Here is a 115,343-nt window from a genome sequence, read left to right as displayed (position 1 = left end):
TTTTTTTGCTGGCTCAATGACAAGACTTTTCATGCGGTAGGCTGCATAAAATGAGCGGGCTACCCCATATGCATGCTGACCCGATTGTATAATAATGGGTAAAAAGGGTTGTTCTTTAATGAATGTCAATTTGACTCGCCTCACATTATAAATATGAATTTAATCATTTGTATGCGAGTTAAATTGTACTTATGTAATACGAATAAAAGGCACTACATTGAAGCTTTAGTGCCCTTTTCTCAACCTATAACGTCATCATTTTTTTTACTCGCTGTTCAAAGGAGACAATGGCTTCAACGCCATAACCCTTTAGTAGCTCTAAATTAGCAAATGTATATTTACCTAAATCATCTGGGAAATGTGCATCCGAGGATACAGTAAAAGCAACTCCATGCTCAAGTAAGGTTTGTAAAAAACGGGGACCCGGGCACATTTCCTGTACTGGGTAACGATAATACAGGCCGGCATTGATTTCAGTGGCGGTTTCAGTAGACGTTAGTGCCTTTGCAATACGTTTATACCAAACTTCAAGAAACGCACGATTCTCCACCTGATAATTAAATACTTTAAAATTATCTAAATGGGCAACAAAATCAAACATATTGGAAAGAATCATTTTCTCTACTACTTTAAAAAAACGCTCATAATTTTGTTGTAAAGAAGGTTGATCCATTTGCTCAAAAAGATATTGTGTTTGCGGATTATCAAAGCCCCATCCATCAACAAAATGAACAGAACCAATTACATAATCCCAAGGATAACCTGCTAGTAAAGCCGTTAATTCCTCCTCTCCACCAACAAAATAATCCGCCTCTATACCAAGTCTCAGTGTAATGCCATGTTGACGCCATTTTTCCTTTGCCTGCTGAATGGTTGTTACAAAAGCATCCATATTTTCTGTCATCACACGATCTAGCCAATAGCGCTGGATTTTTCCAATTTCACTATCATCCAGCCTCATAAAGCGCTCAAAATAAGCACGCGTTTCTTGAAAACGATATAAGTGATCGACAATCCCTACCTCACGTAAGCCAAGCTGCTTTGCCTGTTCGAGATATAAATCCAACCATTCCTCACTATAACAGCCATTTTTCACGCGCTGTGCCAGCCGCTGTAGATGACAAGTTATTTGTTGTTTGGAGCCTTTTTCCGTTTCATCTTCCGAATGAAAAAACTCCAGTGCTTGCGATGTACGCTCTAGCCAGCGAAATGAATAAGGTCCCTCTTCTAAATGTACATGATAATCAATTGTCATCAGCTCTTCCCTCCATTACATATCGTCCATTTTTCCTCATAAGCCTGCCATTCTAATGGACAAGTGCTTTCGCAAAGAATTTCTGTACATTCATCAAGATGACAGATTTGAAAAAATGATTTGCCATTGATTTTGGATGCATCGGCTAATAAATAACTCACTTTGCTATGCTTGAGCATTTTCTTTGAAATAAGAGATTCATCCAAATCGTAATCATAAACAATGCCCTCACTCATACCACCGCACGATAAAAAGGCCTTATCAAAATTCATATTATCTAGCATTTCTAACGTCATAGCACCTGCCACAGAAGATTGTTTTGGATTCGCCGTGCCCCCTAGTAATATGACCTTGCCTGTCATGCGTCGTTCCTCTATGGCTAAATTAAATTGAATAGCTGCTGCAATTGAATTCGTTACAACCGTTATATCTTCCACAGCTAGTAAAAAATCGGCTATATGTACTGTTGTAGTACCTGTATCTACTGCAATAGTATCGCCATCGCAAATGCGTTTTGCTGCAATACGAGCAATTTGTCTCTTTGCGTCCTTGTGCATTTGTAGCTTGCGTAAAAATACCGGTTCATTACGTACATTCGTATATTTAATAGCCCCACCATGAACTCTTGATAATAAATGCTGTTGCTCTAATTCATCAAAATCTCGGCGAATTGTTTCTGGTGCTACCTGAAGGGCATCAGCAATATTGGCAACAATAATTTTCCCTTCAGAATCTAATTGTTTTAAAATAAAATCAAATCTTTCCAGTTTAGCGTAAGTCATGATAGCGCAATCACATCTTCTTGTGCGACATAACATTTATAGGATTTTCCCATTTCAATCGAATACCCTTGTTGATGCAGTTGTTCCATTGCAAACGCCATTTCTCCTTCAAATGTAGTACGAATAATATTGCCGCTCATTAATGATTGTTTGGCAACCCCAGAGAGACATAAGTCTCCATCTCGTTGATCGAGATGTAATGCCTCAGGGCGTATTGCAAATTTCGTGGATTGCTCTATTAAAGATGCTCCAAGCATTTTTTCTAAAGTTTGGCGTGGAAAAACATTATAATGACCGATAAAATTAGCAATAAATTCATTATTTGGTCTCATATAGATTTCCGTTGGCGTACCGTTTTGGGCAATGCTTCCATTATTCATGACAAATATTCTATCCGAAACAGCCATTGCCTCCTCCTGATCATGCGTAACTAGAATCATTGTCATATTTAATTTTCGTTGAATTGCTCGTAAATCTGCTTGAAGTTTTTTGCGAATTTGAGCATCAAGCGCACTAAGTGGTTCATCTAATAGCAGTACTTTAGGACGGACAATTAATGCACGAGCTAGAGCAACACGCTGCTGTTGACCTCCAGATAATTCTTTTGGGTAAGCATTGGCTTTCTCACTTAAATGAACTAGCGCTAACATTTCATGTACGCGCTGCTCTATATCTGCCTTATTAACTTTTTGCATACGCAAACCAAAAGCAACATTTTCGAGCACCGTCATATTAGGAAAAAGTGCATAGGATTGAAAGACCATACCCACTTGACGATCCTTCGGTTGTACGCCACTCATATTTTTTCCTTCAATCAAAATCTTACCTGCCGATGCATCTGTTAAGCCTGCAACAATACGCAAAATCGTACTCTTTCCACAGCCACTAGGACCTAATAGTGTGATAAATTCTCCTTTTTGAATTTCCATATGAATATTGGTTAAAACAGATACTTGTCCATATTTTTTATGAAGCCCTTCAATAACAAGATAACTCATAGATTTGTAGCACCTTTCGATCGTTTCGTTACGATAGCAATGACGAATGTTAAAAGACCCATTAGTACGAGATAGATGAAAACAACAGCACTAGCAATATGTCCACTTGTGCTAAGCTTTTTCATTAAATAAATTTGTACGGTTTCAAAACGAGAACCTACAACAAGATTAATTAGGACAAACTCACCAAATAAGACAGAGAAGGATAACAATGCCCCCGCAAATAAGCCTGGATAAACAGTAGGCAGTAAAATTTTTGTGAATGCCTGCCTTTTTGATGCGCCTAGCAATTGAGCCGCGTCAAGTAGCTGCCTCGCATCTATATTTCTTAAACTATTTCGTGTACCTTGATAGATATAAGGAAGAATCCCCACAACATAGGCACCTAACACAACAAATATCATCGGTATACCTATTTGGCTATAAACGCGTATAAGCCCTACAGCTAAAATGATGCCTGGAAAAGAATACACCATCACCACTGCCATCTGTATCCATTTTTCGTATCTTGGAAAGTATAGGACGATGACGAAAATGGCTGGCACAATGACAAGGAGTGCGATACTAACTGCCCCCCCTGCTAAAAATACTGAACGGCCAAATGCCTGAATAAAATCGGTATCCTGAAACAAAGTGGAAAGCCATTTTAGTGTGAGTCCTTCTGGCAATATCGTTTTATTCCATTTTGTTGCAAATGCATAGAGCATTGTTGCTAACACTGGTAATAGTAAATATCCCACGAGCAGAAGGAAAAAGAAATCAGCCAAACCACGCTTTTTCATTTTACTTTCCTCCTTGTTTTAGAGATGCTCCACTCACTGATCAGCATGGCCGTCACCATTGTCACTGCTAATATAACTGCAATGGCGCTGGCTAGCTCTGGCTGAGCAAAAATATCACCTTTTATTAAGGAGCCGATACGAATCGCCACTAAATTATAATTACTGCTTGTTAATGCATAAGCAGAGGCATACGCGCCCATTGCATTGGCAAACAATACACTAAAGGTTCCCACAATCCCCGGGAGCATAACAGGGAGACCAATTTTCATCCAAAACTGCCAGCCAGATGCCCCAAGAAGGGCTGCCGCCTCCTTCCACTGTTGCTGAATTCCATCATAAATGGGATATAGCAGCATTAGAGATAATGGCAGCTGAAAGTAAATGTAAATAAGTAACAAACCGCTCCAACTGTATAATGAAAAGGATGTCAACACATCAATATCCCATTTGTCAAATAACAGTGTAAATAAACCACTATTGCCAAGTAAAACAATAAAAGCAAATGCTAGCGGAATACCTGAAAAATTGGAGGTTAAGTTCGTAAGTATTAAAATCTTCTCTCGTACTGGCTCTGAAAAGTTCATCATGGCATAAACTGCAAACATGGTGATAAGTAACGCAATCATAGCTGAGATAACAGATAATGTAATACTATTTTTAAAACCTTGAAGAATGTAGTCGTTCGTAAAAATTGATTCATACTGCTTCAGTGTAAAGCCCTCACTATTTTGAAAGCTGGTAATGAGCATATATAGGAGCGGTACTAAGAAAAACAATAATAGTAATACAAGAAAAGGCGAAAGCCAAGCAATGGATTGCCGCTTCGATATCAACACACTCACTTCTTTCTATAAATGACTTGCGGCTTATGGGGATAATAGCCGCTCCTTAGAATAAGAGCGACTACTATTTATTTAAACCTCTTTTGCTGTAAACACACCTTCTAACAGGAGTGGCACCATATCTTCAGCAGGCTTGATATTTAATAAATGACAGCACAGTGGTGCAACTTGTAATTGAGAAATAATGCCTTCTTTTATACCTGCCTTTACAGCATCTGAAATGACAAATAGTGGGACATGACGATCCTCATGCGTTGTGCCGCCATGATTACCATCTCTTGTCATGCCATGATCAGCCGTAACGATAACCTCATAGCCCAGCGCCATACACTTTGGAATAAACAATGACAGTAAAGCATCCATCGCTAAAACTCGATTGCGATATTGAGCAGAATCTGCCGTAAATTTGTGACCATCATCATCAACATTCATTGGATGAATATACAGGAAATCAGGCTGCTTTTGAGCCATTAACCATGCTGCATCAGCAAATACATGACTATCTGGATAATGATCCTCAAAATAGAACATACCGTTGTCAATTGGTAATTGTGTATCGAGTTGTAGCCTGTCCTCCATATGATTAAATGGCGCTCTATTATAAAGTTCACTCACCCAATAATAAGCGGAGGCTGCTGTAGTTAAACCATGCTCCTTTGCGATATGAAAGACACTTTGCCCTTTCGATAAACGCACTGTCATATTGCTGGTAACACCATGTACAATAGGGGGTGTACCTGTTAAAATCGTCTCATACAATGGTCTTGATAAAGACGGCACCTCTGAGCAAACCTTATAGCGAGCAGCTACCTGACGCTCGACTAAATGATGCAAGAACCCCATATGTGTGCAGGCTGTGTCAAAGCGCAATGCATCGATAACAATGAGAACCACTTTGTTATTTTGCATGGATTAACACCTGCTCTTGATAGAGTTGAGGGATTTGCTTTGTTGTATCTTCCCATGTCTTTTGATCTTTTACAGGTTGTGCATTCGTATACATATCAGCGGGTAATAGTAAATCTTTTACATCCTGTGGTAATTTTACTCCGTCTCGAATTGGACGCGCATAGCCTTTTGCTAAATTTTCTTGACCTGCATCAGATAAAATATATTCACGTGCGAGCATGGCAGCATGTGGGTTTTTGGCATATTTATTAATTACCGTTGCATAACCAGAAGTGACAGATCCCTCTTTAGGTATCACTACATCAAAGCGGTCCTCATCAATTTGATGACGATAACCTAATGCATTAAAGTCCCATAAGATCGCTACATCTATTTCACCTTTTTCTAGGTTCGCTACTGATGGATCTCCCTGTAGACGTCCTTGCTTCGCTAATTCTGCAAAGAAATCTATACCTGGTTGGATGTTTGACTCATCTCCACCAAATGCCATAGCCGCTGCTAAGATGGCAAACTGTGCTTGGTTAGCTGTTAATGCATCTCCAATACTGACTGTGTAATCTCCATTTTTTAGATCTTCCCATGATGTTGGAGCATTCTTCACATTATTTTTATCTGTCAAGAAAGAAATGGTTCCTGTATAGCCAACAATCCAGTGTCCTTCATCATCTTTAGCCCATTCAGGTATTTCATCCCAATAAGACGTTTTGTATGGTAATGTTAAGCCCTTGTCCTTAGCGATTGGTCCAAAAGCAATCCCGACATCTCCAATATCTGCGGTAGCATCATCCTTCTCTGCTTCAAACTTCGCTAACTCCTCGGCACTCGACATGTCCGTATCCTTGTGTTTGATACTATATTCGGTCCCAAGTTCCTCCCAGGTTTCCACCCAGTTCGCCCATGTATCTGGCATACCGACAGAATTAACAGTGCCCTCTTCCTTTGCTTTTTCTGTAATGTCCTCAAGCGATAAGTCCTTTTTTACCTCATTTGCACTAGATGAACTGTCAGAACAAGCTGCCAACATGGAAATAGCTAATGCACCAATTAGACCTTTTTTCCACAGTTTTTGAATTGCCATGTGTTGGACCCTCCATTTGTTTTGCTTTATTTTTATTTGCTTACAAACGTTATGTTACAAAACAAACATTAAGCAAGTATGGAGTTGTTAAGAATATTTAGTAAAAATTATTGAGGAATTATAAAAATCTATGAATTTAATGAATAAATATAGTAGGCTTGTAAAGCTAGCGAGGGTAGATACGGAAAAACCTAAGTATGTGTACATTTGCTTTACAGACGTACACATACTTAGGTTATTTGGAGAGACCTAAAAAATCAGCATAGGTATGCGGCTCATTTTCCTTGAGAATTGTTAAAAATGTAAATGCCAATTGCACAACTGACCACCATCTCATATTGTAGGACATTTCAAAACGAGGGGGCTCTAATGAAAAGACATCTTGAAAAATATCTAACGGTTCTATTTGCTCATCCTTTAAAATGGATAGAAAGCCAAGAAATAACGTATGATCTTTAACCTCAATCAATTTGTCCTCTACAAGAGCATCAATATTTTCAGGGTGTTGAAAATTACATTGTGTAGCTACATAACGTTCTAAATCCTGAGCACGCTTTCGGTCTTCACGTTCCTTTTTTTTTGCAATAAAATCAATGACGTTATTCACGTACATCGCCTCTTTTTTTCTTTTATTGTAGCATTTTTTATAGAAACATTGCCCGAAATAGCCCTTTATCCATTCCATTTAAATGGTTTGTTTTTTATTAAATTCCTCTAAAAAAGTAGTCAATTTGTGAAATTCCACAGAGAAGACATCTTGCATTCCAAAATATCCTTCTTTTTCATCTATAATAGTGGCAAACTTTTTATAAAGACGGTGAATATAGCCATGATGGCGATAAGCATAAAATTGGACTTCTTTCACTTCTGGGTGTTCTTCTAATATATGTTTTAGCATTTGTAGAAAACCCTTAACAAAGGATCGACTATTTTGATATTCTTTCTTTAGTAGTGCGCAATCAATAAAAACGATATGTTTATTTTTAAATTGATCTTCTCTTACACCCAATGTATAGCTTGCTGCAGCAAATACTTCCTGCTGTGTATTTTGAAAGAGGAGCAGATTTGTTTCCTCTATCATGACATATAAACTACCAAGTGTATCTAAAATCGGATACATATCGTCAAATATATTTCTATTTTGCAAAAAGAAAACAGCGAATTTTTCATAATCCTTATCAGTCTTACACTGCACTATTTCCATTCATCTTCCCCCTTATTTAATTACCCACTCACCATTCACTAAAATCGCTTCGGCAGTACCGTCCTCTCGTATTCCATTCACCTGTAAGTTTTGTGAGCCTATCATAAAATCAATATGGATCATACTATTATTTATGTTTTCTAGGTTTGCACCATCTTCTTTCAAGCCTGAAGTATAGGCTTGCCCAATGGCTAAATGACTGGATGCATTCTCATCAAATAAATTATGATAAAATAGTAGATTGCTCGCAGAGATTGCAGAATCATGAGGAACCAATGCAACCTCACCTATATATCTAGCACCCTCGTCTTTTTGAAGAATATTTTGTAATGCATCCATCCCTTTTTCTGCAAAGAAATCAATAATTTCACCATCTTTAAATGTAAGTGTAAATTGATCAATGATCTGCCCTTCATAAACTAATGGCTTTGTATTTTTGACTATTCCATTTACTCCTTTTTTGAGTGGTGTCGTATAAATTTCTTCAGTCGGCATATTACAAATAAATGAGCTTCCCTTGTCATTCATTTCTAAGCCATTAACCCAACGATGATTTTGTGGTAGCTCTATTTTTAAATTTGTCTCTTCGCTAATGAAATGTAAATAACGGAAATACTTTACATTCAATAATGCGGCCCTTTTATTTAATATATCAATATGCTCTTCCCAGGCTTGTAGTGGGCTCTCTTCATTTAATTTAAGTATTTCAAAAAACTTTTCCCATAATTCCTCAAGAGCATTTTTGGGCTCTAAGTCAGGGAAAATAGATGCTGCCCATTGCTCCGTCGGATAAACAATAACAGTCCAACTAACTTGCATTTTAATCAATTTTTCGGTAAAAGAACGAAAAGCAAGTGCAGAAGCATACTCTGCTTTTTCTACCTTAACAGGGTCTATTTCCTCCATATTTTGCAGGTGGGGTGAAATAATATAAAGAAAAGCGGCACCACTACTCGCCATTTCTTCATACCCCTTCACAAGCCAATCTGGTGTATAGGTTAAGCCTTGCTCTGTCATATATTCATATTCAATACGAGCAAGCTCTTCATCAATCCACTTTATATACACATAATGTGCACCATTGAGATAGGCATGTCGGCAAACCCTTCGAACAAAATCGGCAGCAGCCATTGAGGCAGAAATCACTAAAGTCTGTCCTTGTTGAATATTAATCCCTACTTTTATGACCAATTCCGCGTACTGCTCTAACTTAGTTTCAAAAGTTTTCATTTTAAATTTAACTCCCTATTCAAATAATTTATTGAACACGCCAATGTATTTTTTTACTGATTAATAGATAAGAAAAACAGGAAAAAATGAGTAAGATTAGAACATCTATGAATGTAGAATTGGTCCATCCAACAGTTAGCATACCGTGTAATACATTCGCTACATATGTTGTTGGTAACACGTAGGAAATCCACTGCAGAACGATGGGAAGGTCTTTCAGTTCAATCATAACAGGTGTTAAGAAAGTAACAAACATCAACAAAAATTGCGCTACAATATTTGTAAATTGAGGATTTGGAGATAAAAACCCCATTAATACACCAATGCCTACTACACTAAAAATCGCCAATAAAGCGACTGGTAGTAGAAGCCACTCAAAATGAAGATTGACCCCATAAATTTGCTGACCAAACGTAAATACAATAATAAACGAAGGTAAGGAAGTTAAAATACCATAAAACAACAAAGATAAAATAAAATTAACCTTTCGAATGGGAAGGGATGAGTAATATGTAAAATAGCCTCCAAATTTTTGATACGAGATATCCTGCCCTAGAATATTCATCCCCATTAATAGAATACTAAAAATCATATTACCGATAATTAATCGTGCCAATTGTTCAGAGCTAGATTCACCCAGTAAAAATTCGAGAAACACTAAAGTAACTATTGGAAAAATGGTAGACATTGCAATAATCCATAATAATTGATGCCTTACGATGGCTATTTGTATACGAAATAAAATAAGTAATTCAACAAAGAATTGACTAAAGGCATTCATTAACTATTCACTCCTTTGCTGTTCTTGAAGTAGTGAATAGACATCTTCTAGACTTGGTGGAAACAGAGAGTATTGGTTAATGTTCAATGTCTCATCCTGTATTATTTCAACAATAGTACGAACCATATTTTTCTCGATTAACATCGTGAGTTTTGTATCCTCTACTAATTCTGCTTGTCCAAAATCTTTCAGTCTGTCTTTGATATTGTGAATAGAGGCCTCCTGTGCATAAATTTCTAAACGCATTCTTTGGTCTACTTTTCTCTTCAGCTTTTCGACATGGTCAATGGCTAAAAGCTTTCCGTTATCTATAACAGCTACACGATGAACAACTTTTTCAGCTTCCAGAATATTGTGAGTGACTAAAATAATCGTTGTACCCTTTTGGTTAAGCTCACGAATGATGTCCCATACTAATTTCCGTTTTAATGGATCCAGCTCATTTGTAGGCTCATCCAATATCATAACGGATGCCTGACCAATCAAAGTTGCTCCTAAACTAATGAGTCTTCTTTGACCACCTGAAAGCTTTGACAATAGCTTATCTCGATAAGCTTCCATGTCTAACCTCAGCAAAATATTATCTGTCTGTTGCTTCGACTCTTTTTTGGAAAGTCCCTTTAATCTACCCGTAAAATAAATGGCTTCCCATGTTTTTAAAAATGATAAAGCAAAAGTCTCCTGTGAATAATAAGCAGTCTGTTTCAATACATACTTCGGATTCTTAGATACTTCTTGTTGATGAAATTTCACGGATCCCTCTGTTGGTGCTAGCTGTCCTATCATTTGCTTTATCAATGTCGTTTTTCCTGCACCATTCGGGCCTAATAACCCAATTATTTCACCTTTATATATAGTCAATGAAATGCCATTATTTGCTTTAAATTTACCTTTTTTATAGTAGAAAGTTACATTTTCTAATTCATATATTGGTTCAAGCATGGTAAACAGCCTTCCCAGTTTAAATTTCAAAAGATGAGGTCTGACTAAAAAGTCAGACCTTGAGGTAATAATTATTTACCGAATGGCTTTGTATCGCCTTTTGGGAAACTCATTGGAGGAAACATCATTACTTTTCACCTCACTTTCTTTTCTCTATTGAGTGAACAACCATCAGATAAGCTAATGATAATCACTACTTATTTTTGATTCTATATTACTTTAAAGTAATATACAACTAGAAAAATAGAAAAATCAGTTTTTTCTTACTTCTAATAATAGACTAATTTAACTTATAATTTCTTCTATCTATTGGACTATTTACAAAAAGAAAATATTTTTACCCTTTGTTGCTATACGTAATATCCATTACTTTTCTTCTTTAAATTAATGAGCTTTCAAATGTTATTATAAAAATATCTATTCACCGCTAATCTATATTACTTAAAGTAATATTCGACTTTACTGTGTTCATAACGATGTGAAGCTGTTAGATTACACAAAAGATAGTTAAAATTGGAGTGCCCTGTATAATAAGGTCGCTTGCTCGGCACGTGTTACTGGCGTTTCGGGATAAAATTCACTATTACTCCCCAATGCAATCCCAGCCTGTTCTAGTGCTGCAATATAACCCGGCTCCAATGATTACTAGAAACATCACTAAATGGACTTGTACCCTTAGAAGTTAGTTGTAATGTTTTTGCTAAAATTTTTGCTACTTGTGCACGTGTAATAGCTTCTAATGGTCGGAATGTGTCACCCATCCCATCAATAATTCCCCCTTGCTGTAGCGTGTTGATCTCTTCATGGTAGATATGATTTGGTGCTATATCAGAAAAGACTTTTGCTGAGCAATTGATTCAACTCGAAGCGCGTGCAAATAATACTGCTACATGCATTCGACTAATTGGTTCATTCGGACGGAAAGTGCCATCTTCATAACCTTGGATAATCTCTAGTGTCGCTAGTTCCTCAACTATCTCTTTTGCCCAATGGCTATCCATATCATCGAACCTTATCAGTGCTTGCGGTCGTACACTGGCAAACTCGAATAACTGTATCTTCATCCCACTTAATTTTACATGCTGCATCCTCATTACCAGCCTCCAAAGCGAATCCATATTTGGTAGGTAAAGGTAAATCACTTATTCTTGTATTATAAGCAATCTCTAGTGGCGGAAGTATTGTACCACCATTTGTATGAAAAATGATTTTTACAGTTGATAATGAAGAGTAGTTATTATCGTTTGGGGATGTGGTATTGTCACCTGATGATGGATTCTGTTGTAATTGTAAAATGAAGTGTCTCACTTATATTTGCAAATACGGTCACATTACCAAACACAGGTTGTATAAGTAACAACAAGATGACAAATAACGAAACCACTTGTTGCCATGTTCTTCTCATAACATCCCCTTTATCCCAGAATCACACATGTTGATTAACAAAATTATACAAATATGAACCATGATGGAGATTTGATTATTGTTGTAAGGCTCTGTATAAAAATGCTACAAATTGGGCACGTGTTACTGAAGATTCTGGTTTAAAGTAACCGCTATCCCCTAACGCAATATCATTTGCCGCCAGAGCGATAATATAGTCATGTGCCCAATGTGTTGATGGAATATCTTTAAATGTATGTGTGCTCGTTGGTGATAAGTTTAATGCTATAGCTAATACTTTCGCTATTTGAGCACGTGTCATATTTTCATTTGGCTTAAAGTATCCGTTAATACCTTGATACAGACCAGCTTGTTGCACCAACTTGATGGTTTCATAATACCGATGATTTAGTGGAATATCCTTAAATGTTTGTGCTTCCTGTATTGGATTTAGTTTAAAAATACGGGAAAATATTAACGCAACATGCTGACGAGAAATCGGATCATTTGGTTTAAAAGTACCATCCGCATACCCTGTAATATATCCACGTTTAGCAAAATCACCAATCATTGTGTAAGCCCAATGATGCACGGGCACGTCTGAAAAGATAATATCTGTAATGGGCTCTTGCGGTTGCTTAGGATCAGTAGGTACCAGCTGAGGAAGCTCTATTGGTGCTGGTGCTGGTGCTGCTGGCTCTACAGGCGCTGAGTTTCCTGGAATTTGTAGTGAATCTACGGGTGCTGGTAGCTGCTCACGATATATTTCAACTTTGTATTTCTTTTTCGTAACCCCGTCTGGTGCTGTTATTTCTAGTATAATAGTATTTGCCCCGAAGTTTAGTGACACTGTCATTTTCTTTCCACTGCTGCTTGGTAATCCATTAATCATCAGCGTTGCATCATTGTCATCGAGTATTGGTGTTAAATCTATACTATTCACATTTACATCAACATTAACTGAATATTTTTCTCTTTGAGAATCAAATGATGGCTTCAAAATTCCATAATTCAACGTTAGACTTTTTAAATTTGCGTTACTCGATGGGAATCTCGTTACCGTTACTGTATAGGTCTGCGTTGTTTTATCTTCTGCTGTTACTTCTATTGTTACCGTATTCTGTCCTACATTCAGCGGAATCGGATTTGATGCTGTGCCACTGCTCACGGCATGCCCGTTCACCTTTATTTTAGCTGTAGCATCTGCTGCTGTTGGTGTTACTGTTAAACTAGTAATAGCATTCTCTACGCTTGCTGTATAGGTGAAATCTCCCCCATTAAATACAGGAAGGTATGACCCCGTGCTTAGAGTGAGATCACTCAGGTTAGCATTACTCGATGGGAATCTCGTTATCGTTATTGTATAGGTCCTCTGCGTTGTATCATCTTCTGCTGTTACTTCTATTGTTACTGTATTCACTCCTACATTCAGTGGTATCGAATTTGATGCTGTACCACTGTTAACGGCATGCCCGTTCACCTTTATTTTAGCTGTAGCATCTGCTGTTGTTGGTGTTATTGTTAAACTAGTAATGGCATTCTCTACGCTTGCTGTATAATTGCTATCTCCTGAGCTAATTTCAGGAGATAGTATTCCTGAGCTTAAAGTAAGACTAATTAGATTAGCATTACTTGATAGCGCCCTCGTTACTTTCACTTGGTATGTCTTTTTTGTGCTATTTAAAGCTGTTACTTCTATTAATATTGTATTACTTCCAACATTAAGGGGAATTGTAGCTGATGTTGCACCACTACTGACTAGATTCCCATTAACCTTAACTGTTGCAGTTGAATCTATAGCATTTGGTATGACTGTAATGGTTGAAACCGTGTTCATTACATTGACATCATAAGAAAGTATTTCTTTAGAAAATTGTGGGGAAAGCGTTCCTTCATTTAAATGTAAACCCTCTAAATCCGCTGAATATAAATGCACGGTGGAGATTGACTTATTTCCTGCATGATCTTCCGCAAACAATGTATATGTCCCAAAATTATCCACAACAATTTTATTCTCAGTGAACGTATTTCCTCCAGTCAAAAAATAAGATTCATTCTGATTTCCAAATGCCCATTTCTTCGTTTTCACTCCACTTTTACTATCAGTAATGGTAATTGGAACTTCTAATTTCTGATTGGTAATTATGGTCATATTGCCACTTGTAATGATTGGTGCATCTTTATCGATATTATCAATAGTAATCGTTTGAACAGTTGAATTTAATAAAATATCCCTTGCATACCAAGTAATCGTTCGATTTTGATCTACACTAACAGAAGAACCTACTAATGAGTTTCCAGCTGTATTAAAATATGATTCATTTTGAATGCCATAATCCCACTTTTGAATCTTCAAATCACTTTCACTACTAATATTTGCAGTAACTGTAACATCACCATTTGTCCATCCTGTAGGGGATTTTGTTAAATTGATCACTGGCGGAGTTGGATTTAATTTTAATGTGTAATTCACTTTTTCATACCTTAAACGTTTATGTGTTCCATTAGAAATGGTTTCATAGTAGCTTAAATTAGCCCATAAAGCATTAGCAGGAACGGTAGCACTTTCCACAACATTTACACCATCTACACTATAGCGGTATTTTTGATTCGTTATTGGGTTTTTACCATTCCCAATATCACCATCAAAATTACTTACTGTTATCCACTTAACATCAGAAGGAATATCAGTCCAATTGTGAACATACTGCTTTTCTACAGATTTTCCATCACGACTAAACATGTATTCTATACCATTATCTAATGGCAAAGTAATTGGAAAAAATGTTATCCATTTCGCATCTGTCGGTAAACTATCTCTATCGGTAAAATTTTTTGTTAAATAATCTCCACTATATATATGAAGAATCCCTGCAGAATCTCCTTCTAGGTACTGGATATAGGATATAACCTCTCCATTAACTGTAATTTCTGCTGCCTTTGCTGCATTTGGTAAAAATCCTAAACTACATAAAATAATAACAACACTAGTGACTAACAATAGCTTCCCCTTTTTTAATGGTTGTTGCATCTAATCCCTCCTTCTTCTTTATTTAGTGATTCATCAGAAATATCCTCACTATCTATTCACTACTTTATATTATCGAAAAGTAATATTTAACAAAAATATTACTCTATCATAGTATAATGGCGTGAAGTTGTTAGATAGCCTCACGCCTAAAAAATCATTTTTATTGCTGCATTGCACGGTATAAAAAGACCGCCAATTGTGCTCTTGTCACAGAAGCTTCAGGGTGGAACTTGCCATTAACCCCTAATGTAATCTCTGCTCGCTCTAATGCCGCAATATAGCCAACACTCCAATGATTGCTATCTACATCCTTAAAAGAACTCTTACCTTCTGATTTCAGCTGTAGTGTATTTGCTAAAATTTTAGCTAATTGTGCCCGTGTGATATTGTCTGTTGGACGAAATGCTCCATCCGCTCCATCAATAATGCCTGCCTGCTGTAAGGTCATAATCGCATCATAGTACATATGATTTGGTGCTACATCCGAAAAGGCTGCTGTTGGGCGGATCACCTCGAATTCAAAAGCACGTGTGAATAATGAGGCAACATGCTGGCGGCTAATTGATTCATTCGGTCGGAAAGTACCATCTTCATATCCTTTAATAATGCCCTGCGTTGCTAATGCCTCAATCATATCCTGTGCCCAATGGTTTTCGATATCTTGGAAAGTCATCACGGAAGGCTTTTGCTGTGGTTCTTTCTGTTCTTCAACTGTCAATTTTATCCATTTTGCATAGAGCGTTAAATTCTCCCTCATAAGCGTATCTTCAGCCCATTGTATCGTTAGCGCTTTATCTATATACCAACCGTCAAAACGAAAACCTTCCTTTGTTGGTACAGGTAAATCGCTGACTCTTGTATTATAGGTAATCTCCATGTCCTCTAAAGATAGGCCACCATTTGTCTCGAAGGATATTTGAATAGACGTTGATGGATGAGAAGCACTACCTCCATCCGGCATTGAAGGACCATTGGCACTACCTCCATCAGGTGTTGAAGAATTCGCTATCCATTGAGCATACAAAATTATATCTGCCTCACCTATTATTAAAGGCGTATTTGCTATATAGGCTATTCCCTTACCATCCTGTACTGTATTCCAGCCCGCAAAAGTATAGCCTGTTCTTACTAGATTGCCACTATTTCCTTGTACCATTACTGTTTCATTTTCTTCATATAATGTACTATCCTTTGGCACTGTCCCACTTGTTGCACCATTTGCATTATATATGACTGTATAAGTTGGGTTCGCTGTCCACTGGGCATACAAGATGACATCGGCTTTTCCCATTTGAAAGGTTGCATTTTCGGCATAGGATATTCCCTTACCATCTGCTTGTGTATTCCAGCCTTTGAATGTGTAGCCAGTTCTTACTAGATTTCCACTATTTCCTTGTACCATTACTTTTTCATTTTCCTCATATAATGGACTATTCTGTGGCACTATACCACTTGTTGCGCCATTTGCATCATATTTGACTGTATATGTTTGGTTAGCTACCCACTCCGCATACAATATAATATTTTCTGTACCCATTGGGAAGGTATCATCCACTGCATATGCTGTGCCTTTACCATCTGCCTGTGTATTCCAGCCTTTAAAGGTATAGCCTGTTTTCACAAGATTATCGCTATTAACCTTCACTGTCACAAGGGCATTTTCTTCATATTTCCCATCATCTTGTGGCACACTGCCTCCCGTTGCTCCATTTGCATCGTAGATAATGTTATAATAATTATTTGGCACTTCATACGCCCCTAAATCAATCGCCGATCCTTGCACACGTTTTTTCCCAGCAAGGTCTGTCGTTATATCTGCTAGTTCAGGATAACTAGCATTCCCTTGATCTAATGCTGGAGAATCTGCTTTTAAGCGATAATCTTTCTTGCTTGAATCCATAAACACATCTGTTGGCAGATAAGTGGGCGTATCAACAGCCGTCCCAGTCGTATCAAATAGTTTCCCTCTTATGTTCTTTCCTACTTCCACATCGAGCAAACTATTTTCAACTTTACCTTTATAATTATAAAAGGCAATTTTCTTGTTATTTCCGATAATAATACTATTTTGAATTTTACTAGCTGAGCCACCTCCAGAAATAGCACCCACTCCATATTTCGGAACATCGCCACTGATGGTCACATTCGTTAAGATGATATTACTAGTTGGAGAGTCAGTACTTATAGTAGCACCATCAAAATCTGCCTTGTTGCCAGTAAATAACGTATTTCTTAAGTTGGGGCTGCTACTGCCATCATTGAACATACCGCCCCCAATATACGCTTCATTTCCAATGAATATCATATTCGTTAAAATTGGATTACTGACACCATCATTAGACATAGCCCCTCCACCATAACCTGCCTTATTTTCACGAAATGTAACAGTTGTCATCATCGGGTTACTATTGGTATTGTGCATACCGCCCCCATTGATTGCATTGTTTTGATCAAACGTCACATCGGTTAAGCTTGGGATACTATAGTTCGTATTAAACATCCCTCCACCTAACTGACTTGCCTGATTTTTATTGAATAGCACATTTTTCAATAGTGGACTACTATTGCTACCAGTATTAAACATCCCTCCTCCATACTCCGCCTTATTCCCACTAAATGTTACCTCCATTAAGTTGGGACTGCTAGCATCATTGTATAGAGCACCTCCATAAAAAGTAGCTTCATTTTCATTAAAGGTTACGTTTGTTAAAGTTGGATTACTGGCATAATTGTACATGCCACCACCATGTTGAGTTGCCTTATTTCTATTAAATTCAACTTCCGTTAAGATAGGATTACTCACGTTACCGTTATATATACCACCTCCGTATACTGCTTCATTGCTAGTAAATGTTATATTTGTTAAAGTCGGACTACTGCTACCACCATTATAGATAGCGCCTCCATAGCCAGTCGCTTTATTTCCATCAAATTTGACACCACTTAATCTTGGACTACTACTAGCATTGTAGATAGCGCCACCTAGGTACGCTTCATTTCCGCTAAATAGAACATTTGTTAAAATCGGGTTACTCCCTCTAGTATTATACATAGCCCCTCCATAGCCTCCACCATCTCCCTGTGCCTTATTCCCGGTAAATAGGACATTTCTTAAGAGTGGGTTATTGCCATCGCTATTGTACATCCCACCACCATACATATGCGTCCCCTTATTAGCAAGACCTCCCGTAATGGTGACACCATCGAGAATGGCTGTTTCATTTAATACACTTACATCAGGGTCATATCGATGATAAAATACATGATAGGCATTTTCTCCACTAGGAAGTGCTCCACTTAGTATAGTTTTGTATGTGTTAAAATCTCGCTGCGCTAATGTTTCTTCATCACCTTTAAAACCGCCATAAATTTCCACACCATTTCTCATTCGGAATGCTACACTGCGTGAATCATTTACATCCATTTTTCTAGTTGGTGTGTATGTTCCTTGGGCAATCCAAATTTGCTGTCCACTTTGTGCGCTATGTAAAGCGGATTGTAAATCTTGAAATGCATTGTCCCAACTTGTACCATCATTATTCCCAACAGTAGCAGTTGCGTCCACATAAATAATAGAGTTACCTGCTGACAATAACGATGGCTTTTGTTCTGCGATGCGAATTACATGCTTACTAATGGAGGATTGCCCAATGATTCTAAACCAAATATGATAGTCCCCTGCATCTGTTAAAACAAGTGGCGTTAAAGTATTGAATACTGTCCATGTATTTCCTTTGTCGTTAGAAGTCTCTACCTGTAGACTAGCACTATCGACTGTAGTTGTTGTCGCTTGAATAGTAACAGGACTTGAAGCAATGTCACCATCTATATAAGGCTCTCCATCTGTTGTGAGTGTGACAGTTAGTATGGGCTGTTCATGATCATTCGTTTCAGCATACACTGGGAAACTACCAACTACAATCTGTGCCATTAACAAATAGATGACAAATACCGATACTGCCTGCTGCCATTTTCTCATAGCATTCTCCTCTTTCTATACATTTTACTTCTACCATTTGATTGAAAAAGAATAGGAGCACTCTCTTACATCAATCATGTTCTAATGCATATGCGAATAACAAACATATACGATAATTATATTATTTAAAAATTTCAAATTGCTATAAAAGCAAATTGCGACTATTTTGGTTTAATTTTACACATTAAACATCAATCCCCTGTACAATCTCCCTTCTTAATGGTGTCACTCATTCACTAAGTCTATTTAAAGCCCCATCGATTTTTACAGTAGCTTAGAAGGTTTGATTTAATCCTAAAAAATCTGGATGAACGTTAACAGAGATGTTATTTTGGTACTCATAGATCCTTTTTTCTACATCTTGATATAAAATAACAATAAGTAATTTATATTACTCAAAAGTAATATTCAACTTAAAAAAAGAAAAATCATTTTCTTTTATATAGTTATATTTCCTCTATTTTCTCTAGTAAATATCTCTTCTATTACTAAAGTTAAATTATCTATCTCTTGGCTTTTTTACTTTGGCAACAATTGAATGAATGCTAATCATTCAATCAATTCGCTAAAACACTCTGAAACCCATATGTGTAACTAAATCTTTCCAAAAACACCCCGCATAGATGAATGATACCTTTGTATTTCTGAATCTTCTTGTCCCCTGAAATTTCACTAATCCATCTGCAGTTGCTAATTGACCAATCAATTGCTCTATACCTTCTTTTCTGTAGTAGAAAGTTACATTTTCTAACTTATACTCTGTTCAAGCATATTAAGCAGTCTTTCCTTTTAAAATTTTAAAAGATTAAGGTCTGACTAAATAAGCCAGACCCTTAAGTAATAATTACTTAACAGTAATACGGCCACCTTTATCTCCTACATATGGCATTGGTGGATACATCATTACATTCACCTCCTCTTTTCTTCTTTAATTGAGTGAACCATTTGAAATACTAATGGTAATCACTACCTATTTCTAATATTATATTACTCAAAAGTAATATTCAACTTTAAAAAAAGAAAAAATCAGTATTTTCTTTTTTTAAAATTATGAAGTGGTTGATTATTAGTCATGACTTCCCCTATCCAGCATACCATCTATTAATAAATTCACAATATCAGTGGCTATCTCTTCTGGCTTTTTTTGCTTTGGCAGTAATTGAACAAATGTTAATCGCTCAATAATACCTATTAAGCTCTCTGCAACTATATGTGTATCTAAATCTTTCCGAAAATAGCCAGCATCTACTTCATAATCCAGATTCTCTTTAATTTGCTTGACTATTTGTGCCTTTATTTCATCAGCCTTTGTCGATAAATATAATCCAATTCTTGTTAAATTTGGGTTTTTAGCAAAAAACGCTAATAATTCCTTAACATTATGGATAATACGTGATTTTACTGTTGCTTGCTCTAATGCAGGCTGTAAGCGGCTTTTTTTGGCTAAATCCATCATTCGTAAACGAAAAAGATTCTCTAATTCTTCAAAAATGGACTCTTTATTTTTAAAATACAGGTAAAAAGTAGGCTGACTTAATGATGCACTTTTTACTATCGTACTCACCTTCGTTTCATGATATCCATGCTGCGCAAACTCTTTCGCTGCAATTTCAAGTAATAATGCGCGACTTTCTTCTCCACTTGCGCCTTTTGGTCTACCTCTTTCTGCCATAAAAAAAACTCCTCCATTTAAGTACCCTTAAAACTTTTTTCTATAAAAAAAGCCCTTTATAAGGATAGTTAGTTGTAAAACCTTACTTCCAATAAAAAGGACTAAATTTATTACTAGGGTAACATGAAGGACTTCATTAGAGCAATGACTTTGATTTCTACCCGCAGTAAATTGGAAAAAATAAACTGTTACTCCATCCTCATAACAGGAATAGTGACTGTCACTTTTCCTCCACCCGTTATCGAATCATTAGCGAGTGTTATTACCCCATCATGCTTTTTAATAACTGACTCTGCAATATAAAGACCCATACCATGATGATCTGTTGTATTTCTACTTGGGTCTCCACGATAAAATTGTTTGGTAGCCTCTTTTAAATCTTTTGCTGAAAAACCTGTACCACTATCTTTCACAGTAAAATGAATAACATTCACCTTTCCTTCAATAGATAAAGTGACTTTCCCGTTATTTGGTGTGTGCTCAACCGCATTGACAATCACATTTAATAGAGCCCGATAAAAAAGCTCTTCCTCTATCATAATGGAAGTAGGTAGCCTGACCATTTCTACAGTAACTTCAAGATTTTTTTCTAAAGCAAGAGCTTTCATTTGTTGTTCAACCTGTTGAATAAAAGAATGCATGGCGACATTTGATTTTGAGGTGACAATACCTTGCTCCACATTCGAAAGATCCATTAATTGCTTTGTGAATTTTTCAATTTCAACCGTATTTTTTAATATATAATGGTTAAATTCTTTTTGCATTTCATCTTGGGCGGTGTCCAATAAAAGTTCGGCATTTCCCCGAATAATCGTCAATGGTGTTTTCAGGTCATGTGCCAGTGCTGATATTTGTTCTCTGCGCAATCTTTCTGCCCGCCATTGCTGTGTCAAAGAAGTATTTAATGCTTCCTTCATTTGTTCGAAGGAAAGAGCAATATCATCAATTTCTTGGATTCCAGACGGTTGTAAATGAAATGCCAAATTTTGATGTTGTATTTTTTCAATAGCTTCTTGTAAGCCCATCATTTTTTGTTTTAGTCTTCTGCCAAAATGAACAGCAAGTACCGCTGCTTGTACAACAACTCCAATAATAAAAACTAATAAAACCGTTAATTGCGGATTAGGTAAATAATTTCTTATGATGGCAGAGCGATACTCAGGTACTAAACTATAGCGTAAAATACATATTTCTTGTTCGCGCTCAATAAATGCATAAAATTGAGAACTTCCTTGCTTCTCTCCCTTTTGTTTTAACTGCCATGCATAGGAAGCCTCTTCTTTTGTTAAATTGCCTGAAATAAACTCTCCCTGATTTGAAACCACTGCATATTCTACAAGATCAGGGATCATCTCATCCGTTACCGAGCTGCTTGTAGCAATTCGATCTTTTGCTAACGTGATTTGTGTCTCTGCATAATTTGCAGGTAAAATAATACTAGCTGAAAAGGCAAACATAAATAGACCTATTAATAGTGCCACTAAAAGAATGATGCCAATGCAAAGAAAAAATAAATATCTCAGAAAAAATGTATGCAGACGTGTTCCTTTCCTCGGTTTTACGGTTTCCACTTATAGCCAATCCCCCAAACCGTATCAATGACTTCTATATCAAATGCATGCAGCTTTGAACGAATATTTTTAATATGCTCTGTTATCGCTGTACTGTCACTTTTGCCATCAAACCCAAAAATCGTTTCGTATATTTGATCTTTAGAAAAAACTTGCCCGCGATGACGTGCTAAAAATTCACATATTTCATACTCACTTTTGGTTAACGGAATCCTCTCATTTTGAACAAATAGTTCTTTACCAGAAAGATTAAAATGAACTTTACCATGATAAAGAACATTCCGTTTCTCTCTATTTTCACGTCGAATATGAGCATTTACCCTTGCCCGTAGTTCCCCAATACTAAAAGGTTTGATTAAATAGTCATCTGCACCTAAGCCAAGACCAAACATAATATCTTCCTCTAAGGTTTTAGCGGTAAGAAAAAGAATCGGACAATCTACAGCATGGCGAATTTGCCTACATAGCGTATAGCCATCAATAGCAGGCATCATCACATCAAGTAAGATTAGATCAAAAAAGCCTAGATCCATCTTCTCTACCTCTGTCGAATTAAACACAATATTTACTAAATGATTATCTTTATGTAGTGCATTTTTAACCAGCATTAAAATATCAATTTCATCATCAACTACTAATATATTTGCCATAATTTATCCTCAACCATCCATTCCTACTATTCAGCTGCTCTACCTTCCCATCTCCAAAACCATAGGCAAGATAATGCAAAAGCTAGTATGCTTCCACCTAAGCACCATATTATACTAGTTTGGATACTTCCTTCGAGCCATATTAAATTTGTGCCCGCCGAAGTTAAAATCCATAAAGAAACAAAGTGACCGCTCCATCCATACGGTAAAAAGGGCCAAATAGCATCACCTAAACCAGTAAGCAACAAAGCGACCAGCAGGGCTTCCACAATGCCTAAACCAATCGAAGCACCTTTTCCAAATTGGAAGCTTACAAATAAATGTAAAATATAAAAAATAATATGACTGCTGAATAAAATACAGGCAGCAACACTATAAAATAAATAGTCAAAATCTACTTCATGTAATAATTCTCTAAAGCCCATACTAAAAATAGCTACAGACATAAAGATGGCTCCAAAGCTATACATCAATAATAATATAAGCTTACTCAAGTATGCCTTTATTTTTATTTTTGTTGAGACTAGCATGCTTTGATAATGACCTGCCTTCGCCTCCTGATCGGATGCCATTGCACATACTAATCCTATAATCATAGGTAGTCCACACGCTAGGCCTTGAAAATAGGCAGTTACTTTTCCGTGAAAATCCCATGGTGAATAGGAATAGTAAGCTAAAAACAATCCAGAAATAGCAATGGGGACAAGTAGATGTGTAAGTAGTAATGGAGTTCGTCTTGTTTTAAGACTTTCCGCTCTCAATAATCGTAACATGTCCATTTGCTATTTGGCCTCCCTTTTTTGAAACCACTTTGTCGTGAGTGAAGTGATTATGATAAACCAAGTGATCGTTATCAATAATCCAGGAAATATAACATCGTTATTGAGTAAAGAACTACCCTCAGGTACTGGTAGACCATTTGGTAATATACCGAGAGTTGAGCATAATAGACGTGCACCAATTGCAAAAGGATAGCAATACCATAGCTCTCCATCAGCAAATACTACAATCCCTACGATATTGGCAACTACATTGAGCAAAATAGCCAAATAGGTTCCTAATTTAGCTGCCAGAAAAAGACATAAGGGAATTTGCCACAAAAACGTTACGAAAATAACTAGAGAACTTAATAAGCTGCTTGTTATTGGTAAGCTATGACCAAATAGCCAGCCCCCTACTGTAATTCCTCCAAAGAACATACTAGTGATAATGAAAAGCCATACACCTGATGAAAGTATTTTTCCCAACCAAACCTTTTTGAGGCCAAGTGGTAGTGCAAGTATACTATGGTATTTCAACTTCTTATCTTTTTCGATCACTAAGGCACAGCAAATCGTCAGTGCACCTGGCAGAAGCATCGTATACCACCAGTTATAAGCTCCTGTTTGAAAATACTCCCCTCCCATAAGTACAGCGCCTATAAGTAAGGTTATAAGTGGCGTAAGCCAAAGTAGTTTGGGAATAAAAGTTCGCTTCCATTTTAATTGTTCTGCTTTCATGATGGCTAACATACTAATGACCTGCCTTTCTGTTGGCAGTGACAACCTGCATGAAGAGTGACTCTAATTCATGACCTTGTGGAGCTGGTCCCTGATAGCCAAGCTTGCCACCAGCAATAATGCCAATATCATCCACGACTTGTTCTACCTCAGGCAAAATATGACTAGACAATATAACAGTGATACCTTGTTCTGGAAAGGAGCGAATGAGCTTACGAAGCTCTTGTATACCGATTGGATCCAAACCATTTGTCGGCTCATCTAAAATTAACAGTTTCGGTTTGTTTAACAGCGCAATTGCTATACCTAATCGTTGCTTCATCCCTAAAGAAAACTGACCTGCTCGTTTTTTCCCCGTATTCGTTAAATCTACAATCTCCAATACTTCGTCAATCCGACTTTGTGGTATGCCTAACGCTATCGTTCGAACTTTTAGATTCTCTTTAGCTGTTAAATTATCGTACAAGGGTGGTGTTTCAATTAAGACCCCGATATCCTGCAAATCTTTTCGTGACCATAGATGTCCATTAAAAATGATATCTCCAGCATTAGGTCGTAGCATGCCCGTTATCATCTTTAAGGTTGTAGATTTTCCCGCTCCGTTAGGTCCAAGTAAGCCATAAACTGAATTACGTTTAATTTCTAACGATAAATTATCTACAATGTTTTGTCCTTTAAACGCTTTATTCAGATTGTTTGTTTTCAACATCAAATCTTTCATAATTAGTCATCATCCTTTCGATGACCTTAGTGTAAAAAATAAATATAAGGATTTTATAAGGATTCCATAACAATTACTTACTTGCGATCGATTACTAAAGCATAAAAAAAGCATTTGGAATGACTTCATTCCAAATGCTTCGACCCTATCAAATTTACATAAATTCTTTTACTAAATCATTAAAATCATTTTCGCTCATTTTGATATCGATATCTGTTAATGGTAACTCAGAGTAGCCAGGTACTTTTTCTTGATACGACGTTGTTTCAGTATCATGATAAATAATGCCTGTTACTAAGCCCTCGTGTTCCATCACTGTACGCATTGCCATACCACGATCTGAGTGATCATAACCTTCAACATCTGCTAATTTTGTTAAATTTTCTTTAAACCAATCATATGTGTTCACTTTGTTATACGTTACACAAGGTGAAAAGACATTGATAAATGAGAAACCTTTATGGTTAATACCAGCTTCAATTAGTGCTGTTAATTCTTTAATATCTGTAGAGAAGCCCTGTGCCACAAATGTTGCACCACTTGTTAACGCTACCTCTAATGGTTTCAATGATGGCTCAATCGCTCCACCTGGTGTAGATTTTGTAATAAATCCAGCAGCTGAACGTGGAGATGTTTGACCTTTTGTTAAACCATAAATTTGGTTATCCATTACAATATAAGTTATATCAATATTACGGCGGATGGCATGAATTGTATGCCCCATACCAATAGCAAATCCATCACCATCACCACCAGAAGCGATAACATGTAAATCACGATTAGCCATTTTCAATCCCTGTGCAATCGGAAGTGCACGGCCATGAATACCATGGAATCCATAAGAATTGATATATCCTGAAATTCGACCTGAACAACCAATTCCTGAAATGACAGCAAGTTCATTTGGTTCAATGCCGACATTTGCAGCAGCACGTTGGATAGCTGCTTGTACTGAGAAGTCTCCACAGCCTGGGCACCAGTTTGGTTTCACTGTATTACGAAAATCCTTAAATGTTGCCATTAGCGAGTCAACTCCTTCACACGATTTTCTAATTCACCTGGCAAGAATGGTGTACCGTTATATTTAGTGATTGTCACGATTTTATCGTGACCACCAACATTCATCTTCATAATATTAGCTAATTGACCTGTATAGTTATTTTCTACAACGATCACCTTTTTCGCTTGTGCAACAAGAGGTGCTATTTCTGCAGATGGGAATGGGTGAATTAATCGAATATGTGCATGATTCACTTTCATTCCTTGGGCATTCAGTCGCTCTTGCACTTCTTCAATAGCACCTCTTGTTGAGTTAAAGCCTACTAATAAAATATCGGCTTCCTCATGTGGTGCATTGACAAAGACTGGGTTATCAAATTTCAAACTCTCTAATTTACGGAAGCGTTTATCCATTTGAGTTTGGCGATTACCCGTTGCCTCAGATGGCTTCCCTGTTTCATCATGTTCAACACCTGTAACGTGGTGAATACCATGTAATGTACCCGGTAATACACGAGGTGAAATCCCATCTTCTGTATCTTCATAGCGCTTGAAGTAGGCTTTATCTGCCGCTTCCTCAAGATCATCCATCACAATTTTACCGCGACGAATTTCAATTTTATTATAATCAAATGGCTCTACAGATTGTTTTCCTAAAGATAATTGTAGATCTGTCATTAAGATTACTGGTAATTGTAATTCCTCTGCAATGTTAAATGCTTGGATCGTATCAAAGAAAGCTTCCTCCATTGTAGAAGGTGCAATGACTACCTTAGGAATTTCTCCATGTGTACCGTAAAGCATAGCCATCAAGTCAGATTGTTCTTGCTTAGTTGGTAACCCAGTTGAAGGGCCTCCACGTTGTGTATCCACTACTACTAAAGGTTGCTCTGTCATACCTGAAAGACCGATTGCTTCCATCATCAATGAAAGACCAGGACCAGCTGAAGCGGTAAAGGAACGTACGCCACCAAAGTTAGCGCCAATAGCCATTGTTGCTGCTGCAATCTCATCTTCCGTTTGGATTACCGTACCACCGAATTTCGGTAATTTTTTAATCAAGTATTCCATGATTTCAGAAGCAGGTGTAATTGGGTATGCTGCCATAAAGCGTGTCCCAGCAGCTATTGCGCCAAGTGCTATTGCGTCGTTCCCAATCATAAACATACGACGTTTTCCATCCGCAGGTGCAAGCTCCCATTCGCCTATACGATCAACTAAAAGCTCATTCATAATTTGACGACCACGTGTAATGGCTTCCATATTTTTTTGAACGACTTCTTCGCCCTTTTTACCAAAAATATCATCGACAACATTTTGGAATACTGCATCTTCTAGATTTAACAATGATGCAGTTGCTCCGATAGCCACCATGTTTTTCATTAACGAAGTACCAAGCTCTGCTGCTACTTCTGTGAACGGTACTGCAAATAATGGTGCTTTTGAATCCTCTGGTTTAACAGGATCAAATTTTGCATCGGCTAAAATAATACCCTTTTCTGTAAGCTCTTTATAATTGACATCAATTGTTTCTTGATCGAATGCCACTAAAATATCTAAATCATCCGCAATTGAACGTACTTCTGTTGGACGAACTGTAATTTTATTATTCGTATGGCCACCTTTAATTCGAGAAGAGAAGTGACGATAACCGTATAGGAAATAACCTAGACGATTCATTGCCATTGAGAAAATCTCACCTGTACTCTCAATCCCTTCACCCTGTTGCCCACCGACTTTCCATGAAAGCTGATGTAACATGTCAACAACTCCTTAAATCCAATGTGTACTATTATTTTTCCTTCATAAGTTTAACACGAAGAAACCGTCTGGACTATTGTTTCTCCACGATTTAGGCGAAAATCAGACCTTTGACTGAAAATCCTGTTCATAAAGTTGTAATTTTCAAATCTAAGCAAAATCACGCCCCTATTTCAAGTGACATCTATCATATGTAAAACAGGAAAACGAAAAAATGCTCCGCCACAATAGTATGTGACAGAGCATTTTACTTCATTACTTTTTTATCGAATACGTTTTTCCACTAACAGCTTTAATGCTGTTCGTTCTTCTCCAGCAATCAAAATATCGGCAAACGCCGGCGCGCAAATTAAATCTGTGCCACTTGGCGCTACAAATCCGCGTGCGATGGCCACTGCTTTCACGGCTTGGTTAAGTGCACCTGCCCCAACTGCTTGCATTTCTGCCTGCCCTTTTTCTCTGATTACCGCGACTAATGCACCTGCAACTGAATTTGGATTAGAGCGTGATGATACTTTTAATGAATCCACAATTATTCCTCCCCGTTTCGCGAATAGTGTTTACGCTCAACAACTCATGTCCCCCTTTTTGGACCTCAAGTTATTGTCCGTAGCACATTTTATGCTCCGCAAAACGGAAATAGACTAGTTTGACAAAGAAACCTATATCCCCGTAAAAGAAACGTAAAAAAACATTCTTCGACTTATCTACCCTTGAAATGGATAGTCTTCATTTATATAAATGCGTTCACAGGCAATAGCCTTTCCTGTTCGATCGTCCATCTCTACAAAGAAACCACTTAAAACCTCTCGCCCTTTTTTCGGAACTTCAAAACGAGATGGCATGTTTGTTTGGAATTTATAGATGACACTTTCCTTCGTCATACCTAAAATTTCATCATACGGCCCTGTCATACCAACATCCGTGATATAAGCTGTACCTTGCGGGTAAATTCTTGCATCTGCTGTTTGCACATGTGTATGTGTCCCAACAACCGCTGAAGCCTTTCCATCTAAATGCCAACCAAGGGCGATTTTTTCACTAGTCGCTTCAGCATGAAAATCCACGAAGACAAGTGGAGATATTTGTCGAGCCTCTGCAATCAATTGATCTGCCATTGCAAATGGATCCTCATGTGGTGGTAAAAATACGCGACCATGTAAATTAATGACAGATAATGTCACACCCTTTTTAGAAATCTGGACCATACCTTTACCAGGTGCTTCACTTGAAAAGTTTGCCGGACGGATTAAGTAATCCGCGTCATCAATAAAATCAAAAATATCTTTATTATCCCATGTATGATTGCCCATTGTAATAACATCTACACCCATTTGTAGCAAGCTATTATAAATATTACGAGTAATCCCTCGTCCTGCCGCAGCATTTTCCCCATTTGCAATCACAACATCTGGATTATACTTCTTTTTTAAGCGAGGTAAATATTTTTCCACCGCATCTCGACCAATTGAACCAACAATATCACCAATAAATAGAACTTTCATTATGCAAGACCACACTTTCTCTAAATAACATCTTTTAGTTTACCATCTTTGCTTTGGCAATCGCAAAGTAAAAACGCAAGCCTTACTCAATTTACACGTTTAAATACTATTATCTTATTGATTAGCACCGGTTTATCTAGGATTGCTGGATGGGAAATTGTGCATCTTTTTTATTAGAGGAGTCCCCATTGGTATTGAGTTGCCCTATAAAAAACGCGCCGAATTTCCATTTACTCATTATATATGTTATACAAATGGAGCAACTGAGACTGACAATAAATGAAATGGCAATGACAGAAAATACACTTAATGTTTCGATAAACTTCGTTAAAAAAATTTTAAATAGGCTATTAACTAGGGGATGTAATAAATATATACCGAAGGAATAACGACTAATAAAAATGATAAATTTCGGCATTTTTCTTCTGTTACTCGCGATGAAAAATAACAGAAAAGCTACACTGAATGTATAAAGGATAACGTCTATTCTCTTTGAATGAACTTCCGCAATAATACCTGATAATTGAGAGGTTAGCAAAATGCTTACTGTGATTAGTAATACTGCTAGTAACAAATAACGAAAACGCTGTAACCACGATAGAAATTTATTATAATTTTTTCCACAGTAATAAGCTACTACAAAATAAGCAATCCACGCAGGAAATGGCATCTTATTAAAAAAATCCCATTGTAAACTAGTATACGCTAAATCAGGAAAATACTTAAATGGATCTAAAAAATTAAAAAAGGCTAAGTAACTAAAATTAATGAAAAACGCAGTCATTATTACTTTATAGGCAGGGTATCTCGATACAATAAATTTCACAAAAAATGGATGTATGATATAAAATTGAAAAATGATCACGATAAAATAACCATGGAAATCACCTTCCAAATAATTTAATAGTAGTTTTTTGGCAAATTCAATAGAAGGCGATTCGATTGATTTAAGAACGGCATCAAGTAGTCCAATAAAAAGAAATGGAGTTAACATATATTTATAACGTTTTACATAAAACTTTTTCGGCAAACGATCTGAATAGGAATAGGCAATGACAAACTCTGAGATAAATATAAAAAGAGGGGTCCCGAACATAAAGATCAGCTGAATAGATGTCAGGATTACAAATAGTGGACCTTCTTCTATGTCATTCATGTTCAATGCCAACGTAACACTATGCATTAACACAATCCCTAAGCAAGCAACGAATCGTAGTAAATATATTTCTTTGATTTCTCGCTTCATCACCCTCACCTGCCATTTCAAAGGAATCAATTTGCCTTTCAATTATGCTCTTACCTTACTAAATGCAGGGATAAAATTATTTACTATCGGTAATTGTTCGCTTTAATTGCACCAAAATATCTCGCATTGTTTGAGGCTCAATAATAAAATTACCTACTAATAAAATAAACATCGTCCACAAGGAAATACATATAGCGGCTAAAAGCCATGAACCTGCAGATGTAATATGGAGCTCGATAAAAAATATAAATGGTGTCGCTGCAGTAAGTGCAAAGATACTATTTTGCACAATTTTTTTGGCAGTATCTTTAGGTGAATTGTGTAAAATCTTTTTTGAAGAATAAATGATTAAATCATAAGTACGATACCCGTATGAACAAATTCCTCCCAGTAATATTCCTTCTGCGCCAAAATACTGTACAAAAACAAGAGAAACTACTAGGTTAATTAATGCTTCCATAATGGCACGCTTTTTCGTCTCTCTAAAATGTCCTGCAGCGTTCACTAACGTATTTGCAGGAATCCGAATTGTGTTCGCTACTCCTACAATGACAAACAATATTGCCAACCAGGGCCTTATGTAATTGGCATCTTCAATACCTGCTGTATAAATCGTTATAAATGGCAATATTAAAATAGCTGTACATGTGTAACTAAAAGCAATGATGCCATAAAAAACATATTCAAAATGATGAAAATATTTTCGAAGAACGTCCTTATCCTCTTTGACAAGAATGTCGCCAAAAGCTGCTAATATCGCCCCTGAAAAAGTAGATATAAACAATGTGACTGCATTAAACACCATACTATAAACTGTAAATACACTGACTTCTGTTAAGCCCAGAAAAATCGTTATTAAAATAAACGGTGTGTTAAATACCACTAACGAGGCAATTTGATGAATTAAAGCATCCCATTTATCTTTAATTGCTAACGTATTAGCTTGTTTTTTACAATCGAAATATGGATATTTCTTTTTAACATACAACCTTAAAAAAAGAACATCCAGTAATAATAAGGCACTTGAACTAGCAACAACAATGACGATGGAAAAACCAAATGCTATTAAAGTAACTGACAATAATGCACTCGCAAAAAGCAACATTGTTTGAATGCGAAAAATAACATAGCTTTTTTGATCTGCCGACAGTAGAACCAAATATTTCCCTATAAAAAAATACTCCCACACGCCACTAATTCCCAAAATAAGTACCATGTAAAGAGCCGTACGCGTATTCACTTCATCTCCTACTAATAACGGATAACAAATGGACAAAATGGCGACTAATCCAACAAAGACATAACCCGAGCGTCTATAAAAACGATTAGTCGCTGAAAGAATTCCATTTATTTGGTCTTTATCACCCTTGGCTAGTGGCTTATAAAGTGCCACTATAGATGCATTACCAACCCCAGCTTCTACTATTTTTAAGTAACTTAAAAATTGCTTAATCGACGAAACAAGCCCGTTTGTAGCAGAGCCGTATGTTGTCATAAATAGTCGAGGTAAAATGAAATTAATAACCGCTGCAACAACTTGTAGCAATACATTAGACATTAAATTTAAAACTACTCTCTTAGTTCTCATGCTGATAAGCACCTTTTCTTTTAGTAAAAGTAGGAATTAAACCTTTGCAATCACTGATCTGCCGATTAAGCCTATTCAACATAAAAAGTAAAAGAATTTGTTTTTTCTTTAATAGCCAAGTATAGACCTTTAATTTGAGCGGCATATTTGTCACTCGAATCGCATGCAACGATCCATGAAACGCTTCATGAATCAACATTTTCTTAATAAAGGTACGCTTTTCATGTAAACGCTTATGGTTGAATCTATTCAATTCATTATTCACCGCTGCCATCACTAAATAAGTAAAATAATACTGAAGTTGTTCAGCAAAATTAGGAACCTGGTCTGCTTTCCTGTACTTTAAAACTTTCAAATGTTCATATAACACAAGTATTTTTTTAAAAAACAACTGATCATAACTAGTTGTCATGGAAGAAGAATGCTGACGGTAATGGTAGAGATACTGATTTTCTAATATATAAATACTTTCTGCATCAAGTAAGCTAGGATATGTACAAGCAGCATCGTCCCCCATGCAAATTTGATCATCCACATCAAATAGATTTTTCTCTAATAGGTCTCTTTTAAATATTTTATTAGATAAAGATGGATATAATCCAAAACGGTAATACTCGCCCGAATATAGCATAATCGGATATACTTCTTTTTCCATCCTATCCTTCCTGTACAAACCAGGCGCGACAAGCTGTGATCTCTTCACTTCTTGGAGTGGATAATTTTCTATAATGTCACAAATAACAATATCTACATCAAAAATACGTGCAGTATTACATAATGATTTATACATATCAACTTCTATCCAATCATCACTATCTACATAACCAACATACTGTCCTTTGGCGACCCTTAGCCCTGCTTTACGGGCACTGACAGCACCACTATTTGCTTTATGAATGACGGTAATTCTTGTATCAGATTCGGCATATTCATCGCAGATTACCGAGCAGTTATCAGTCGAGCCATCATTTACTAATATCAACTCAAAATCTACGAAATCCTGTCTCAAAATACTATCAAGACACATTTTTAAGTAAGGTTCTGTATTATAGACGGGGACAATAATGCTTAAAAATGGCACTCACCTCACCTCTCATTCATAGTAGTTCCCTTACTTTTACTCATAGTCATTGCAAACATAATTAATAAAATATGATATGGAAAATAATCCATGACAAATGAATCAAGTCCTATATTCGCTACTAATACGATATAGAGAGGAATAGCGTTAATTGAGAGGATTTGAAAGCCTGGTGTATTCATACTTCCAACATTCCCTCTAAGTACTTTATAGAGGCTAGAAATGTATAATACTGACAAGGCCACTCCAATTAAACCTATATAATAAGGGGTTGATAAGTACATTGTATGTGCCATTTTCACCTTCGCAAAGCTTGTGCCAAATCCTGCTCCCAAAACAAATACTTTCGTGTTTTGAAAGATTTCATTTATAAATAGGCCCCAACTACTCACTCGACCAGTGGTAATGGCATCTGTCGATATTCCTGACCCAAAAAACCGAATCCAATAAATTTCAAATAACTTCTCGTAAAAAAAATAGAGAGCAACCCCACAAATAATCACGATAAAAGACGAAAATTTAATAGCTGTCTTCACATTATTTTTAATGAAGACAATAAATGTCATCATAATAAAAACGACTAATGTAATAATAAACATTTTGGAATATGTCAGTATGCCAAAAAAAGCTAATATCACGAGTAATACAATTGACTTTTTTTCCTTTTTTCCATCCAGATTAAAAAGCACTAATAAACAAGCCATAGCTATTAATATTTGCAAACTAAAGTAATTTGGATCTAAATCTAAACCCGTAAATCTTGTACTAATCGAGTTCATTGTCTTCACTGTATTCACAATGGTCATTGATTCTATAAAATGATCGATTTCTGGAACGGAATAACTGATCAGACGCACGATTGAAGCAGCTAGTAAACCCGATGTATAGATATACGTATACCTTCTGAAATATGCCTTATCATTGAGGGTCAATATTGCACAAAAGAGCACACTATAATTCAACACAAAGCCTAAAACTGCAATAAGATTACCACCACTAACTAACGTTACGGCCACCGTATAAAATGCAAATAAAAAATAGGTCAATAACAGTCGTTTTGAAATACCTTGCTTTTGTAAAAAGAGCGTCAGAATACTTAACAAAATATAGAAAGAACTAAGTACAACAAGTAATGAATATCCTGATATATCGAATTTAATGACATAAACCCACGAAATAAAAAACAATAAATAGTCAATTCGATGCTGCTGCTTATCTAGCAGCATCGCTATACTGGTTAAAAGGAAGAAGAGCCAGAGAAATAGATTATGACCTGTATATATTTTGAATACGACAAAGATACTTGAAATTATACAAATGAGCACACTAAATTTCTTAGATTCCACTATCATGTAGCATCAAACTCCAATACTAGTTGCTCTTGAGCTTTTTCGTTTGTGTAGTGATTTTCTTCTATGTAATTTTTCATATTGTGTAGTAATTCTGTATTTTTCATAACACTAGAAATGACGTGAAAGAGGTCTTTCATGTTAAAGCCTGTTATCAATCCGTTATGACCATGAAAAATTTGTTCACCTGCTGCGGCAAAGTCTGTTGTAATAACAGGCGTTTGTACAATTAATGCCTCCCCTATGACCATTGGATAGCCTTCGTAGGCTGATGTTAAAATGAATACATCACTACATTTTATAAATGGATAGGGATTTTTCATTTCCCCTACAAATTCAACTACATCCTCTACACCTAGTTGCAAAGCTAATTGCTGATTCGAAAGTAGATCTGGTCCATCACCTAAAATGCGCCAGCGAAAATTATTTATAGAAGCTTCCTTTAACAACTTACACAGATGTGGAATCAGGTCGAACCTTTTTGTACTATTTTCAATTCGCCCAACAGATATTAAATCCAACTCGCATTTAAGAAACGGTGTATATTGACATGCCAGTTCTTTAATCTCTTCGATTGGGAAAAAATTATAAACCACTTGAATTTTATGTTGATATTCTGGAAGGAAATTTATTAAATTTTCCTTACATGCTTCTGAAACACATAACAATCGATCAAAATTTTTATAGGTTTTGACACAAGCTTCATAATTAAAATTCGCTTTAATGGGATCTGTATGAATCCATGCGAACTTACGATCTGCTATCACAAATTGATCTACAAATAAATTGGTCCCTTTATTGAAATATTGATTGGGTACATCATTAAAATAAGAAATGGCAATATCATAATGACAATTAGTGCGATGTTTTTTTAAAAGCATCGAATAGAAATTGTGGGAACCTATTAATCGAACAACTATCATACACACAATACGTAAAATAATATGCCATACGTTATTTCTTTTTTTCACTTCAGCAAAAGGTGTAGCAATTAGTTGTAACAGTAAGTTCCCTGTAGTTACCTTCACATTGGAGGGAATATCGTTCATTAATTCCCCTCCACTAAATGTGAAAACATCTATCTCATATTTCTCGTAGAGGTATATTTCTTTTAACATATTAATTAGCGCCTTTTGGATACCACCCATGTGAAAATTTTGTGCAACAAATAATATTTTCATATTAGTCCCCCTAAAAATACTACTGTAAATTTTCATATTGCTCTTACGTTTGTGGATAAAAAACGGATCGATAGCCCTACGAGCCATTCCCTTTGCTGCTCACGCTCCGCATAGCTTTTATAAATTACTGTATAAATTTGTTATCCTTTTCTCCATTTTCGCCCAGCTATAACCTTCTTCGTACAGTGCCTTCATTTCACGAGAAATTTCTGGCCATTCTTTCCTACGCTTTACCAAATTCTCAATTCCGTTTTGTAAGCTCTCTCTATTGTAATCAATAAGTTCTCCAAAATTATTTGTTGCAACTACTTCTGACATTCCCGTATTTTTCACCATAATCAAAGGCTTACCAAGCATTAATGCTTCATAGAATTTATTGGGTGCAGCATAATAATGGTTAGAAATAGTAGGGTCATAAATAGCCGTCATAATGTCACAACTATTTTCTAACTCTATTGTTTTTTCATAGGGTAACTTACCATAAAAGTGTATATTGTCATGCATTTTTGAAGTTTGCAGCAATGTATCAGCTAACTTACCAAATCCACCAATATGCAGCTCATAACTTGGCGTATTCTTTACTACTTCAACCAATTCACTAATCAATCGATTTTCAGTAAGTATACCTACATAAACTATTTTTACTTTTTTCGGATTCAAATCTAAGCAATTATATGAATCTATATAACGTGGAGTATTGTATATGACCTCTATTTTTTTAGGTGAAGCTTTAGCAATCTGTTCTTTGCGCTTTTCTGTACATATAATGACTGCATCTACACTATTCATAAGACGTATATCTATACTAGTAATGACCTTTCCAATACTCTCTGGTCCATAAAATGGTGATGTATACGAATCAAATACGTCGTAGATTACTTTTTTCCGAAGTAATTTCCCACATATTGTACCTATTAGCGCTGTATCAAAATCACAAGCGTGAATCATATCATACGTATTTTTATGGCGAAGTAACCATCGAAAAAGTTTAAGTTGAAATTTTATAAATGGAACTAAGTTCTTTTTCAAACCTCCTCCAAATGTTGCCGGAATACCAAACCTTGTAATACGAATTGCATGTTCACCTTCTAACAGTTGGTCCTTTATTTTATATTTCTTATCTCTATCCCATGCTAAAATGTGAACATTCCAATTATTTTTTGCAAGACAATGTGCCTCCTTTTCAACCCTTGGATCTGGAGAAACAGGGTTACTCCTCATAAAAACAACTCGCATCCCATATGCCCCCCTTAAACACTGAATGTCTCTAGCACTTCAGCTACTTTTTGCTACCTTTTATATCCTTACAACTTAAAGATGCTTTCCCATTTTAAAAAAACTTCCACCATTTTTTTGTGAAAGTATCATCTGGTTCATATACAATTAATGGCTGATTATTAATGATTCGTTCGTTATTTTCAAGCAAAAAATCTACCATATCCAAATCTTTTTGTTTTTCTAAAAATCTAAGTCCCTTTTCAAATAAGAAAGGACGTGTACTTAAGTTATGCACATCCGAACCATATGTATGGATAAGATTCGAGCGCACTAAATTTAGCGAAAGTTTTTGGATGGTTTTTCCAAACAATCCTGCTAAACTTCCTGATGTAATTTGTGCAAGTGCCCCCTCGCGTATAATTTGTTCCAAATGACTTGGATTTTCTAAAATGACTCTATTTCGCTCTGGGTGTGCAATAATTGGTGTTATGCCTGCTGTTAATAACGAGTAAATGATATCCTTTGTAAATTTGGGAATATGATTAGAGGGAAGTTCCAACAGCAAATAATTGGAATTTGCTAATGTATGTATTTGTTTTTTTTCATACAATTCTAGAATGTTACCTGCCAAGCGTACCTCTTGTCCCGTGTAAAGTTTTAACGGCATGTTACGTTGATCAATTGTCATTTGCAACTGTACAATTTGCTCATTCACGACATCAAAGGGGACATTATACAATGGATGTAAAGCATGCGAAGTGGAAACAATCGTTGAAATCCCCTCCAAAACGGCCTGCTCAAATAAACAAAGTGTCTCTTCAATCGTTTTCGGACCATCATCGACATCAAATAATATATGACTGTGCATATCAATCACTGTACTTCACTTCCCTGTCTAGATACTTGAATTAACGATAATATTGCTCATAATATTGATGGAGTGGCATTTTATAGTTATTTAATACTACGCCTAAAATATTTGCTTTTGAGGCTTCAAGGTATGACTTTGCTTTTAACACATTTTCATTTTCTGCAACTCCACTGTTCACAATTAATAATGTACCATCACATTTATTGGACAAAATTTGAGCATCTGTTACAGATAGCAGTGGTGGCGCATCAAAAATAATGATGTCAAACCCTTTCTTTAGTTCCTCCATTACACTCCCCATTAAGGTAGAAGCTAGTAACTCTGCTGGATTGGGGGGGATAGGCCCACTTGTCAAGACATATAGATTAGCAATATCTGTATTATTGACGACTTCGGAAATTGTAAAATGCCTTGTTAGTAAATTTGATAGTCCTCTAGCATTTTGCAATAGAAACGTATAATGCATTGTTGGTTTTCGCAAATCTGCATCTACGATGACGACTCGTTTTCCTTCTTGTGCGAAAACAACTCCTATATTGGCTGCATTGGTTGACTTTCCTTCACCTGGTGTTGCAGATGTCACTAATATTGTTTTAATCTCTCTATCAGGCATTGAAAAAGTAATATTTGTTCGGATTGTTCGAAATTGTTCTGAAATAAAAGAATGGCCATTGGCAATCGTCACAAGTTTTCTTGCCATTTTCACTAACTTCTTCTTTTTCTTTTTTTTCCAAAACATTATGATCCTCTCCTCGTTTTACGAGATTTTACCCTAGTGCTTTTATGGTGAGCATCACTAATTTGACTAATCAAGCCAATAATTGGTAGCCCTACTAGCTCTTCGATATCTTGCTCCGTCTTGATTGTAGTATCTAAGCTCTCTATTATGATTATGAGAGCAGCACTTATAACAAAACCAATAAACGAGGCTGCTACTATATAAAGGGTTTTATTTGGCGCAATCGGTACAGGTTCCTTATCTAATTGTGCAACTGACAAAATATTAACATTATCAACCGTCATTAAAACTTGGATCTCCTCTTGAAACACATCTGCTATTGTATTGGCAATATCGACAGCCAACTCTGCTTGCTTGTCTACAACATTAATATTAACAACTTGTGAGTTATTGGCACTGGATACAGTAATTTGATCCATTAAAACTTCAGGTGTGACATCCAAATCTAGCTTATTTATAACTTTAGATAAAATAGCAGAACTTGTTATGATAATGTTATACGTATTAATAAGTCGGAGATCTGTTTCAACCTGTTGTACACCTAAATGTGGTTGCTCTATATTTTTTTGATTAACTAAAATTTGCGTTTCTGCCTCATAGGTAGGTTTTAACACAAAGATGCTAATAAAGGCCGTAACCAACGCTGCAAAAAGTGTAAAACTTATGATAAAAAGAAAGTTTTCTCGGACTATTTTCAATATATCTTGTAATGTGATTGTTTCTTTCAAAGCTCTTCACTCCTTGTCAAAACATAAACCAGTTGTAAAAATGGAGTATGACTAGGCTGATTAATTTTTATAAGGGTATTCATGTTGAAGCTAGTTCACTATGCTTTATTCCATACTATATTGTTGGAATCATCCATTTATTCTTACTCGGTAGATCACATCAAATTTTCTTCACATACAAAAAGGCATCCCCTGATCTTGGTCAAGGGATGCCTATTATTTTATTATTTATTTCGCATATTCCACAGCACGTGTTTCGCGAATAACTGTTACTTTAATATGACCTGGGTAATCGAGTTCTTCCTCAATACGTTTGCGAATATCACGCGCAAGACGATGAGATGCTAAATCATCAATTTTTTCAGGTTGTACAATAATACGAATTTCACGTCCAGCTTGAATTGCATAAGACTTTTCTACGCCATCATAGCTTTCTGAAATTTCCTCTAACTTTTCAAGTCTGCGGATATAGTTTTCAAGTGTTTCACTACGTGCACCTGGACGAGCTGCTGATAATGCATCAGCTGCAGCGACTAATACCGCAATAACAGATGTTGCTTCAGTATCACCATGATGCGAAGCAATACTATTAATGACAACTGGGTGTTCCTTATACTTTGTTGCTAATTCCACACCAATTTCAACGTGGCTTCCTTCAACTTCATGATCGATTGCTTTTCCAATATCATGTAATAAGCCTGCACGACGAGCCAATGCTACATCTTCACCAAGTTCAGCAGCAAGTAATCCTGCTAAATGTGCGACTTCAATTGAATGTTTTAGAACATTTTGTCCATAGCTTGTACGATATTTCATGCGGCCTAAAATTTTCATTAAATCTGGATGTAAGTTATGAATACCAATTTCAAATGTAGTTTGCTCACCTGTTTCGCGGATTTGTTCATCCACTTCACGTCGAGCTTTTTCCACCATTTCTTCAATACGAGCTGGGTGAATACGACCATCCTGTACAAGTTTTTCAAGTGCAAGTCGAGCTGTTTCACGGCGAATTGGATCAAAGCCTGATAATATAACCGCTTCTGGCGTATCATCAATAATTAAATCAATTCCTGTTAACGTTTCCAATGTACGGATATTACGGCCTTCACGACCAATAATACGTCCCTTCATTTCATCATTTGGCAAGTTCACAACAGATACAGTTGTTTCTGCTACGTGATCTGCAGCAAAGCGTTGTAGTGCTAATGATAAAATTTCACGTGCTTTTTTATCTGAGTCTTCTTTCGCACGTGTTTCAGCTTCTTTCGTCATCACAGCAATATCAGTTGATAACTCTTTTTCTACTTCATTGAGGATAATTGATTTAGCTTCATCCCTAGTCAAAGCAGAAATACGTTCTAGCTCTGTTTTTTGTGATGCCATGAGCTCGTCCACTTTGCTCTCCATCTGTTCAATATGCTGTTGTCTTTCAGCTAGAGCTTGTTCTTTGCGCTCTAAGCCAGCTTCTCTCTTATTTAGAGCATCATCTTTGCGATCAAGATTCTCTTCTCTTTGCAATAAACGGTTCTCTTGTTTTTGAAGTTCTAAACGACGTTCACGAATGTCATTTTCAGCTTCAGTACGAAATTTGTGAGTTTCATCTTTGGCTTCAAGTAGTGCTTCTTTCTTCATTGCCTCCGCTTCTCGTTTTCCTTCTTCAACGATTGTTTCAGCGACATGTTTAGCACCAGTGATTTTTGAGTCATTCACTTTTTTCATGTAGATATAGCTAACAGCGGCACCAACGATGAGTCCAAGCAAAGCGGAGATGATAGTAATTCCATCCATATGAACACCTCCTCTTGCTATTTGGGTATTACAGTTTCAGTCGGCGCATACATCTATGTCGCCTTAGCTAAAATGTACCAGGTTTTGTTAGAATTTATGCAAAACCCGTTTCATTGGCCAAAGGCATTATCTTCATCCAGTAGGCGTTTAGACATCCATTTTAAAGGATATTTCACTATAAAACATTTGCTAAATGAGGATAAAATGTACTGCCTATTTAAAGTCATAATTCAGAAATTATACATATTTAATTGTATAGCTAGCCTCAAGCTCTGTCAAGGATAGTCAGGCGTCTGTTCGCCATCTAAGCCAAAAAAAGTAAGTCCTATCCATTCAGTGAATTTTTTCCCTATTACTATTTCACTAGAAACTTTCTCATGTTAAATACAATTAATAAAAAAACAGTACATAAGAAATAAACACATAGCCTCTCTCTTATTATGTGTAAAAATTTAAGAATATAGACAAAAAAATGCATTGCCCCCTCAATAAAGTGGGAACAATGCAATCATTAATTATTCTTCTTCCAGAAGTAACATTAATTCTTCATCCATCTCTTCTTCATCATCATGGGCCGCAATTGTATAAGAAGAAGCCGCAATACCATAAGAAGCTCGGATTTTATTTGCTATGTCTTCTAGGACAGCAGTATTTTCTTTTAAATACTGTTTAGCATTTTCTCGTCCTTGACCTAAGCGCTCATCGCCATATGCATACCAAGAACCGCTTTTTTGCACAATGTCTAATTCCACGCCTAAATCGACTGTCTCGCCTTCTTTAGAAATCCCTTCTCCATACATAATATCTACTTCAGCTGTACGGAAAGGTGGTGCTACTTTATTTTTTACAATTTTAATTTTAGTACGGTTACCAACAATATCATTACCTTGCTTAATAGCTTCTGCACGACGCACTTCTAAACGGACAGAGCTGTAGAATTTAAGCGCACGTCCACCTGGTGTTGTTTCTGGATTACCGAACATGACACCAATTTTTTCACGAATTTGGTTAATGAAAATAGCAATCGTTTTTGATTTATTAATCGCACCTGAAAGTTTACGTAAAGCTTGAGACATTAGACGAGCTTGTAAGCCGACATGAGAGTCACCCATATCCCCTTCAATTTCAGCTTTTGGCACTAAGGCAGCAACCGAGTCAATAACGATAATATCAATAGCTCCACTACGCACTAATGCTTCTGCAATTTCAAGTGCTTGCTCACCTGTGTCGGGCTGTGATAATAATAGCTCATCAATATTCACACCTAATTTTTGTGCATAGATTGGATCTAATGCATGCTCCGCGTCGATAAATGCTGCTTGTCCACCTGATGCCTGTACTTCAGCAATGGCATGTAGAGCAACTGTTGTTTTACCAGACGATTCGGGACCGTATACTTCAATAATACGTCCACGTGGATATCCACCCACTCCTAATGCAGCATCAAGTGCTAGTGACCCACTTGAAGATGTTGCAATTTCTAAATCGGTTTTTTCACCAAGTTTCATGATGGAACCTTTACCAAAATTCTTCTCAATTTGTTTTAGAGCCTGTTCTAAGGCTGCTTTACGATCACTCATTCATTTTCCTCCTTCGAAAACTGTTCACTGTTTTTATCTATCTCTACTATACTTGTTTTTGAGAAAACACGCAAGAAAAAAGCGAACATTTATTCGATTTTTCTTCAAAATAAAAATTTGGATAGTTTTCCTCTACCCAAATTCCTATGTTCTACTCTATTTTAATATCGTTTTGTGTAGCCACGTTCTTCTAAAAGTTGCATTAAATAATGGCATGTAAATTTCACCGCACGGAGTCGATTCGTATTCCGCATGCCTGATAAATGAAGTAAATATGTAAGCGGCTCCTCGTCATTTATGGCAATACCAATCCAAACCGTACCTACTGGCTGATGATCATGTGCAGTGGGACCTGCTTCTCCTGTAAGACCAATCCCAATATTTGTAGCAAATTTCTCACGAACAGCACTTGCCATTGCCGCTGCACACTCAGCACTCACAACACCATGTGTATCAATTAATTCTTGTGAAATGCCTAGCTGTTTTACTTTCGCATCTGCTGCATAGGTAACAACGCCTCCTATAAGTGCATTGCCTACCCCTGGAATTTCCGCAAGTTCAGATTGAAATAAACCAGCAGTTAAACTTTCTGCAGCCGCAATTGTTAGCTCATTATCCAGTAGCATTTCTACCGTTTTTGAGGCAAGGGAATCATCATCTACACCATATTGATAATCACCAACAAGTGCTTGTATTTCTGCAACCTTTGCCTTAATAAGCTGGCCAGCTTGTTGCTCTGTTGCGGCTTTAGCTGTTACGCGTAACGTTACCTCACCATCAGAAGCAAGTGGAGCAACTGTTGGATTGGTTTGTGCATCTAAAATATTTTGAACTTGTACTTCAAGCTCGGCCTCACCAATTCCATAAAATCGCATAACATGTGATGCAATAATCCCTCCATCATTAAGCATCGCAGCAAGTTTAGGTTTAGCCTCAAATTGAAACATTGGTTCTAACTCTTTTGGAGGTCCTGGTAATAAAATATAAGTGCGATCATTTTTTGTGAAGATCATACCTGGAGCCATTCCATGGTGATTAGCTAATACTTCACTCCCAGCTAAAATTAATGCCTGTTTACGATTATTTTCCGTCATTGGACGTCCTCGTTTAGCAAAAAATTGCTCAATATACGTCAATGCTACTTCATCAAACTCAAGAGAAACACCAAGATGACGTGCAATCGTTTCCTTCGTTAAATCATCTTTTGTTGGACCAAGTCCTCCCGAAAAAATAATGAGATCTGCACGAGACTCTGCCACTTCGATAGCTTGTTCTAAACGCTTTGCATTATCGCCTACTACGGTATGATAAAAAACGTTGATGCCAAGCTCGGATAGCTGGCTTGAGATAAATCTCGCATTTGTATTCGTAATTTGACCTAATAATAGTTCTGAGCCAACCGCAAGAATTTCAGCATTCATGATCCCAAGACCTTTCTTATTTAGACTCAAGTAATACACGTCGATTTAGATAGAAATAATCCCATCCTGACCAAAGTGTAAAGAACAATGCAACATAGAGCATGATTGTATCAAATGGAATACCAACCAATGTAAAGATTGTATTGTGTAAAAGAGCAGCAGCAATCGCTACAATTTGTGCCCAAGTTTTAATTTTACCAAGCTGATTGGCAGCTACGACTTCTCCTCCACCTGCCAAAATCAAACGTAAACCCGTTACAGCAAATTCACGACTGATAATAATGATAATTACCCAAGCAGGTGCCATCTTAAGCTCGACCATTAAAATAAAGGCTGCTGAGACAAGTAACTTGTCAGCTAAGGGATCTAAAAATTTCCCAAATGTCGTTACAAGATTATACTTACGTGCGTAATAACCATCCACCCAATCGGTTGTTGAAGCAAAGATAAAAATAAGTGCGCCTATAAAATGATGAATTGGCATCTCTGCACCAAAAAGTGATAATGTTCCCCAGCCAAAATCAAACATCATAACAATGACAAAGAATGGAATAAGTAAGATTCGAGAGATGGTAATTTTATTTGGAATGTTCATTTTTCTAACACCTTTCATGATGAAAGAAAGTAGTCATCATGTGATGACTACTGTTCTTTATTGAAATTGATGACGATATTTTGCGTTACAATTTGTTGTGCATACGTTAGAAGTTCGTCATTAATATAGATTTTAGCTTGCGTTGAATTACCGAGACGAATACGAACATAGTTTTGTGTTGAGGCGTCAAATTCAACTACTTCCCCGGCATTATAGACACGCGTATCTGTTAAGATTTCTTGTTGCTGTTGATTGCGAATACCAACAAATGTAGGGCCTGATATTTCAATTTTCAGTTTCATTGTATCTGTCCCTGTTAACGTATAAGAAGTTGTCGCTCCATCTGCTTCAACAGTACCCGCGGAAATTGTTTGCTTCATCTCTTCAGTTTGATCAGTGTCATCTTCATCAGTTGGTGTTTCTTCTGTAGCTTTTGTATCTTCTTTATCATTTTTCTGTGCATCTTTATTTTCTTGTTCTTTTTTATCCTTCTCACTATCAATTGGCTTGACATTTGTGTCATATTCAATCTCAGGAGTTGGATTTACTTCTTCGCTTGTCCCTGGACTGTTTTTTGATTGCCATAGCACCCATATAGCCACAATAATGACTACAATAAATAAAGCAACAATGATTTTTGGCATAGCCTCCATCATTTTATTCGAAGGGCCTTTCGTTACTTTTCTTCTGCTGGGGCTATTCGTCATCGATTGACTTACTTGATCGTTTGGAGTGCTCGGTAGTTCATTTTTATATGTCTCTAAGATTTCTTCCGCATCCAACCCAACAGCTTCTGCATATTGTTTGATAAAAGCTCGTACATAAAACGAACCAGGCATAATGGAATAATTGCCCTCTTCAATTCCTACTAAATAACGTTTTTGGATTTTCGTTATTTCTTGTAAATCGTCTAAGCTGTAGCCTTTAGACAGTCTCGCCTCTTTCAGTCGAGTCCCTAATTCTGCCACTAATAACACCTACTTTAACATCAAATTAAAAATTAAATCCTCCAAAAGAATCGGATTCGGACATATGATTTTTTTCCATTATTTCATAAGTAATTTCTTCATCAGTGTGATGACGTAGTTCAATAATATAATCAAAATCCTCTATTTTATATTCTGAATGCTGAACAAACATATCTGGATGCTCTACAACTTTGATACAAGGCATATTCATCATTTCACGCACTAATTGCAAATGTTTCTCATCAGATGAACGTCGAGTCACAATACCATCTAAAATAAAAATATTGTTACGACTAAATTCATCTCCCACAAGCTTATTACGAACTGTTTGCTTAATCATTGTAGATGATAAAAAGATCCATTTTTTATTGGCACAAACACTGGCGGCTACTATGGATTCAGTTTTTCCAACACGTGGCATGCCACGAATACCAATCAGCTTATGTCCCTCTTTTTTAAAGAGTTCTGCCATAAAGTCGACTAAAATACCTAATTCATCTCTTACGAAATGGAATGTGTTTTTTTCATCTGCATCTCGAGGAATATAACGACCATGCCTAATGGCTAAACGGTCGCGAAGTTTTGGTTGTCGAAATTTGGTTACGTTAATATGTTCCATTGTCGAAACAATTGTACGAAAACGCTCAATTGCCTCATCATTGTCTGTATGCACTAACATACCACGTCGATCCTCATCTACACCATTTATTGATATAATATTGACACGAAGCATCCCTAAAAGTGAAGCAATATCTCCTAATAATCCAGGGCGATTCACCTGAATTTCATATTCAAAGTACCAATCGCTCAACACACTCGTTCCCTTCCTATTAGTTAACGTAAAAAATCCTTTATAAGTTCCATCATAGCTGATTTTTTATGTAATGGAAAGTTAGAATACATGGAATTACAGTGTTATTTACTAATTTTTTTTGATGACTGTTAAATAGGCTTACATACGTTCCCGTTTTCACAGATAAAAAGTTTATAGTATAGCAAAAAGAGGAGATTGGCTCTCCTCTTTTATTTACTGCACATGCTTATTTTGTACAAGCTTAATGACACAATTCGCTAATGCATGTTTTTCATCTTCAGAGGCAACGCCCCATAAATCCGACAGCACTCGCTCTTGTTCGTTTTTAGGATCGACATTAGTCGCCAAATATTCCCCAATTTGGACAGCAGCCGTTTGAATCATTTTCTTCGGCATACCGCTTGATTCAGCTTGCATAACGTTTTGTCCTAAAAACGATGTCCATTTTTGCCAGTTTTCTAAAATGGTCATATTCTTCCTCCTCCTTTACACAAGTAGTATGTGCAAAAGAGATTATTATATGTACCAGCCTCCGTTTAATCGTACGATTTGTCCTGTCACATAATCAGCTTTACCAGACAAATAAAAACGTACCATTTCAGCCACATCTTTTGTTTGTCCAATGGAGCCTAGTGGGATATCGTCCAAAATGTATTGAAGCTCTTCTTGATTTAGATGGCTGTTCATTGAGGTATTTATAAAACCAGGAGCAATAGCATTCACTCTAATCCGAGATAATGCCGCTTCTTTTGCATAGGATTTAACAAAAGCATGTTGCGCACCCTTAACAGTTGCATAAAGTGCCTCCCCCGCTGAGCCAGCTTCTCCCCAAATGGAACCTATAAATAGTACATAGCTCACTTCATGCTTGCGAAGTTTTCCAGAAAGTAAAGCTGTTAGTCTCATAGGATTTTGAACATGAACATGCCATAAAGCATCCATATCCTCGACTGTCGTATCTTCGAGCAATGAATAGTGGGCTTGTCCATTGGCAAAAACAATAGCCTGCACATTGAAAATTTGCGCGGCTACTAATTCTGCTCCATTAACAATTGAAAAATCCCCCTGTACAAGCATAAATTCTTGTGCAGGGAAATTTTCGGAAAGCATTTCACATAATCTCTGTGCCGCATTTTGATTGTTTGAATAATGTACATAGATAGACCAGCCGTCCTCAGCTAAGCTTTGACAAATGGCATGACCGATATCACCTGATGCACCTAAAACAAGGGCAAATTTTTTCACTGTGCATCCTGCTTACTTGGCAGAATTTTAAAGACCGTTTGCTGTGTTTCACCTTGGATAGAAGCAAATGCTTTTTGTAAATCATCCACAGTTAATGTCTCAAGTACTGGTACTACATCAAATAAATTCATTTCATTAAAGGAATATCGTGTGAATTGGTTTGCGATAAACTCGATCGAATTTAGTGCACGTAGGAAGAACCCAATTTTTTTGCGTTTTATACGATCCAAACCAGCACGATCAAACTGGCTATTTCCTTCATATTTTGCTAATTCGTCCATAATCGTTTTTGCCAATTTATCAGGCTCTGCTGAATCTGATCCGATCATGGCAAACCCAAAACCATTTTCTAAGGTAAAATCAAAAGCATATGTCTCATCAATTAAACCTTCCTCGTAAACACGTTCATAAAAATCAGAGGTACGTCCAAAAATAAGCTCAAGTGCAATTTGAACCGACAACTCATGCTTTAACATGTCCTGACCTGATAAATTAGTGTCTTTCGCTTTTAAACCTACATAAATTTTTGGTTTTTGAACATCCATATTTAATGTACGTTCTTTAATAGCTACCTCTGTTGGTTCTATATCAAAGAAGCGTTGAATAGGCGTTGGTTCTGGGAACTCTTTTTTACCTTGATTCTCACGAATAAACGTCATCATTTCTTCTGGTTCAACAGCACCAATCACAAATAACAACATATTCGAAGGATGATAAAACGTATTGTAGCACGTATATAAGTGCTCCGCTGTAATGCCATCAATCGATTCAATTGTACCAGCGATATCAATCTTTACAGGATGATGATGATACATATTTTCGATTGTGCCAAAGTATAGACGCCAGTCTGGTTGATCATCATACATTGTAATTTCTTGCCCGATAATTCCTTTTTCTTTATTGACAGTAGCTTCTGTAAAGTATGGTTCTTGGACAAAATTCAATAATGTTTCTGTACTTTTGTAAATATTATCAGTTGAAGAGAATAGGTATGCCGTACGTGTAAATGATGTAAATGCGTTAGCAGAAGCTCCATATTCACTGAACTTTTGGAAGACATCGCCATCTTCTTTTTCGAACATTTTATGCTCTAAGAAGTGAGCGATTCCATCCGGCACCGTAATGCTTTCTGTTTGACCTATGGGTACAAAAGTGCGATCAATAGAACCGTACTTCGTTGTAAATGTAACAAATGTTTTAGAAAAACCTTTTTTCGGCAAGATATATACATCTAATCCATTTTCAAGCTTTTCATAATAAAGAGTTTCATCTAATTGCTTAAATTCTATTGTTTTCATTGTGCGGCTTGCTCCTTTCCACATAAGAAATAGACCGCTTCAAGCTGCACTTGCTTTGCCATTGCAACAACATCTTCTTTTGTCACAGCTTTCCACTTATTTGCCCAGGCTTGAACTGAAAATTCCTCAGGTAAATCTTTATATTGATCAAAAATTTCAATTTGTCCTCGAGCAGAATCTAAGGATTCTTTTAGCTGATTCGTCAGCATAGCCTTTGTTTGTTCCAGCTCTAAATTTGTAATGTCCCCAGCCTGCATGACGGCTAGTTGTTCTTTAATTAAAGATAGCGCTTTTTCTTCATTTTTAGCTTCAATACCAGATACAACAAATACAAGTCCGTAATGCGAAGCGTAGGAACTAGAAGCATAATACGCAAGACTCTCTTTTTCACGAACATTCATAAACAACTTGGCATGTGGATACCCACCAAAAATGCCATTAAAAATTTGCATCTTAGAGAAATCTGCATCACCAAATCTAACAGGTGTGCTAAAGCCAATATGAAGTTTACCTTGTTTCATTTCATGCTGTTCTCTTACATAATCATTGTCTGGATGTTGTTGGGGGAGTACTGCTGGAACTTCCTCAGGAGTACGATCCTTAAATGGTAGCGCTTTTTTTAATTTCGCAACAATTTCCTCTTCATTAATGTCTCCAGCTACATAAATATCGATTTTATCGTTAGCTAGCATCGATTGATAAGCCTCAAATAATGAGGCAGGGGTAATCTTTTGAATTTCTTCGACACTACCATTCGCTGAAATTGATGCTGGCTCATTTGGTCTCAGGATTTGTTGTAGACGGAATTGAGCAAAGCGAGATTTATCGTCAAAAATAGATTCAATACGTTGAATAACTGTCTTTTTCTCACGCTCAACAACGGATTCCTTAAAGACACCATTTTCTAGATTAGGCTCAAAAATAGCTGTATGCAATAAACCAAGGACTTCGTTTAAGACACTTGTATTTGCTAGATAATGATCATTAACAGTCTCTGCATTCATAAGAACCGTATGCTCATTTCCGCGCTTCGATGTATCAAAATACAAAACTGTACCATACAAGTCATCTAAAAAGCTTCGAAAAGCAGCAGTTGTCTTATATTTAGCATTACTGTGCTGCAGTACATTTGTTAATACTGTACGCTCTGATGCACTTTTAGCCGTTAATGCTCTTCTCCATTTAATTGAAAAATTCACGGTTTTAAATTGGGTCGTTTGTCGGATATGCAAATTGACACCTTTTGCAAAAGGTATTGTTTTAAACATATGAAACCCTCCTATCCTTCTTAATATAACGATGTACTACACATACTATACATGTCTATTGTCTATAATTGCAAAAGGAATCCAAAGTATGTATGGGAAAAATTAAAAATTACGCCAATTATATAGAAAAAGGACTGAGCATAGCTTGCCCAGTCCTTAAAATGCTTTTCTTAGCGTTTACCTTTTATATAAGGCTGTCCACTCGCTTTTGGAGCGTTTGCTTTCCCAATAAAGCCTGCTAAAGCAAGAATTGTTAACACATACGGTAAAATTTGTAGATAAACTGCTGGAACATTCTCGATTAGCGGAATTTGATTCCCTGCAATACTTAATGTTTGTGCTAAACCGAAGAATAGGGCTGCACCTAGTGCTCCAATTGGATGCCACTTCCCGAAAATCATTGCGGCAATAGCCATGAAACCTTGACCAGCAATTGTTGCGTGTGAGAAGTCATGTGTAATTGTTTGTGCATACACTGCACCACCAAGACCACCTAATGCCCCAGAAATCATCACGGCAATATAGCGCATTTTATTTACATTTATACCCATTGTATCTGCTGCCATTGGATGTTCACCCACAGCACGCAAACGCAAGCCGAATGGCGTTTTATAAATGATAAACCATGCCCCGAATGCTACAGCAAACGCTAAAATAGATGTGCTGTAAACATCATGGAACAGTAAACGACCGAAGAACGGAATATCCTCTAAGTAAGGGACACCAAAACGACGAATCGGTTGGTCAATCATATCTGTTTGACCTTTATCATAAATCATTTTTACTAAGAATACAGTTGCAGCTAAACCTAGTAAGTTAATAGCTACCCCTGATACCGTTTGATCGGCACGGAAAGAAATAGAAGCTACAGCATGGAAAAGTGAGAACACAGCACCAATCACAACAGCTGCTAGCATTGCCACCCAAACTGTTGCTGCCCCTAATGATGAAGCGAATTCTAAATTGACAAAAATACCAACAAAAGCACCGACAATCATTAAGCCTTCTAGCCCGATGTTGACAACACCAGAGCGTTCAGAGAATACCCCACCGATGGCCGTAAAAATCAAAGGTGTCGCATAAAGAATCGCTGAAGGGATGATGAAATATAACATTTCTAAAAAGCTCATGTTATTGTCCCTCCTTTTTCTTGCTCAGCTTTTGTAAGCCTACTCGAATAATATAGCCTGATGCAACGAAGAAGATAATCAACGCAATAATAATGGATACGATTTCTTCTGGAATACCCGCAGCATTTGGCATATTTAATGCACCATATTTTAAAGAACCAAAAAGGGATGCTCCAAACACTACCCCAAGTGGTGTATTGGCACCAAGTAGGGCAACGGCGATACCGTCAAAACCAATTCCCGTAAAGCCAGGTTTAATGGATGCGTTTTGGAATGTCCCTAAAGCTTCCATCGCACCACCAAGACCTGCAAACATACCAGAAATCGTCATAGCTAAAATAATATTTTTATTGACACTCATACCTGCATAGTCAGCAGCATTTTTGTTAAAACCTACTGCTTTTAGCTCGTAGCCACGTGTTGTTTTTTCTAAAATGAACCACATCACAATTACCATTAAAAGTGCAACAATGATCCCATAGTGAAGACTTGAATTGTCTGTAAGCTCTCTTAAAAACGGAGAACGTAAAGAAGCTGACTCGTGGATACGTTCTGTTTTAAAGCTGCCATCGGACAATTTCTTAATTACTGCATTTGCAATATAAAGTGCAGTGTAGTTCAGCATAATTGTCGCAATAACTTCGTGAACTTTAAATTTCGCTTTTAAGAAACCTGCAATAAAGGCCCAAAATGCACCTGCAGCAGCTGCCGCAAGCAATGCTAATGGTAAGTGAATGATTTTAGGAAGTTCAAACGCATAACCTACCCAAGCAGCGGCCAACCAACCTAAAATTAGCTGACCTTCAACACCAATATTGAAGAGCCCTGTACGGAATGCAAATGCTACCGCAAGACCTGCTAAAATATATGGTGTAATTTGACGAATTGTGTTCCCGATTGAATATGAATCTCCAAAAATACCTGTCCAAAGAGCGATATAACCTTGCACTGGGTCATAGCCACTGACTACCATAACGATAGCCCCTACAATTAAACCGATAATGATAGAGATGATAGGAACGAGGATATTAATGACACGATTTGACATTAGTCGTTCCCCTCCTTCGCATCACGCTTTATATTTTTTTTACTTTGTCCTGCCATTAGTAAGCCTAGCTCTTGTTCAGTCGTTTCTTTCGGATTTAACTCATCGACAATTTGTCCATCATAGATAACAGCAATTCGATCCGAAACATTCATCACCTCATCTAATTCAAATGAGATTAACAAAACAGCTTTCCCTTTATCACGTTGCTCAATTAGACGAGAATGAATGAATTCAATAGCTCCTACGTCAAGTCCACGTGTTGGTAGAGCAGCAATTAATAGATCAGGGTTACGGTCAATTTCACGACCAATAATTGCTTTTTGTTGGTTACCACCAGATAATGCACGAGCTGGTGTCATCTCCCCATTACCAGTACGCACATCATACTCTTTAATGATTTGACGAGCTTTCTCTGACACCTTTTTATAGTCCATCACAAAGCCCTTCGCTATTGGAGATTGGTAATAAGTTTGTAATGCAATATTATGACCAATCGGGAAATCTAAAACTAATCCATGCTTATGACGGTCTTGTGGAATATGTCCTACGCCTTCCTCTGTAATTTTACGAGGCTTCATGTTAGTAATATCTTTACCATTCAGCTTGACTTTACCACTTTTAATTTTGCGTAGACCTGTAATGGCTTCTATTAACTCGGATTGACCATTACCATCAATACCAGCAATACCTACGATTTCACCTTTACGAACATTTAAATTAAGACCTTTAACTTTATCAATATTTCGATAGTCTGTAACAACCAAGTTCTCAATCGAAAGCACTTCTTCAGTCGGTGTCGCATCCGTTTTTTCCGTTTTAAATTCAACTTGACGTCCAACCATCATCTCAGCAAGCTGATCAGGATTTGTGGCAGCGGTTACAACAGTGCCAATCCCTTCTCCCTTACGGATAATCGTCACACGGTCTGAAACTTCCATAATTTCTTTTAGCTTATGCGTAATTAAAATAATGGATTTACCCTCTGCGATAAGACGACGCATTATTTGAATTAATTCGGTAATTTCTTGCGGTGTTAATGATGCAGTTGGTTCATCAAAAATTAAAATTTCGGCACCACGATACAATGTTTTTAATATTTCTACACGCTGTTGCATACCAACCGTGATATCCTCGATTTTGGCGGTCGGATCAACATCTAATCCATACTTTTCAGAAAGTGCTTGTACTTTCTTAGCCGCATCTTTTATATTCACAATTCCCATTTTAGTAGGCTCAGTGCCTAAAATGATATTTTCTGTTACCGTAAAGTTTTCTACCAACATAAAATGTTGATGCACCATGCCAATCCCTAAATCATTGGCAATATTCGGGTTTGTAATTTTTACAGCCTTCCCACGTACACGAATTTCGCCACCCTCTGGTTGATACAAACCAAAAAGGACGTTCATCAAAGTCGATTTACCTGCACCATTTTCACCTAGCAATGCATGAATCTCGCCTTGTTTCAGTTGGAGGGTGATATTATTATTCGCCACGAAATTACCGAATTCTTTACGGATTCCTAGCATTTCAATCACATAATCCAAATTTGTCACTCCCTTAATAGGCACTATTATTAAGTATTTTCATCTTAGCGTATAGTATCTGCTGCTACATGATGGATGGTACAGATAAGCCATACGTCCAGTAATAAATTTTCTACTAGAGGCTATATTTTATTACCGATTTAATATCCCACCTATAGAGGTAGATGTTTTGCTAAATTAATACAGGAAAGGTCATCGTTAGAAACCTTTCTTCTATTAACTTGTTACCATCATTATTCAAATCATAATTACTACCTCTATAAGGTTCCTATAAATCTAGCTAAATAGAGTATTGCGAATAATCTAAATATAACGATAGATTGAAAAATCATCATAAGGTCCTTCTAAGAGTCCCTTATGATGATCAAAAGATGAATTATTTTTCCACTTTTTCTGGAACTTTGATTTCACCCTTAGCAATTTTTTCTTTATATTCGTCGATTACTTTTTGTACATCTTCTGGAATCGCACCGCGAGAATCTGCAAGTTTAACGCCATCTTCAGCTAAACCATAAACAAGTGTTTCGCCACCTGGGAAATCACCATTTTTCGCTCTATTTGAAATATCTACAACTGCTGTATTAACACCTTTTAACATAGAAGTTAATGTAACGTTTGTTTTATCGTCAACTTTACCTTCTTCGTATTGGTCAGCATCTACACCGATAACCCATACATCAGCATTTGGATCTTTCGCTTTACGCTCTTTTGCTTCAGAGAATACACCGTTACCAGTTGCACCAGCAGCGTGGAAGATTACATCTACACCTGAAGAATACATGCTGTTCGCTGTAATTTTACCAAGATCTGCTTTATCAAACGCACCAGTATATTTTACTTGAATATCGATATCTGGGTTTACTGCTTTAGCCCCTTCAACGAAACCAGCGTGGAAACGGTTAATAACTGGAATATCAACGCCGCCTACGAAGCCGATTTTACCTGTTTTAGATGTTTTCGCTGCAGCAACACCTGCTAAGAAAGCACCTTCTTGCTCTTTGAACAGTACGTTTACTACGTTGTCTGCTTCTACTTCAGCATCAATTAATGCAAAGTGGCTATCTGGATTTTCAGAAGCAACTGCATCAATTGCATCAGCCATCATGAATCCGATACCAAATACTAAGTTAAAGTCACGACGAATTAAGTTGTTTAAGTTTGTTTCATAGTCAGCATCTGAAGCTGATTGTAGGTAGTCAAAACCACCATCACCTTTTGATAAATCGTGCTCTTTACCGTAAGCTTGTACACCTTCCCATGCAGATTGGTTGAATGATTTGTCATCAACGCCACCTACGTCAGTAACCATCGCTACTGAGAAAGCTTCTTCTGTGCTTTCGCCACCTGAAGCATTGTCATTTTCTTTCGCTGGCTTTTCATCGTCTTTCGTACCACAAGCACCTAAAATAGCACTTGCCGCTAATACTGATGTTAATACTAAACCAAATTTACGTTTTTTCATTTAATTAACCCCCCAAAGGTATTGTAATTAGCAGGAAAAAATTTAGAAATGTTCTACACCCGTTTACGAACTACATGGAAGCTGAATTTATCAGCTCGGAAATAATTTTTTGAATAGAGCACTACTTGATCATGATCATCATAATGCAATTGCTTTAACACTAAAAGAGCTGTCTCACGTCCACAATTTAAAATCGGTGAGGCTTGTTCATGATACCCAACTGGATCAATATAGGTTACAGCATAAGCTACATGAATTTTGCCAGATTGCTCAAGTGCAGAGAACAGTGAAACTTCTTTTTTCGACAAAGTCAGTAGGCAGGAAGCTTGCAGGTAGCCTGTCTATGCAGTATACTACTGGCTCACCATCCGCTGTTCTGACACGTTCAATCGTGAGTATTTTATCGTCGCCATCACTTTGGAAGCGTTTTAAATCTTCCTCAGAAGGCACATGCTCAGTCGCTTTTAAAAATTGCGAACCTGGCTCCATACCTGCTGCCTCGATCATAGAAGAAATACTAGATAAATGCTCGATGCCTGATGTAAACAACGGCTTCGGGTTGACAAAAGTCCCAACCCCATGTCGGCGCACAATCACATTTTCCTCTTCCAACAGTCGAAGTGCTTCTCTAAGTGTTGCTCGACTGACTCCTAGTGATTTCGATAATTCAAATTCTGAAGGCAGCTTTTCATTTTCTTTAAAAATGCCAGCCTCGATATCAGATTTTAAACGATCGATTACTTGAAGATAGAGATGACGATGATCTGCTTTAATAGTCACATATATCACCACCAAAATCAGAGATCAGACATCTGATGTACAACATTCCTACTAATCGTTCATAAATATAACATTTTTGCAGAATGAAATAAACAGTTTTGAGTAAAATCTGTTATAGAATTCATTCTTTCTTTATTTTATCTGCAAATATTTGGACAAAAACACAATTTCTCTCACCATTTTCATCTTCATTTTTTGCTTAGTTATCGTATTGGTGAACAAGTACTTGACGAGGCTTACTGCCCTCCGGAGGCCCAACAATACCGCGTTGCTCCATCTGGTCAACAATACGTGCAGCTCTTGAATAACCAATACGGAAGCGACGTTGAAGCATAGAGACAGATGCGGTTTGCATATTGACAACTAATTGGACTGCTTCATCATATAAATCATCTGTTTCCTCTAAAATGGTTTCTTCTTCAGTAGGAATCATCTCCTCCTGATACTGAGCTTTTTGCTGTTCTATAACAAAATTCACAACAGCTTCAACCTCTTGATCTGATAAAAAGGCACCCTGCACCCTTTTCGGTTTCGAAGCCCCGGCTGGTAAAAATAGCATATCACCACGACCCAGTAGGCGTTCAGCCCCACCCATGTCTAAAATTGTTCTTGAGTCAATCGCAGAAGAAACTGCAAAAGCAATTCTGGATGGAATATTTGCTTTAATGACACCTGTTAAAACATCTACACTTGGTCGTTGTGTGGCGATAATCAAATGAATGCCAGCTGCCCTTGCCATTTGCGCTAAACGTGTAATCGAATCCTCTACATCACTTGATGCAACCATCATCAAATCCGCTAACTCATCTACAATAACCACAATATAAGGTAGCTTTGGATGCTTTTCCTCTGTTTGATCATTAACCTTTTGGACATGTGCATTATAGCCCTCAATATTTCTTGTACCTGTATGAGAAAACAAATCATAGCGGCGTTCCATTTCAGATACCACTTTTTTCAGTGCTTGCGAAGCTTTACGTGCATCCGTTACGACAGGCGCTAATAAATGTGGAATCCCATTATAAACGTTTAATTCAACCATTTTTGGGTCTATCATCATGAGCTTCACTTCATGCGGTTTTGTACGCATTAGTATGGATACAACAATGCCATTTATGCAAACACTTTTCCCACTACCTGTAGAACCAGCTACAAGTAAATGTGGCATTTTATTGAGCTCTGCTAATACAGCTTGTCCTGTAATATCTCGACCAAATGCTACTTGTAATAATGCTTCAGGCTTAGCACCATCTTTCGATTCTAATACCTCACGAAGTGTTACAATGGCTACCTCACTATTAGGTACTTCTATACCAATCGCAGATTTCCCAGGAATTGGCGCTTCCATACGAATATCTTTAGCTGCCAATGCTAATGCAAGATCATCTTGCAAATTGACAATTTTGCTTACTTTCACACCGATATCTGGTAAAATCTCGTACTTCGTAACAGCAGGACCTAAATGCACCTGTGTCACCTTTGCCTTTACGCCAAAGCTTTGTAATGTCTGCTCAAGCTTTTTGGCATTTGCCTGAATCACTGAATATTCACCACTTTGATCATGTTGTGGAGGTAATTGTAATAAATTATATGATGGGAGCTGATAATCTGCATTTTCTACTGCATCTGTGCCCTGAATCTGGACATCATCCGATGCTTCTTCAAGTTCATTTTCCACCATGTGAGTTGTATCAATCACTTCTCTTTCCTGTGAAACATTCTGTGTAAAAGCAGAAATAATTGGTTCATGTGGTATTTCTTCTTCATGTTCAGGCATATCTATAGATTGATTAACAGCTGCTACTTCATCCCCACTCTCTATTCTTGAACGACGATTATTTGGTTTTTTCGGTGTATTTTTTTCTTATCACGATGCTTTTTTTCCATTTACCAAATATATCTGGCGTTTTTTCTGCTAAATAAGGCACTAATGCTTTACCAGTGACAAGAATTAAACCAATAAAGAAAATAACCCAAGCAACAACTTTTGCCCCCGAGGCTTCAAACAGCACATGAAGCCCACTAAATAGTAGGGCACCAATCATGCCACCCCCTAAAGCATTACTACGATGAATGATACCATCTGTATTAATCAAAATTCGCCATGATTCACGTAGCACAGAATCAGATAGTAGACCACCTGATTTGGATAGTTGTTCAAATAATATGCCATGACTAAAAATCGTTAAGCTCATAACAATGAGGAACATGCCAAGTATTAATCGATCCTTTATCCCAACTTTTTTACGACCAATCATCATTAACAATGCAACAAATATAAGCATAAATGGAACAGCAAAATGTAAATTACCAAAAAGGAACATGGCGATTGTTTGTAGAATCCGCCCGATCATGCCGTATTCAAAAATCATAATGACTGCTAATGCAATTAAGAGCAACCCTAATATTTCGTACATAAGCGGATGCATGTCTTTTTTTTCTGTTGTCGCTTTACTTTTAGTAACTTTTTTCTCTTACTAACTGCCATCAAATTCACCTTCTTCTGCAATCCATTCTATATATGTAGCGAATCATCACATGTAGAACTTGAATATTTCAAAAAAAGGATTTTCCACCGCAATTGGGAGAAAATCCTTTATCATTTATTTTTTCCTCAAAGCATATACGATGAGCTTGTTCAATTAATATTCCATAATAATAGGAATAATCATTGGGCGACGTTTTGTTTTTTGGAATAAATACGTATTTAGCGTATCTCTAATTTCTTGTTTTATGTTCGTCCATTCAAAGGTTTCTTTCCCAACGTACTTTTCAATCACATTCTTCGCAATGTCAGAAGCCTCAATCATTAATTCCTCTGATTCTCGTACATAGACAAAGCCTCGTGATAAAATTTCTGGCCCAGAGGCAATTTTCTTTTGTGCTCGATTTAATGTTACCACCACAATGAAAATACCATCCTGCGATAATAATTTACGGTCACGAAGGACAATATTACCTACATCGCCTACACCAATACCGTCAATTAAGACATTACCAGCTTGTACACGACCACTCATGCGCATTTTATTATTTTTATATTCTACGATATCCCCTTTATCAGCGATAAAAATTTGGGATTTTTGCATACCTAGCTGTTGTGCTAATTTAGAATGCGCAATTAGCATACGGTATTCTCCTTGTACGGGAATAAAGTACTTTGGTTGCATCAAGTTTAGCATCAGCTTTAAATCTTCTTGGCTACCATGTCCTGAAACATGGACATTTTTGCTAGAAGTCAAAATTTCAGCGCCTGCTTTTGACATAGAGTTCATTGTATTCGCCATTTGAACTTCCATGCCAGGAGAAGGTGTAAAAGTAATTAGTACCGTGTCACCTTGTTTAATTTTAATGTCACGATGGTGCTTACGGACAATTTTTTCTAAAGCATCGAGAGGTTCTCCTCTGTTGCCTGTTGCAATAATGATAATTTCATCATCTTGATATTTTTGCATTTCCGAGATCGGAATAATTGTATCTTCTTCGACTGTTAAATAACCAAGCTGTACGCCTAAATCAACTGCCTTTTCCAATGGTTTGCCCACAATTACAACCTTACGGAATGATTTTTGTGCTTGAGCAAATACTTGTTGAATTCGAATAAAATTCGATGCGTAAACAGCTACTAAAATACGACCTGGTGCTGAGTGGAATGTTTTTGATAATTGTTCTTCAATGACAATCTCTGATGTCGTATATCCTGGTCGCTCAGCTTCGCAAGACTCCGATAGTAAAATGAAAACGCCGTCTTCTCCTAGCTGTGCCATTTTTGCTAAATCAGGTTTAAATTTACCTGTCGCTGACTGATCGAATTTAAACTCTCCTGTATGAACAATCGCGCCTTCAGATGTATGGAACACTACCCCTAACGAATCGGGAATACTATGTGTTGTGTGGAAGAATGTTACATACGTTGAGTTAAAATTCATACGACTACGGTTTGTTACTTCAAAAAACTTCACTTGATGTGGTGCAGGTAATTCTTTTAAATGTTCCTTTGCTAATGCAATAGTTAATTTCGATCCGTACACAGGTGCCTTTATTTTTTGTAATACATAGGCAATAGAGCCAATTGCATCTTCATGACCATGTGTTAAGAAAATACCTTTCACACGTTCTTTATTTTCTTCTAAGTAAGTAATGTCAGGAATCACGATATCTATACCTAGCATTTCATCTTCTGGGAACATTAAGCCGCTATCCACCACAAATAGCTCTTCATCAATTTCTACTACGTACATGGCTTTCCCAATTTCGCCTACACCACCAAGAGGGATGATGCGGATTAATTCATTTTTCTTTTTTGTCAATTTATTTCCTCCTAAAAAATATCCCGAACAGCAACCACTTAACATTTATTATACGGTTTGCAAAGCTTTTGCACAAATTAAAAATACATGTTTCACGTTGGAAATAGATTTTCCTGCTATTTGCTTATTACTAGCAGTTGGAAAACAAATATTGGCTATCCTGTATAAATAGAGCTAAATAAGTATTTGTAAGGACGAGGAGTTACAAATTTGGTAAATACTTTTTATTTTATAAAATATAAAAAACGAGGCTGAAATGCTATCAGCCTCGCTGCTATTTATCTAAAACTTTTCGCTTTTTCTTGATACGTATCCCAAATTCGGTCAAAATTAGCTTTCTCTTCATCTGTCATTTCCATCATCGGCAAACGAACATTGAGTGTATCAAATCCTAATTTTGTCATTGCATATTTAATCGGTGAAGGGTTGGGCTGAGCGAACAGCGCACGTACTAAAGGTAATAAGGCTCGGTGAATTTGGGCTGCTAGCTGATGATTTCCTTCTTCAAACGCTTTAATCATTAATTGCATATCATTGCCTACCACATGGGCAGCTACAGAAATAACACCTGCTCCGCCAATGGCCATTAGTGGGAGTGTTAAACCATCGTCCCCACTATACACTAAGAAATCATCAGCTGGATCAACATTCTCAATAACATCACCCATCTGATCTAAGTTACCGCTCGCTTCTTTAATCCAAGCAATATTAGGAATCTTGCTTAATGCAACAGAAGTTTCATAGGCAACATTGACCCCAGTACGCCCTGGAACATTATAAAGCATAACAGGGAGACTCGTTTGTTTAGCTATGGTTTCAAAGTGAGCATAAATCCCACGTTGATTTGGCTTATTATAGTAGGGAGCTACGAGCATAATGCCGTCTGCTCCATTTTCTTCTGCCTTATGTGTCATTGCGATAGAGTAAGCTGTTTCATTATCCCCAGTACCTGCAATAACTGGTACGCGACCTGCTACTTTCTCAACTGTAAAGCGTACAACTTCAATTTTCTCTTCTGTAGACATAGTTGGGTTTTCAGAAGTCGTACCACAAGCAACAATACAATCAGTACCATTGTCTATTAAATGATTAATAATACGTTCTAGTTCTGGATAATTAATCGTGCCATCATTTTTGAACGGCGTAATCATTGCCGTTCCAATTCGACCTAAATTCATCCTTACACCCCTCTTATAGTAAGTTATCCTCAAGCATTGCTTCTGCAATTTGGATAGAGTTTAATGCGGCGCCTTTTAATAAATTGTCAGAAACGATCCATAGATGGAACCCTTTGCTGTTGTCTAAATCTTGACGGATACGTCCTACAAAAGTAGCGTCTTCCCCTTCTGCATAAATAGGCATTGGGTAAGTTTGTGTTGCAATATCATCTTGTAATACCACACCTGGTGCATTGCGTAATACTTCGAAAATCTCTTGGATTGACGCTTCTTTCTCTACCTCAATATAAACAGATTCAGAGTGACCTGAAACCACTGGCACACGAACACAAGTAGCAGCTACTTTTAGCTCTGGTGCATGCATGATTTTTTTCGTCTCATTAATCATTTTCATTTCTTCGTATGTAAATCCATTATCTGTGAATTTATCGATTTGTGGAATGACATTACGAGCAATTGGGTAATGACGTTTATCACTACCAGACGGTAAAATATTTGCTTCTACATCTTTACCTGCATCCCAGTTTTCGCTTTGTGCCTTTAATTCTTGGATCGCAGAAATCCCCGCACCTGATACTGCCTGATAAGTTGAAACGATTACTTTTGTTAAACCAAATGCATGACGAATTGGTTCAAGTGCAGCTACCATTTGAATTGTCGAACAGTTTGGATTCGCAATAATTCCCTTATGCTTCGCTAAGTCGCCTCGATTCACTTCAGGCACGACAAGCGGTACCTCTGGATCCATACGAAAATGGCTCGTATTATCAATAACTACTGCACCACGCTTAGCTGCTTCTGGTGCAAGCACAGCTGATACTGAACCACCAGCTGAGAATAAAGCGACATTGACGCCTTCGAAAGCCTCAGGTGTCGCTTCTTCAATTGTATATGTTTCCCCATTAAATTCGATTGATTTTCCTGCTGAACGAGCAGAAGCTAGAAATTTAATATGTCCAATCGGAAATTTACGTTTAATCAACTGCTCCATCATTTTCGATCCTACTGCACCTGTTGCCCCAACAACCGCAACTGTTAACTGCTTTGTCATCTGTCATCTCTCCTTGAATACATGTTCCATAATGTGTGCTATTGTATCACAAAAATACTGAAAATTGTGTGTAATCTCTTATTTATTTGAAATATTGTATCAACAGCGGTTGTAATTGCTTTTTCTGCGTAATTGCTGCATGAACAGTTTCCACCATTTGCTCAAAATCAGCAATTAAAGAATTTGGTTTGGAGTGAGGGGCATCCTGACCAAAGGGAATAAAATATATATTTTTGGCATTTAACAGTTTCATAATATTTATGCCATTTAAGCCTAGTGCATCGTTTGTGGAAATACCTAAAACTACAGGCGAACCATTACGCAAAGTTGCCTTTGCTGCCATTAACACAGGACTATCTGTTGCCGCATTAGCAAATTTACTTATGCTATTGCCTGTCATAGGGGCAATGACCATTGCATCTAATGGATTGGATGGGCCAAATGGCTCCGCCTCTTTTATAGAAGAAATAACTTTTTCTCCTGTCAAAGCTTCTATTTTGGCAATCCACTCTTCACCTGTACCAAAGCGTGTAGCTGCATGTAAAACGGAATGGGTAATGATTGGAATAACTGTTGCTCCGACATCAATAAAATTTTGGATTTTAGGTACTACATCTTCATACGTACAATGAGAAGCAGTAATACCTAAGCCAATTCGTTTCCCCGTTAACAATTTTCTTCCTCCTCTATTGCCTTGCACAATATTGTAGCAGCATCATGTGCAAAGTATTTCCCAGGCAATGATGGCAATAGTACATATGTTTGTAATTGATCAGAATCTATATCTAAACATCCTGGCTCTGATGCCAAGTCATATAAAACAGTTGGAACATGCTCTATAAATGACTCTGTAATCCATTTAGCAGGAATTGTATTAATAAAAATGCCATCTGTAATAGACCATTGGCGATCATCTAAATTCGTGGCTTTATAACCATATGCTTTTGCTTCACTCACTTGTACAACTGAACGTGCAACAATATGAACATTCGCTCCCATTTTAACTAGTAAAGAGGCGAGCATTTTTGCAATGCGACCAAAACCTGCGATTGTGAAATTTTGTCCGTAAATACATTTTTGCTCGAGCCCGTAAAACGTGGCGATAAATCCCTCCGCTGTTAATCGAGCATTTTGCCAAATAAATGATTCTTGTTGTAAATAGCAAATAGATTCATTTTTCTCTAGTAATTGCTTCCAATGCATTGTTAATCGACCTGTATAAAATTTCACTTGTGATATACCATAGAGCTGCTCAACTTCTATTTTTAATGGGAGAATAGGTAATACGATTTTATTAGGCTGGAATTCTAAAACAAGTTTATTTAACTCTTCGTTCCATACGGTCGTTCTTTTATAAAATACTGTTCTCGATGGACTTCTTAGCATTGTAGCTAGTTCCTTTAATCGGGAGTCCTCACCGATAACAAGCCATTTTTCGTTTTCCAAAAGCTCACCTCACTGTAAATATTCTGACTGTACTGTAGATGTCTTATTAAATAAAATACGATCTTCACCAATTAAAATAATTTCGTGCCAAGGTATCATTTCACTAACTTTCATTTTCTTTTTTTGGAATGGTAGTTTATCTTTCACAATTTCAAAACCATGTATTTTCCCTGTTTGCACATCTAATAGGCATTCTGTATGTGCCAGGATGCCAAAATGTACGCCACCCTCAATTTGAATTAACTCCTTATCCACCATCTCAGATAGTAGCATGCCTCATCTCCCTCCTTGAGCCGTTACCTCAATATATGCGGACTTTTTGCAAATCGTGACCCCTACCTAAAGTACGAATATGTTGCATTTTCACCGCCTTCTGTATATAGTGTATATATACAGTTATAAGAGGTGATGATTTGTGCATATCCATTTAAGTAATGCGAGTGAAAAACCTATTTATGAGCAAATCACCATACAGCTCAAAGAGGCTATTTTAGCTAATAAATTACAGGCTGGTGATGCACTACCGTCTATCCGCGCTTTAGCAAAGGATTTAAAAATAAGTGTGATGACCACTAAACGTGCCTATGCTGATTTAGAGCGAGATGGTTTCATTGAAACAGTCGCTGGGAAAGGGAGCTTTGTCACAGAACGAAATCAAGACTTTCTACGCGAGGAGCTATTACGGCAGGTAGAGGGACACTTGCAAAAGGCAGCAAAAATAGCGAAAACCGCTGGACTTTCTAGTGAAGAATTACAAGAACTACTATCTTTAATGTTAGAGGAGGATAAGTAATATGAATGCCATTGAAATTCATGATTTACATAAGGGCTTTGAAGGCTTTTTTCTAAAAGATATAAGTTTTTCCGTCCCTCAAGGCACTGTAATGGGTTTTGTTGGAGAAAACGGGGCTGGCAAATCAACAACGATAAAATGCATGCTGAATTTAATAAAAAAAGAATATGGCGAAATTTTGCTATTTGGCAAAGATCATGTCGAACACGAACTATCGATAAAAAACGACATCGGCGTTGTATTTGACGATTTACATGTACCAGAAACGCTAAATGCGACGCAACTCGACAAAATCATGAGAAAAGTATTTCAAACATGGGATTCAGACTATTATTTTGAAAGATTAGCTCAATTTAAGGTGCCAAAGAGGAAGAAGATTAAGGAACTATCACGAGGAATGAGGATGAAGCTATCAATTGCCTTAGCATTGGCACATCATCCAAAATTATTGATTTTAGATGAGCCCACAAGTGGATTAGATCCTATTATTCGGGATGAAATTCTGGATTTATTTTTAACATTTATGCAGGATGAAACACATAGCATTTTATTTTCTTCGCATATTACAAGCGATTTAGAAAAAATTGCTGACTATATTACGTTAATTCATAATGGTGAGATTTTATTGAGCGAGAGTAAAGATGCTTTATTATATGAATATGGTATTTTCAAAGGTAACAGTGAGGAAGTAAATGACTTGCCAGAGCATGCTATTCTGAGAACCCGTCCTGGTGCGTTTGGAATAGAAGCATTAGTTCTGAAAAATGAAGTAAATGAGGCTTTCAGACTTGAAAGACCTTCTATAGAAGATATCATGCTATTTTTCGTGAAAGGTAGTGTTTGAATATGGTAGGACTTATCCTAAAAGATTTAATGACCATTCAACGACAAATGAAAGCACAAGCATTTGTTCTTTTATTTCTTCTTGTGATGGCGATTTTTATGCAACAAAGCGCAATGCTTCTAGCTGTTATTGTTTTTATTGTTACGATACAAGCGATAACTGTGCTTAGCTACGATGAACACAGTAAGTGGGATAAATACGCTAATACTTTACCAATTTCTAAAGCGGATATCGTTTTTAGTAAATATATACTTAGTGTGATGTTAATGATCATCGGACTTGTTATGGCATTACCTATCATATTTTTCATCAATTTTTTTACCAATAACGACATTACTTCAGAATTTTTCCTAACGTTTAATTTGATTGTAACATCGGCGCTCTGTTTATTAGCCATATTACTACCTATCTATATTAAATTTGGCTCTATTAAAGGAAGAATAGTCCTCATTGCATTTTGTTTTATCCCTGGCTTCTTAACGGGGATGTTTAAAGAATATATCCCTGATATGACTCAAACCTTTTTATATTTAAAGCAATATGCCTATTTAGCACCTTTAGTCGGACTTATATTGCTCTGCCTCTCCTCTCTAGTTTCTACTGCTATTTATAAAAGAAAAGAGTTTTAGGAGGGATCTCATGCGAGCACTGTTGTTACAAAGAATCGTCGTACAAAAATGGACTATTCTTTTTACAATGATGATATGTTTACTTCTTCATTTTGTACATTTACCTTTTGTAGATAGTCCTTCTATTGGATTATTTGTTGTCGTTATTTCAGCCAACATCGTAGATAATTTATATAGAGGCGATCGTCAAGTAAAGTGGACAATGTATGTCAATACGCTACCTCTATCAAAGAAAACACAATTGCAATCCGATTTTTTATTTTGCTATGGCCTAATTGCATTGCTCTTTATTATCCTTGCGCCTACGTATTTCTCACAACCTGATGCATCTGAAAATTTTATAGAGCATCTTGCTATGTACTGTGCCTATATAAGTAGCGCCTCTTTCCTCATCTGTAGTCAATTTTATATTCAGCATCTTGATGAAACAAAAGGAATGCGGTCTGTTAGAATGCTTACAGCTATTGTGCTTATCATTCTGCTGAATTTTGTTATTCATTACTATTTATCACTAGTAGCTGCAAATTTAATTATCTTATTCATACCAACACTGGTTAGTATCCTCATCACTTTCCGTGTCTTTCAAAAATGTCTTTATTTATATATGGCAAAGGAAATTTGCTAAACATTCATCAAAAAATAGGCTACCTTATTTGGCAGCCTATTTTTAGTCGTGTTGAATAACAAAACAAAAGGAATGTCTTTCCGTTGCAGGCTACTTGCTTTCCTACGTGCATGCAGAGCCGCTTCCTTCGTTACCTCTCCGTTTAGAGGCTGACTTGTCTCGCTATCCCACGGGAGTCAGTTACCTTCCGCGCCCCCCGTAAAGTGTTACCTTTTATAGCTGTAACAAATGCTATCTTATTAAAATATCTTTATTCGCTAGGACCTATGATTGAGATAGCTGGTTCTGCTTTTAAAATTTTAGCGATCAGCCGATCTACTGACTCCATTGATACGGCATCGATTGATTTAAGAACCTCGTCTACTGTTCGATGCTTGCGATGGACAAGTTCACTTGTTCCATTACGATTCATACGAGCCCCAGTACCTTCTAACCCAAGGACAAAGCTGCCTTTAAGCTGCTCTTTCGCATTATCAAGCTCCTCCTCTGTCACACCACCCGCTACAATATCTAATAAAGTGGCATCGATCGTGTGCTGAAGCTGTGCTAATTGCTGTCGACTAGTACTACCATAAATCGTAAAAGCACCTACATCGGCATAACATGATTGATAGGAAAAAATAGAATAGGCTAGCCCACGTTCTTCTCGTACTTCCTGAAACAATCGAGAACTCATATTCCCGCCAATAATATTGTTAAGCGCTATAAAGCTATACATATCTGGATCTTTTACACCGATTGCTGGATAGGAAATCGCGACGTGTGCCTGCTCTGTATCGCGTATTTTTGTAATTTCTCCCGGATAAAATGAAGGGTTTGTCAGGACAGGTGCCATAGCATATGGTGAAGGTTGATAGTGACCAAATAAATCTTCAATCGTTTGCATAAGCTGAGATGAAATATTACCTGCAATAGAAATAACTACGGACTCTGGCCCATAATGTTTATCCATGTATTGTCGTATAGCATCTGCTGTAAATGTCTTTAATGTAGCAGCTGTGCCTAGTATTGGACGACCGAGTGCATCATTCGGATACATGACTCCCCACAGCTTCTCATGAACATCGTCATCAGGAGCATCTTCGCTCATTAAAATTTCTTCTAATACTACTTGTCGCTCTTTTTCTAATTCTTCTTCCGCAAATGTAGAATTGAAAAACATATCTGCTAGTATAGTGACCGCAAGCTCCGCATGATGATCTAAAACTTTAGCATAGTAACATGTATTTTCTTTCGATGTGAAGGCATTTAGCTCTCCTCCAATTCGATCAAATTCTTCAGCAATTTGACGAGCTGAACGAGTTGTTGTGCCTTTAAACAACATATGCTCAATAAAATGTGTGATACCATTCTCTTCAGGTAGCTCGTAGCGAGAGCCCGCATTCACAAAGATGCCTAATGCCACTGATCTTACATGATCAATTTGCTCTGATACAATACGAACACCATTCTGACATGTATGTACTTGAACCAAACTATCTCCCCCAATTATAAAAATCCTCTACTTTTCTTCTTGCTACTATCGAAAAAGGCTGCGCAATTTACGCAGCCTTTTAATCGATATTATTTTTCTTGTTCAGCGCGCTCTTTTTCCTCTTGAATTACTACTTTGCGAGATAAATTCACACGACCTTGCTTGTCGATTTCAATCACTTTCACAAGTAATTGATCGCCAAGTTTTAAGACGTCTTCCACTTGCTTTGTACGTTCCTCTTGAATTTCAGAAATGTGAAGCAAGCCATCTTTCCCTGGGAAGATTTCGCAAAAGGCGCCGAATTTTTCAATACGTTTCACTGTTGATAAGTAGTATTCCCCTACTTTTGCTTCACGTACGATATCTTCAATAATTTGTTTTGCACGTGCATTCATTGCTTCATCAGCAGAAGAAATATAGATTGTACCATCTTGCTCTGTATCAATCTTAACGCCCGTTTCTTCAATAATTTTATTAATTTGTTTACCACCTGGTCCAATTACATCGCGAATTTTATCAGGATTAATTTTTACAATAACAATTTTTGGTGCAAACGCAGATAATTGTTTACGAGGCTCTGGCAGTGTAGCAAGCATTGATTCTAGAATATGCATACGTCCAACTTTTGCTTGTGTCAGTGCTTCTTCTAAAATATTGCGAGATAAACCATCAATTTTTATGTCCATTTGTAGAGCTGTTACACCTTTAGCTGTACCAGCAACTTTAAAGTCCATATCGCCTAAATGGTCTTCCATTCCTTGAATATCCGTTAAAATAGAATAATGTTCACCTTTTTTAATAAGACCCATTGCAATACCTGCAACTGGTGCTTTTAATGGGACACCTGCATCCATCATGGCTAATGTAGACGCACAAATAGAAGCTTGAGAAGTTGAACCATTTGATTCAAGTACTTCTGATACACAACGAATTGTATAAGGGAAGATCGATTCATCAGGAATTACTGCTTCAAGTGCACGCTCACCTAACGCACCATGACCAATTTCACGACGACCTGGCCCACGGATTGGACCCGTTTCCCCTACAGAAAATTGAGGGAAGTTATAATGGTGCATAAAGCGTTTTGACTCTTCCACACCCAAACCGTCAATAATTTGTACATCACCAAGCGCACCTAATGTACAAATAGAAAGTGCTTGTGTTTGTCCACGTGTAAACAGACCTGAACCATGTGTACGTTGTAATAAGCCTGTTTCAGAAGAAAGTGGTCGGATTTCGTCTAGCTTACGACCATCTGGACGAATCTTATCTTCCGTGATTTGACGGCGTACTTCTTCTTTTACCATCTTGTCAAGAATTGTGTACACTTGTTTCATTGTTTCGTCATCTGCTTCTTGCTCTTCGTAGGAAGCGATAACTCGCTCTTTAACAGCTTGAATTGCCTCATCACGAGCATGTTTCTCTGCCGTTTGAATTGCGTCATGCATATCAGTCTCACAAGCTGCTTTTATATCGGCTTGAATTGCTTCGTCAATTTCAAATAGTGTCACTGGTAACTTTTCTTTACCAACCTCTGCCACAATTTGCTCTTGGAAAGCAATGATTTTTTTGATTTCTTCATGACCGAACATAATTGCTTCTAACATGATTTCCTCTGGTACTTCAAGTGCACCCGCTTCAACCATATTGATAGCATCTTTGTTCCCTGCTACAGATAAATGAATTGTTGAGCGATTCGATTGCTCTACTGTCGGGTTGACAATGAATTCTCCATCAATATAACCAACTTGTACACCTGCTATTGGCCCATCAAATGGAATATCAGAGATCGCTAATGCTAATGATGAACCAACCATTGCTGCCATTTCAGATGTACAGTCAGGATCATTTGACATAACCATAGAAATAACTTGTACTTCATTACGGAAACCATCCGGGAACATCGGACGAATCGGACGGTCGATTAAACGGCTTGCTAAAATCGCCTTTTCAGATGGACGTCCTTCACGCTTAATAAAGCCGCCAGGAATTTTACCTGCAGCATATAGACGCTCTTCATAGTTTACTGTTAATGGGAAGAAATCAAGTGGTTTAGGTGATTTTGACATTGTTGCTGTAGCAAGTACAGAAGTATCGCCATAGCGTACTAATGCGGCTCCGTTTGCTTGTTTTGCTAACTGTCCTACTTCAATTACAAGTGGACGGCCAGCCCATTCATAGGAATAGACTTTCTTTTCGTTCATTCAATGAACCCCTCTCTATTATAAAAACACTTACTTCGTCTGTATGTACTAATAGTAAGTGTACCAAAAATGCTTGTTCTATGCTAAATAATATTTCATGAAATAATCATACATTTAAATTCAGTTATTGCCAATTTATTTAAGATTTATTTCTTTATTTTATTGAAAAAGCATTTTTGGTATATGGATTTTTTTATATTGATTCCTTCTTGACGAAAAGTAATGTATGTAAATGGAAATAACTGCTTCGCTAACATTAGTTTTTCACGTACAAGTTTAAACAATAGACTTATTATAACATGGAGCTTATCATACAACATCCTATAAGGTAAAAGAAAGTCGGATCATCTTGGAAAGTTAGTAAGTCAGGCAAATAATAGTCGGATATACATAGTGTTGAAAAACAAAATCATCAATAAAATTTTTGTGAAAGTTGCGTAAGGGAGTATCGGACGCCCAGTGGAACGGAAATCACCCCCTCACCTTGCAAGAAGGGCTTTTCTGCTAGTGATATTTCTTTTCTCAACAACATGAATACCCCACCCATATAATGGGCGGGGTATATTCAGACTAATGAGTAGTCTCCTAATATAATATAAGATATGTAAAAAGTTTATTATGTAATTTTAGAAACAGGTTGAACAACTTCTTTTTTCTTATTTCTCGCCATCTTTTCACCTATGATAGGCATAATGAAGCGGTCAAGCCCGAATTTTCCAGCATTGTAACCAGCAACGGCTATAAAGATTGCAAGTAAAATATCCCAAGGGTTGCTAGATATAGTACCTGCCATTAAGAAGGCAAAATTCATGACCATACCGAAAAATGCAGCATATGTCGTTAAGCATCCCAAAATTAATCCTAGCCCTACTAAAAACTCTCCCCAAGGCACAAGAATATTAATTAGCTCAGCATTTGGCAAAGCAAATGATTCAATAAACTTTACATACAGTGGGTATGCGAGCTCTTCTCCACTTGTCACTGGATTTGCAATAGCATTGGCTAAAAAGCCAGATGCATCAAAGCCATTAAACAGTTTTCCCCAACCAGCTGTAAGCCAATGCCAGCCTAAATAAACACGAATAACTGTTAAAATACCTGCAACAATATTATTCTCTCTTAATAATTGGTTAAACATCCTACTCACCCTTCTAAATGATTTAGTTTACATTTCACCAACTATTATTTTCTAACCCATAGCCATCGTTTACGAGTATCCAATGATAGCATTTAGATTGTATGATTGACGCTTATGTACCAATTGTCTTGAGCCTCTATCCTATAATTTGCTTGATTGTATTTCGTGAAATATAATAGCAATCTAGCATTCAATTTATCTACTTCAATTACACTTGCAAATGATGATCGCAATGACTATAACATGGGCTGTGAAATGTGATTAGAATATATCACCCTTTTATCAAGTATCAAATCATTTTTATCTATCGTTCATCGGAGTGTAGAAAAGTTATGGCTTATTGTTGAACAAAATTAACAAGATTATCGCAAAAAAAAAGACTGTAGACAAACATCAGTTTGTCTACAGTCTAATATAGGATTACTTTTGCTATTAATTAGCGACGTAAGCCTAAACGGTTGATTAATTCACGGTAACGTTGTACGTCTGTTTCACGAAGATATTTTAATAAGTGACGACGACGACCTACCATTTTAAGAAGACCACGCTCAGAGTGGAAATCTTTTTTGTGAGTACGTAAGTGAGTATTTAGAGCGTTGATTTCCGCTGTTAATACTGCAACTTGTACTTCTGGTGAACCAGTGTCACTTTCGTGAGTACGGTACTCAGCGATAATTTCGTTTTTACGTTCTTTTGTAATAGCCATGTGTATGGACCTCCTAAATTATAATTAATCCCCATTAGCACAGTAAACGTTGGAGTCATCGATATACCGAGCTAAGGTTAAGCATTTATGCACTTATGAATATTATCATACATTACTTAATCAAGCAAGTAAAACGTCGACTTGGCTAATGTGACTACAATGATGAAGTACGTATTATAGCTCATTAAAGTAACGGATTGCTTCTTGTTTATCCTTTTCAATTTGCGATTTCAAGGCCTCAATACCATCGAATTTCCGTTCACTTCGAATACGTTTATACCACGCCACATGTACTTCTTCACCGTAGATATTTTTATCAAAGTTTAAAATATGGACTTCAATCGATAATTGCTTATCATTTAGGTCTTTGAAAGTTGGTTTATAGCCCACATTACAAACACCATCATACCAGCTATTTTGTACAAGCAGACGAACAGCATAGACACCACTTGCTGGAATAAACGTTCCCTCTAAAGCTTGGACATTTGCTGTAGGGAAGCCAATAGTACGACCACGCTTATCACCATGTACAACAATCCCATTGATTTCAAATGGTCTCCCTAATAACACTGTTGCTTCTTCCATATCGCCTTCTTGTAATAGCTTGCGGATACGGGTAGAGCTGATTTTCTCAACATCATCTGTTTTCTTCTCAACAATTGTAACGCCATAATCACCATTGCTTAATACACGCATATCTTCCATTGTTCCCTTACCAAATGCTCCAAACGAATAATCGAAGCCAGCTGTCACATGCTGAACATTTAATCCACGGATAAATGTATCGATAAATGCCGCTGGGGAAAGTTTGGCAAAATCAGAAGTGAAGTGGACAACGAATACCGTATCCACACCCTGTTCTTCAAACAGCTGTAATTTTTGCTGTAAGAGTGTAATATAAAAAACCTTTTCGTTACGTCCACCAAGGACTAATGAAGGATGTGGATCGAATGTCATCACTGCAGTAGGAATTTGTCGCTTGTTTCCTTCTTCCTTAGCTGCCTTGATAACTGCTTGATGCCCTCTATGTACACCATCGAAAAAGCCAAGAGCTAATGAATACGGCTGCATGCTTTCTCGTTGCTGTAATTGATGTGGGTATTTTAAATGAATGACCTCCATTGAAAAATCCTCCTACTCTATCGTCGGAAACATCTTATGTGGCTTCATCAAACCATCCTTTGTTGGGTGAGCTTGATAAACCGCAACTGCCTTTCCATTGATTCCATACACAATTTTATCATGACTATTTAATAATGCATCTGCTGGAAGCACTTGTCCATTGAAAATTTCTTTTTCATTGGCATTCGTAATCTCAATAAATGGATAGTCTGCTAATGCATACTCGACAGGTAAAATACAGGTAGCTACTTGCTCAGCCTCCATTAGTTCAGCAACCTGTGCTAACGTAAAACAGTTTTCTCGTGTAAAAGTACCTGAAGCAGTTCGTACAAGCTCTTTCATATGCGCTGGATAGCCAAGAGCCTCACCAATTTGCACAGCTAATGTTCGAATATATGTCCCTTTACTACAAGCGATACGTACTGGAAATGTAATTTCTTGCCCCTCATAATGTGCTAGTTCATCAAGTAGCTCTAAATCATAAATTGTTACTTGGCGAGTTGGTCTTTCAACACTTTCGCCTTTTCGCGCATATTCATAGAGGCGCTTCCCATTTACTTTTACTGCTGAAAACATGGGTGGTGTTTGTTCAATAACGCCAGTTAATGAAGCTAAAACCTCTAACAACTGCTCCCGAGAAAAATTTTTTATCGTAAGATCTTCTTCAACGGTTTCACCTTCTGCATCCTCGGTTGTTGTGGTACGACCTATTGAAATAATTGCTTCATAGATTTTCCCTGCATCAGTTAGATATTCTGCTATTCGAGTTGCTTGGCCAATACAAATTGGTAGTACGCCCTCAACACCTGGATCAAGTGTCCCTGTATGTCCAACTTTTTTTGTCCGCAAAATTTTGCGTAATTTAAAGACACAGTCATGGCTTGTCATGCCTCTTTCTTTCCAAAGCGGTAAAATACCGTTCATATAGCTCCTCCCAAATTGCCTACTCTATAATTTATTTACTCATCCGCAATATAACCTTTTCCATAAAGATAAAAAGTCTGCCTGCATAAACATGCATGTGGCAGACTTTTTTAGCTTATTCTTTGTGTAAATCTCTAAGCAATGAATCAATACGGTTCCCATATTCAATCGATGAATCAAATTCAAAGATTAATTCTGGTGTACGTCGTAAACGAATGCGTGATCCGATTTCAGAGCGAATGAAGCCCGAAGCTTTTACTAAAGCTTTGAGCGTTTCCTCTCGTTCACGTTCATTGCCTAAAGATGTAATATAAATTGTCGCTTGCTGTAAATCACCCGTTACTTCAACACCTGTAACAGTCACAAAACCAACACGCGGATCTTTTATTTTACGGCCAAGTATATCACCAAGCTCCTTTTTCATTTGCTCGGCAACACGGTTTGAACGTAGAGACATAATTTGTCACCTCTATTTCGATGTACAGATAGTTGATATTTTATTGCTGTGCATGCTTCTCAACTATCTACTGTTACTTATAAATAATCTCGCCACACATTAAGCTGTTCCCATGACGGATTTGACTGTAAATAATGGAGCGCGTGATTAATTTCCCGTTCAGCTGCTTCTTTTGATGATGAAACAGCAACAAGTGCTAATTTCGTTCGCTGCCATACATTTTGATGGTCAATTTCCGCAATTGAAACGTTAAATTTCTGCTTTGTGCGGGTAATCATACGCTGTAAGACAGCACGTTTTTCCTTTAACGAATGGGCAGTTTGAATGATAAATTCAACCTCTGCATACACGATCATTAGGCGCGTTTAATCTCTTCCATAATATAGGCTTCAATAATATCGCCTTCTTTAATATCGTTGAAGTTTGTAATTGTAATACCACATTCGTATCCTTTTGCCACTTCTTTTACTTCATCTTTGAAGCGTTTAAGCGTATCTAACTCACCTTCGAAAATAACGACATTATCGCGGATCACACGTACACCTGAATCACGCGTTACTTTTCCTTCAGTTACATATGAACCAGCAATTGTACCAACTTTTGATACTTTAATTGTTTGACGAACTTCTGCTTGACCAATAATTTTTTCTTCAAATTCAGGATCAAGCATACCTTTCATTGCTTGTTCAATCTCTTCAATTACTTTATAGATAATGCGGTGTAAGCGAATATCTACGCCCTCTTCTTCTGCTGCACGTTTTGCGTTAACATCCGGACGGACGTTAAATCCAATAACAATCGCATTAGAAGCTGCTGCAAGAGAAATATCAGATTCGGTAATAGCTCCAGCACCTGTGTGAATAATTTTCACATTTACGCCTTCCACATCAATTTTCATTAGGGAGGCTGCCATTGCTTCAACAGTACCTTGAACGTCAGCTTTCACAATTAAGTTAAGCTCTTTCATTTCGCCTTGGCTCATTTGTTCAAATAAGTTATCAAGCGTTACACGTTGTTTTTCTGAACGTTGTGCTTGAATCGCTGACATTGCTCTTGTTTCCCCAACTTGGCGCGCTGTTTTTTCGTCTTCAAAGACAACGAAACGGTCACCTGCTTGAGGTACATCATTTAAACCTGTAATTTCAACTGGAGTTGATGGACCAGCTTCTTTTACACGACGACCTTTATCATTTACCATCGCACGTACACGACCATACGTATGACCTACAACGATTGGGTCACCTACTTTTAATGTTCCATCTTGTACTAAAAGCGTAGCAACCGAGCCACGACCTTTATCAAGCTGTGCTTCGATTACTGTTCCAAGTGCTAAACGTTCTGGGTTTGCTTTAAGCTCTCCAACTTCAGCTACAAGTAAAATCATTTCTAACAATGTATCAATGCCTTCACCTTTTAACGCTGAAATTGGAACGAAAATTGTATCTCCACCCCATGCTTCAGGAACTAAGCCATGTTCTGTTAATTCTTGCATCACACGATCTGGATTTGCCGATGGTTTATCCATTTTATTCACAGCTACAATAATTGGTACTTCAGCTGCCTTGGCGTGATTAATCGCTTCTACTGTTTGTGGCATAACACCATCATCAGCAGCTACAACTAAAATTGTTAAATCCGTTACTTTTGCACCACGTGCACGCATTGTTGTGAAAGCCGCATGTCCTGGTGTATCAAGGAATGTAATTTTCTTGTCGCCTTCTGTAACTTGGTATGCACCAATATGTTGTGTAATACCACCAGCTTCTCCTGCTGTTACTTTTGTATGACGAATAGAGTCTAATAAAGTTGTTTTACCATGGTCAACGTGACCCATAATTGTTACAACTGGCGGACGTTCTGATAAATCTGCCTCGTTTACTTCTTCTGTTTGCTCGAAGTGTGTTTCTAAATCCGTAATATCTACACGAATTTCCTCTTCCACTTCTACACCATAGTCTGCGCAAATTAATTCAATTGCATCCTTATCTAATTCTTGGTTAATTGTTGCCATTACGCCAAGCATGAATAATTTTTTAATGATTTCAGATGGCTCACGGTGTAATTTTTTTGCTAATTCTGCAACTGATAATGATTCAACAAAAGTAATTTTTTCTGGAAGTTCCTTTTGTTTCACTGGAATTGATGGTTGATGCGTTTTTGGATGGCGACGTTTGCCTCCATGAATCCCTGGTTTTGGACGTTGGTTGTAACCACCGCCACCTCTACGATTATTATTGTTATTATTATTATTTTGTGTCATATTTCTATTTTGATTACCTTTTGTATTCTTAGATTTTTCGTTAGACGAATTTGAGTTTTGCTGTGCATGTTGCTGATTGTTTGCTTTTGGCTTAGAAGTAGCAGATTGCTGCCTTGGTCCTTCTTGCTTTTTCACCGAATGCTGTGGTTTTTGCTGGCCATTTGATTGAGGTTTTTGTGCCATGTTTTGAGTTGATTGTTTTGCTACATTTTTCTCAGGTGTTGCTTTAAATGTTTGGTTTAACTTTGCCACAGCGTCTTTTTCCAACATAGACATATGGTTTGTTACACTCACATTTAATTTACTTAGTGCTTCAATAACCTCTTTACTCGTTTTATTCACTTGCTTCGCATATTCATGAACTCTGATTTTGGTCATCTGCTCACCCCCGATTAGTTTTCGTTGAGTAGACTAGACAATTTACTTGCAAAACCTTTATCGGTAATAGCTAAAGCCACTCGGGCCTCCTTACCTGTAGCATGTCCTAGATCATATCGATCTCCAATTACATGATACTCAACGTTGTAGTACGTGCACTTATCTTGAATTTTTTTACTAGAGTTTTTAGAAGCATCGTTTGCAAGCAGTACTAGTTTAGCATTGCCATTGCGGACTTCCTTTACTACTAACTCTTCTCCTGAAATCACCTTACGTGCTCTTGCTGCGATTCCAAGCAAATTAAATATTGCTTGATTCATCATAAAATTGACTCCCTACGAATCAGCAAAATAAGTTCCTCGTATATTTCTTCAGGAATTTTCACATCAAGTTGGTGCCCTAATACATTTTTCTTACGCGCAAGGTCAACTGCCTGCTCTGATTTAGAGACATAGGCACCACGCCCAGGCTTTTTCCCGGAGACATCTACACTTACTTCGCCCTCTTTCGAACGAACAACACGTATCATCTCTTTCTTTGGTAGCATTTCTCCAGTTGCTACACATTTACGAAGAGGTACTTTTTTGTTTACAGCCATAAGAATCACCATTCCTCTCTGAAGCTTGTCGTAAGAGGTGGACAAGTCATGCTCTACTTGACGCTCTGACAGTATTCAGTCGGCGTAGGGGGCCCACTGAATACTGTCAGCTAACTTGTCACACGGGCTTTCTTACTTATTCTTCGTCGTCTTGATATAAGTCAACTGCTACATCATTAAAATCACTTTCTTCATCATCAGCAGGGATGAAAGTGCTTGTAGCCGAAGGATAAATACCTAATTCACGAGCATCAGTCTCACTCTTAATATCAATTTTCCAGCCAGTAAGCTTCGCTGCTAGGCGAGCATTTTGCCCACGTTTACCAATAGCTAGAGATAATTGATAGTCTGGTACAACGACTGTTGTAGACTTTTCTTCTTCATTCACTTGTACATCTAATACTTTTGATGGGCTTAATGCATTAGCTACAAATACAACTGGATCTTCAGACCATTCTACGATATCAATTTTTTCGCCATTTAGTTCATTGACAATCGTTTGTACACGAGCACCTTTTGCCCCAACACATGAACCAACTGGATCCACTTCCTCATTATGTGCGAAAACAGAAATTTTAGAGCGATCTCCAGCTTCACGTGCAATTGATTTAATCTCTACAATACCCTCATAAATTTCAGGTACTTCCATCTCAAATAATCGACGTAATAAACCAGGATGTGTACGAGACACAATCACTTGAGGTCCACGTGTTGTTCGTTCTACTTTTGTAATATACACTTTAATACGATCATGTGGGTGATAAGATTCACCTTGGATTTGTTCATTAACAGGCAATGCCGCTTCTACTTTCCCTAAACCTACATAGATATTACGAGCATCTAAACGTTCAACAACGCCAGTTACGATATCATCTTCACGATCTACGTATTGCTCATAGATTAAACCTCGTTCCGCTTCACGTACGCGTTGTGTAACTACCTGCTTTGCTGTTTGTGCAGCAATGCGTCCAAAGTTACGCGGTGTTACTTCCTGTTCCACGATGTCCTCTAGCTGATAGGCTGGATTAATGACTTTTGCATCTTCTAAAGAAATTTGCAAACGATCATCTTCTACCTCTTCCACAACATCTTTACGTGAAAATACACGAATTGAGCCCTTATCTAAATTTAAGTCTACTCGAACATTTTGTGCTTGGTTAAAGTTGCGTTTGTAAGCTGTAACTAATGCCGCTTCAATGGCTTCGATTAACACATCTCTTGAAATTCCTTTTTGTTCTTCTAGCGCATTCAGCGCATCTAACAAATCACTACTCATTTTGTTTTCACTCCTAAATATGCTTTATGCTGAAAAATCAATGGCAAGTCGTGCCAATGCGATTTTTTCTTGTTCAATTGTTACTGTTATTTTACGTGTTTTAATACGCACTTCCATCACTAATGTATGTTCATCGTATGACGTTAAGTAGCCTTGGAATTCCTTCATGTCCTTGATGGGCTCATAGGTTTTTACATAAATAAACTTGCCAACTGCTTTGACAAAATCTGTATCTTTTTTTAATGGACGTTCCGCTCCAGGCGAAGAAACTTCTAAATAATAGTTTTGTGTAATTGGATCTTTTTCATCCAATAACAAGCTTAGTCGTTCACTCACTTGAGCACATTGATCGATGTCAATTCCACCCTCAGGTGTATCAACATAGACACGTAAAAACCAGTTACGTCCTTCTTTTACGAACTCAATATCCACTAGCTCAAGATTTAACTCATCCACAATTGGTTTAGCGAGCTCTTCAATTAAAGATGGTACTTTGCTCATTATTTCCTCCTGTATTTATCAAATTCTAGCGTATGAATTGTTCATCACTATCAAGTTAACGCAGTGATGAACCATAATAAAACAGAAATTCCACCAGTTGCTTTGGTGAAATTTTACGGTCTTACCTGCTGTTAGTCAAAATTTGTTTTGCTACGGTTAAACAACAGAAAAGAGCGGGTAAGCCCCACTCTTTTGCTGGAAAAATATCAACAAATTATTACCATAAGAATAGCACAGTTCTCGACACAATGCAAATTTCCTTCATTATATATAACCATATTGTGTCAGGAATTTGAATTTACATTGTGACCTTTCAATGCAAAACAATTGCAATACTAGAATAGCGATAACTGATTAGCATCAGGCATGCCTTCTAAACAACCAAGCTGGTCCATGTATTCAATAAGTGTTTTGGAAACACGACCACGTTGCTGTAAATCTTCCTTGGATAAAAACTCTCCCTCTTCACGAGCAGCTACGATCGTTTTCGCCACGTTGGTTCCAAGACCCGGAATTGCATCGAACGGAGGGATTAGTGAATTGCCATCAATGACAAACTCACTAGCTTGGGAACGATATAGGTCAACCTTTTGGAAACTCATACCTCGTTCACACATTTCCAGTGCAAGCTCCAGCACGGTTAATAAGTTTTTCTCTTTAGTGGATGCATCTAAGCCTTTTATATTGATTTCATCAATCCGTGCTCGAATCATTTGCGATCCTTGCACCATTGCAATTAAATCAAAATCGTCTGCTCGAACTGTGAAATACGCTGCATAATAAAGGATTGGAAAATGTACCTTGAACCAGGCAATTCGTACTGCCATTAGCACGTATGCTGCAGCATGGGCTTTCGGGAACATGTACTTTATCTTTTTACAAGATTCAATATACCAACCTGGTACTTTATTGGCGAGCATCTCCGCTTCAAATTCTTCTGATAAACCTTTCCCTTTACGAACAGATTCCATAATTTTGAAGGCTAGTGACGGCTCTAGACCTTGATAAATTAAATACACCATAATGTCATCACGACAACCAATTACTTCTTTTAGCACACATGTACCGTTTTGAATTAATTCTTGTGCATTCCCTAGCCATACGTCTGTTCCATGGGAAAGTCCAGAAATTTGTACAAGCTCCGAGAATGTCGAAGGCTTCGTATCTTCTAGCATTTGACGTACAAAACGCGTACCGAATTCTGGTATACCTAATGTCCCTGTCTTACAGCCAATTTGCTTTTCCGTAACGCCTAAAGTTTCAGGAGAACTAAAAATTTTCATAACGACAGGATCATCGGTCGGGATTGTTTTAGGATCGATTCCCGATAAATCTTGTAACATCCTGATCACCGTTGGATCATCGTGTCCAAGTATATCTAGCTTTAAAATATTGTCATGAATAGAGTGGAAATCAAAATGGGTTGTACGCCATTCTGAATCCTGCGCATCTGCAGGGTATTGCACTGGAGAGAAATCATAAATGTCCATATAATCTGGAACAACAATAATTCCTCCAGGGTGTTGCCCAGTTGTACGTTTTACTCCTGTACAGCCTTGAACTAAACGATCAACTTCTGCTCCTCGAAAATGTAAATTATGATCACTTGCATAGCCTTTCACATAGCCATATGCTGTTTTCTCGGCCACGGTACCAATTGTTCCAGCACGGAATACATAATCCTCACCAAATAGCACCTTTGTATAATTGTGTGCTTGAGGCTGATATTCACCCGAAAAATTCAAGTCGATATCTGGTACCTTATCACCTTTGAAACCAAGGAAGGTTTCAAATGGTATGTCTTGTCCATCTTTTTTATAAGGTGTTCCACATTCCGTACAGTCTTTATTTGGTAAATCGAAGCCTGAGCTGACAGATCCATCATCGAAAAACTCAGAATGTTTACAACTAGGACAAATATAGTGAGGAGGTAATGGGTTAACCTCTGTGATTTCCATAAAAGTGGCTACTAATGAGGAACCGACCGAACCACGTGACCCTACTAAATAGCCATCAGCTAATGATTTTTTCACTAGCTTGGCAGAAATTAAATAAATTACACCAAAGCCGTGTCCCAAAATCGATTTTAACTCTTTTTCAATTCGAGCTTTCACAATTTCCGGTAACTCCTCACCATAAATACGATGGGCCATTTCATAGGTTAAATTGGTTACTTCATCATCAGAGCCCTCAATTTTTGGTGTATATAGGTCATCCTTTATTGGTTTAACGTCCCCAATACTTGCTGCTACTTTTTGAGCATTCGTCACAACCACTTCTTTTGCAAGATCCGGTCCTAAAAAATCAAATTCTTTCAGCATTTCATCAGTTGTTCTAAAATGGACCTCTGGTAGCTTAGAACGATTTAAAATATTTGCTCCACCTTGTGAACCAATAAGTATTTGCCTAAACATCCCATCTGTCGGATCTAAATAATGAACATTTCCAGTTGCAACAACAGGTTTATCTAGCTTCTTCCCGAGTTTCACAAGTTTACGGATAATATCTTCTAATGTCCATTCATCACGTACAACATTCCGTTCGATTAATGGTGCATATACAGCCTTCGGTTGCACCTCAATATAATCATAAAAGCGAGCAACTTTTTCTGCTTCCTCTGGAGACTTATTCATCATGGTTTCGAATACTTCACCATTACTACAACCTGATCCAACTAATAAACCCTCACGATATTGTTCAAGCACGGCACGTGTCACACGAGGAACACGATAGAATGTTTTTGTATGTGAATGTGAAACAATTTTAAATAAGTTTTTTAAGCCTGCATTATCTACTGCTAAAATTGTACAATGCATAGGTCTACCTTTTTTATAAGCATCCCCACCACCAATATGCTTATTGAAGTCATCATGGTATTTAATAGCTAGCTCATCAGCATCCTTTAATAGTTGCAGCAGTAGATATCCTGTCGCCTCTGTATCATAAATTGCTCGGTGATGCTGTGTTAATTCAATATTGAATTTTTTACACAGTGTATTCAAGCGATGGTTTTTCATTGTAGGATAAAGCAATCTTGCTAGCTCTAATGTATCAATGACAGGATGGACTGTCTCTTCAAGACCAAATTTTTTATAGCCTGTATATAGGAAGCCTATATCAAATGATGCGTTATGAGCGACAACGATTGCATCTCCGATAAAGGCATGAAATTCTTTAATGACCTGCTCTACCTCTGGAGCATTTCGAACCATATCATCTGTAATACCTGTTAATTCAATGGTAGTGGCCGAAAGTGGATGATGTGGATTTGCAAAACTTTCATATTTATCAATCACTTGTCCATCTTTAATTTTAACTGCAGCCAATTCAATAATCGTATCATATGCCGTTGACAGCCCTGTCGTTTCTACGTCAAAAACAACATACGTTGTTTCTGCCAATAAACGATGCTCTGGAGCATAGGCAATTGGTACACCATCATCAACTAAATTTGCTTCCAGACCATAAATAATCTTAATGCCATGTTTTTTGCCCGCTGCATATGCTTCAGGGAAAGATTGCACCACCGCATGATCTGTAATAGCTATTGCTGGATGCCCCCACTTTGCAGCTTGAGCAACAAGCCGATCAACAGGTGTAACAGCGTCCATTTGGCTCATTGGTGTATGCAAATGTAACTCAACACGCTTTTCACCCTCTGGTGCTAAATCCTGTCGTGTTTCTTTTTTGATTTCATTAATATCATTCGCCATGACGATTAAATCACGAATAAACGTATCGGTTTGCACAGAGCCTCGAACTTTAACCCACATGCCCTTTTTCAGATGTTGCATTAATTCAGCATCATCATTGTCACGAGAAAACATTTTAACAATGATGGAATCTGTATAGTCGGTAATTTTAATTTGTAATAATGAGCGTCCACTTTTTAATTCTTTTATTTCCGTATCAAAGACAAATCCCTCAATAATAACACGGCGTTCTTCTTCAACAATCCGTTTAATTTCCATGATTTCATTATCTTTAATTTGCATCCCAAGTTGGAATGGACGGTCACCAAGGTTGGCCAGTGCCGGATTGTCTTTCTTCTCTTGCTCACGCTTTTGGAAATCTTGCATCGCTTGCTGTGCCAGAGCCACTTCTTCCAGACGTTTCTGCTCCATAAATGCTTCCTGTGCCGCGATCATTTCTTCCGTTTCTTCTCGTAGCACAAAGTCGATTGCCATACGAGGGAAACCAAATTGACCATAGCTTTCTGCTAGTTTGTCCGCATACTTCGTTTTGAGCATCATAAATTCCATTTCCTGCATACAGGATAAAGTCATTTTTTGGCCGTTCCACGTTGGTATTTGAGTAATGAGACAATTTTTAAGCGTTGGAGCCATCTCATCAATTTGTTCCACAACATTTAGCCAGTACGCCTGCACCAATTCTTCTGTGACATTTTTTTCTAATGTTTCAAATGTCGTATTAACTTGTGCTATCGCTGAAAATTTCTCTGTCAAATGCGTACGGAAAAGCTGATATAACGGAAACGGTAATATATCTTTTAACTTAATTGTGAAATGCCAAAGTCTATCCTTTTTATGAACTGTCAGGCGTGATAGTTCACCTTCCTCAAAAAATGACATATATACATCATCTGTTAACTCTAGTTGTTGCAAGAGCATTCGAAGCCTCATTCTTGCCTCTTGTTGCTGTTCCAATCTAATGACACCTACTTTCAGAAAGAGGCAACTTCTTTAGCCTCATGTTCTAATTCGTCTCAAACGCATGATGAGAATTCAAGAAAAAAATTCGCTCCCACACTGCGGGCGCTCTTCAAGTTTAACAGAAATTTTACCATCTGTTGTTGCTTGCTTGGCTCACTGTCCCGCAGAAGTGTCGCGAATTATTTATATCTATCTTATCAAAATTATACGAAAGCCTCTATTAAAAGCATCAAATTCTAATTATCACCAATTTTTAGCTCGTCATTAATTTTTACGGAAAAATTCATTCAGACGATCAATTACTTCTTCTTTTTTCCATTCAAATGTTTCACCTGTTTGACGGAATTTCACTTCTACAATACCTTCTGTTGCTTTTTTACCAACCGTTACTCGAACAGGTAGACCAATTAAATCAGCATCAGCGAATTTTACACCCGCACGTTCAGGACGATCATCTAGTAACACATCATAACGGTATGATTTTAATAAGCCATAAAGCTCCTCCGCTAATGTCACTTGTGCCTCATCTTTTGTGTTAACTGGCACAACATGAATATCATATGGCGCTAATTGTGTTGGCCATGTAAAGCCATTGTCATCTTGGAAGTGCTCCGCTACAGCAGCTAGAATACGAGAAACACCAATACCATAGCACCCCATAATAAATGGTTGAGCCTTACCTTGCTCATCTAAGAAAGTACCATTCATTTTAGCAGAGTATGTAGTACCTAATTTGAAAATATGACCAACCTCGATACCTTCTGCAAATTTAATGTTTCCTTGTCCATCTGGAGAAGGGTCTCCCTCTTGAATAAAACGAATATCTAAATAGTCATTAACTGCAAAATCACGCTCTGGGTTAACATTGACTAAATGGAATCCATCTTCGTTGGCACCTGCAATACCATTACGGATAGATTTAATAGCATGGTCTGCTACTACTTTTACGTCTACTGGTAATTTCACTGGACCAATTGAGCCAATGCCACATCCTAATAATTCTTGAATCGCTGCTTCACTTGCAAGTTCCACAGATCCTGCATCAAGTGCATTTTTCAATTTGATATCATTAATTTCATGATCCCCACGTGCAAGGACTACTACAAGCTCTCCATCTACATCAAAAACTAGAGATTTGATGACATTAGCAGGTTCTACTTTTAAGAATGCTGAAACATCTTCAATTGTTTTTTGCTCTGGAGTTGCTACTTTTTCTACATCTTTTAAAGCTTCATCAGATGGTTGATAGTCAACAATTACTTCAGCCATTTCGATATTTGCTGCATAATCAGAAGTATCTGAGTACGCAATTGTATCTTCCCCGATTTCAGAAAGTACCATAAATTCATGTGTTCCTTTACCGCCAATCGAACCTGCATCTGCAATAACAGCACGGTAGTTTAAGCCGAGGCGGGAGAAAATATTAGAATAAGCACGATACATATCTTCATATGTTTCATCTAAACTTTCACGTGACGCATGGAAAGAATAAGCATCCTTCATGATAAATTCTCTTCCTCTTAGTAAGCCAAAGCGAGGACGTTTTTCATCACGGAATTTCGTTTGAATTTGATACAATGTTAGCGGTAATTTTTTATATGATTTAATTTCATCACGGACTAAAGTTGTTATGACTTCTTCATGTGTTGGCCCTAATGCAAAATCACGGTCATGTCGGTCTTTTAAGCGCATTAATTCAGGTCCATATTTTTCCCAGCGACCTGATTCCTGCCATAGCTCGGCAGATTGTAGAGATGGCATTAGTAGCTCAATGGAGTTGATAGCTTCCATTTCTTCTCGAATAATTGTTTCAATTTTTGTTAGTACACGTTTTGCAAGCGGTAAATACGAGTATACCCCACTTGTATTTTGACGAATAAACCCTGCACGTAGTAATTGCTTATGTGATTTTACCTCAGCATCAGCAGGTACTTCACGTAACGTTGGGATAAATGTTTTACTTTGCTTCATTCAGTGTTCCACCTTTTTCAATAGATAAGTTTATACTCTCAATAGCATAAACAAATTTAGCTTTGAGCGCAATGTTTCATCGAAATTGCGCTCAAAGCTAGGAAATCAAATTTCATTTAACTGTAAATGAATTAAAAGAAAAATCGTTGTATATCGTTCCATGTAACAACCACCATTAGAATCATGAGTAGGACGATTCCTACAAAATGTACAATACCTTCTTTTTGACGGTCAATTGGTTTACCACGTAAAGCTTCAAAGCCAAAGAATAATAAACGGCCACCGTCAAGTGCTGGTAATGGAAGTAGGTTCATAATTCCTAAGTTAATACTTAGCATTGCGGCCCAATTCATTAAGTTCATAATACCATATTGGGCAACTTGCTCTGTTGCTTTATAAATACCTACAGGACCTGAAAGTGCGTCTATTGTGAACTTACCGGTAATTAGCATACCTAATAGTTCAAATATTTTCACAGTCATATTATAGGTTTCCTGAGCTCCATATACAACTGCCTTTAATGGGTTAAATTCTCTTGGACTTTCATAGCGTACACCTATTTGACCATATTTCTCGCCATCCTGCTGGATTTCCTTAACAGTCATATTTAAGTTCACTGATTGTCCATTTCGTTCAACTGTCACGGCAATATCTTCGTTTGGATGATCTTGAACGATTGCAGCTAAATCTTGCCATTTTTCAACTACTTGTCCGTTAATAGCTGTTACTCTATCTCCTGCCAGCATCCCTGCCTGTGCAGCTGGATCATTCTCTACTACTTCCGTGATAATTGGCTCGTATGTTGGAACACCATGGATCAATCCAATCACTAAATAAATCACAAACGCGAGAATAAAGTTAAACAAAGGGCCTGCAAAGATAGTCATTGCTCGTTGGCCAACTGTCTTTGCATTAAATTGACGATCGTGTGGTGCAATGACAAGTTCACGACCATTTTCCACAAGCACACAGTCTCTAGCTACTTGATAACGAACTAGACGTTCTTCTTCATCATAACCCTCTACAAATAACTCCTTCTCTAAATCGGCGCGTTCAACTTCTAAAAATAATAAATCTGGTAACTGCTTATTATTTTGATTGAAAATAATTTTTTTAACAACATTATCCTCATTCACAATAAGCCCTATTCGGTAGCCTGGCTGTAATTCCGTGCCATCCATATCCTCGCCGGCCATCCGTACGTATCCCCCGATTGGTAATAATCGAATAGTATACATTGTTTCTCCATGCGTTTTTCCATAAATTTTGGGACCCATTCCGATCGCAAATTCACGTACTAAGATACCTGCACGTTTGGCGAATAAGAAATGTCCAAGTTCATGGAAGAAGACGAGCATACCAAATATTAATATAAATGCAATGGCTGTTTGCATAATACCCCACCTTTAATAGCGATTAGTTAACGATACAGTGCTTTCGTTATTTTACCATGTCTAACACTATTTTTCTTGTCTCACTATCCACATGTAATATGGTTTGTAAATCTGGTACTGCAATGTTTTGGTGTGCCTGCATCACACGTTCAATCGTCTCATCAATTTCAAGGAATGTGATTTTCCCTTGTAAAAAGGCTGCAACTGCCGCTTCGTTTGCTGCATTCATCGCTGTCAGAATCGTACCACCCATACGACCAGCCTCATACGCTAAACGCAAAGCAGGGTATCGCTCAAAGTCCATCTCTTGAAAATGTAGTTGACCAATTTGCGCTAAATTTAGTCGCTGACCATTTTGTAATGGTATACGGTCTGGGTAGCTTAAAGCATATTGGATTGGCACACGCATATCTGGTGTACCTAGCTGAGCAATAACACTAGTATCATGATACTCAACTAGAGAGTGAATAATACTTTCTCTATGCAAAAGTACATCTATTTTATCATACGGCATATCAAATAAAACATGTGCTTCAATGACTTCTAATCCCTTATTCATCATTGTAGCGGAATCTATCGTAATCTTTGCACCCATAGACCAGTTCGGATGATTCAGTGCATCTGCAACCGTCACGTGTTTTAATTGTTCTCGGGTTTTATCACGGAAGCTACCACCAGAAGCGGTAATAATCAAACGTTCAATATTTTTCGGATTCTCACCATTCATCGATTGGAAGATGGCAGAGTGCTCACTATCTACAGGCAAGATGGCTACATTGTATTTTTTGGCCTCTGCCATCACTAAATGACCAGCAGTTACAAGCGTTTCTTTATTAGCAATAGCAATCGTTTTGCCCATACGAATGGCTGCTAATGTTGATTCAAGGCCTACACTTCCGAGCACAGCATTGACAAGTACAGTTGAATCTGGATGTGTTGCGACCTCTACAAGTCCTTTTGCTCCAAACGTAAATTGGATATTTGGAAACTCTTTAGCTAGTGTTAGTGCGTCTTCTTCTAATTGCACAGAAACTAATTCGGGCTTTAATGTTTCAATCATTTCTCGCGTTTTCTCTAAGTTCTTTCCTGATGAAAAAGCTACTAATTGAAAAGCATCACGTTGTTCTTTTAAGATATCGTAGGTTTGCCAACCAATTGAACCAGTTGCACCTAATAAACTAATTTTTTTCACAACAAATTGTCCCCTTTTTCTATCTAAGCAAATGATTTAGCAAAATGTCTTTTCCTATACAATCAATTACCAAATAAATGTAAAAAATGAAGTAGAGGCACGACAAATAATAGACTATCAAAGCGATCTAAAATTCCCCCATGCCCTGGTAAAATATTGCCTGAATCTTTTACATCAAAGTGACGTTTAATAGCAGATTCTACCAAATCGCCCATTTGACCAACAATTGAGGCAAAAATCGTTACAAAAATAAGTGATATATAACCATTTGCGAATGGGTAAATGAGTTGCATACATACTGCAAAAATAACAGCGATGACTATTCCACCTATAAAGCCTTCGATCGTTTTTTTAGGTGAAATTTCTGGCCATAACTTATTTTTCCCGAATTTTCTACCTACAAAATATGCACCCGAATCCGTTGTCCAAACAACTAATAAGCAATAGACAACATACTCTAATCCAACATTTCTAGTTTCAATTAGATAATGGAATCCTAATCCCACATAAAATGCGCCTAATAAAATAAAGCCAACTTCGTCAAAAGTAATTTTATTTTTTACTAAAACCACGTAAATAAGAAGTAGCATCATTAGACCATAGACTACCATTAGATTAGACGAATAGCCTATTAATTCTACAACCCTTTCACTCCAGTCCTTCGGGATAACGAGTAAAATTAAAGTGATCAGTCCTAAGAAGCCAGGCACAGAAAAGATGGAAATACCTTTCATCTTAAGTATTTCATAAAAACCGACAATAGCCATTGCTAGCACAAGTATGGCAAATGGTACTTTTCCATAAATAACGAATGGAATGAAAAGTGCTGCTGCAATTATTGCGGTAATAATTCGTTGTTTCAAGTTGTTTCTTCTCCCTTCAACCCACCGTAACGGCGATTACGTTTCTGATAGTTTTCCACCGCTTCGAGTAAGTTTTCCTCACTAAAATCTGGCCACAATGTATCTGTAAACCAAAATTCTGTATAGGCGAGCTGCCATAGCATAAAGTTACTTAATCGCACTTCACCACTTGTACGAATTAAAAGATCTGGCTCAGGTAAATGAGCTGTCATTAAATGAGATGTTAAGCAATCTTCTGTTATGTCTTGCATCGTTAATTGACCGTCCTGCACTTTTTGAAGCATCATTTTCATGGCATTGACCATTTCAGAACGACTACCATAATTCAGCGCAAAGTTTAAAATAAGCCCTGTATTATGCTTCGTTTCTTCCATTGCCTCATACAACGCTTTTTGTGTATGGGCAGGTAATAAAGATGGGTCTCCAATCATTTCGACACGTACATTACGCTCCATCATTTCTGGTAAAAAGGAACCTAAAAATTCAACAGGTAGCCGCATAAGAAAATCTACCTCAGGTTTTGGTCTCTTCCAATTTTCAGTGGAAAATGCATAGACAGTTAAGACTTTAATACCCAGGTCTGACGCAAATCTCGTCACCTTACGCACCGTCTTCATTCCTTCATGATGACCAGCCACACGTGGCATAGCTCTTTTCTTCGCCCAACGTCCATTTCCGTCCATAATAATCGCTACATGGGCAGGAATCGGCTCGCTTTTAGCTAGGGCCACACGCTCCTCCAATGATAGTGTATCCATATTTATTTGTTTACCTAATAGCTTTTTAAACATGCTAACTCCCCCACTACAACTAATCGGACGTATACTAACCTATCATATCAAACAAAAGCGCCTTTTGTCTTTTTTTTCCCTCTAAATTGACTATGTATGTACTAGCTTATTTTAGAACTATACACATATTAAAGAATGAGTTTGTTAAATAATAATTGATTGTATCATTAATGACCTTTTCACATTCATGCATGCTCTCTATTTGAGTAAGCAATTTGGCTATGAATAATAAAGAGAAAAGACGTCCTGTTAAGTATAGGACGCCTTCATCTCATCAAAAAGTTCCATCATAGACGTGTAAAAGGTTTATTTACACCTCTAAAATTTCTTTTTCTTTATCTTTCGCTACTTGATCTACTTTCACAATGAATTCATCTGTTAACTTTTGAATATCTTCTCCATAGCCACGTAGATCGTCTTCTGTGATTTCGCCAGCTTTTTCAAGTTTTTTCAAATCATCATTTGCATCACGACGAACATTACGTACAGCAATTTTTGCATCTTCCGCTTCTTTTTTCACTTGTTTTACTAGATCTTTACGACGCTCTTCTGTTAAAGCAGGAATCATAAGACGAATGACAGAACCATCATTTGTTGGTGTGATACCAATATCTGATTTCATAATTGCTTTTTCAATATCACCTAAAATTGATTTATCGTAAGGTGTAATTACTAATAAACGAGCTTCAGGTATAGAAACACCCGCAAGTTGGTTAATTGGTGTTGCTGCTCCATAGTAATCAACCGAAATACGATCTAATAGAGATGCGTTCGCACGACCTGCACGAATAGATGCTAGTTCGCGTGAGAAAGCTGCGATTGTTTTGTTCATTTTTTCTTTAGCTTGTTCTAAAACTTGTTTAGCCATTATACATTCCTCCTAACAACTGTTCCGATTTTTTCGCCTTGTACAGCACGTTTAATGTTACCCGGCTCCGTAATTGAGAAAACAATTAGCGGGATATCGTTATCCATACATAAAGTTGAAGCCGTTGAATCCATTACTTGTAAGCCTTGTTGGATAACGTCTAAGTATGTGAGTGTATCATATTTAATGGCTGTTTCATCCACTTTAGGATCCGCTGAATAAACGCCATCGACATTGTTTTTAGCCATTAAAATTGCATCAGCATCAATTTCTGCTGCTCGTAATGCGGCAGTCGTATCAGTAGAGAAGAACGGATTACCTGTCCCTGCTGCAAAGATAACGACACGCTTTTTCTCAAGATGTCTAACTGCTTTACGACGAATGTATGGCTCCGCTACTTGAGTCATCACAATAGAAGATTGAACACGTGTTTCAATGCCTAATTTTTCAAGTGCATCTTGTAAAGCTAGGGAGTTCATTACGGTTGCCAGCATGCCCATGTAGTCCGCAGCAGCACGATCCATTCCCATTTCACTACCTATTTTCCCACGCCATATATTACCGCCACCTACAACAACAGCAACTTCTACATCAAGATCTACTACTTCTTTTACTTCTTCTGCAACAGACTTGATTATTTTTGGTGATAAACCGAAGCCCGCTTCTCCAGCTAACGCTTCACCACTTAGTTTAATAACTACTCGTTTATATTGCGGTACACTCATTGTAAACCTCCGTAAGACTTTATTTAAAACATCCCTATTCTCTTTTCCATTATAGTATATCTAACAATAATTACTAGTTGTGAATAAGGCAGAATAGAAAATTATCTTCAATTTTTCATTCACTTCGGAAAAATAGGGAACACGCTATGTTGTGCTCCCCATTTTTTTGTCTAGATAATCTAGATATTATTTGATTAGAATCAAATGCAAGCTAAATTAGTTACCTTTAACTTGGCTCATTACTTCTTCTGCAAAGTTATCTTCACGTTTTTCGATACCTTCACCAACAGCGTAACGTACAAAGCCGTTTACAGAACCACCAGTTGAAGCTACAAAATCACGTACTTTTTGATCTGAGTTTTTAACGAAAGTTTGGTCAAGTAAGCAAACATCTTCGAAATATTTACCAAGACGGCCTTCAACCATTTTTGCAACGATGTTTTCTGGTTTACCTTCGTTAAGAGCTTGTTCAGTTAATACTTTACGCTCACGTTCAACTTCCTCAGCAGAAACTTCATCGCGAGAAACATAAGTTGGGTTTATTGCTGCAATGTGCATAGCAACATCTTTAGCAGCTGCTGCATCAGTAGAACCTTCTAAAGTTACTAACACACCGATACGACCGCCCATGTGTAAGTATGAACCGAATGCATCTGCATCAGATTTTGTTTTAATTTCGAAACGACGAAGTGTAATTTTTTCTCCAATTGTTGCAATAGCAGATGAGATTTGATCTACAATTTTTACGCCTTCAGCATTTGCAAGCTCTAAAGCAGCTTCAACTGAAGCAGGTTTAGCAGCAAGTAATTGCTCAGCTAAAGATGCCACTAATACTTGGAATTTGTCGTTTTTCGCAACAAAGTCAGTTTCAGCATTTACTTCAAGGATGATTGCTTCGTTACCTTGTTCTAAAATGTAAGTAGTACCTTCTGCAGCGATACGGTCAGCTTTTTTAGCAGCTGAAGAAAGACCTTTTTCACGTAGGAAGTCGATAGCTGCTTCTAAGTCGCCATCAGTTTGTACTAACGCTTTTTTACAATCCATCATACCAGCGCCAGTTTTTTCACGTAATTCTTTTACTAATTGTGCAGTAATGTTTGCCATTTAGTGTTTCCTCCTCAAATTGGTTGAACATAATTTAATGATAGGTTCTAAAAAAGGTGATAAGGGTTTTGAGCCACTTATCACCTTTTTGTAAACGTGAATTACTCAGCAGCAGCTTCTACAGCTGGAGCTTCTTCTTCACCTTGTTTTGACTCGATTAAAGCGTCGGCCATTTTAGCAGTTAAAAGTTTAACAGCGCGAATAGCATCATCATTAGCAGGGATTACGTAGTCGATTTCATCTGGATCACAGTTAGTATCAACAATACCTACTAGAGGGATGTTTAATTTACGAGCTTCTGCAACCGCAATGCGTTCTTTACGTGGGTCAACCACGAACATTACGTCTGGAAGATCGTGCATATCACGGATACCGCCTAAGAATTTGATTAGACGTTCGTGTTCTTTTTTAAGTTGGATTACTTCTTTTTTAGGAAGAACTTCGAAAGTTCCTTCTTCTTCCATTTTTTCGATTTGTTTCATACGTGCAACACGTTTTTGAATTGTACCGAAGTTTGTAAGAGTACCACCTAACCAACGTTGGTTGATGTAGTAGTTGCCTGAACGTTCAGCTTCATCTTTGATCGCTTCTTGTGCTTGTTTTTTCGTACCAACGAAAAGAACTTTACCACCATCTTGACCAACTTGACGCATGAAGTCATAAGCTTCCTCTAATTTTTTAACAGTTTTTTGTAAGTCGATGATGTAGATCCCGTTACGTTCAACGAAGATATATTTCTTCATTTTTGGGTTCCAACGACGAGTTTGGTGACCAAAATGTACACCAGCTTCAAGTAATTGTTTCATAGAAATTACTGACATGTGAATTTCCTCCTAATATTTTGGTTTTTATCCTCCGCATTTATCATCTACAACAAGCTACCCTAAGCTTAGAGCACCACTTACTGCATCAAAATGCGTGTGTAGTAATAACACCATTTGCAACTATATCATAGCTTTGAACGATTCGCAACAATTTAGTGATGGAATTTCAGTAAAAGCTCGATTTCTGTTTTACCCTTTTGCAGTTGTTTCGCTATTTCCTCTGGTGATTTTCCCTGCTTTGCTAATTCTAGAACCTGTTGTTCCACTGTCAGCAATTTTTCAGCTTCTTTTTGCTCCTCCACTTTTAGAGGTGGAGCTGTTTTCACCATTTTCGAGCCTGTATGTTGCTGACGTGAATAAGCATTTGCGACTATATTTTTAGGTACATAGATACGAGCATCCTTCTCTAAAGATAGAGAACTATCACTTTTCACCTCGTGTACTACTGGCAAAGATGGCTGCTCCTGAGGTGTCATATATTGTTCCGTTTGCTGCAAGCTACTAGCAGCTATTTCTGACTGAGAGACATTTTGTAGCTCTTTAATAAGACGGTCATTTTCATCTTTCATTTCAGTTAAATACACACTAATGGTGTCGTCCATTTCCCTCATTAATCGTTCTTGCTTCTTTTCCAAATCTTTAAACTTTGCTAACTTTGTATTTAAAATGATAAGAAAGTAAAATGAAATGAGCTGTAAAAAGAATAGCACCGCTATTAGAATGGTTGTCATTGTAAACTCCTATCCACTAAAATCCACGAAATTCCCTTTAAACGGATGTTGTGCCTGTTTTTCTTGTTGATCCTTTTTTTTCTTTTTATGAATCCCTGTTAAATACTCACCACCCGCATCTTCATCCTCACTAATTTCATCCATACCTTCTGATGTGTTGACAATTTTTTGCTTGCGCTCTACTTCTTTTTTTAATGCTTCATTTGCATGTGCTTGCTGAGCCAATACTTGCTGCTGTGCCTGATCCGCCATTTTTCCTGCTTCAAATGTTTTTGGAATAGCAATCTGTAACTCGACACCTTTTAAACTCATTGGAATCTCTCCCTCAAGGATATTTACGCATTAATCATTTCACTAGATAATAGCTTTCGTAGCTTTAATAGCGCTTTTGAATGAATTTGTGAAATACGAGAGGTTGATAGTTCAAGCATTTCACCAATTTCTGTCAAAGTTAACTCCTCCGTGTAAAATAGACTAAGGACAAGCTGTTCTTTTTCATTGAGTTTCTGAATATTTTCCGCAAGATCATCTAACAACTCTGATTTAATGATAGCTTGCTCAGGTGTTTTTGTTGTATCGTCTCGTATGACAAAAGACTTGCCATCTGTTTCTTCTTGGTCTTGTTGTTCATTAATAGAAAGAACATTTGAAAAAAAATGCTCTTGCACAGTTTGATAGACATCTTCAACAGATACTTCCATATGCTCCGCAAGTTCCTCAGGTGTTACATGACGCATATATTTTTGTTCTAGTTGTTCAATTTGTGCATCTAATTTTTTTGCTTTTTCACGCGCTGACCGTGGTAACCAGTCTTCTTTTCGTAAACCATCAATGATAGCTCCTCTTACTCTAAACGAAGCATATGTATCAAATTTTAAATCTCTGTTAATGTCAAATTTATTTAATGCATCAAAAAGTCCTACCATCCCTAAGCTCGTTAAATCGTCTCGTGATACGCTTTTTGGCAGACCTGCACCAATACGTTGGACATGATAAGATACTAAAGAAATGTATTTTTTTATAAGTAAATCGCCAGCATCTGGATCACGCTCATGTATCCAGCGATTCCACAGTTTTTGCTCATCGTTCAGAATTGGTTGTGTCATGAAATCCACCTCTCTAAAAAACGCTTTTTCACGCCTGTTTACTAACGACTACTTGCGCTCTTAAAATTTATCATTCAACAGGATTTCTCAGTTTTTTTATAAAAATCCACATTTAAACTAATCTAGACGTAAGCCCTGAGTAGTTAAAGCCCGATAAGCAGTTGCCATCTTTCCTATATTATAACAAGAATCGACTATAATTTCATTTGTTTCTCTTAGTCTCTAATATATTCCTTTGTTTTTGAAAGACGTAGAAAAACTGTATCCTGATTGTGTAATGATACTTGGATACAGTTGGATATGATTAAGCTTTTAGTTTAGGAAGCTACTGAATTCTTTTAACAAAGAACAAATTGAACAAAAGAGCAATAATACCCAATATATAGAAACCACTCTTTCAATAAATTATGCTTTAAATCGTACTAGAGACAAATTTCCCATTGAATATAGTTGCCTTACGTAGAGATCTTCGAGCAATTGCTTCAGCAGAGCAAGAAGCCTCCACAAACACCATATTTGCATTATCCCCCACTTTTGGCCATGTTTGCTCACCTGCTTGATTGAGTGGGGTTTTTCCCCCTGTAATAAATGGAAGGGTTTGGGCTAATGAGCGTTCATCTCCCCAGCCTGAGCTTTTTGCCAAACGACCAGCTCGTTCTAATAAATCTCCGTTACCAAATGGGGACCAAACATCAAAGATATTGTCACAGCCAATTGCAACGCGTACCCCTTAACTGTGTAATAAACCAACAGGTGGAAACTTTCTACGGAGGGGGACACTCGTCACAATCGTAATACCTGCATCACGTAAGATGTCCGCCATTTCTTCTGCCTCAGGGCGTGAAATATCTCCTAGCCCAAAGGCATGGCTATATAAAAATAATTAATTTCACTTAAGTTTTTCGTATACTACAAACTCCACAGCCACAATAAAAAAGAGTCGTTATTCACGACTCTTACTTTTACGCATTTACTTGTTGATCTTCTTCTCGATTCATCATCGTTCTTACTACTTGTGCAATTTCCTCGGAATTTTCATCTTGAAATTCAACCGTAGAATTAGCTATTGGCACTTCTTGTATTACGCCTTCTATTGATTCAAGTTCCTTTTCTTCTATATCGCCTTCAACCGCTTCCTCATCTTCCTCTGGTGTAAACAAGATGTAAGCAATTAGAAAACGTACAATAAACATTACAAAAAATGCGATGATTGCTACAATAAAAGAGCCAATCAGGATTCGCAGAGGCGTAAATGGTTTTTGAAATGTACTAAAAAAATAAATAGAAAAGGCAATTAATGCTCCCCATAGGTTGTAAAATATAGAACCAAACATTAGATTTCACTCACTCCCTGGTTAACTGTTCGGATGTGTAATATCGACGTTGCAGGATTAAATTCAATCGTTCTACCACTATTTCCACCAGTATCCTCGGCCACTAAAGGGATGCCCTGCCTCTTTAATTCATTTTTGACAGCTTCTACATTGCGGGGACCAATACGCATTGTATCTTTGTCAGAAGTAAATTGGAACATCTGCGCACCCCCTGCAATTTTTGCCTTGAGTTTAAATTTTTGAACGCCTTCTAACTTTAGTAAATCAATCATTGCAGCAATCCCTGAATCTGCAAATTTCGCGACATTGATTGACTCAGCTCTTCCTAAACTTGAATCTGGTAACATCACATGGATTAAACCAGCAATTTTTTTTGACTCATCATACAAAATAACACCAACACATGAACCAAGACCAGAAGTTCGAATCGTGTTAGGTAGCTTTACTACATCCATTTGTGCAATTCCCACTTTAATCACTTGTCCACTACTATTGGTTAACATATCACGAAACCCCTAATGCTTTAAAAATTGCATCAAACGAGTCAGGATCTGGTAGTAGGAAGAAATGACCCCTCACCGTTTCATGGTCTTCCACACCTTCTTCAAAAATGGATGTATTGATAACAATAACATTATCGCTGACATGAGATAATTCTATTAAACCAATGCTTATTATAGCTCCAAACATATCAACACTTAGACCTGGCACAGTTGGATAAATTTTTAAATTAGTAAAATCCGATAAGGCAGATAAATAGGAGCCCGATAAAATATTACCCATTTCTTGCATAGCTGATAAACCTAACTCTGAAACAGGTCGTTTTTTAAAGTCAAAAGAGTCATTGAAAATAAGTCGACGTATAAAGCGGTTTGCTTGTTCGATAGGTAAAATAAAGAACATACTTCCCTCTGCATCACCTTCAATACGAAGGTAAATGCCAACAACTACGTTTTCTGATCCCCCAGCCAACTCCATCATATCGTTAAAGGACACCATCTCTACCTTTGGAACACGCATATCAATTTTTTTCCCAAGTAAATTGGAAAGTGCTGTCGCGGCATGCGCAGCACCGATATTTCCAATCTCCTTTAATACATCTAAATGTAGTGATGTAATTTTTTGATTAAATGTCATTATCGATCCCTACTTTAGTGGATTTAATACTTTTTCTAAATGTAATAAGATTAATAATCGCTTCTCTACTTTAGCAACGCCTGAAATAAATTCTTCTTCAAGTGAGCCAACGACTTCTGGTTGCGGTTCAATAGCACTTGCAGGAATATCAATAACGTCGTTAGCGGAATCCACTACAAAGCCTACTTCCATATCTTCTAATGAGATAATAATAATGCGTGTTGTTTCCTCATGTTCAGAAATAGGTAATTCAAAACGTTCACGTAAATCCACAATTGGTGTGACAACACCTCGTAGATTGATTACACCTTTTACATATTTCGCTGTTTTCGGTACACGTGTGATATGCATTAATTTCTCAATTCCTTGAACATGGGACACAGGAATTGCATATTCTTTATCTGCTAACTGAAAAACTATTACTTTAATACTTTCTTGCTCCACTGCATTTGTCATACTTTACACCTCTCTTATTCATTCACCTTATTTAATTAGTGCGTTGCAATCTACAATTAAGGCTACTTTACCATTGCCTAAGATTGTTGCTCCTGAAATGGCAAAGATATTTGTTAAGTAATTACCTAAAGACTTCAAGACAATTTCTTGTTGGCCAATGAATGAATCCACCACTAAACCAGCAAGTTTTTCACCCTTACGGACGATCACTACTGAGTGGAATTCTTCATCTTGATGCTCTTGACGAGGTACCTCAAAGATTTCCTCTAAGAATACCAACGGTACAACTTTGCCTCGGAAGTCGATTACTTTTTGATTATGCGCATTCATAATCTCTGATGAACGGATAATAGATGTTTCAATAATAGAAGATAGTGGAATTGCATAAATTTCCTTTTCAATCTCCACAAGCATAACTGAAATAATTGATAATGTCAGTGGTAATTGAATTGAGAAGATGGATCCAACATCTTGTGTTGATTCAATTGAAATATTGCCACCTAGTGATTCAATCGTTGTTTTTACAACATCTAAACCTACTCCACGACCAGATACATCGGAAATAACATCTGCAGTTGAGAAGCCTGGAGCTAGAATAAGCTCATTAATTTGTTTATCAGACATTGAATAGGATTGTTCTTGTGTAACAATACCTTTTGAAATAGCTTTAGCTAACACTTTTTCTCGATTTATGCCCGCGCCATCGTCTTCAATTTCAATAAAGACGTAGTTTCCGCTATGATAGGCACGCAATACGACAGTTCCTTCTTCAGGCTTGCCTTTTGCACGACGAGCAGTTGGATTCTCAATGCCATGATCCACAGAATTACGAATCAAGTGAACAAGCGGATCTCCAATTTCATCAATTACTGTACGATCTAGTTCAGTTTCAGCACCAATAATTTCAAGGTTGATTTTCTTATTTAAATCACGTGATAGCTGACGAATCATTTTCGGGAAACGATTGAACACTGTTTCTACAGGTACCATTCGCATTGTTAAAATAATAGTTTGCAAATCACCCATCACACGACTCATACGCTCTACTGTTTCATTTAGTTCACCATGATTTACTTCAGTAGAGATAGACTGCAATCGACCACGATCAATGACAAGCTCTTCAAACAAGTTCATTAAAATATCTAGACGTTCAATATTTACACGAATTGTTTTATTACCTACAGGTGCATGATTTTTGTCAGCCTTGGAAGGTGTAGCTTCTTTAGCAGGCTTTGCAACAGGCTCAGCTTTTGCAGCAGGCGTATTTGTTGGTATAGCAGCTACCTCAGCCACTGCAGTTGCAGTTGCTGCTACTTCTTGCTGCGCTTCAAATACTTTTTCACTAAATTTCCTTTGGTCAATTGTAGTCACAATAACCTCATCAACTTCAGAAACTTTCATTAGCTTTTTCTGCATATCCTCAGCTGTGGTTTTTGTGACAAAAGCTACATAAAATTGTTGATCAAACTGCTCATCTTCTAGCTTTTCAACAGATGGACTTGATTTAATGACATCCCCATCTTTTTCTAAAATCTCAAACACCATAAATACACGTGCTGCCTTAAGAAGGCAATCCTCACGTAATGTTACTGAAATTTCAAAAGCATTAAAGCCTTGTTCAGCCGATTGTGTAATGACTGTTTGTTCAAACGAATCATATTCTAATACACTTTCAACAACCGGTGCAGCAACCGTTGCTACCACCTCTGGTATTGCTTCCTCACCTAGTTCTATACGCTTTAGTTGTGCGACAGTTGAGGAAACATCACGCTTACCATCTCCACCGTTAGCAATATCCATCACCATTTCTTCTAAATGATCAACAGATTCAAATACAACATCTAAAATTTCAGGTGTAACATGAATCTTCTCATTACGGATGGCATCTAAAACATTCTCCATTTTATGGGTTAAATCTGCTAAATCTTCGAAGCCCATTGTGGCAGACATACCTTTTAATGTGTGTGCAGAGCGGAATATTTCCCCAACAATTGCCAAATCATCTGGATTTTTTTCTAATTCTAATAAATGTTCACTACACGCTTGTAAATGCTCTTTACTTTCTTCAATAAACATCTCTAAATATTGATTGACTTCCATAAGAGGACACCCCTTTTAAGGCAAATATTTCATTATTGTTTGTGCAATATCATCTACATCTGCAACTTCATCAACAAGTTGCGTTTCTACTGCTGCTTTTGGCATACCATATACAATGCAAGTTTCTGCTGATTCTGCAATAGCAATGACATTGCCAGTATTTTTTAATGCTTTTAGACCATTAGAGCCATCATGGCCCATACCTGTCATAATCACTGCTACTTTATCAAAATCTTTATATTGACTAACATCTTCAAACATTACATCTACAGAAGGTCGGTGGCCAGATCTTGGTGCTTCTTGATTATCAAGAACAATGCCAAAAGTTGTTCCTACTTTTCTAAGTTTTAAATGATATCCACCGGGTGCAATATAAGCTACTCCATTTTGCAAAATATCGCCCTGTTCAGCTTCTTTAACAGAAATTTCACTTAGCTGATCAAGTCGATTAGCAAGCGATTTAGTAAATCCAGCAGGCATATGCTGAACAATTAATATAGGAGCTTGAATAGACTTAGGAATTTTAGTAATAACCTCCTGAAGTGCACGTGGTCCTCCTGTTGATGTGCCAATTAACACAATCTTCTTTCCTATTTTACTCCATTCTACCATCGGTTTAGTTACGGCTACCTTAGTAGAAACAACATTAGTAGACGTATTTGTTCGTCCATGCTGTTGTGGTTCCTTTATTACTTTACTCACCCTTGTCACTTGTTCTTGTTGTCGTTTACTACCAGAAGGTTTTTTCAATTTGGAAATTGGCACCGTTGCAGCTTGTTCCACTTTGTGCACAAGTTCATTTTGAATTTTATGTAAATCAAGGGAGATGGTCCCGCTCGGCTTGGCAACAAAATCGACTGCCCCGCCCTCAATTGCTGCAATTGCATTTTCTGTCCCACGTTGAGTGGTACTTGAGAGCATTACTACAGGAACTGGACATTGTAGCATAATTTCTTTTAAAGCATCGAGCCCATTCATTTCAGGCATCTCAATATCCATTGTCACAACGTTTGGCTTCAACGATTGTATCTTTTTGATCGCATCTTTTCCATTTCGAGCTGTTCCAACTACTTCCACCTTCGAGTTGCCAACAAAAAAGTCACTAATTAGCTTTCTCATAAAAGCAGAATCATCCACAACTAAAAGCTTGCTTTTATGCAAAAAGTCCAATTAATCACGCCCTTTCGAGAAAATACTTCTAAGTTTCGATAAAAATTTTTTCGCTGTTTGATCATGTGCATGTATTTCCCCCGCACGTTGCTCCATAAAACGAACGACTATAAGTTGCAATGTCTTTGATATTAATGCGTCTGGATAAGCAAGTGAGAATGGCACTTGCTCGCGCACTGCCTTACGCACAACAGGGTCTTCAGGTAATGAACCAAGAATGATCGTTTCTTTGTCTAAAAAACGTTTCATTGTTAACTGTAAACGTTCATTCGTTTCTATTCCTTCTTCTTTACTGAGAGCGCGGTTACAGAGAATATAAAACTGCTTATCTGGATCTCGAACATGAATATATTTCATCATGGAATACGCATCAGTAATAGAAGTAGGTTCCGCTGTTGAAATGACGATAATTTCATCAATGGATGTGAGTAAATCTAACGACCAATTAGTAGCACCAGCGCCCATATCAAATAAAATATAATCATAGTTTTTTTGAAGTTCTTCAAATGCTTGAATAAGTCTTTCAAACATACTATGAGACCAATCAAGCACACTCGTCATACCTGACCCACCTGAAATATACCTTAAATCGTAAGGCCCTTCAAATATTACCTCATCTAGTAGCTTATTTCCTTCTAAGTAATCTTTTAAACTATAAGAAGCATTTTTCCCAATTAAGATATGGATATTCCCCATCCCAATATCCATGTCTACAATGACAACTCTTTTTCCCTTTTGGGCCAAAGTCATGGCAAAGTTCATTGTGAAGTTACTTTTACCTACTCCACCTTTGCCACTTACAACTGCAATCGCTCTACCTAGTTCGCCTTGCTGTTTCATCATTTTTAAGCGTAATGCTTCAGCTTGGTCTCTCATTTTTCTTCACCTTGAAAAAACAAATTAAGTACTGCTTCTAAATCAGCTTCTTCAATATCTTCTGGTACTTCTTGACCATTCGTATAGTAAGCAAGTCCTTTATTATATTTAATCATTAAATTGATCATTGTGCCAATAGAATTTGTTTCATCCATTTTTGTAAAAATGAATTTTTCAATTGGTAATTGCTTAAATTGATCTACAATATTCTCCATATCCCTTTCTTTCGTTGTCATTGCAAGCACTAAATAAGATTCTGCATGTTCATCGAATTTTATGAGGCGTTGTAGATCATCAACATACTTGACTTCTTTATAATTTCGACCAGCTGTATCAATAAAAACCAAATCTAAATGTGATAATCTCTGGATCGCTTGTTCAAAATCTGTTGCATTGTAAGCAATTTCTACAGGAGCTTGTAAAAGACCAGCATATGTTTTAAGCTGCTCTATTGCCGCAATCCGATAAGTATCTGTCGTAATAAAGCCAATCTTTTTCTTTTTTTCTAACACAGCTCTAGCAGCCATTTTGGCAATGGTTGTAGTCTTACCAACCCCTGTTGGCCCTAAAATGTTTATATATTTTCTTTCGTAGGATAATCCTCCGACTGGAAGAACTTCTAGCTTCTTACGTAGTAAATTTTTTGCTATCAATTTACATTGTGAAAAATTTATTTCGGATGCTTCTTTAAAATGTATAAAAAGCTCATCACCTATCGTTGTGATGAGCTCTTCACTTAGCTCTTGCTGTCTTAAGTATTCAATGAAGGGTAAGAGTTCATCGGGATATTGAGCTTGGGTAGTCTTTTTATGCATCGATTGCATTAATGATTTTAAATCAGCAATTTCTTTTCTCAATTCTTCTGACATGCTAGCATCCTCATGTACTGCTGCTACATCAAGGGGTGGTTCCTGATGTATTTTTGCTTGAATAGCATTTGTAATCTCTTGCAACCTTACATTTTCTTTTTTTACTACAGGCAGTACAGCTGGTGTTGGTACTGAAGCCACTTGCTGTGGCTCCATTGCATCAATACCCGCAACCACTTCAAAACTCTTCTTTTTTATCATGCCAAAAAATTTCTTTGTGATGACGACTTTTGAATTTAAAATGACTGCGTCCTCACCTAATTCTGCTCGCACTTGCTTCATCGCCTCTGGTATGGATGATGCATAATACTTTTTCATTTTCATTGAACATTCACCACCCCAACACTTTGAATTTCAACCGAAGCATCCAATTCATTATAGGATAGAACCGGAATTTGTGGGAAATAACGCTCCGTTAGTTGTCGTAAATACATTCGAACTGCTGGAGAGCATAATATAATAGCTGATTGCTCCATAAACGAAACACGCTCTACTTCCGCTGCAATAGTTTCTAATACTGTTTGAGAATCTTGTGGGTCCATAGCTAAATAATTTCCGTGATCCGTTTGTTGGATACTATCAGCAATCAATTTTTCTACTTTACCTGAAACCGTAATCACCTTTAATACTGAACTATCCCCAACATACTGCGCTGTAATTTGACGAGCTAATGCTTGACGCACATATTCAGCTAAGATATCCGTATCACTCGTTAATTTTGCATAGTCTGCAAGTGTCTCAAAAATAATTGGCAAGTTACGCACTGATACATTCTCTCGAAGAAGCTTACCCAGTACCTTTTGGATTTCTCCAGTAGATAAAGGTGCAGGTGTTAATTCTTCTACTAAAATTGGATGGGATTCGCGTAAGTGATCGATTAACTGCTTTGTCTCTTGACGGCCTAATAACTCATGAGCATTTGCTCGAATGATTTCAGTTAAATGTGTTGACACCACACTTGGTGGGTCCACAACTGTGTAACCATACATTTCCGCGTCCTCTTTTACTTGCTCTGTAATCCATTTAGCTGGTAATCCAAATGATGGTTCGACAGTATCAATACCTTCAATAGAATCATCGTCGCCAGGACTCATCGCTAAATAATGATCTAGTAAAAGTTCGCCTCGTGCCATTTCGTTCCCTTTTATTTTAATTCGATATTCATTTGGTTGAAGCTGAATATTGTCTCGAATGCGGACTACCGGGATCACGATACCTAACTCCAAGGCAAGCTGTCGACGAATCATGATAACACGGTCTAATAAATCCCCACCTTGAGCGGCATCTACTAAGGGAATTAATCCCTAACCAAATTCGAATTCAATTGGGTCCACATTTAATAAATTCACAACATTCTCAGGGCTCTTCATGCCATCAGTAGCCACTTCTTCCTCAATCTCCTGTAATTCCTCTTCATCCTCTGGCTTCTTACGTTCCATCATATAAGCTCCCGCAATTAACGAAAGACCTATTGGCAGCGTTACCCAGTTTGGTATTGGCGTAAATAGCCCTAGTAATACAATGGTACCTCCTGCTACATAAAGCAGCTTAGCTTGAGCAAATAATTGGCCTGTAATGTCTTGACCAAGACTACCTTTAGAAGAGGCTCGTGTTACGACAATCCCTGTAGCAGTCGAAATAAGCAAGGCAGGAATTTGGGATACAATACCGTCCCCGACTGTTAGTTTCGAAAAATGAGTTGCCGCTTCTGCAAATGGAAGCCCCATTTGTACAACGCCAATGATGATTCCAAATAATAGATTGATAATAACCATTACCATTGAAGCGATGGCATCCCCTTTTACAAATTTCGTGGCACCATCCATTGCACCGTAAAAGTCCGCTTCCCCTGCAACTTTTTCACGTCGCTCGCGCGCTTCTTTTTCGGAAATAATCCCCGCATTTAAGTCAGCATCAATACTCATTTGTTTACCTGGCATCGCATCAAGTGTGAAACGTGCCGCTACTTCTGCTACTCGTTCTGCACCTTTTGTTATAACAATAAACTGAATTAACACTAGAATTAAAAAGACAACTAAACCAACAAGAATATTTCCTCCAACTACGAAATCACCAAAAGTTTCAACGACCGAACCTGCATCTCCATTTGCTAAGATGGCACGAGTTGTGGAAACACTTAGTCCTAATCGGAACAAAGTTAATAGTAAAATCACCGAAGGAAAAATGGAAAAATCCAATGCTTCTTTCATACTCATTGCTGTGAGCAGTACAATTAATCCTAATGTAATATTAATGACAATTAAAAAACTTAACATCCACGGAGGAAGAGGGATGATGAGCATCGCAACGATTAAAATAACCGCACCTAAAACCCCAATATCGCGAACTTTCATTTGTGTCCCTCCTACAAAAAGCCTTAAATTTTTCGCTTAATACGATAAACATAAGCGAGTATCTCTGCTACTGCTTTGAAAAATTCTTCTGGTACCTGATCGCCTATTTCTACCTGGTCATACATAGCTCGTGCTAAAGGTCGATTCTCAACCATTATTACATCATGTTCTTTGGCGATCAGTTTAATTTTTTGAGCAATAAAGTCTGTCCCCTTCGCAATAACACGAGGGGCATCCATACTGTCCTCATTATATTTGAGGGCAATTGCATAGTGAGTAGGGTTGGTAATTACTACATCCGCACTCGGAACCTCTGACATCATACGTCTCATCGCCATCTCACGTTGGCGTTGTTTGATTTTTGATTTGATTAGGGGGTCACCCTCACTATTTTTATATTCATCTTTAATATCTTGTTTAGACATTTTAAGATTTTTTTCATACTCATGTTTTTGATACATCCAGTCTAAAACGGATACACAAAGTAATACTAAAGAAGCCGCTATACCCATAATACCAACAAGCTTCCCTACCGTAATGAGAGTCATCCATGGACTTTTAAACGATAACGCCAAAACTTCTGGTAAGTTTGACCAAATAATAATTGTTGTAACACTTCCGATAAAACCAATCTTTAAAACAGACTTTATTAACTCCACAATGGCTTTGACAGAAAATATCTTTTTTAACCCTTTAATAGGGTCCATCTTTTTCAAATCAAACTTCATTGGCTCTAACGTAAAAAGAAAACCAAATTGCAAAAAGTTACCTGCAAGTGCTCCGACAAATGCAATTGTCATAATTGGTACAATGATAAAAGCCATTTGAATCAAAGTTTCTGTAAATAGGTGCATCACACTATCAATAGTTAGTGATTCGATGCGTATGTTATGAATAAAGGTTTGCCTGAAAAAAGCTAATAGCTCGTCACGCAAAGAGCCTGCAAAGAAAAACAAAAAGATAAATACCATTAACATTACAATGGCACTAGAAATATCTTGACTCTTGACAACTTGCCCTTTTTTTCGAGCATCCTGTCGTTTCTTAGGGGTTGCCTTTTCTGTTTTTTCACCCGCAAAAAATTGTAGCTCTAAATTCAGTAGTAGTCTCATATTATCCACCACCTAAAATGGCCATTAAATCACGCATCCCATAAATCATAATCGTAATAAGCTTTTGAATAACTTGAATCATAACGGCCATCATTGTAAATAACACTAAAAAACTAACACCAATTTTAATAGGAAAACCGACAACAAATATGTTTAATTGCGGTACTGTTTTTGCAGTGATCCCTAAAGCTAAATCGACCAAGAATAAGGTCGCTACAACAGGAGCAGCCATCTGGAATGCTATGGCAAAGACTGCTGTGAAAGTTGTGATAATAAATTGAGGAAAGTTTTCGTTCATAAAACTAGGGAATTGATCCATCGGGAAAAATTGATAGCTGTAGTAGATTCCATTAAGAATCATATGATGGCCATCAATCGCTAACAATAAAAGTAGTGCTAGTATATTAAAAAACTGACCGATTAATGGACTTTGAGCACCTGTTTGCGGGTCAATTATATTGGCAATGGCAAAACCCATTTGAAAATCGATAAAGCTTCCTGCAATTTGAATTGCGGACATGATGATATAGCCCATTAGACCAAGTAAAAGTCCAACTAGTGCTTCTTTCATCACTAATAATATGTAATCATCATTGAATGCAAATGGCTCAACATCAATTGTATAGTACATCATCCAAGCTAAAACCAGTGCGAGAGTAATTTTGACTTGAGGTGGAATGGTTCTATAGGAAAAAAAAGGAACCGTTACAAAAAAGGCTGAGACCCGTACAAGTACTAATAAGAAAACCGTTAAATGCGGAATTAATTCATTCATGTACTCACCCTATATAACGCGTTAAATTCTCAAATATGTCTCTCGCATAGCTTGTAACTTGAGATAGCATCCAAGGGCCAAAGAATACGATGGCCACTAAGACAGCAATAATTTTTGGTACAAATGCTAACGTTTGCTCTTGTATCGAAGTTGTGGCTTGAAAGATACTTACCGCTAAACCCGAGATTAAAGCAACTAATAGTAGCGGACCGCTTGTTAGAAGGATAATCATTATAGCACGCTCTGCAATGGAAATAACCAACTCACCTGTCATACTGTATCATCCCCTAAAAACTTTGTAGTAACGATTTCATAACGAGATACCAGCCATCAACCAGTACAAATAATAATATTTTAAATGGCAATGAAATCATTACTGGCGGTAACATCATCATCCCCATCGACATTAATGTACTCGCGACAATCATATCAATCACAAGGAATGGAATAAAAATCATAAAACCAATTTGAAATGCTGTTTTAATTTCACTTAAAGCAAAGGCAGGTACAAGCATAGTCAGTGGGATTTCCTCCACTGATGCTGGTTTGTCTGCTTGATTATATGTTAAAAACAAATCAAGATCTTTTTGCCTAGTATGTTTACTCATAAACTCTTTAAATGGCACACTAGCACGGTCATAGGCTTCTTCTATACCTATTTCTTCAGCAAACAATGGTTGTAATGCCTCTTTATTGACCTCTTGAAAGGTTGGTGCCATGATAAAAAATGTTAAAAATAGCGCCAGCCCAATGATTACTTGATTTGGGGGCATTTGCTGTGTTGCCAATGCTGTACGCACAAAGGATAAGACTATGACTATACGAGCAAAGGATGTCATTAAAATTAAAATACTTGGTGCAAGTGATAATACTGTTAGTAAAAGTAAGAGCTTTACAGATGTAGAGACATTCGTTGGATCGCTGTTGGAAAAAATATTGATTAAATCATTCATTTACCATCCTTCTCCTTCTGCTTCCATCTCTCTATCTCATCACTACGCTCCTGTTTTATTTCGGATAGCTTTTTTTCGAATAGATTGCCAAAGGAATCTTGCTTTTGCTGCTCATTTTGCACCTTCGCGCTATCTTTTCTCTTAAACTTAGAAAATACTTCTGCAATATACGGTGATGTTGCTGCAAATTCTTGCCTTTCGTTATATAGGGCTAATAGAGCTTCAACTTCTTCAGGGTCTGTAATTTCTCGTAAGAGCTGAACGTCTTCTCCGACCCCAACTAAATACAATGTTTTACCTACCTGTAAAAGCTGAACTGACTTTTGCGCACCTAACGATAAACCGCCTAAATTTTGTACCATTTGATTACGTTGGAAGTTTAAATTTCGTTTATTTAAAAACTTCATCAATCCATAAAATAAAGCTACAACAAAAATAAGCGCCAAAACCATTTTTATGTATTCCCATGCAGATATATCTCCAGCTGCTGTTACAGTTGTTTCTTGTTTAGCAGCTGGATCAGTCGTATCTCCATTACAAGCTTCTGGGTCTTTAATGCAATCCGTGACACTATTTGTATCAGCGTCTGCATAGACAGAAGTCGGTGTCGGGTACAAAAACAGGAAGGATACAAGAAATGCGAAAATCATCGTTAAACGAAATGATTTTAACATTTTCATGCAATCATCCTAGCGCTTTTTGAATCGCTTCAATTACACGATCTGCTTGGAAAGGTTTTACGATAAAGTCTTTCGCACCAGCTTGAATCGCATCGATTACCATTGCTTGTTGCCCCATTGCTGAACACATGATTACAGTTGCACTTGGATCTGTTCCCTTAATTGCTTTAAGAGCTGCAATACCGTCCATCTCTGGCATTGTGATATCCATTGTTACTAAATCTGGTTTTAGTTCATTGTACTTTTCGACAGCTTGTAAACCATCCGCTGCCTCTCCAACAACTTCAAATCCATTTTTTGATAAAATATCCTTGATCATCATGCGCATAAATGCAGCGTCGTCTACAATCAAAATTCTTTTAGACATGGTTAACTCCTCCAATTGAAACTATCTTAAATTATTTAAACGCTCTGCTTGACTTAAAACATCTGTAATACGGACACCAAAGTTTTCGTCAATAACAACGACTTCCCCTTTAGCAATTAAACGACTATTGACTAAAATATCAACCGGTTCTCCTGCTAATTTATCCAGTTCAATAATTGAACCACTTGATAGTTCTAAAATCTCTTTAACAGAACGTTTCGTACGTCCTAACTCTACAGTAACTTGCAATGGAATATCAAGTAGCATATTTAAATTTCTAGCTTCAGATTGAGAGATTACATTTGAATCGAAGCTAGCAAACTGTGCTTGTTGCACATTTACAGGTTGTGCAGGTCTTGCCGGTTGTGCAAATTGTTGTGGCTCCTGATAAATCGGTTGCTGCATCTGTGCTGACTGCTGTTGATAAACTGGTTGTTCAGATGGTGGTGCTACAGGTATTTGCTGTTGAACAGGCGGTGGTGTAACTGGTGGAGCCTCAGGTGCAATAGTTGCTGCCACAGGTTCCTCAAACACTCCTGTTTCACCTAATAATGATTTTACAATATTTTGACTAAATTTAAGCGGTAATAATTGCATTAAATTCGAATCAATTAAATTACCAATTCTTAATCTAAATGAAACTTTCACCAGCAAATCGTCTTCTGGAATATTTTCTCGACCTTCATCTTGCGAGATGTTCATTAAATCAATTGTCGGTGGAGAAATATCTACTTTTTTGTTGAAGACTGTCGACATAGATGTAGCAGCTGAGCCCATCATTTGATTCATAGCCTCTTGAACAGCACTTAGCTGAATTTCACCTAAGTCTGGTTTCGGATTTAATCCATCGCCACCTAGCATTAAATCTGCGATAATTGCCGCATCAGATTGTTTAATTACAAGTAAATTCATACCTGTCAAACCAATTGTATATTCAACTTGTACAGCTACATATGGATGAGGAAATTCCTCTTCTAATTTATTACGATTAATCATTGAAATACTTGGAGTTGTAATATCTACTTTTTGACCCAATAACGCTGAAAGAGCTGTGGCAGAGCTACCAAAGGATATATTGCCTACCTCTCCTAATGCATCTTGTGCAAACGAATCAAGGTAATCCTCCACTCGTATCTCATTTATTTCTTCATTTGTTGAAGCATCAGTGTCGTTGTTTTTATCTCCCAACGTCTCGCCCCTTAATAGCGCTTCAATTTCTTCTTGGGAGAGCATTTCATCACTCATCTTCGTCTCCTCCTTTCAAAGGGTCGATAATCTGGATTGCTAATTTTTTGCCCTTTTTACCTGGTTGAACAGTGAACTTCGGCAATGTACCTACTTTTAGTAGTAATGGCGCTTCAATTTTTTGATCTAACTGTATGACATCTCCAACTTGCATTGTTAGGAAATCTTCAATGGTGATGTCCGTTAATCCTAATTCAACTGAGAGTGGTAATTGGGCTTGTTTCACACGTGTTTCAAGCATTTTTGTTTGCTCTGGTGACATCTCTTTCGTATTGGTTTGCATCCAATAGCGAACCGAAAGATTTGGAACAATTGGCTCCAATACAACATGCGGAATACAAATATTAATCATACCGCTTGTCTCACCAATTATCGTATTTAACGAAATAACGACAACCGTTTCATTAGGTGAAATCATTTGTAAAAATTGTGGATTTACTTCAAGTTCCACTAATATTGGATCAATTTCCGCAACATTTTCCCATGCTTCGCGTAAATTGTCGAATGAGCGTTCAAAAAGGTTTGTCATAATTTTTGTTTCAATTTCCGTTAGGTTATCTACATTACTATGACTTGCCCCACTACCGCCCATTAGGCGATCTAACATCGAATAGGCAATGTTCGGATTAATTTCCATCAATATATTACCATCTAATGGTGGCACTTCAAATACATTAATGAGTGTCATATTTGGAATGGAACGAACAAACTCTTCAAATGGTATTTGGTCTACTGATGCAACCGTAATTTGTACATAGCTTCTAAGCTGTGCAGAGAAAAAGGTTGTCAATAGTCGTGCGAAATTTTCATGTATTCGGGTCAAACTTCGGATTTGATCTTTTGAGAAGCGAAGTGCTCGTTTAAAATCATAAACTTTAACCTTACGTCCCTCGTCCTCTTTTTTTATGTCATCCGCTGACATTTCCCCTGTCGATATAGCGGAAAGCAGCGCATCTATCTCGGATTGAGATAACACATCTCCTGCCATTTGCCCACCTCCAATTCAAGCAGTTTCTGTTTTATTGAGTAATGAAGGAGGTAAAATATACTTCCTGAACTTCTCCCTCTTGCATCAACTCATTTAATCTTGTTTTTAATGATTTTTGGAAAATTTGTTTCCCTTGCTTACCTTCTAAGTCCTTTTGCTCCATTTCAGAAAGCTCTTGAATGGCGATGTTTTGCACTTGGAAAACGCGCTTTGTTAATTCTGCAGCAGCATCTTTGCTTGTCGTTTGAATTTTCAATGACAAGCGAACAACTCTTTTATCTGCTAGATTTGTCGTGATCTCTGGTATCTCCACTGTAGCCTCTACAATCTCATCAATGGACGGCTCAACAGCTCCTGTGGGTTTATTAAATTGCGTAAGCAATACAAACAAAATAACCCCAATCAGAATGACTGCTACTAGTAAAATAATAATCATTGTTAGCATTTTATTATTCTTCATCTTCTTCACCTCGTAGATGCGGGTTGGATAGTATTTGTATATTGTTATAAAAGGCAGTTACCTTTTGTCGCACCTCATCTTCACTCTCTAAAACAATTAATTTTGTTCCAGTTGTTAATGTAATAGTCGTATCGGGAAATGATTCGACTGTTTCTATGTATAAAGCATTTAATGTAAATGCTTTGCCATTTAGACGTGTTAGTTCAATCATGAATTAGGGCCGGGTCTAGCATGAGAGCCGGCCCGACCCTCCCTCATATGAAAATATGTTTGTTAAAACGTCCGTTTTGAAAGGACTATATTATTATCGTTTTAAGTTTACTAGCTCTTGTAATATTTCATCAGATGTTGTGATGATACGCGTATTTGCTTGGAAACCACGTTGTGCCACAATCATCTCAGTAAACTCTTCAGACAGGTCTACGTTCGACATTTCAAGTGAACCTGCTATCGGTTTACCTAAACCTGCTTGACCACCTGCTTGTAAATAAGGTTCTCCAGAGTTTGCTGAAACTGTATAGTAATTACCGCCAACTTTCTCAAGACCACCTGCGTTGGAGAATTTAGCCATTACCAATTGACCACCCCATTTCAAGTCTCCATTTGCATCAACAAAAGTAACTTGACCGTCTGGTGCAATACTCATCGATTTTGCATCAGTTGGAATACGGATACGTCCCCATTCTCCACTGTTTTCTGTGGCTGCTGTTGGTAAACCCCAAGTGCCATCAACATTTAAATTCTCACTTGTTACTTCATCCAATTCCGCTGGTGCATCGAAGTCAGTAGACATTGAATCTAAATTTTCAGAGTTAGCAGCTGCAGACCCCATTAGATATTTACCATCTGCATTAACTAGAAAACCTTGTTCATCCATATAAAAATTCCCTGCACGTGTATAGAGAGTATTTGTAAATGGCGTTTCACCTGTTCCTTCACCAGTTCCTGATACTAAATCACCTACTATGAAGAAACCTTCCCCCTCTATAGCTAAATCTAGTCCGCGTCCAGTATATTGTCGCGATCCTGGATTGTGAATAGTATCGATAGATGCAAGTTCTGCCCCTAACCCAACTTGTTTAGGGTTAATACCTCCTATAGTACCTGAAGGAGCAGAAGCACCAGCTGATGTTTGCGACATTAAATCTTTGAATATTACTCGACCTTTTTTAAAGCCATAAGTGTTCACGTTGGCAATATTATTACCAATCACATCTAGCTTTGTTTGGAAGTTTTTAAGACCTGAAATACCTGAATACATAGAACGTAACATATGTTTTCGTTCTCCCTTCGTTTTATATAGGTGAGCTTCTATCAATCAGCATCACCAAGGCTTCCTTACGTAAGAAGGTCCAGCCTTTAAAGCACAATCGTGCCATCAATATTTGTAAATAACTGCTGTTTTGCTTCCGTGCGATCCATTGCTGTAATGACAGTAGCATTTTTAGCACTGACAATTAAAGCTGCTTGATCCATCAAGACTAATGGTTGTTTGACACCTTTTGAGTGTGCTTCAAATACCTTATCCGATACAACCTGCCATTCTTGTTCAGTGATATTAATTTTACGCTCAATAATACGTTCATTCGCATGCTTGCTCACCTTTAGCTCTTGTTTAGAAGCTTCCTGTAAATGAGCCTTAAACGATTGTTGTGTATTGATTGGCTTAGGCTGTGTTGAGCGAATAGATGGATGCAAGGGTACACGATGAATTGAAAATTTATCCATCACTTTTCTCCACCTTTATTCGCTAATCACTGTAAAATCTTTATCTGTTAGTCTTTTATCATTA

Annotated in this window: 110 protein-coding genes and 4 pseudogenes (2 of these 114 cut by a window edge); 4 read left to right on the top strand and 110 right to left on the bottom strand. The window is 37.3% G+C overall.

Features of this window, described 5'->3' with window-relative positions:
• The 61 genes and pseudogenes from NP781_RS02950 to NP781_RS02650 all read right to left on the bottom strand — a co-directional run.
• Window positions 1–129 carry the start of a carboxylate--amine ligase gene (locus tag NP781_RS02950; RefSeq protein WP_257521334.1) on the bottom strand. The gene continues 1,140 nt to the left of window position 1, outside the view, so 129 of the gene's 1,269 nt are visible here — the first part of the coding sequence; it begins with the start codon at window positions 127–129; its stop codon lies off the left edge, out of view.
• A 115-nt stretch (window positions 130–244) separates the two neighbouring features.
• The gene (locus NP781_RS02945) at window positions 245–1,255 is read right to left on the bottom strand and encodes a histidinol phosphate phosphatase domain-containing protein (protein WP_221682707.1); all 1,011 of its coding nucleotides are present in this window, start codon (window positions 1,253–1,255) and stop codon (window positions 245–247) included.
• Window positions 1,255–2,037 carry a DeoR/GlpR family DNA-binding transcription regulator gene (locus NP781_RS02940; RefSeq protein WP_221682708.1) on the bottom strand — a complete coding sequence of 261 codons (783 nt, stop codon included), beginning with the start codon at window positions 2,035–2,037 and terminating at the stop codon, window positions 1,255–1,257. Before NP781_RS02940 ends, NP781_RS02945 begins: the two co-directional genes overlap by 1 nt.
• Window positions 2,034–3,035, bottom strand: coding sequence for an ABC transporter ATP-binding protein (locus NP781_RS02935; protein WP_221682709.1), 1,002 nt, complete (start codon window positions 3,033–3,035; stop codon window positions 2,034–2,036). Before NP781_RS02935 ends, NP781_RS02940 begins: the two co-directional genes overlap by 4 nt.
• Window positions 3,032–3,817 carry an ABC transporter permease gene (locus tag NP781_RS02930; RefSeq protein WP_048391486.1) on the bottom strand — a complete coding sequence of 262 codons (786 nt, stop codon included), beginning with the start codon at window positions 3,815–3,817 and terminating at the stop codon, window positions 3,032–3,034. The genes NP781_RS02935 and NP781_RS02930 overlap by 4 nt, the downstream gene beginning before the upstream one ends.
• Entirely contained in the window at window positions 3,814–4,659 is an 846-nt protein-coding gene (locus NP781_RS02925; RefSeq protein ID WP_221682711.1) for an ABC transporter permease, read from the bottom strand. The genes NP781_RS02930 and NP781_RS02925 overlap by 4 nt, the downstream gene beginning before the upstream one ends.
• A 72-nt stretch (window positions 4,660–4,731) precedes the next feature.
• Window positions 4,732–5,568, bottom strand: a complete 837-nt coding sequence (locus NP781_RS02920; RefSeq protein WP_202341630.1) for an alkaline phosphatase family protein — start codon at window positions 5,566–5,568, stop codon at window positions 4,732–4,734.
• Window positions 5,558–6,646, bottom strand: coding sequence for an ABC transporter substrate-binding protein (locus tag NP781_RS02915; protein WP_257521333.1), 1,089 nt, complete (start codon window positions 6,644–6,646; stop codon window positions 5,558–5,560). Before NP781_RS02915 ends, NP781_RS02920 begins: the two co-directional genes overlap by 11 nt.
• A gap of 235 nt (window positions 6,647–6,881) precedes the next feature.
• Window positions 6,882–7,259, bottom strand: a complete 378-nt coding sequence (locus tag NP781_RS02910; protein WP_255601691.1) for an ELKS/Rab6-interacting/CAST family protein — start codon at window positions 7,257–7,259, stop codon at window positions 6,882–6,884.
• Between the two features lie 72 nt (window positions 7,260–7,331).
• The gene (locus NP781_RS02905; RefSeq protein WP_004225870.1) at window positions 7,332–7,850 is read right to left on the bottom strand and encodes a hypothetical protein; all 519 of its coding nucleotides are present in this window, start codon (window positions 7,848–7,850) and stop codon (window positions 7,332–7,334) included.
• 12 nt (window positions 7,851–7,862) lie between these two features.
• Entirely contained in the window at window positions 7,863–9,080 is a 1,218-nt protein-coding gene (locus NP781_RS02900) for an aminopeptidase (protein WP_257521332.1), read from the bottom strand.
• 28 nt (window positions 9,081–9,108) lie between these two features.
• Entirely contained in the window at window positions 9,109–9,861 is a 753-nt protein-coding gene (locus NP781_RS02895) for an ABC transporter permease (RefSeq protein WP_257521331.1), read from the bottom strand.
• A gap of 3 nt (window positions 9,862–9,864) precedes the next feature.
• Complete coding sequence (locus NP781_RS02890; RefSeq protein WP_221682715.1) at window positions 9,865–10,803, bottom strand: ABC transporter ATP-binding protein; 939 nt, start codon at window positions 10,801–10,803, stop codon at window positions 9,865–9,867.
• A gap of 507 nt (window positions 10,804–11,310) precedes the next feature.
• A complete protein-coding gene (locus NP781_RS02885) occupies window positions 11,311–11,397 on the bottom strand; it encodes a hypothetical protein (RefSeq protein ID WP_255601695.1) in 87 nt (28 codons plus the stop codon).
• Between the two features lie 17 nt (window positions 11,398–11,414).
• A complete protein-coding gene (locus tag NP781_RS02880) occupies window positions 11,415–11,564 on the bottom strand; it encodes an S-layer homology domain-containing protein (RefSeq protein ID WP_257521330.1) in 150 nt (49 codons plus the stop codon).
• Window positions 11,565–11,660: 96 nt separating this feature from the next.
• Window positions 11,661–11,897 (bottom strand): S-layer homology domain-containing protein, encoded by a 237-nt coding sequence (locus NP781_RS02875; protein WP_257521329.1) that lies wholly within the window; start codon window positions 11,895–11,897, stop codon window positions 11,661–11,663.
• Entirely contained in the window at window positions 11,806–12,111 is a 306-nt protein-coding gene (locus NP781_RS25590) for an InlB B-repeat-containing protein (protein ID WP_373880535.1), read from the bottom strand. The genes NP781_RS02875 and NP781_RS25590 overlap by 92 nt, the downstream gene beginning before the upstream one ends.
• Window positions 12,065–12,208, bottom strand: a complete 144-nt coding sequence (locus NP781_RS02870) for a hypothetical protein (protein ID WP_221682770.1) — start codon at window positions 12,206–12,208, stop codon at window positions 12,065–12,067. Before NP781_RS02870 ends, NP781_RS25590 begins: the two co-directional genes overlap by 47 nt.
• A gap of 75 nt (window positions 12,209–12,283) precedes the next feature.
• Window positions 12,284–15,217 (bottom strand): cadherin-like beta sandwich domain-containing protein, encoded by a 2,934-nt coding sequence (locus tag NP781_RS02865; RefSeq protein WP_257521328.1) that lies wholly within the window; start codon window positions 15,215–15,217, stop codon window positions 12,284–12,286.
• 160 nt (window positions 15,218–15,377) lie between these two features.
• Window positions 15,378–19,196, bottom strand: a complete 3,819-nt coding sequence (locus tag NP781_RS02860) for an InlB B-repeat-containing protein (RefSeq protein ID WP_257521327.1) — start codon at window positions 19,194–19,196, stop codon at window positions 15,378–15,380.
• Between the two features lie 1,066 nt (window positions 19,197–20,262).
• Window positions 20,263–20,868: a TetR/AcrR family transcriptional regulator gene (locus NP781_RS02855; RefSeq protein WP_004224884.1), complete on the bottom strand. Its 606-nt coding sequence runs from the start codon at window positions 20,866–20,868 to the stop codon at window positions 20,263–20,265.
• A 188-nt stretch (window positions 20,869–21,056) separates the two neighbouring features.
• Window positions 21,057–22,439: a sensor histidine kinase gene (locus tag NP781_RS02850; RefSeq protein WP_221682717.1), complete on the bottom strand. Its 1,383-nt coding sequence runs from the start codon at window positions 22,437–22,439 to the stop codon at window positions 21,057–21,059.
• A complete protein-coding gene (locus tag NP781_RS02845) occupies window positions 22,427–23,089 on the bottom strand; it encodes a response regulator transcription factor (RefSeq protein ID WP_221682718.1) in 663 nt (220 codons plus the stop codon). Before NP781_RS02845 ends, NP781_RS02850 begins: the two co-directional genes overlap by 13 nt.
• Before the next feature lie 26 nt (window positions 23,090–23,115).
• Window positions 23,116–23,868 (bottom strand): lantibiotic immunity ABC transporter MutG family permease subunit, encoded by a 753-nt coding sequence (locus NP781_RS02840; protein WP_257521326.1) that lies wholly within the window; start codon window positions 23,866–23,868, stop codon window positions 23,116–23,118.
• Between the two features lie 3 nt (window positions 23,869–23,871).
• Window positions 23,872–24,600 carry a lantibiotic immunity ABC transporter MutE/EpiE family permease subunit gene (locus tag NP781_RS02835; protein ID WP_221682720.1) on the bottom strand — a complete coding sequence of 243 codons (729 nt, stop codon included), beginning with the start codon at window positions 24,598–24,600 and terminating at the stop codon, window positions 23,872–23,874.
• A gap of 1 nt (window position 24,601) precedes the next feature.
• On the bottom strand, window positions 24,602–25,309 hold the full coding sequence (locus tag NP781_RS02830; RefSeq protein WP_221682721.1) for a lantibiotic protection ABC transporter ATP-binding protein: 708 nt from the start codon (window positions 25,307–25,309) through the stop codon (window positions 24,602–24,604).
• Between the two features lie 154 nt (window positions 25,310–25,463).
• Window positions 25,464–26,330, bottom strand: a complete 867-nt coding sequence (locus NP781_RS02825; protein WP_004224896.1) for a 2-oxoacid:ferredoxin oxidoreductase subunit beta — start codon at window positions 26,328–26,330, stop codon at window positions 25,464–25,466.
• Window positions 26,330–28,069, bottom strand: coding sequence for a 2-oxoacid:acceptor oxidoreductase subunit alpha (locus NP781_RS02820; RefSeq protein ID WP_221682722.1), 1,740 nt, complete (start codon window positions 28,067–28,069; stop codon window positions 26,330–26,332). The genes NP781_RS02825 and NP781_RS02820 overlap by 1 nt, the downstream gene beginning before the upstream one ends.
• A gap of 263 nt (window positions 28,070–28,332) precedes the next feature.
• Window positions 28,333–28,599 (bottom strand): stage V sporulation protein S, encoded by a 267-nt coding sequence (locus tag NP781_RS02815; RefSeq protein ID WP_004224903.1) that lies wholly within the window; start codon window positions 28,597–28,599, stop codon window positions 28,333–28,335.
• Between the two features lie 177 nt (window positions 28,600–28,776).
• Entirely contained in the window at window positions 28,777–29,574 is a 798-nt protein-coding gene (locus tag NP781_RS02810; RefSeq protein WP_257521325.1) for a TIGR00282 family metallophosphoesterase, read from the bottom strand.
• 136 nt (window positions 29,575–29,710) lie between these two features.
• Entirely contained in the window at window positions 29,711–30,820 is a 1,110-nt protein-coding gene (locus NP781_RS02805; protein ID WP_257521324.1) for an acyltransferase family protein, read from the bottom strand.
• A gap of 76 nt (window positions 30,821–30,896) precedes the next feature.
• Window positions 30,897–32,408: a lipopolysaccharide biosynthesis protein gene (locus tag NP781_RS02800; RefSeq protein ID WP_257521323.1), complete on the bottom strand. Its 1,512-nt coding sequence runs from the start codon at window positions 32,406–32,408 to the stop codon at window positions 30,897–30,899.
• Entirely contained in the window at window positions 32,398–33,489 is a 1,092-nt protein-coding gene (locus tag NP781_RS02795) for a glycosyltransferase (RefSeq protein WP_257521322.1), read from the bottom strand. The genes NP781_RS02800 and NP781_RS02795 overlap by 11 nt, the downstream gene beginning before the upstream one ends.
• Before the next feature lie 5 nt (window positions 33,490–33,494).
• Window positions 33,495–34,841 (bottom strand): hypothetical protein, encoded by a 1,347-nt coding sequence (locus tag NP781_RS02790; protein ID WP_257521321.1) that lies wholly within the window; start codon window positions 34,839–34,841, stop codon window positions 33,495–33,497.
• Window positions 34,838–36,019 (bottom strand): glycosyltransferase, encoded by a 1,182-nt coding sequence (locus NP781_RS02785; protein ID WP_257521320.1) that lies wholly within the window; start codon window positions 36,017–36,019, stop codon window positions 34,838–34,840. Before NP781_RS02785 ends, NP781_RS02790 begins: the two co-directional genes overlap by 4 nt.
• Before the next feature lie 117 nt (window positions 36,020–36,136).
• Window positions 36,137–37,255, bottom strand: a complete 1,119-nt coding sequence (locus NP781_RS02780; RefSeq protein ID WP_257521319.1) for a glycosyltransferase family 4 protein — start codon at window positions 37,253–37,255, stop codon at window positions 36,137–36,139.
• A 94-nt stretch (window positions 37,256–37,349) separates the two neighbouring features.
• Window positions 37,350–38,105 carry a tyrosine-protein phosphatase gene (locus NP781_RS02775; protein ID WP_306832313.1) on the bottom strand — a complete coding sequence of 252 codons (756 nt, stop codon included), beginning with the start codon at window positions 38,103–38,105 and terminating at the stop codon, window positions 37,350–37,352.
• Between the two features lie 40 nt (window positions 38,106–38,145).
• Entirely contained in the window at window positions 38,146–38,847 is a 702-nt protein-coding gene (locus NP781_RS02770) for a CpsD/CapB family tyrosine-protein kinase (RefSeq protein ID WP_237497167.1), read from the bottom strand.
• The gene (locus NP781_RS02765; protein WP_257521317.1) at window positions 38,847–39,575 is read right to left on the bottom strand and encodes a YveK family protein; all 729 of its coding nucleotides are present in this window, start codon (window positions 39,573–39,575) and stop codon (window positions 38,847–38,849) included. The genes NP781_RS02770 and NP781_RS02765 overlap by 1 nt, the downstream gene beginning before the upstream one ends.
• Window positions 39,576–39,803: 228 nt before the next feature.
• The gene (gene rny, locus NP781_RS02760; protein ID WP_004224930.1) at window positions 39,804–41,363 is read right to left on the bottom strand and encodes a ribonuclease Y; all 1,560 of its coding nucleotides are present in this window, start codon (window positions 41,361–41,363) and stop codon (window positions 39,804–39,806) included.
• A 515-nt stretch (window positions 41,364–41,878) separates the two neighbouring features.
• Window positions 41,879–42,943: a recombinase RecA gene (gene recA, locus NP781_RS02755; protein ID WP_004224934.1), complete on the bottom strand. Its 1,065-nt coding sequence runs from the start codon at window positions 42,941–42,943 to the stop codon at window positions 41,879–41,881.
• 161 nt (window positions 42,944–43,104) lie between these two features.
• Window positions 43,105–44,364 carry a competence/damage-inducible protein A gene (locus tag NP781_RS02750; protein WP_054550950.1) on the bottom strand — a complete coding sequence of 420 codons (1,260 nt, stop codon included), beginning with the start codon at window positions 44,362–44,364 and terminating at the stop codon, window positions 43,105–43,107.
• A gap of 16 nt (window positions 44,365–44,380) precedes the next feature.
• Complete coding sequence (gene pgsA, locus NP781_RS02745) at window positions 44,381–44,959, bottom strand: CDP-diacylglycerol--glycerol-3-phosphate 3-phosphatidyltransferase (protein ID WP_004224936.1); 579 nt, start codon at window positions 44,957–44,959, stop codon at window positions 44,381–44,383.
• Window positions 44,960–45,006: 47 nt separating this feature from the next.
• Window positions 45,007–45,936 carry a helix-turn-helix domain-containing protein gene (locus tag NP781_RS02740; protein ID WP_175400707.1) on the bottom strand — a complete coding sequence of 310 codons (930 nt, stop codon included), beginning with the start codon at window positions 45,934–45,936 and terminating at the stop codon, window positions 45,007–45,009.
• Window positions 45,937–45,952: 16 nt separating this feature from the next.
• Window positions 45,953–46,738: a DUF3388 domain-containing protein gene (locus NP781_RS02735; RefSeq protein ID WP_026023397.1), complete on the bottom strand. Its 786-nt coding sequence runs from the start codon at window positions 46,736–46,738 to the stop codon at window positions 45,953–45,955.
• A gap of 216 nt (window positions 46,739–46,954) precedes the next feature.
• Window positions 46,955–47,212: a DUF3243 domain-containing protein gene (locus NP781_RS02730; RefSeq protein ID WP_004224939.1), complete on the bottom strand. Its 258-nt coding sequence runs from the start codon at window positions 47,210–47,212 to the stop codon at window positions 46,955–46,957.
• Between the two features lie 45 nt (window positions 47,213–47,257).
• Complete coding sequence (gene ymfI / locus NP781_RS02725) at window positions 47,258–47,986, bottom strand: elongation factor P 5-aminopentanone reductase (protein ID WP_257521316.1); 729 nt, start codon at window positions 47,984–47,986, stop codon at window positions 47,258–47,260.
• On the bottom strand, window positions 47,983–49,284 hold the full coding sequence (yfmH, locus tag NP781_RS02720; protein ID WP_257521315.1) for an EF-P 5-aminopentanol modification-associated protein YfmH: 1,302 nt from the start codon (window positions 49,282–49,284) through the stop codon (window positions 47,983–47,985). The genes ymfI and yfmH overlap by 4 nt, the downstream gene beginning before the upstream one ends.
• A complete protein-coding gene (yfmF, locus tag NP781_RS02715; RefSeq protein WP_257521314.1) occupies window positions 49,281–50,552 on the bottom strand; it encodes an EF-P 5-aminopentanol modification-associated protein YfmF in 1,272 nt (423 codons plus the stop codon). The genes yfmH and yfmF overlap by 4 nt, the downstream gene beginning before the upstream one ends.
• Window positions 50,553–50,722: 170 nt before the next feature.
• Window positions 50,723–51,682, bottom strand: coding sequence for an ABC transporter permease (locus tag NP781_RS02710; protein ID WP_048391533.1), 960 nt, complete (start codon window positions 51,680–51,682; stop codon window positions 50,723–50,725).
• 1 nt (window position 51,683) lies between these two features.
• Complete coding sequence (locus NP781_RS02705; protein WP_257521313.1) at window positions 51,684–52,730, bottom strand: ABC transporter permease; 1,047 nt, start codon at window positions 52,728–52,730, stop codon at window positions 51,684–51,686.
• Complete coding sequence (locus tag NP781_RS02700) at window positions 52,730–54,277, bottom strand: ABC transporter ATP-binding protein (protein WP_257521312.1); 1,548 nt, start codon at window positions 54,275–54,277, stop codon at window positions 52,730–52,732. The genes NP781_RS02705 and NP781_RS02700 overlap by 1 nt, the downstream gene beginning before the upstream one ends.
• A 376-nt stretch (window positions 54,278–54,653) precedes the next feature.
• A complete protein-coding gene (locus NP781_RS02695) occupies window positions 54,654–55,739 on the bottom strand; it encodes a BMP family lipoprotein (RefSeq protein WP_221682736.1) in 1,086 nt (361 codons plus the stop codon).
• Window positions 55,740–55,792: 53 nt separating this feature from the next.
• Window positions 55,793–56,519: pseudogene (locus NP781_RS02690) on the bottom strand (GntR family transcriptional regulator).
• A 199-nt stretch (window positions 56,520–56,718) separates the two neighbouring features.
• A pseudogene (locus tag NP781_RS02685) lies at window positions 56,719–58,948 on the bottom strand (DNA translocase FtsK).
• 213 nt (window positions 58,949–59,161) lie between these two features.
• Window positions 59,162–60,829 (bottom strand): ribonuclease J, encoded by a 1,668-nt coding sequence (locus NP781_RS02675; protein ID WP_004224952.1) that lies wholly within the window; start codon window positions 60,827–60,829, stop codon window positions 59,162–59,164.
• 278 nt (window positions 60,830–61,107) lie between these two features.
• Window positions 61,108–62,007 (bottom strand): 4-hydroxy-tetrahydrodipicolinate synthase, encoded by a 900-nt coding sequence (gene dapA, locus NP781_RS02670; RefSeq protein WP_257521310.1) that lies wholly within the window; start codon window positions 62,005–62,007, stop codon window positions 61,108–61,110.
• Between the two features lie 13 nt (window positions 62,008–62,020).
• On the bottom strand, window positions 62,021–63,058 hold the full coding sequence (locus NP781_RS02665) for an aspartate-semialdehyde dehydrogenase (protein ID WP_004224956.1): 1,038 nt from the start codon (window positions 63,056–63,058) through the stop codon (window positions 62,021–62,023).
• Window positions 63,059–63,140: 82 nt separating this feature from the next.
• Entirely contained in the window at window positions 63,141–63,731 is a 591-nt protein-coding gene (locus NP781_RS02660; RefSeq protein WP_257521309.1) for a dipicolinate synthase subunit B, read from the bottom strand.
• Window positions 63,725–64,504, bottom strand: coding sequence for an NAD(P)-dependent oxidoreductase (locus NP781_RS02655; RefSeq protein ID WP_004224963.1), 780 nt, complete (start codon window positions 64,502–64,504; stop codon window positions 63,725–63,727). The genes NP781_RS02660 and NP781_RS02655 overlap by 7 nt, the downstream gene beginning before the upstream one ends.
• A gap of 9 nt (window positions 64,505–64,513) precedes the next feature.
• Window positions 64,514–64,777, bottom strand: coding sequence for a YlmC/YmxH family sporulation protein (locus NP781_RS02650; protein WP_004224966.1), 264 nt, complete (start codon window positions 64,775–64,777; stop codon window positions 64,514–64,516).
• A 142-nt stretch (window positions 64,778–64,919) separates the two neighbouring features.
• On the opposite strand from NP781_RS02650, the gene NP781_RS02645 reads away from it, so the two are divergent.
• From NP781_RS02645 to NP781_RS02630, 4 genes are read left to right on the top strand one after another with little or no spacing between them, the layout of a single operon-like run.
• Entirely contained in the window at window positions 64,920–65,297 is a 378-nt protein-coding gene (locus tag NP781_RS02645) for a GntR family transcriptional regulator (RefSeq protein WP_004224968.1), read from the top strand.
• A 1-nt stretch (window position 65,298) separates the two neighbouring features.
• Window positions 65,299–66,141: an ABC transporter ATP-binding protein gene (locus NP781_RS02640; RefSeq protein WP_257521308.1), complete on the top strand. Its 843-nt coding sequence runs from the start codon at window positions 65,299–65,301 to the stop codon at window positions 66,139–66,141.
• A gap of 2 nt (window positions 66,142–66,143) precedes the next feature.
• Window positions 66,144–66,770: an ABC-2 transporter permease gene (locus NP781_RS02635; RefSeq protein WP_221682740.1), complete on the top strand. Its 627-nt coding sequence runs from the start codon at window positions 66,144–66,146 to the stop codon at window positions 66,768–66,770.
• A 10-nt stretch (window positions 66,771–66,780) separates the two neighbouring features.
• The gene (locus NP781_RS02630) at window positions 66,781–67,395 is read left to right on the top strand and encodes an ABC-2 transporter permease (protein WP_257521307.1); all 615 of its coding nucleotides are present in this window, start codon (window positions 66,781–66,783) and stop codon (window positions 67,393–67,395) included.
• A 250-nt stretch (window positions 67,396–67,645) separates the two neighbouring features.
• On the opposite strand, the gene NP781_RS02625 is transcribed toward NP781_RS02630, so the two are convergent.
• The 49 genes and pseudogenes from NP781_RS02625 to flgD all read right to left on the bottom strand — a co-directional run.
• On the bottom strand, window positions 67,646–68,869 hold the full coding sequence (locus NP781_RS02625) for a M16 family metallopeptidase (protein WP_221682741.1): 1,224 nt from the start codon (window positions 68,867–68,869) through the stop codon (window positions 67,646–67,648).
• An 89-nt stretch (window positions 68,870–68,958) separates the two neighbouring features.
• Window positions 68,959–71,073 (bottom strand): polyribonucleotide nucleotidyltransferase, encoded by a 2,115-nt coding sequence (gene pnp / locus NP781_RS02620; RefSeq protein ID WP_004224987.1) that lies wholly within the window; start codon window positions 71,071–71,073, stop codon window positions 68,959–68,961.
• A 616-nt stretch (window positions 71,074–71,689) separates the two neighbouring features.
• Window positions 71,690–72,211 carry a DoxX family protein gene (locus tag NP781_RS02615; protein ID WP_202341651.1) on the bottom strand — a complete coding sequence of 174 codons (522 nt, stop codon included), beginning with the start codon at window positions 72,209–72,211 and terminating at the stop codon, window positions 71,690–71,692.
• 436 nt (window positions 72,212–72,647) lie between these two features.
• Entirely contained in the window at window positions 72,648–72,917 is a 270-nt protein-coding gene (gene rpsO, locus NP781_RS02610; protein WP_008178982.1) for a 30S ribosomal protein S15, read from the bottom strand.
• Window positions 72,918–73,091: 174 nt separating this feature from the next.
• Window positions 73,092–74,039, bottom strand: coding sequence for a riboflavin biosynthesis protein RibF (gene ribF / locus NP781_RS02605; protein ID WP_257521306.1), 948 nt, complete (start codon window positions 74,037–74,039; stop codon window positions 73,092–73,094).
• A 12-nt stretch (window positions 74,040–74,051) separates the two neighbouring features.
• Window positions 74,052–74,963, bottom strand: a complete 912-nt coding sequence (gene truB, locus NP781_RS02600) for a tRNA pseudouridine(55) synthase TruB (RefSeq protein WP_221682743.1) — start codon at window positions 74,961–74,963, stop codon at window positions 74,052–74,054.
• A 115-nt stretch (window positions 74,964–75,078) separates the two neighbouring features.
• On the bottom strand, window positions 75,079–75,420 hold the full coding sequence (gene rbfA / locus NP781_RS02595) for a 30S ribosome-binding factor RbfA (RefSeq protein WP_004225003.1): 342 nt from the start codon (window positions 75,418–75,420) through the stop codon (window positions 75,079–75,081).
• A 77-nt stretch (window positions 75,421–75,497) separates the two neighbouring features.
• Window positions 75,498–75,776 carry a DUF503 domain-containing protein gene (locus NP781_RS02590; RefSeq protein ID WP_004225006.1) on the bottom strand — a complete coding sequence of 93 codons (279 nt, stop codon included), beginning with the start codon at window positions 75,774–75,776 and terminating at the stop codon, window positions 75,498–75,500.
• Complete coding sequence (infB, locus tag NP781_RS02585) at window positions 75,776–78,058, bottom strand: translation initiation factor IF-2 (protein ID WP_221682744.1); 2,283 nt, start codon at window positions 78,056–78,058, stop codon at window positions 75,776–75,778. Before infB ends, NP781_RS02590 begins: the two co-directional genes overlap by 1 nt.
• A gap of 14 nt (window positions 78,059–78,072) precedes the next feature.
• Entirely contained in the window at window positions 78,073–78,381 is a 309-nt protein-coding gene (locus NP781_RS02580) for a YlxQ family RNA-binding protein (protein ID WP_016994544.1), read from the bottom strand.
• Window positions 78,378–78,656, bottom strand: a complete 279-nt coding sequence (gene rnpM / locus NP781_RS02575) for an RNase P modulator RnpM (RefSeq protein WP_004269250.1) — start codon at window positions 78,654–78,656, stop codon at window positions 78,378–78,380. The genes NP781_RS02580 and rnpM overlap by 4 nt, the downstream gene beginning before the upstream one ends.
• 136 nt (window positions 78,657–78,792) lie before the next feature.
• Complete coding sequence (gene nusA / locus NP781_RS02570) at window positions 78,793–79,932, bottom strand: transcription termination factor NusA (RefSeq protein ID WP_257521305.1); 1,140 nt, start codon at window positions 79,930–79,932, stop codon at window positions 78,793–78,795.
• 24 nt (window positions 79,933–79,956) lie between these two features.
• Window positions 79,957–80,433 (bottom strand): ribosome maturation factor RimP, encoded by a 477-nt coding sequence (gene rimP / locus NP781_RS02565; RefSeq protein ID WP_004269252.1) that lies wholly within the window; start codon window positions 80,431–80,433, stop codon window positions 79,957–79,959.
• Window positions 80,434–80,768: 335 nt separating this feature from the next.
• The gene (locus NP781_RS02560) at window positions 80,769–85,100 is read right to left on the bottom strand and encodes a PolC-type DNA polymerase III (RefSeq protein ID WP_221682746.1); all 4,332 of its coding nucleotides are present in this window, start codon (window positions 85,098–85,100) and stop codon (window positions 80,769–80,771) included.
• A gap of 270 nt (window positions 85,101–85,370) precedes the next feature.
• Complete coding sequence (locus NP781_RS02555) at window positions 85,371–87,077, bottom strand: proline--tRNA ligase (RefSeq protein WP_221682747.1); 1,707 nt, start codon at window positions 87,075–87,077, stop codon at window positions 85,371–85,373.
• A 131-nt stretch (window positions 87,078–87,208) separates the two neighbouring features.
• Window positions 87,209–88,471 (bottom strand): RIP metalloprotease RseP, encoded by a 1,263-nt coding sequence (rseP, locus tag NP781_RS02550; RefSeq protein WP_221682748.1) that lies wholly within the window; start codon window positions 88,469–88,471, stop codon window positions 87,209–87,211.
• Window positions 88,472–88,517: 46 nt separating this feature from the next.
• Window positions 88,518–89,663 carry a 1-deoxy-D-xylulose-5-phosphate reductoisomerase gene (dxr, locus tag NP781_RS02545; RefSeq protein ID WP_221682749.1) on the bottom strand — a complete coding sequence of 382 codons (1,146 nt, stop codon included), beginning with the start codon at window positions 89,661–89,663 and terminating at the stop codon, window positions 88,518–88,520.
• A gap of 62 nt (window positions 89,664–89,725) precedes the next feature.
• Complete coding sequence (locus tag NP781_RS02540) at window positions 89,726–90,526, bottom strand: phosphatidate cytidylyltransferase (protein ID WP_221682750.1); 801 nt, start codon at window positions 90,524–90,526, stop codon at window positions 89,726–89,728.
• Window positions 90,523–91,317 carry an undecaprenyl pyrophosphate synthase gene (locus NP781_RS02535; protein ID WP_004269258.1) on the bottom strand — a complete coding sequence of 265 codons (795 nt, stop codon included), beginning with the start codon at window positions 91,315–91,317 and terminating at the stop codon, window positions 90,523–90,525. The genes NP781_RS02540 and NP781_RS02535 overlap by 4 nt, the downstream gene beginning before the upstream one ends.
• Window positions 91,318–91,627: 310 nt before the next feature.
• Window positions 91,628–92,185: a ribosome recycling factor gene (gene frr, locus NP781_RS02530; protein ID WP_004269259.1), complete on the bottom strand. Its 558-nt coding sequence runs from the start codon at window positions 92,183–92,185 to the stop codon at window positions 91,628–91,630.
• Window positions 92,185–92,910, bottom strand: coding sequence for a UMP kinase (gene pyrH, locus NP781_RS02525; RefSeq protein WP_004269260.1), 726 nt, complete (start codon window positions 92,908–92,910; stop codon window positions 92,185–92,187). The genes frr and pyrH overlap by 1 nt, the downstream gene beginning before the upstream one ends.
• A gap of 216 nt (window positions 92,911–93,126) precedes the next feature.
• Complete coding sequence (tsf, locus tag NP781_RS02520) at window positions 93,127–94,014, bottom strand: translation elongation factor Ts (protein ID WP_131521886.1); 888 nt, start codon at window positions 94,012–94,014, stop codon at window positions 93,127–93,129.
• A gap of 101 nt (window positions 94,015–94,115) precedes the next feature.
• On the bottom strand, window positions 94,116–94,835 hold the full coding sequence (gene rpsB, locus NP781_RS02515; RefSeq protein ID WP_004269262.1) for a 30S ribosomal protein S2: 720 nt from the start codon (window positions 94,833–94,835) through the stop codon (window positions 94,116–94,118).
• Window positions 94,836–94,990: 155 nt separating this feature from the next.
• On the bottom strand, window positions 94,991–95,569 hold the full coding sequence (locus tag NP781_RS02510) for a hypothetical protein (protein ID WP_221682751.1): 579 nt from the start codon (window positions 95,567–95,569) through the stop codon (window positions 94,991–94,993).
• Window positions 95,570–95,578: 9 nt separating this feature from the next.
• Entirely contained in the window at window positions 95,579–95,881 is a 303-nt protein-coding gene (locus NP781_RS02505; RefSeq protein ID WP_004269264.1) for a hypothetical protein, read from the bottom strand.
• Window positions 95,882–95,904: 23 nt separating this feature from the next.
• Window positions 95,905–96,675 (bottom strand): FliA/WhiG family RNA polymerase sigma factor, encoded by a 771-nt coding sequence (locus NP781_RS02500; RefSeq protein WP_036080567.1) that lies wholly within the window; start codon window positions 96,673–96,675, stop codon window positions 95,905–95,907.
• Window positions 96,676–97,087: 412 nt separating this feature from the next.
• Window positions 97,088–97,546, bottom strand: a pseudogene (locus NP781_RS02495) (amidohydrolase family protein); the annotation flags it as partial.
• A 91-nt stretch (window positions 97,547–97,637) separates the two neighbouring features.
• Entirely contained in the window at window positions 97,638–98,009 is a 372-nt protein-coding gene (locus NP781_RS02490; RefSeq protein ID WP_221682752.1) for a hypothetical protein, read from the bottom strand.
• Entirely contained in the window at window positions 98,009–98,512 is a 504-nt protein-coding gene (locus NP781_RS02485) for a chemotaxis protein CheD (RefSeq protein ID WP_004269269.1), read from the bottom strand. Before NP781_RS02485 ends, NP781_RS02490 begins: the two co-directional genes overlap by 1 nt.
• A 1-nt stretch (window position 98,513) precedes the next feature.
• Complete coding sequence (locus NP781_RS02480) at window positions 98,514–99,146, bottom strand: chemotaxis protein CheC (protein ID WP_257521304.1); 633 nt, start codon at window positions 99,144–99,146, stop codon at window positions 98,514–98,516.
• A gap of 9 nt (window positions 99,147–99,155) precedes the next feature.
• Complete coding sequence (locus NP781_RS02475; protein ID WP_004269272.1) at window positions 99,156–99,602, bottom strand: chemotaxis protein CheW; 447 nt, start codon at window positions 99,600–99,602, stop codon at window positions 99,156–99,158.
• Between the two features lie 27 nt (window positions 99,603–99,629).
• Window positions 99,630–101,702 carry a chemotaxis protein CheA gene (locus tag NP781_RS02470; protein WP_257521303.1) on the bottom strand — a complete coding sequence of 691 codons (2,073 nt, stop codon included), beginning with the start codon at window positions 101,700–101,702 and terminating at the stop codon, window positions 99,630–99,632.
• Between the two features lie 15 nt (window positions 101,703–101,717).
• A complete protein-coding gene (locus NP781_RS02465; protein WP_221682754.1) occupies window positions 101,718–102,872 on the bottom strand; it encodes a protein-glutamate methylesterase/protein-glutamine glutaminase in 1,155 nt (384 codons plus the stop codon).
• A complete protein-coding gene (locus NP781_RS02460; RefSeq protein WP_221682755.1) occupies window positions 102,873–103,748 on the bottom strand; it encodes a MinD/ParA family protein in 876 nt (291 codons plus the stop codon).
• Window positions 103,745–104,941 carry a flagellar biosynthesis GTPase FlhF gene (gene flhF / locus NP781_RS02455; protein ID WP_257521301.1) on the bottom strand — a complete coding sequence of 399 codons (1,197 nt, stop codon included), beginning with the start codon at window positions 104,939–104,941 and terminating at the stop codon, window positions 103,745–103,747. The genes NP781_RS02460 and flhF overlap by 4 nt, the downstream gene beginning before the upstream one ends.
• Window positions 104,938–106,971, bottom strand: a pseudogene (gene flhA, locus NP781_RS02450) (flagellar biosynthesis protein FlhA). Before flhA ends, flhF begins: the two are co-directional and overlap by 4 nt.
• A 23-nt stretch (window positions 106,972–106,994) precedes the next feature.
• Window positions 106,995–108,083, bottom strand: a complete 1,089-nt coding sequence (flhB, locus tag NP781_RS02445; protein ID WP_257521300.1) for a flagellar biosynthesis protein FlhB — start codon at window positions 108,081–108,083, stop codon at window positions 106,995–106,997.
• Between the two features lies 1 nt (window position 108,084).
• Window positions 108,085–108,858 carry a flagellar biosynthetic protein FliR gene (fliR, locus tag NP781_RS02440; protein WP_221682758.1) on the bottom strand — a complete coding sequence of 258 codons (774 nt, stop codon included), beginning with the start codon at window positions 108,856–108,858 and terminating at the stop codon, window positions 108,085–108,087.
• Between the two features lie 4 nt (window positions 108,859–108,862).
• Complete coding sequence (gene fliQ, locus NP781_RS02435) at window positions 108,863–109,132, bottom strand: flagellar biosynthesis protein FliQ (protein WP_004269285.1); 270 nt, start codon at window positions 109,130–109,132, stop codon at window positions 108,863–108,865.
• Between the two features lie 13 nt (window positions 109,133–109,145).
• On the bottom strand, window positions 109,146–109,811 hold the full coding sequence (fliP, locus tag NP781_RS02430; RefSeq protein ID WP_004269286.1) for a flagellar type III secretion system pore protein FliP: 666 nt from the start codon (window positions 109,809–109,811) through the stop codon (window positions 109,146–109,148).
• Window positions 109,808–110,485 (bottom strand): flagellar biosynthetic protein FliO, encoded by a 678-nt coding sequence (locus NP781_RS02425; RefSeq protein ID WP_004269287.1) that lies wholly within the window; start codon window positions 110,483–110,485, stop codon window positions 109,808–109,810. The genes fliP and NP781_RS02425 overlap by 4 nt, the downstream gene beginning before the upstream one ends.
• Window positions 110,486–110,495: 10 nt before the next feature.
• On the bottom strand, window positions 110,496–110,858 hold the full coding sequence (locus NP781_RS02420; RefSeq protein WP_004269288.1) for a response regulator: 363 nt from the start codon (window positions 110,856–110,858) through the stop codon (window positions 110,496–110,498).
• A 21-nt stretch (window positions 110,859–110,879) separates the two neighbouring features.
• Window positions 110,880–112,103, bottom strand: a complete 1,224-nt coding sequence (fliY, locus tag NP781_RS02415; RefSeq protein WP_257521299.1) for a flagellar motor switch phosphatase FliY — start codon at window positions 112,101–112,103, stop codon at window positions 110,880–110,882.
• Complete coding sequence (fliM, locus tag NP781_RS02410; RefSeq protein WP_004269290.1) at window positions 112,096–113,091, bottom strand: flagellar motor switch protein FliM; 996 nt, start codon at window positions 113,089–113,091, stop codon at window positions 112,096–112,098. The genes fliY and fliM overlap by 8 nt, the downstream gene beginning before the upstream one ends.
• Before the next feature lie 31 nt (window positions 113,092–113,122).
• The gene (fliL, locus tag NP781_RS02405) at window positions 113,123–113,551 is read right to left on the bottom strand and encodes a flagellar basal body-associated protein FliL (RefSeq protein WP_004269291.1); all 429 of its coding nucleotides are present in this window, start codon (window positions 113,549–113,551) and stop codon (window positions 113,123–113,125) included.
• Window positions 113,541–113,762, bottom strand: coding sequence for a flagellar FlbD family protein (locus tag NP781_RS02400; protein ID WP_048391601.1), 222 nt, complete (start codon window positions 113,760–113,762; stop codon window positions 113,541–113,543). Before NP781_RS02400 ends, fliL begins: the two co-directional genes overlap by 11 nt.
• A gap of 93 nt (window positions 113,763–113,855) precedes the next feature.
• Entirely contained in the window at window positions 113,856–114,824 is a 969-nt protein-coding gene (gene flgG / locus NP781_RS02395) for a flagellar basal body rod protein FlgG (protein WP_221682760.1), read from the bottom strand.
• 86 nt (window positions 114,825–114,910) lie between these two features.
• Window positions 114,911–115,279: a TIGR02530 family flagellar biosynthesis protein gene (locus tag NP781_RS02390; RefSeq protein ID WP_221682761.1), complete on the bottom strand. Its 369-nt coding sequence runs from the start codon at window positions 115,277–115,279 to the stop codon at window positions 114,911–114,913.
• Between the two features lie 15 nt (window positions 115,280–115,294).
• Window positions 115,295–115,343, bottom strand: partial view of a flagellar hook assembly protein FlgD gene (gene flgD, locus NP781_RS02385; RefSeq protein WP_221682762.1) — the final stretch only. 644 nt of this gene lie beyond the right edge of the window; 49 of the gene's 693 nt are visible here — the last part of the coding sequence; its start codon lies off the right edge, out of view — the gene reads right to left on this strand; the stop codon is at window positions 115,295–115,297.

Origin of the sequence: Lysinibacillus sp. FN11, from assembly GCF_024628845.1 — a bacterium.
In the GTDB taxonomy this organism is placed as follows: Bacteria; Bacillota; Bacilli; order Bacillales_A; family Planococcaceae; genus Lysinibacillus; species Lysinibacillus capsici.
The sequence above is the reverse complement of the archived record's forward strand: the minus strand, read 5'-3'. Positions and strand labels throughout refer to the sequence as shown.

Bases quoted from the DNA above. Each gene is read 5' to 3' on its own strand.
- fliM (WP_004269290.1), bottom strand. From the start codon at position 113,091: ATGGCAGGAGATGTGTTATCTCAATCCGAGATAGATGCGCTGCTTTCC.
- NP781_RS02880 (WP_257521330.1), bottom strand. From the start codon at position 11,564: ATGGGTGACACATTCCGACCATTAGAAGCTATTACACGTGCACAAGTA.
- NP781_RS02630 (WP_257521307.1), top strand. From the start codon at position 66,781: ATGCGAGCACTGTTGTTACAAAGAATCGTCGTACAAAAATGGACTATT.
- NP781_RS02790 (WP_257521321.1), bottom strand. From the start codon at position 34,841: ATGATAGTGGAATCTAAGAAATTTAGTGTGCTCATTTGTATAATTTCA.
- NP781_RS02400 (WP_048391601.1), bottom strand. From the start codon at position 113,762: ATGATTGAACTAACACGTCTAAATGGCAAAGCATTTACATTAAATGCT.
- NP781_RS02590 (WP_004225006.1), bottom strand. From the start codon at position 75,776: ATGATCGTGTATGCAGAGGTTGAATTTATCATTCAAACTGCCCATTCG.
- NP781_RS02800 (WP_257521323.1), bottom strand. From the start codon at position 32,408: ATGAGAACTAAGAGAGTAGTTTTAAATTTAATGTCTAATGTATTGCTA.
- yfmF (WP_257521314.1), bottom strand. From the start codon at position 50,552: ATGTTTAAAACAATACCTTTTGCAAAAGGTGTCAATTTGCATATCCGA.
- dapA (WP_257521310.1), bottom strand. From the start codon at position 62,007: ATGAATTTAGGTCGAATTGGAACGGCAATGATTACGCCGTTCAAAAAT.
- NP781_RS02500 (WP_036080567.1), bottom strand. From the start codon at position 96,675: ATGACACAACCAATTCTGAACGATGAGCAAAAACTGTGGAATCGCTGG.
- NP781_RS02535 (WP_004269258.1), bottom strand. From the start codon at position 91,317: ATGTTTAAAAAGCTATTAGGTAAACAAATAAATATGGATACACTATCA.
- rpsB (WP_004269262.1), bottom strand. From the start codon at position 94,835: ATGTCAGTAATTTCTATGAAACAATTACTTGAAGCTGGTGTACATTTT.
- NP781_RS02775 (WP_306832313.1), bottom strand. From the start codon at position 38,105: ATGCACAGTCATATATTATTTGATGTCGATGATGGTCCGAAAACGATT.
- ribF (WP_257521306.1), bottom strand. From the start codon at position 74,039: ATGGAGGTCATTCATTTAAAATACCCACATCAATTACAGCAACGAGAA.
- NP781_RS02820 (WP_221682722.1), bottom strand. From the start codon at position 28,069: ATGTTACATCAGCTTTCATGGAAAGTCGGTGGGCAACAGGGTGAAGGG.
- frr (WP_004269259.1), bottom strand. From the start codon at position 92,185: ATGGCTAAACAAGTTTTAGAACAAGCTAAAGAAAAAATGAACAAAACA.
- NP781_RS02390 (WP_221682761.1), bottom strand. From the start codon at position 115,279: ATGGATAAATTTTCAATTCATCGTGTACCCTTGCATCCATCTATTCGC.
- NP781_RS02895 (WP_257521331.1), bottom strand. From the start codon at position 9,861: ATGAATGCCTTTAGTCAATTCTTTGTTGAATTACTTATTTTATTTCGT.
- NP781_RS02915 (WP_257521333.1), bottom strand. From the start codon at position 6,646: ATGGCAATTCAAAAACTGTGGAAAAAAGGTCTAATTGGTGCATTAGCT.
- NP781_RS02785 (WP_257521320.1), bottom strand. From the start codon at position 36,019: ATGAAAATATTATTTGTTGCACAAAATTTTCACATGGGTGGTATCCAA.
- pgsA (WP_004224936.1), bottom strand. From the start codon at position 44,959: ATGAACATTCCAAATAAAATTACCATCTCTCGAATCTTACTTATTCCA.
- flhF (WP_257521301.1), bottom strand. From the start codon at position 104,941: ATGAAAATGAAAAAGTATTATGCATCATCCATACCAGAGGCGATGAAG.
- NP781_RS02665 (WP_004224956.1), bottom strand. From the start codon at position 63,058: ATGACAAAGCAGTTAACAGTTGCGGTTGTTGGGGCAACAGGTGCAGTA.
- NP781_RS02860 (WP_257521327.1), bottom strand. From the start codon at position 19,196: ATGAGAAAATGGCAGCAGGCAGTATCGGTATTTGTCATCTATTTGTTA.
- NP781_RS02890 (WP_221682715.1), bottom strand. From the start codon at position 10,803: ATGCTTGAACCAATATATGAATTAGAAAATGTAACTTTCTACTATAAA.
- NP781_RS02750 (WP_054550950.1), bottom strand. From the start codon at position 44,364: ATGAATGCTGAAATTCTTGCGGTTGGCTCAGAACTATTATTAGGTCAA.
- fliR (WP_221682758.1), bottom strand. From the start codon at position 108,858: ATGAATGAATTAATTCCGCATTTAACGGTTTTCTTATTAGTACTTGTA.
- rseP (WP_221682748.1), bottom strand. From the start codon at position 88,471: ATGCAAACAGCCATTGCATTTATATTAATATTTGGTATGCTCGTCTTC.
- fliL (WP_004269291.1), bottom strand. From the start codon at position 113,551: ATGAAGAATAATAAAATGCTAACAATGATTATTATTTTACTAGTAGCA.
- flgG (WP_221682760.1), bottom strand. From the start codon at position 114,824: ATGTTACGTTCTATGTATTCAGGTATTTCAGGTCTTAAAAACTTCCAA.
- NP781_RS02710 (WP_048391533.1), bottom strand. From the start codon at position 51,682: ATGAGCTTTTTAGAAATGTTATATTTCATCATCCCTTCAGCGATTCTT.
- NP781_RS02505 (WP_004269264.1), bottom strand. From the start codon at position 95,881: ATGAGTTTAAAAGGTGTCGAGTTACAGATTGCTATTCCAAAAACATTT.
- rimP (WP_004269252.1), bottom strand. From the start codon at position 80,433: ATGAGCAAAGTACCATCTTTAATTGAAGAGCTCGCTAAACCAATTGTG.
- fliP (WP_004269286.1), bottom strand. From the start codon at position 109,811: ATGAATGATTTAATCAATATTTTTTCCAACAGCGATCCAACGAATGTC.
- NP781_RS02810 (WP_257521325.1), bottom strand. From the start codon at position 29,574: ATGAAAGTTCTATTTATTGGTGATATTGTTGGTTCAATTGGTCGAGAT.
- NP781_RS02425 (WP_004269287.1), bottom strand. From the start codon at position 110,485: ATGTTAAAATCATTTCGTTTAACGATGATTTTCGCATTTCTTGTATCC.
- NP781_RS02730 (WP_004224939.1), bottom strand. From the start codon at position 47,212: ATGACCATTTTAGAAAACTGGCAAAAATGGACATCGTTTTTAGGACAA.
- NP781_RS02510 (WP_221682751.1), bottom strand. From the start codon at position 95,569: ATGACAACCATTCTAATAGCGGTGCTATTCTTTTTACAGCTCATTTCA.
- NP781_RS02865 (WP_257521328.1), bottom strand. From the start codon at position 15,217: ATGCAACAACCATTAAAAAAGGGGAAGCTATTGTTAGTCACTAGTGTT.
- NP781_RS02805 (WP_257521324.1), bottom strand. From the start codon at position 30,820: ATGAAGCGAGAAATCAAAGAAATATATTTACTACGATTCGTTGCTTGC.
- NP781_RS02935 (WP_221682709.1), bottom strand. From the start codon at position 3,035: ATGAGTTATCTTGTTATTGAAGGGCTTCATAAAAAATATGGACAAGTA.
- NP781_RS02900 (WP_257521332.1), bottom strand. From the start codon at position 9,080: ATGAAAACTTTTGAAACTAAGTTAGAGCAGTACGCGGAATTGGTCATA.
- NP781_RS02870 (WP_221682770.1), bottom strand. From the start codon at position 12,208: ATGAGAAGAACATGGCAACAAGTGGTTTCGTTATTTGTCATCTTGTTG.
- recA (WP_004224934.1), bottom strand. From the start codon at position 42,943: ATGAGTGATCGTAAAGCAGCCTTAGAACAGGCTCTAAAACAAATTGAG.
- NP781_RS02840 (WP_257521326.1), bottom strand. From the start codon at position 23,868: ATGGACATGTTACGATTATTGAGAGCGGAAAGTCTTAAAACAAGACGA.
- NP781_RS02770 (WP_237497167.1), bottom strand. From the start codon at position 38,847: ATGTTTTGGAAAAAAAAGAAAAAGAAGAAGTTAGTGAAAATGGCAAGA.
- NP781_RS02920 (WP_202341630.1), bottom strand. From the start codon at position 5,568: ATGCAAAATAACAAAGTGGTTCTCATTGTTATCGATGCATTGCGCTTT.
- NP781_RS02555 (WP_221682747.1), bottom strand. From the start codon at position 87,077: ATGAAGCAAAGTAAAACATTTATCCCAACGTTACGTGAAGTACCTGCT.
- yfmH (WP_257521315.1), bottom strand. From the start codon at position 49,284: ATGAAAACAATAGAATTTAAGCAATTAGATGAAACTCTTTATTATGAA.
- nusA (WP_257521305.1), bottom strand. From the start codon at position 79,932: ATGAGTAGTGATTTGTTAGATGCGCTGAATGCGCTAGAAGAACAAAAA.
- rpsO (WP_008178982.1), bottom strand. From the start codon at position 72,917: ATGGCTATTACAAAAGAACGTAAAAACGAAATTATCGCTGAGTACCGT.
- tsf (WP_131521886.1), bottom strand. From the start codon at position 94,014: ATGGCAAACATTACTGCACAATTAGTAAAAGAATTACGTGAAAAAACT.
- NP781_RS02480 (WP_257521304.1), bottom strand. From the start codon at position 99,146: ATGACATTTAATCAAAAAATTACATCACTACATTTAGATGTATTAAAG.
- NP781_RS02475 (WP_004269272.1), bottom strand. From the start codon at position 99,602: ATGACAAATGCAGTGGAGCAAGAAAGTATTAAAGTAATAGTTTTTCAG.
- NP781_RS02825 (WP_004224896.1), bottom strand. From the start codon at position 26,330: ATGGCAACATTTAAGGATTTTCGTAATACAGTGAAACCAAACTGGTGC.
- NP781_RS02420 (WP_004269288.1), bottom strand. From the start codon at position 110,858: ATGTCTAAAAGAATTTTGATTGTAGACGACGCTGCATTTATGCGCATG.
- NP781_RS02635 (WP_221682740.1), top strand. From the start codon at position 66,144: ATGGTAGGACTTATCCTAAAAGATTTAATGACCATTCAACGACAAATG.
- NP781_RS02945 (WP_221682707.1), bottom strand. From the start codon at position 1,255: ATGACAATTGATTATCATGTACATTTAGAAGAGGGACCTTATTCATTT.
- NP781_RS02930 (WP_048391486.1), bottom strand. From the start codon at position 3,817: ATGAAAAAGCGTGGTTTGGCTGATTTCTTTTTCCTTCTGCTCGTGGGA.
- fliQ (WP_004269285.1), bottom strand. From the start codon at position 109,132: ATGACAGGTGAGTTGGTTATTTCCATTGCAGAGCGTGCTATAATGATT.
- NP781_RS02470 (WP_257521303.1), bottom strand. From the start codon at position 101,702: ATGGAAGTCAATCAATATTTAGAGATGTTTATTGAAGAAAGTAAAGAG.
- infB (WP_221682744.1), bottom strand. From the start codon at position 78,058: ATGACCAAAATCAGAGTTCATGAATATGCGAAGCAAGTGAATAAAACG.
- NP781_RS02875 (WP_257521329.1), bottom strand. From the start codon at position 11,897: ATGAGGATGCAGCATGTAAAATTAAGTGGGATGAAGATACAGTTATTC.
- flhB (WP_257521300.1), bottom strand. From the start codon at position 108,083: ATGAGACTACTACTGAATTTAGAGCTACAATTTTTTGCGGGTGAAAAA.
- truB (WP_221682743.1), bottom strand. From the start codon at position 74,963: ATGAACGGTATTTTACCGCTTTGGAAAGAAAGAGGCATGACAAGCCAT.
- NP781_RS02580 (WP_016994544.1), bottom strand. From the start codon at position 78,381: ATGATGAATCAAGCAATATTTAATTTGCTTGGAATCGCAGCAAGAGCA.
- fliY (WP_257521299.1), bottom strand. From the start codon at position 112,103: ATGAGTGATGAAATGCTCTCCCAAGAAGAAATTGAAGCGCTATTAAGG.
- NP781_RS02650 (WP_004224966.1), bottom strand. From the start codon at position 64,777: ATGCTACTATCTGAGATGGTGGATAAGGAGTTAATTCAAATTGAGGGT.
- NP781_RS02830 (WP_221682721.1), bottom strand. From the start codon at position 25,309: ATGAAAGATTTGATGTTGAAAACAAACAATCTGAATAAAGCGTTTAAA.
- rny (WP_004224930.1), bottom strand. From the start codon at position 41,363: ATGGATGGAATTACTATCATCTCCGCTTTGCTTGGACTCATCGTTGGT.
- NP781_RS02460 (WP_221682755.1), bottom strand. From the start codon at position 103,748: ATGAGAGACCAAGCTGAAGCATTACGCTTAAAAATGATGAAACAGCAA.
- rbfA (WP_004225003.1), bottom strand. From the start codon at position 75,420: ATGTCTCTACGTTCAAACCGTGTTGCCGAGCAAATGAAAAAGGAGCTT.
- NP781_RS02910 (WP_255601691.1), bottom strand. From the start codon at position 7,259: ATGTACGTGAATAACGTCATTGATTTTATTGCAAAAAAAAAGGAACGT.
- NP781_RS02780 (WP_257521319.1), bottom strand. From the start codon at position 37,255: ATGCGAGTTGTTTTTATGAGGAGTAACCCTGTTTCTCCAGATCCAAGG.
- rnpM (WP_004269250.1), bottom strand. From the start codon at position 78,656: ATGGCTGTAAACAAAAAAGTACCTCTTCGTAAATGTGTAGCAACTGGA.
- NP781_RS02485 (WP_004269269.1), bottom strand. From the start codon at position 98,512: ATGTTAACCAATAGTAGTGGACAAGTGATTAAAGTGGGAATTGCACAA.
- NP781_RS02705 (WP_257521313.1), bottom strand. From the start codon at position 52,730: ATGTCAAATCGTGTCATTAATATCCTCGTTCCTATCATCTCTATCATT.
- NP781_RS02490 (WP_221682752.1), bottom strand. From the start codon at position 98,009: ATGTTTGGTTCTATATTTTACAACCTATGGGGAGCATTAATTGCCTTT.
- pyrH (WP_004269260.1), bottom strand. From the start codon at position 92,910: ATGAGTGTACCGCAATATAAACGAGTAGTTATTAAACTAAGTGGTGAA.
- NP781_RS02835 (WP_221682720.1), bottom strand. From the start codon at position 24,600: ATGTTAGCCATCATGAAAGCAGAACAATTAAAATGGAAGCGAACTTTT.
- NP781_RS02640 (WP_257521308.1), top strand. From the start codon at position 65,299: ATGAATGCCATTGAAATTCATGATTTACATAAGGGCTTTGAAGGCTTT.
- NP781_RS02905 (WP_004225870.1), bottom strand. From the start codon at position 7,850: ATGGAAATAGTGCAGTGTAAGACTGATAAGGATTATGAAAAATTCGCT.
- NP781_RS02845 (WP_221682718.1), bottom strand. From the start codon at position 23,089: ATGGCAAATATATTAGTAGTTGATGATGAAATTGATATTTTAATGCTG.
- NP781_RS02695 (WP_221682736.1), bottom strand. From the start codon at position 55,739: ATGAAAAAACGTAAATTTGGTTTAGTATTAACATCAGTATTAGCGGCA.
- NP781_RS02615 (WP_202341651.1), bottom strand. From the start codon at position 72,211: ATGTTTAACCAATTATTAAGAGAGAATAATATTGTTGCAGGTATTTTA.
- NP781_RS02855 (WP_004224884.1), bottom strand. From the start codon at position 20,868: ATGGCAGAAAGAGGTAGACCAAAAGGCGCAAGTGGAGAAGAAAGTCGC.
- pnp (WP_004224987.1), bottom strand. From the start codon at position 71,073: ATGAACGAAAAGAAAGTCTATTCCTATGAATGGGCTGGCCGTCCACTT.
- NP781_RS02940 (WP_221682708.1), bottom strand. From the start codon at position 2,037: ATGACTTACGCTAAACTGGAAAGATTTGATTTTATTTTAAAACAATTA.